The organism is Streptomyces sp. NRRL F-6676 (assembly GCF_000725625.1).
GTDB lineage: Bacteria > Actinomycetota > Actinomycetes > Streptomycetales > Streptomycetaceae > Streptomyces.
In genome coordinates this window covers 1-115,343 of the sequence record NZ_JOHS01000006.1, presented here as the reverse complement: position 1 = coordinate 115,343, position 115,343 = coordinate 1, and the positions used below count along the sequence as shown (strand labels likewise).

General features: G+C 70.9%; 99 protein-coding genes, 3 tRNA genes, 3 pseudogenes and 1 riboswitch (1 of these 106 running past the window's edge). Of the genes and pseudogenes, 59 read left to right on the top strand and 46 right to left on the bottom strand.

From position 1 onward, the window contains the following. From IO29_RS04645 to IO29_RS04630, 5 genes are all read right to left on the bottom strand, one after another. On the bottom strand, positions 1-1,404 hold the 5' portion of the coding sequence (locus IO29_RS04645; protein ID WP_030376988.1) for a lasso peptide isopeptide bond-forming cyclase. Its footprint begins 438 nt before the window's first position; only the first 1,404 of its 1,842 coding nucleotides appear in the window; it begins with the start codon at positions 1,402-1,404; its stop codon lies beyond the left edge, outside the window. A gap of 58 nt (positions 1,405-1,462) precedes the next feature. Beyond that, positions 1,463-1,591, bottom strand: coding sequence for an aborycin family tricyclic lasso peptide (locus IO29_RS37570; RefSeq protein WP_106969722.1), 129 nt, complete (start codon positions 1,589-1,591; stop codon positions 1,463-1,465). A gap of 271 nt (positions 1,592-1,862) precedes the next feature. Then, positions 1,863-2,615 carry an ABC transporter permease gene (locus IO29_RS04640; RefSeq protein WP_030376987.1) on the bottom strand — a complete coding sequence of 251 codons (753 nt, stop codon included), beginning with the start codon at positions 2,613-2,615 and terminating at the stop codon, positions 1,863-1,865. Continuing rightward, entirely contained in the window at positions 2,608-3,615 is a 1,008-nt protein-coding gene (locus tag IO29_RS04635; RefSeq protein WP_063738049.1) for an ABC transporter ATP-binding protein, read from the bottom strand. The genes IO29_RS04640 and IO29_RS04635 overlap by 8 nt, the downstream gene beginning before the upstream one ends. Positions 3,616-3,839: 224 nt before the next feature. After that, complete coding sequence (locus tag IO29_RS04630; RefSeq protein WP_051707388.1) at positions 3,840-4,976, bottom strand: sensor histidine kinase; 1,137 nt, start codon at positions 4,974-4,976, stop codon at positions 3,840-3,842. Positions 4,977-5,306: 330 nt separating this feature from the next. Between IO29_RS04630 and IO29_RS04625 the strand changes: the two genes are divergently transcribed. After that, positions 5,307-5,996, top strand: coding sequence for a response regulator transcription factor (locus IO29_RS04625; RefSeq protein ID WP_030376984.1), 690 nt, complete (start codon positions 5,307-5,309; stop codon positions 5,994-5,996). 91 nt (positions 5,997-6,087) lie between these two features. Then, on the top strand, positions 6,088-6,957 hold the full coding sequence (locus tag IO29_RS04620) for a Cof-type HAD-IIB family hydrolase (RefSeq protein ID WP_030376983.1): 870 nt from the start codon (positions 6,088-6,090) through the stop codon (positions 6,955-6,957). Between the two features lie 183 nt (positions 6,958-7,140). On the opposite strand, the gene cydD is transcribed toward IO29_RS04620, so the two are convergent. From cydD to hisC, 4 genes are all read right to left on the bottom strand, one after another. Further along, the gene (cydD, locus tag IO29_RS04615) at positions 7,141-10,656 is read right to left on the bottom strand and encodes a thiol reductant ABC exporter subunit CydD (RefSeq protein WP_033224780.1); all 3,516 of its coding nucleotides are present in this window, start codon (positions 10,654-10,656) and stop codon (positions 7,141-7,143) included. Between the two features lie 81 nt (positions 10,657-10,737). After that, on the bottom strand, positions 10,738-11,742 hold the full coding sequence (cydB, locus tag IO29_RS04610) for a cytochrome d ubiquinol oxidase subunit II (RefSeq protein ID WP_030376981.1): 1,005 nt from the start codon (positions 11,740-11,742) through the stop codon (positions 10,738-10,740). A gap of 18 nt (positions 11,743-11,760) precedes the next feature. Continuing rightward, complete coding sequence (locus tag IO29_RS04605) at positions 11,761-13,269, bottom strand: cytochrome ubiquinol oxidase subunit I (protein ID WP_030376980.1); 1,509 nt, start codon at positions 13,267-13,269, stop codon at positions 11,761-11,763. Between the two features lie 308 nt (positions 13,270-13,577). Next, a complete protein-coding gene (hisC, locus tag IO29_RS04600) occupies positions 13,578-14,657 on the bottom strand; it encodes a histidinol-phosphate transaminase (protein WP_030376979.1) in 1,080 nt (359 codons plus the stop codon). Positions 14,658-15,132: 475 nt separating this feature from the next. Between hisC and IO29_RS04595 the strand changes: the two genes are divergently transcribed. The 3 genes from IO29_RS04595 to IO29_RS04585 all read left to right on the top strand — a co-directional run bounded on the left by IO29_RS04595 (position 15,133) and on the right by IO29_RS04585 (position 18,862). Then, positions 15,133-16,242, top strand: a complete 1,110-nt coding sequence (locus IO29_RS04595; RefSeq protein ID WP_030376978.1) for a LacI family DNA-binding transcriptional regulator — start codon at positions 15,133-15,135, stop codon at positions 16,240-16,242. 440 nt (positions 16,243-16,682) lie between these two features. Further along, the gene (locus IO29_RS04590; RefSeq protein ID WP_106969721.1) at positions 16,683-17,822 is read left to right on the top strand and encodes a metallophosphoesterase; all 1,140 of its coding nucleotides are present in this window, start codon (positions 16,683-16,685) and stop codon (positions 17,820-17,822) included. Positions 17,823-18,004: 182 nt separating this feature from the next. Further along, complete coding sequence (locus tag IO29_RS04585; protein WP_030376976.1) at positions 18,005-18,862, top strand: hypothetical protein; 858 nt, start codon at positions 18,005-18,007, stop codon at positions 18,860-18,862. 182 nt (positions 18,863-19,044) lie between these two features. Here the strand turns inward: IO29_RS04585 and thiC are convergent, their stop codons facing one another. Then, positions 19,045-20,889 (bottom strand): phosphomethylpyrimidine synthase ThiC, encoded by a 1,845-nt coding sequence (thiC, locus tag IO29_RS04580; RefSeq protein WP_030376975.1) that lies wholly within the window; start codon positions 20,887-20,889, stop codon positions 19,045-19,047. Then, positions 20,882-21,037, bottom strand: a riboswitch (TPP riboswitch). It overlaps the preceding gene by 8 nt. A 94-nt stretch (positions 21,038-21,131) precedes the next feature. Between thiC and IO29_RS04575 the strand changes: the two genes are divergently transcribed. Further along, a complete protein-coding gene (locus tag IO29_RS04575; protein ID WP_030376974.1) occupies positions 21,132-22,595 on the top strand; it encodes a YibE/F family protein in 1,464 nt (487 codons plus the stop codon). A gap of 78 nt (positions 22,596-22,673) precedes the next feature. Here IO29_RS04575 and IO29_RS04570 read toward each other — a convergent pair whose 3' ends face one another. From IO29_RS04570 to IO29_RS04555, 4 genes are all read right to left on the bottom strand, one after another. Next, complete coding sequence (locus tag IO29_RS04570; RefSeq protein ID WP_030376973.1) at positions 22,674-23,114, bottom strand: SsgA family sporulation/cell division regulator; 441 nt, start codon at positions 23,112-23,114, stop codon at positions 22,674-22,676. 96 nt (positions 23,115-23,210) lie between these two features. Then, entirely contained in the window at positions 23,211-24,005 is a 795-nt protein-coding gene (locus IO29_RS04565; RefSeq protein ID WP_063738053.1) for an IclR family transcriptional regulator, read from the bottom strand. A gap of 226 nt (positions 24,006-24,231) precedes the next feature. Further along, entirely contained in the window at positions 24,232-24,444 is a 213-nt protein-coding gene (locus IO29_RS04560) for a DUF5326 family protein (protein ID WP_030376971.1), read from the bottom strand. 172 nt (positions 24,445-24,616) lie between these two features. Continuing rightward, positions 24,617-24,934: a cupin domain-containing protein gene (locus tag IO29_RS04555; protein ID WP_030376970.1), complete on the bottom strand. Its 318-nt coding sequence runs from the start codon at positions 24,932-24,934 to the stop codon at positions 24,617-24,619. 90 nt (positions 24,935-25,024) lie between these two features. Here IO29_RS04555 and IO29_RS04550 point away from each other — a divergent pair, with 90 nt between their 5' ends. The 5 genes from IO29_RS04550 to IO29_RS04530 all read left to right on the top strand — a co-directional run bounded on the left by IO29_RS04550 (position 25,025) and on the right by IO29_RS04530 (position 29,507). Then, entirely contained in the window at positions 25,025-25,402 is a 378-nt protein-coding gene (locus IO29_RS04550) for a phage holin family protein (protein WP_030376969.1), read from the top strand. A 227-nt stretch (positions 25,403-25,629) separates the two neighbouring features. Then, complete coding sequence (locus IO29_RS04545; RefSeq protein WP_030376968.1) at positions 25,630-26,826, top strand: cystathionine gamma-lyase; 1,197 nt, start codon at positions 25,630-25,632, stop codon at positions 26,824-26,826. Positions 26,827-27,060: 234 nt separating this feature from the next. Continuing rightward, positions 27,061-27,966 (top strand): LysR family transcriptional regulator, encoded by a 906-nt coding sequence (locus IO29_RS04540; RefSeq protein WP_030376967.1) that lies wholly within the window; start codon positions 27,061-27,063, stop codon positions 27,964-27,966. A gap of 94 nt (positions 27,967-28,060) precedes the next feature. Next, a complete protein-coding gene (locus IO29_RS04535; RefSeq protein WP_030376966.1) occupies positions 28,061-28,543 on the top strand; it encodes an NUDIX domain-containing protein in 483 nt (160 codons plus the stop codon). Positions 28,544-28,640: 97 nt separating this feature from the next. Then, positions 28,641-29,507, top strand: coding sequence for a GNAT family N-acetyltransferase (locus IO29_RS04530; protein WP_030376965.1), 867 nt, complete (start codon positions 28,641-28,643; stop codon positions 29,505-29,507). Positions 29,508-29,632: 125 nt separating this feature from the next. Here IO29_RS04530 and IO29_RS04525 read toward each other — a convergent pair whose 3' ends face one another. Beyond that, complete coding sequence (locus IO29_RS04525) at positions 29,633-30,847, bottom strand: MFS transporter (protein WP_030376964.1); 1,215 nt, start codon at positions 30,845-30,847, stop codon at positions 29,633-29,635. A 135-nt stretch (positions 30,848-30,982) separates the two neighbouring features. On the opposite strand from IO29_RS04525, the gene IO29_RS04520 reads away from it, so the two are divergent. Continuing rightward, the gene (locus IO29_RS04520; protein WP_030376963.1) at positions 30,983-31,441 is read left to right on the top strand and encodes a MarR family winged helix-turn-helix transcriptional regulator; all 459 of its coding nucleotides are present in this window, start codon (positions 30,983-30,985) and stop codon (positions 31,439-31,441) included. Between the two features lie 20 nt (positions 31,442-31,461). Further along, positions 31,462-31,914: a GNAT family N-acetyltransferase gene (locus tag IO29_RS04515; RefSeq protein ID WP_030376962.1), complete on the top strand. Its 453-nt coding sequence runs from the start codon at positions 31,462-31,464 to the stop codon at positions 31,912-31,914. Between the two features lie 114 nt (positions 31,915-32,028). Here the strand turns inward: IO29_RS04515 and IO29_RS04510 are convergent, their stop codons facing one another. Both IO29_RS04510 and dnaB read right to left on the bottom strand, forming a co-directional pair. Further along, the gene (locus tag IO29_RS04510) at positions 32,029-33,423 is read right to left on the bottom strand and encodes a serine hydrolase domain-containing protein (RefSeq protein ID WP_030376961.1); all 1,395 of its coding nucleotides are present in this window, start codon (positions 33,421-33,423) and stop codon (positions 32,029-32,031) included. 94 nt (positions 33,424-33,517) lie between these two features. After that, positions 33,518-34,996, bottom strand: coding sequence for a replicative DNA helicase (gene dnaB, locus IO29_RS04505; RefSeq protein WP_030376960.1), 1,479 nt, complete (start codon positions 34,994-34,996; stop codon positions 33,518-33,520). A gap of 460 nt (positions 34,997-35,456) precedes the next feature. Here dnaB and IO29_RS04500 point away from each other — a divergent pair, with 460 nt between their 5' ends. Beyond that, positions 35,457-36,794 (top strand): MATE family efflux transporter, encoded by a 1,338-nt coding sequence (locus tag IO29_RS04500; RefSeq protein WP_030376959.1) that lies wholly within the window; start codon positions 35,457-35,459, stop codon positions 36,792-36,794. A 135-nt stretch (positions 36,795-36,929) separates the two neighbouring features. Here IO29_RS04500 and rplI read toward each other — a convergent pair whose 3' ends face one another. The 4 genes from rplI to rpsF form a co-directional block, all read right to left on the bottom strand. Continuing rightward, positions 36,930-37,376, bottom strand: coding sequence for a 50S ribosomal protein L9 (gene rplI, locus IO29_RS04495; RefSeq protein ID WP_030376958.1), 447 nt, complete (start codon positions 37,374-37,376; stop codon positions 36,930-36,932). A gap of 18 nt (positions 37,377-37,394) precedes the next feature. Next, positions 37,395-37,631 carry a 30S ribosomal protein S18 gene (gene rpsR / locus IO29_RS04490; protein WP_003949403.1) on the bottom strand — a complete coding sequence of 79 codons (237 nt, stop codon included), beginning with the start codon at positions 37,629-37,631 and terminating at the stop codon, positions 37,395-37,397. Positions 37,632-37,703: 72 nt separating this feature from the next. Then, on the bottom strand, positions 37,704-38,306 hold the full coding sequence (locus IO29_RS04485; protein WP_030376957.1) for a single-stranded DNA-binding protein: 603 nt from the start codon (positions 38,304-38,306) through the stop codon (positions 37,704-37,706). Between the two features lie 77 nt (positions 38,307-38,383). After that, positions 38,384-38,674 carry a 30S ribosomal protein S6 gene (gene rpsF / locus IO29_RS04480; protein WP_006141322.1) on the bottom strand — a complete coding sequence of 97 codons (291 nt, stop codon included), beginning with the start codon at positions 38,672-38,674 and terminating at the stop codon, positions 38,384-38,386. 279 nt (positions 38,675-38,953) lie between these two features. Here rpsF and IO29_RS04475 point away from each other — a divergent pair, with 279 nt between their 5' ends. The 3 genes from IO29_RS04475 (at position 38,954) to IO29_RS04465 (ending at position 41,741) form a co-directional block, all read left to right on the top strand. Beyond that, on the top strand, positions 38,954-39,283 hold the full coding sequence (locus IO29_RS04475; protein WP_030376956.1) for a hypothetical protein: 330 nt from the start codon (positions 38,954-38,956) through the stop codon (positions 39,281-39,283). Positions 39,284-39,464: 181 nt separating this feature from the next. Beyond that, positions 39,465-40,583, top strand: a complete 1,119-nt coding sequence (locus tag IO29_RS04470; protein WP_030376955.1) for a lipid II:glycine glycyltransferase FemX — start codon at positions 39,465-39,467, stop codon at positions 40,581-40,583. 126 nt (positions 40,584-40,709) lie between these two features. After that, positions 40,710-41,741 (top strand): alanine racemase, encoded by a 1,032-nt coding sequence (locus tag IO29_RS04465; RefSeq protein WP_030376954.1) that lies wholly within the window; start codon positions 40,710-40,712, stop codon positions 41,739-41,741. 165 nt (positions 41,742-41,906) lie between these two features. Here IO29_RS04465 and IO29_RS04460 read toward each other — a convergent pair whose 3' ends face one another. Then, positions 41,907-43,427, bottom strand: coding sequence for a glycosyltransferase family 87 protein (locus IO29_RS04460; RefSeq protein WP_030376953.1), 1,521 nt, complete (start codon positions 43,425-43,427; stop codon positions 41,907-41,909). 175 nt (positions 43,428-43,602) lie between these two features. Next, entirely contained in the window at positions 43,603-46,326 is a 2,724-nt protein-coding gene (locus tag IO29_RS04455) for a transglycosylase domain-containing protein (RefSeq protein ID WP_030376952.1), read from the bottom strand. A gap of 373 nt (positions 46,327-46,699) precedes the next feature. Between IO29_RS04455 and IO29_RS04450 the strand changes: the two genes are divergently transcribed. The 4 genes from IO29_RS04450 (at position 46,700) to IO29_RS04435 (ending at position 50,542) form a co-directional block, all read left to right on the top strand. Continuing rightward, positions 46,700-47,383 carry a PadR family transcriptional regulator gene (locus IO29_RS04450; RefSeq protein ID WP_030376951.1) on the top strand — a complete coding sequence of 228 codons (684 nt, stop codon included), beginning with the start codon at positions 46,700-46,702 and terminating at the stop codon, positions 47,381-47,383. A 44-nt stretch (positions 47,384-47,427) separates the two neighbouring features. Further along, positions 47,428-48,510, top strand: a complete 1,083-nt coding sequence (locus IO29_RS04445; RefSeq protein WP_030376950.1) for an inositol-3-phosphate synthase — start codon at positions 47,428-47,430, stop codon at positions 48,508-48,510. A gap of 80 nt (positions 48,511-48,590) precedes the next feature. Next, entirely contained in the window at positions 48,591-49,853 is a 1,263-nt protein-coding gene (locus IO29_RS04440; RefSeq protein WP_030376949.1) for an MFS transporter, read from the top strand. Between the two features lie 149 nt (positions 49,854-50,002). Then, positions 50,003-50,542 (top strand): LppU/SCO3897 family protein, encoded by a 540-nt coding sequence (locus IO29_RS04435; RefSeq protein ID WP_030376948.1) that lies wholly within the window; start codon positions 50,003-50,005, stop codon positions 50,540-50,542. A gap of 151 nt (positions 50,543-50,693) precedes the next feature. On the opposite strand, the gene IO29_RS04430 is transcribed toward IO29_RS04435, so the two are convergent. Next, entirely contained in the window at positions 50,694-52,160 is a 1,467-nt protein-coding gene (locus tag IO29_RS04430) for a CCA tRNA nucleotidyltransferase (protein WP_199806826.1), read from the bottom strand. Positions 52,161-52,403: 243 nt separating this feature from the next. On the opposite strand from IO29_RS04430, the gene IO29_RS04425 reads away from it, so the two are divergent. The 7 genes from IO29_RS04425 to trxA all read left to right on the top strand — a co-directional run bounded on the left by IO29_RS04425 (position 52,404) and on the right by trxA (position 62,198). Next, the gene (locus IO29_RS04425; RefSeq protein ID WP_030376946.1) at positions 52,404-54,881 is read left to right on the top strand and encodes a DUF6049 family protein; all 2,478 of its coding nucleotides are present in this window, start codon (positions 52,404-52,406) and stop codon (positions 54,879-54,881) included. A gap of 46 nt (positions 54,882-54,927) precedes the next feature. Then, complete coding sequence (gene murJ, locus IO29_RS04420; RefSeq protein ID WP_030376945.1) at positions 54,928-57,033, top strand: murein biosynthesis integral membrane protein MurJ; 2,106 nt, start codon at positions 54,928-54,930, stop codon at positions 57,031-57,033. 118 nt (positions 57,034-57,151) lie between these two features. Further along, entirely contained in the window at positions 57,152-58,867 is a 1,716-nt protein-coding gene (locus IO29_RS04415; RefSeq protein ID WP_030376944.1) for a protein kinase family protein, read from the top strand. A gap of 34 nt (positions 58,868-58,901) precedes the next feature. Further along, positions 58,902-59,654 (top strand): RNA polymerase sigma factor SigM, encoded by a 753-nt coding sequence (sigM, locus tag IO29_RS04410; RefSeq protein WP_030376943.1) that lies wholly within the window; start codon positions 58,902-58,904, stop codon positions 59,652-59,654. Further along, positions 59,651-60,640, top strand: coding sequence for an anti-sigma factor family protein (locus IO29_RS38385; protein ID WP_030376942.1), 990 nt, complete (start codon positions 59,651-59,653; stop codon positions 60,638-60,640). Before sigM ends, IO29_RS38385 begins: the two co-directional genes overlap by 4 nt. A 211-nt stretch (positions 60,641-60,851) precedes the next feature. Next, positions 60,852-61,823 (top strand): thioredoxin-disulfide reductase, encoded by a 972-nt coding sequence (trxB, locus tag IO29_RS04400; RefSeq protein ID WP_030376941.1) that lies wholly within the window; start codon positions 60,852-60,854, stop codon positions 61,821-61,823. A gap of 42 nt (positions 61,824-61,865) precedes the next feature. Next, complete coding sequence (gene trxA / locus IO29_RS04395; RefSeq protein ID WP_030376940.1) at positions 61,866-62,198, top strand: thioredoxin; 333 nt, start codon at positions 61,866-61,868, stop codon at positions 62,196-62,198. Between the two features lie 100 nt (positions 62,199-62,298). Here trxA and IO29_RS04390 read toward each other — a convergent pair whose 3' ends face one another. The 9 genes from IO29_RS04390 to rpmH all read right to left on the bottom strand — a co-directional run bounded on the left by IO29_RS04390 (position 62,299) and on the right by rpmH (position 69,175). Next, positions 62,299-62,916: a GNAT family N-acetyltransferase gene (locus tag IO29_RS04390; RefSeq protein WP_030376939.1), complete on the bottom strand. Its 618-nt coding sequence runs from the start codon at positions 62,914-62,916 to the stop codon at positions 62,299-62,301. Positions 62,917-63,116: 200 nt separating this feature from the next. Beyond that, positions 63,117-64,130: a ParB/RepB/Spo0J family partition protein gene (locus IO29_RS04385; RefSeq protein ID WP_078618006.1), complete on the bottom strand. Its 1,014-nt coding sequence runs from the start codon at positions 64,128-64,130 to the stop codon at positions 63,117-63,119. Continuing rightward, positions 64,127-65,200, bottom strand: coding sequence for an AAA family ATPase (locus IO29_RS04380; protein WP_078618005.1), 1,074 nt, complete (start codon positions 65,198-65,200; stop codon positions 64,127-64,129). Before IO29_RS04380 ends, IO29_RS04385 begins: the two co-directional genes overlap by 4 nt. 382 nt (positions 65,201-65,582) lie before the next feature. Further along, positions 65,583-66,299 (bottom strand): 16S rRNA (guanine(527)-N(7))-methyltransferase RsmG, encoded by a 717-nt coding sequence (gene rsmG, locus IO29_RS04375; protein ID WP_030376936.1) that lies wholly within the window; start codon positions 66,297-66,299, stop codon positions 65,583-65,585. Positions 66,300-66,416: 117 nt separating this feature from the next. Beyond that, positions 66,417-66,929 carry a Jag family protein gene (locus tag IO29_RS04370; protein ID WP_030376935.1) on the bottom strand — a complete coding sequence of 171 codons (513 nt, stop codon included), beginning with the start codon at positions 66,927-66,929 and terminating at the stop codon, positions 66,417-66,419. A 15-nt stretch (positions 66,930-66,944) separates the two neighbouring features. After that, positions 66,945-68,291 carry a membrane protein insertase YidC gene (gene yidC / locus IO29_RS04365; RefSeq protein WP_030376934.1) on the bottom strand — a complete coding sequence of 449 codons (1,347 nt, stop codon included), beginning with the start codon at positions 68,289-68,291 and terminating at the stop codon, positions 66,945-66,947. A gap of 3 nt (positions 68,292-68,294) precedes the next feature. Further along, on the bottom strand, positions 68,295-68,651 hold the full coding sequence (gene yidD, locus IO29_RS04360) for a membrane protein insertion efficiency factor YidD (protein ID WP_030376933.1): 357 nt from the start codon (positions 68,649-68,651) through the stop codon (positions 68,295-68,297). Then, on the bottom strand, positions 68,648-69,019 hold the full coding sequence (gene rnpA / locus IO29_RS36230; protein WP_078618004.1) for a ribonuclease P protein component: 372 nt from the start codon (positions 69,017-69,019) through the stop codon (positions 68,648-68,650). Before rnpA ends, yidD begins: the two co-directional genes overlap by 4 nt. 18 nt (positions 69,020-69,037) lie before the next feature. Then, positions 69,038-69,175 carry a 50S ribosomal protein L34 gene (gene rpmH, locus IO29_RS04350; RefSeq protein WP_003956500.1) on the bottom strand — a complete coding sequence of 46 codons (138 nt, stop codon included), beginning with the start codon at positions 69,173-69,175 and terminating at the stop codon, positions 69,038-69,040. Between the two features lie 429 nt (positions 69,176-69,604). Here rpmH and IO29_RS40325 point away from each other — a divergent pair. The 10 genes and pseudogenes from IO29_RS40325 to IO29_RS04305 form a co-directional block, all read left to right on the top strand. Then, a pseudogene (locus IO29_RS40325) lies at positions 69,605-70,072 on the top strand (chromosomal replication initiator protein DnaA); the annotation flags it as partial. Positions 70,073-70,330: 258 nt separating this feature from the next. Further along, positions 70,331-71,911: pseudogene (gene dnaA / locus IO29_RS04345) on the top strand (chromosomal replication initiator protein DnaA); the annotation flags it as partial. Between the two features lie 955 nt (positions 71,912-72,866). Then, the gene (dnaN, locus tag IO29_RS04340) at positions 72,867-73,997 is read left to right on the top strand and encodes a DNA polymerase III subunit beta (RefSeq protein WP_030376930.1); all 1,131 of its coding nucleotides are present in this window, start codon (positions 72,867-72,869) and stop codon (positions 73,995-73,997) included. A gap of 214 nt (positions 73,998-74,211) precedes the next feature. After that, positions 74,212-75,087 (top strand): phosphogluconate dehydrogenase (NAD(+)-dependent, decarboxylating), encoded by an 876-nt coding sequence (gene gnd, locus IO29_RS04335; RefSeq protein WP_030376929.1) that lies wholly within the window; start codon positions 74,212-74,214, stop codon positions 75,085-75,087. A 68-nt stretch (positions 75,088-75,155) separates the two neighbouring features. Beyond that, on the top strand, positions 75,156-76,277 hold the full coding sequence (gene recF / locus IO29_RS04330; RefSeq protein WP_030376928.1) for a DNA replication/repair protein RecF: 1,122 nt from the start codon (positions 75,156-75,158) through the stop codon (positions 76,275-76,277). Further along, positions 76,274-76,870, top strand: a complete 597-nt coding sequence (locus IO29_RS04325) for a DciA family protein (RefSeq protein ID WP_030376927.1) — start codon at positions 76,274-76,276, stop codon at positions 76,868-76,870. The genes recF and IO29_RS04325 overlap by 4 nt, the downstream gene beginning before the upstream one ends. 503 nt (positions 76,871-77,373) lie before the next feature. Next, the gene (gene gyrB, locus IO29_RS04320) at positions 77,374-79,473 is read left to right on the top strand and encodes a DNA topoisomerase (ATP-hydrolyzing) subunit B (RefSeq protein ID WP_030376926.1); all 2,100 of its coding nucleotides are present in this window, start codon (positions 77,374-77,376) and stop codon (positions 79,471-79,473) included. A gap of 42 nt (positions 79,474-79,515) precedes the next feature. Continuing rightward, positions 79,516-82,110, top strand: coding sequence for a DNA gyrase subunit A (gyrA, locus tag IO29_RS04315; RefSeq protein ID WP_030376925.1), 2,595 nt, complete (start codon positions 79,516-79,518; stop codon positions 82,108-82,110). A gap of 18 nt (positions 82,111-82,128) precedes the next feature. After that, positions 82,129-82,887, top strand: a complete 759-nt coding sequence (locus tag IO29_RS04310) for a DUF3566 domain-containing protein (protein ID WP_030376924.1) — start codon at positions 82,129-82,131, stop codon at positions 82,885-82,887. A 119-nt stretch (positions 82,888-83,006) separates the two neighbouring features. Further along, positions 83,007-83,083 (top strand) — tRNA-Ile (locus tag IO29_RS04305). 107 nt (positions 83,084-83,190) lie between these two features. Here the strand turns inward: IO29_RS04305 and IO29_RS39265 are convergent. Both IO29_RS39265 and IO29_RS39260 read right to left on the bottom strand, forming a co-directional pair. Continuing rightward, entirely contained in the window at positions 83,191-83,718 is a 528-nt protein-coding gene (locus tag IO29_RS39265; RefSeq protein ID WP_234307334.1) for a site-specific integrase, read from the bottom strand. A 1-nt stretch (position 83,719) separates the two neighbouring features. After that, positions 83,720-84,163: a site-specific integrase gene (locus tag IO29_RS39260; protein ID WP_234307342.1), complete on the bottom strand. Its 444-nt coding sequence runs from the start codon at positions 84,161-84,163 to the stop codon at positions 83,720-83,722. A gap of 167 nt (positions 84,164-84,330) precedes the next feature. On the opposite strand from IO29_RS39260, the pseudogene IO29_RS04295 reads away from it, so the two are divergent. From IO29_RS04295 to IO29_RS04285, 4 genes and pseudogenes are all read left to right on the top strand, one after another. Continuing rightward, positions 84,331-84,778 (top strand): annotated as a pseudogene (locus IO29_RS04295) (UTRA domain-containing protein); the annotation flags it as partial. Beyond that, complete coding sequence (locus tag IO29_RS04290) at positions 84,775-85,440, top strand: YdcF family protein (RefSeq protein ID WP_030376923.1); 666 nt, start codon at positions 84,775-84,777, stop codon at positions 85,438-85,440. The pseudogene IO29_RS04295 and the gene IO29_RS04290, both read left to right, overlap by 4 nt. 500 nt (positions 85,441-85,940) lie before the next feature. Next, complete coding sequence (locus IO29_RS38380; RefSeq protein WP_158709294.1) at positions 85,941-86,147, top strand: hypothetical protein; 207 nt, start codon at positions 85,941-85,943, stop codon at positions 86,145-86,147. 314 nt (positions 86,148-86,461) lie between these two features. After that, a complete protein-coding gene (locus IO29_RS04285; RefSeq protein WP_234316378.1) occupies positions 86,462-87,001 on the top strand; it encodes a hypothetical protein in 540 nt (179 codons plus the stop codon). A 183-nt stretch (positions 87,002-87,184) separates the two neighbouring features. On the opposite strand, the gene IO29_RS04280 is transcribed toward IO29_RS04285, so the two are convergent. Beyond that, entirely contained in the window at positions 87,185-87,610 is a 426-nt protein-coding gene (locus IO29_RS04280; RefSeq protein WP_030376921.1) for a DUF6344 domain-containing protein, read from the bottom strand. Positions 87,611-87,871: 261 nt separating this feature from the next. Between IO29_RS04280 and IO29_RS39255 the strand changes: the two genes are divergently transcribed. Beyond that, complete coding sequence (locus IO29_RS39255) at positions 87,872-88,000, top strand: DLW-39 family protein (protein ID WP_003999697.1); 129 nt, start codon at positions 87,872-87,874, stop codon at positions 87,998-88,000. A 287-nt stretch (positions 88,001-88,287) separates the two neighbouring features. After that, on the top strand, positions 88,288-89,670 hold the full coding sequence (locus IO29_RS04275; protein ID WP_030376920.1) for a hypothetical protein: 1,383 nt from the start codon (positions 88,288-88,290) through the stop codon (positions 89,668-89,670). 91 nt (positions 89,671-89,761) lie between these two features. Here IO29_RS04275 and IO29_RS04270 read toward each other — a convergent pair whose 3' ends face one another. Beyond that, positions 89,762-91,441, bottom strand: a complete 1,680-nt coding sequence (locus tag IO29_RS04270; protein ID WP_030376919.1) for a serine/threonine-protein kinase — start codon at positions 91,439-91,441, stop codon at positions 89,762-89,764. Positions 91,442-91,503: 62 nt separating this feature from the next. Continuing rightward, positions 91,504-92,052: a helix-turn-helix domain-containing protein gene (locus IO29_RS04265; protein WP_030376918.1), complete on the bottom strand. Its 549-nt coding sequence runs from the start codon at positions 92,050-92,052 to the stop codon at positions 91,504-91,506. A 184-nt stretch (positions 92,053-92,236) separates the two neighbouring features. Between IO29_RS04265 and IO29_RS04260 the strand changes: the two genes are divergently transcribed. Next, positions 92,237-92,309, top strand: a tRNA-Ala gene (locus IO29_RS04260). 490 nt (positions 92,310-92,799) lie between these two features. Here the strand turns inward: IO29_RS04260 and IO29_RS04255 are convergent. Further along, a complete protein-coding gene (locus IO29_RS04255) occupies positions 92,800-93,504 on the bottom strand; it encodes a DUF5324 family protein (RefSeq protein ID WP_030376917.1) in 705 nt (234 codons plus the stop codon). A 188-nt stretch (positions 93,505-93,692) separates the two neighbouring features. Here IO29_RS04255 and IO29_RS04250 point away from each other — a divergent pair, with 188 nt between their 5' ends. Next, positions 93,693-94,226 (top strand): peptidylprolyl isomerase, encoded by a 534-nt coding sequence (locus tag IO29_RS04250; protein ID WP_030376916.1) that lies wholly within the window; start codon positions 93,693-93,695, stop codon positions 94,224-94,226. Positions 94,227-94,416: 190 nt separating this feature from the next. Then, positions 94,417-95,328: a rhomboid family intramembrane serine protease gene (locus IO29_RS04245; protein ID WP_030376915.1), complete on the top strand. Its 912-nt coding sequence runs from the start codon at positions 94,417-94,419 to the stop codon at positions 95,326-95,328. Positions 95,329-95,612: 284 nt separating this feature from the next. Here IO29_RS04245 and crgA read toward each other — a convergent pair whose 3' ends face one another. Further along, positions 95,613-95,870, bottom strand: coding sequence for a cell division protein CrgA (gene crgA, locus IO29_RS04240; RefSeq protein WP_030376914.1), 258 nt, complete (start codon positions 95,868-95,870; stop codon positions 95,613-95,615). A gap of 153 nt (positions 95,871-96,023) precedes the next feature. On the opposite strand from crgA, the gene IO29_RS04235 reads away from it, so the two are divergent. The 5 genes from IO29_RS04235 to IO29_RS04215 all read left to right on the top strand — a co-directional run bounded on the left by IO29_RS04235 (position 96,024) and on the right by IO29_RS04215 (position 100,329). Beyond that, entirely contained in the window at positions 96,024-96,881 is an 858-nt protein-coding gene (locus IO29_RS04235; RefSeq protein WP_030376913.1) for a DUF881 domain-containing protein, read from the top strand. A 93-nt stretch (positions 96,882-96,974) separates the two neighbouring features. Continuing rightward, positions 96,975-97,172 carry a hypothetical protein gene (locus tag IO29_RS37555; RefSeq protein WP_199806829.1) on the top strand — a complete coding sequence of 66 codons (198 nt, stop codon included), beginning with the start codon at positions 96,975-96,977 and terminating at the stop codon, positions 97,170-97,172. Beyond that, positions 97,169-97,807, top strand: coding sequence for an aminodeoxychorismate/anthranilate synthase component II (locus tag IO29_RS04225; protein WP_030376912.1), 639 nt, complete (start codon positions 97,169-97,171; stop codon positions 97,805-97,807). Before IO29_RS37555 ends, IO29_RS04225 begins: the two co-directional genes overlap by 4 nt. A gap of 521 nt (positions 97,808-98,328) precedes the next feature. Beyond that, a complete protein-coding gene (locus IO29_RS04220; RefSeq protein ID WP_078618027.1) occupies positions 98,329-99,408 on the top strand; it encodes a class E sortase in 1,080 nt (359 codons plus the stop codon). A 78-nt stretch (positions 99,409-99,486) separates the two neighbouring features. After that, positions 99,487-100,329: a class E sortase gene (locus IO29_RS04215; RefSeq protein WP_030376910.1), complete on the top strand. Its 843-nt coding sequence runs from the start codon at positions 99,487-99,489 to the stop codon at positions 100,327-100,329. 123 nt (positions 100,330-100,452) lie between these two features. On the opposite strand, the gene pknB is transcribed toward IO29_RS04215, so the two are convergent. From pknB to IO29_RS04185, 6 genes are all read right to left on the bottom strand, one after another. Then, a complete protein-coding gene (gene pknB, locus IO29_RS04210) occupies positions 100,453-102,468 on the bottom strand; it encodes a Stk1 family PASTA domain-containing Ser/Thr kinase (protein ID WP_030376909.1) in 2,016 nt (671 codons plus the stop codon). Between the two features lie 169 nt (positions 102,469-102,637). After that, a complete protein-coding gene (locus IO29_RS04205) occupies positions 102,638-104,122 on the bottom strand; it encodes a peptidoglycan D,D-transpeptidase FtsI family protein (RefSeq protein WP_030376908.1) in 1,485 nt (494 codons plus the stop codon). Further along, the gene (locus tag IO29_RS04200; RefSeq protein WP_030376907.1) at positions 104,119-105,558 is read right to left on the bottom strand and encodes an FtsW/RodA/SpoVE family cell cycle protein; all 1,440 of its coding nucleotides are present in this window, start codon (positions 105,556-105,558) and stop codon (positions 104,119-104,121) included. The genes IO29_RS04205 and IO29_RS04200 overlap by 4 nt, the downstream gene beginning before the upstream one ends. 27 nt (positions 105,559-105,585) lie before the next feature. Then, positions 105,586-107,097, bottom strand: a complete 1,512-nt coding sequence (locus tag IO29_RS04195; protein WP_234307333.1) for a Stp1/IreP family PP2C-type Ser/Thr phosphatase — start codon at positions 107,095-107,097, stop codon at positions 105,586-105,588. 128 nt (positions 107,098-107,225) lie between these two features. Then, positions 107,226-107,750, bottom strand: coding sequence for an FHA domain-containing protein FhaB/FipA (locus IO29_RS04190; RefSeq protein WP_030376905.1), 525 nt, complete (start codon positions 107,748-107,750; stop codon positions 107,226-107,228). Between the two features lie 10 nt (positions 107,751-107,760). Beyond that, positions 107,761-108,609: an FhaA domain-containing protein gene (locus tag IO29_RS04185; RefSeq protein WP_030376904.1), complete on the bottom strand. Its 849-nt coding sequence runs from the start codon at positions 108,607-108,609 to the stop codon at positions 107,761-107,763. Between the two features lie 545 nt (positions 108,610-109,154). On the opposite strand from IO29_RS04185, the gene IO29_RS04180 reads away from it, so the two are divergent. The 7 genes from IO29_RS04180 (at position 109,155) to IO29_RS04150 (ending at position 115,299) form a co-directional block, all read left to right on the top strand. Further along, positions 109,155-109,241: transfer RNA gene (locus IO29_RS04180), tRNA-Leu, on the top strand. Positions 109,242-109,374: 133 nt separating this feature from the next. Then, positions 109,375-110,826 (top strand): DUF2252 domain-containing protein, encoded by a 1,452-nt coding sequence (locus IO29_RS04175; RefSeq protein ID WP_030376903.1) that lies wholly within the window; start codon positions 109,375-109,377, stop codon positions 110,824-110,826. A gap of 204 nt (positions 110,827-111,030) precedes the next feature. Beyond that, a complete protein-coding gene (locus IO29_RS04170; protein WP_030376902.1) occupies positions 111,031-111,864 on the top strand; it encodes a J domain-containing protein in 834 nt (277 codons plus the stop codon). Positions 111,865-111,950: 86 nt separating this feature from the next. Beyond that, positions 111,951-112,298, top strand: coding sequence for a rhodanese-like domain-containing protein (locus IO29_RS04165; RefSeq protein WP_030376901.1), 348 nt, complete (start codon positions 111,951-111,953; stop codon positions 112,296-112,298). A 93-nt stretch (positions 112,299-112,391) separates the two neighbouring features. Next, the gene (locus IO29_RS04160; protein ID WP_420705348.1) at positions 112,392-113,129 is read left to right on the top strand and encodes a DUF5819 family protein; all 738 of its coding nucleotides are present in this window, start codon (positions 112,392-112,394) and stop codon (positions 113,127-113,129) included. Positions 113,130-113,143: 14 nt separating this feature from the next. Then, positions 113,144-114,460 carry an HTTM domain-containing protein gene (locus tag IO29_RS04155; protein ID WP_234307341.1) on the top strand — a complete coding sequence of 439 codons (1,317 nt, stop codon included), beginning with the start codon at positions 113,144-113,146 and terminating at the stop codon, positions 114,458-114,460. After that, the gene (locus tag IO29_RS04150) at positions 114,457-115,299 is read left to right on the top strand and encodes a TrmH family RNA methyltransferase (RefSeq protein ID WP_078618001.1); all 843 of its coding nucleotides are present in this window, start codon (positions 114,457-114,459) and stop codon (positions 115,297-115,299) included. The genes IO29_RS04155 and IO29_RS04150 overlap by 4 nt, the downstream gene beginning before the upstream one ends. The last annotated feature ends 44 nt before the right edge of the window (positions 115,300-115,343 follow it).

Genomic DNA, 115,343 nt, shown 5'->3' with positions numbered 1-115,343 from the left:
GTTGACCTGGCGGACGGTGCTGCCCTCGAAGACGATCGAGGCCAGCGCCTGGTGCCTGGTGCGGTCGGCGTCCAGCGGCTCGGGTCCGGCCGCGGCGGCCTCGGTGAACAGCCGCCGCACCGCCGCCACCGCCTCCGGCGTGGCCCAGGCCGGCATCCGGGGCGCGAAGACCCAGCCGAAGTCGGGCTCGTCGAGCGGTGGGGGCGGGTCGCCGATCCGGGCGGCGACCGCGGTCAGGTTGCGGGCGAACGTGGACCGGTCGGCGAGCGCGCGCACGGTTCCGCGCCACGACCACCGGTTGGCCAGCCGGTAGCGGTTGACCAGCCGCAGTCCGCCGACCGGCCGGGCCCGGGCCAGGGACCACGCGCTGGTCGGCATCCGGCCGAACAGTTCGTCGCCGCCGAACCCCGTCAGATGCAGCGCGGCGCCCGCCGCGGTGGCCCGGGCGGCCAGGTCGGTGAGGTGCGGGAGCCCGGAGGCCCAGGTCGCGGGCCCCTCCGGGGCGGCGCCGGTGAGGCCGGCGGTGTAGCCGACGTCGAACAGGTTCTCGGCCCGGTCCGCGGCGAGCGTGTGGTGACGGGCCCGCGGGAGCAACGCGGCGGCCTTGCGCGCCCAGGCGGTGTCCTCGTTGGCGCTGTCCAGGGGCGCGACGTGGTAGGTGACCAGGTCGGCGCCGGCCCGGTCGGCGAAGAAGCAGAGCGAGGTGGAGTCCAGGCCGCCGGACAGGTCGGCACTGAGCGTCCGGCCCGGCGCGGTACGCACGGCGACCGCCTCGGCCAGCGCCGTGCGCACCGCCTCGGCGCCCTCCGCCAGGGAGAGCGACGCCGGGGGCAGCGTCCACCAGCGGAGCTGCCGGGACCGCCCGTGGGCGTCCAGCCGCAGCCAGTGCCCGGTGCGCAGCGGGTCGACGCCCCGCCGCACGGGGCGCTGCGCGAGTGGCCAGGGGGCTCCGCCCGGTGCCAGCAGGCGGGCCGCGAGGACGCTCTCGTCGAGGTCACCGCCGGTGAACCGGAGCAGGGGCGCCACGGCGCTCGCCGCGACACTCACCCCGTCGGTCCGGGCGGTGAAGATCTGCCGTACGCCGGCGACGGAGCCCTGCACGCGGGTGTCGCCGTCCATCGAGACCATCAGATGAAGGGCTCCCGGCAGCCGGGACGCGAGGGCGTCCACGTCGCCGAGGGAGCGGAGCCGGCCGAGCGCGGCCCGCAGTGCCGCCCCGTCCGGCCGGGTGTGCCCCAGCAGCACCATGCGCCGCGGGCCCGCCTCGACCACCGTCGCCTCGTCGTCGGACCAGTCGCCGACGAGCCAGGGGCGTCCCGACGCGTGGTCGATCCTGCGGCCCGCGGGCAGCCGCGCGGCCGGTGCGGCGGCGGCCGGGCAGTCCGGAAGAACTACGAAATCCATGTCGCCTCGTTCCCCGGGCGGTGCCGGTGCGCCAGGAGGCGCACCGGCACCGGAGTGATCACCAGAAGCAGACGATGGCGTAGCCGCAGCCGGCGAAGTCGTTGCAGCTCCCGACGCCGAGGCACTTGGTGAGCTCGTCGAAGTCGCCGATCTCCTGCAACGCGGGGGGCTCGTACGTGGCGGACATCCGTTACCTCCAGGTGGGTGCACGGGGCCGAACCGTTCGGCCCGCGAACTGCCTGGAAGCTATGCGGCCGCCCGTCCCAGGGGCATGGGGCAGGCGTCCCGGACCGGTCCCGTCCGGGGTCCCGGGGGTGTGGGACAGCCGCCCCGCGGTTGTCCCACCGTCCGGTCCCACGTCCGGCACGGCACCCCGTACCGTGCCCGGCACGGCACCATGTCCCACGTCCGGCAGGGCACCCCGTACCGCGCCCGTGACCGCCCCGGTACGGGTGCGGTCAGCCGTCCCACCTGCGGAGCCGGACATAACCGCAGACCAGCCCGGCCGCGGTCCACAGCAGCAGGATCACCGCGCCGCGCAGCGCGCCGTCGGAGTGCACGTCGAGCAGCTCGCTGCCCGCCTGGTCGGGGAAGTACCCGACCAACTCCTTGGTGGCGCCGATGACGGACAGGATCTGCGAACCGGCGAGCACCATCGGGAGCAGTACGGCCAGCGGCAGGACGGCGCTGCGGGCGGTCGCGGCCACGGAGGCCGCGAACAGGGTCATCAGCGTCAGATAGACCACGGCCCCGGCCAGGGCGCGGGGGACGCCGTCGGCGCCGAGCGTGGAGCCGTGGGATCCGAGGGCGGCCTGCGTGACCAGGTAGCCGGCGACGGTGACGGGCACCGCGAGGGCCGCGGCGGCCAGGGTGGTGACGGTCATCTTCGCCAGGTACAACCGGCCGCGCCGGGGCACGGCGAGCAGCGAGACGCGCATCATGCCGGAGCCGTACTCGCCGGACACGATCAGCACGCCGAAGACGATCAGGGCGAGCTGGCCGTAGAGGACGCCGTCCAGGCCGGCCTGTTCCGGGGTGAAGTCGGAGCGCAGCCCGGGGCTGCCGGAGTCGATCGCGCCCTTCGCGGACCAGCCGTCCAGGGCGGCGACGAGGAGGCTGAAGGGGACGAACAGCAGCAGGGCGGCGAGCGTGCCGCGCACCCCGCGCAGCTTGGCGGCCTCGGCCCGTACGGCCGCGAGGGTCTCAGACATCGGTGGTGCCGCCTCTCCTGGTCCCTTCGGCTTCCGTTCCCGTTGTTCCCGCTGCTCCCGCTGATCCCGTTGTTCCGGCTGTTCCTGCTGCTCCCGCTGCTCCCGCTGCTCCCGCCGCTCTTTCGGCGACCAGTTCGAGGAAGGTGTCCTCCAGGGAGCCGGTGTGGGTGCCGAGTTCGTCCAGCGCGAGTCCCTCGGCGGCGGCCAGCCTGCTGATCTCGGCCGCCGCCACGCCCTCGACCTCCAGGCTGCCGTCCGGGGCGAACCGCAGCGTGGCCCCTTTCCGCTCCAGCTCCCGGTGGAGCCGCAGGGGTTCGGCCGTGCGCACGCGGACGTAGGTCCGTCCGTGGCGGCGGATGAAGTCCGCCATGCCGGTGTCGGCGAGGAGCCGGCCCCGGCCGATGACGACCAGCCGGTCGGCGACCAGCGACATCTCGGTCATCAGATGGCTGGAGACCAGGACGGTACGGCCCTCCGCGGCCCGCGCGCGCAGCAGTTCGCGCAGCTGGCGGATGCCCTCCGCGTCCAGGCCGTTGAACGGTTCGTCGAGTATCAGCACGGGTGGATCGCCCAGCAGGGCGGCGGCGAGCCCGAGCCGCTGCGCCATGCCGAGGGAGAAGGTGCCGATGCGCTGCCGCGCCGCGCCGCCGAGGCCGACCGTGTCCAGCACCTCGGCGACGCGCCGCCGGGGGATGCGGTTGCTCCGGGCGATCCATCCCAGATGACGGGCCGCGGTCAGCCCGCGGTGCGGACCGGAGGTCTCCAGCACCGCGCCCACGTGGCGGGCCGGGTATCCGAGGTCCGGGTAGGCGCGCCCGGCGATGCGCGCGGAACCGGCGTCCGGACGGGTCAGGGCGAGCACCATGCGCAGGGTGGTCGACTTCCCGGCGCCGTTGGGGCCCAGGAATCCGGTGACGGTGCCGGGGCGCACCGTGAAGGTCAGACCGTCCACGACGGTCTTCGGGCCGTACCGCTTGGTCAGGTTCTGGACGTCGATCACCCGCCCAGTCTCGCGAGCGGCGCGGCCCGGCACATCGGTCCCGGGTTCGGACTCCGGGGAGCCCGCCGGGAGCCGAACCCCTACCTGAGTATGAGACGGGGCGCAGAGCAGCGGGGCCGGGGACGGAGAGCGGCGGCGCAGAGCAGCCGAACGGGGAGCGGCGGCGGGAGCGGGAGCGGGGGCGGCCGCCCGGCGGCTGCGGGCGGAGCGCCGCGGCCCAGGCCCTAGTACGGCAGGGTCACCGAGACCCGGAAGCCGGCGCCGTCCGTGCGGGGTCCGGCCGTGAGGGTGCCGCCGTGCGCGGCGGCCCGCTCCCGCATCCCGACCAGGCCCAGTCCCCCGCCCGGCAGGGTGACCCGGTGGCCGGGCCCGGGGCCCTCGTCGGCGACCTCGATCGCCAGCGCCCCCCGCTCCGTGTCGAGCCGCACCCGGCACCGGGTGGGCGCGGCGTGCTTGATGACATTGGTCAGGGCCTCCTGCACGACGCGGTACGCCGACAGCGCGACCCCGTCCGGCAGTTCCTCCGGCGCGCACCGGGACCGCAGCTCGACCTCGACGCCCGCCGCCCGTGCCGTCGCCACCAGCGCGGGCAGGTCCGACAGCCCGCGCACCGGGCGGAGCTCCGCGGCGCCGTCCGGTTCCCGGCGCAGCACCTTCACCGTGGCCCGCATGTCGCGCAGGGCCCTGCGGCTGACGTCCTCGATCACGGCCAGGGCCTCCCGCGCCTCCTCGGGGCGGGTGGCGACCACGTGGTTGGCGATCCCGGCCTTGACGGCGATCAGCCCCACGCTGTGCGTGACGACGTCGTGCAGATCGCGCGCGATGCGCAGGCGTTCCTCGACCTTGGCGCGCTCGGTCGCCTCCCCGATGACGCGCCGCACGCTTTCCCGCCGTTCCCGGACCGCGGAACCGGCCGCCCAGGTGGCGCCGAGGACCAGCAGCGCGAACACGGCCTGCACGGCCCGCGTCCCGCCCTGCTGGCCCTGCCCGCCGGTCACCGTCAGCGCCGCCGCGCCCACCGCGCTCACCACCCCGACGACGACCGGGGACCGGCCGGGAGGACGCGCGCGCCCGACGGCCACCAGGTACAGCGCGTACGCCGCCGCGAGGAACGAGGTCGGTCCGAGGCCGAACGGCAGCGCCACACAGGCCGTGACCAGCACCCACCCGAAGACCGGTACGGGCCACAGCCGCCGGACGACCAGCGGCAGCGCGGCACTCGCCGACAGCAGCCACACGGTGCCGTCGGCCACGCCGGCGCCGGGGGCCGGCCGCAGCGGCGACAACTGCGCGAGCAGCGTGAGTCCGAGGGCGGCCAGTCCGTCGAGCACGAGCAGACGCCGGGGCGGGAGGTCGGCCATGGGGTGAACGTAGGCCCCCGGCAGACGCCGCGTCCACCGGGTGTGCGCGGCCCCGCGGCACGGCGGAGAACTCTGTGAAACTCATGTGAAAACGCCGGGGGACGCCCCCTGCGTCGGCACCCGTCCGACATGCCACGACACTGGCCGGGATTGGCTCCCCAAACGGAATGCGGCTCCATCACTTGGGGAACGAACTTGTGCCGCCGTCATTCACACCCGCATACTCGTTCGCAGTGCCGTTCGGCGCGTGCACCCCTTACTTGTCCTGGTCCTACTCATACGGGCCGGCATTCCGCCGGAATTCAGCCAGTGTCCAGGAGGCGCGGAAAAGTGCACATCAATCTTTTCATTCTCTGCGATGACCCCGTTTCCCTGGCCGGACTGGAATCCATCATCGACAAGGAGGAAAAGGTAAGCCTCATAGGCCGGTCCGTGACGGCCGGCGACGGCATGCGATGTCTGGACGACTCCCGTGTCAAACCCCACGTCGTCATCCTGGGCGAGCCGCCCTCCAAGCGGAGCATCTGTGAGAACGTCCAGCAGATCCTCACGCGGTACCGCCTCGACAAAAACCGTCCGAAAATCATCGTGGTCTCGCAGAACGATGACGACGACGTGGTCCTCGCCGCCGTACGGGTCGGGGTCAACGGTTACCTCACCCGCATGAGTTCCTCCGAGGAACTGCTCGATTCCATTCAGCTGGTGGCCAAGGGCGGGGCGGCCTTCAGCCAGACGATCGCCGCCCGGTTCAGCAGATATTTCTCCAGCGTACGGGACGTACGGGAGTTGTCGGAACCGATCGGACTGCCCGGCCTGACCAGCCGTGAGCTGGAGATTCTCACACTGCTCGCGAGTGGTCTGGGAAACCGGCAGATAGCCCGCCGGCTCTTCCTCGCCGAGAAGACGGTACGCAATTACGTTTCGCGGATACTCACGAAACTGGAGGTGCACGACCGGGCCTCGGCGGCGCTGCTGGCCCGCGACGCGGGGCTCGGGGCACCGGCGGCGGTGCCGTCCTGAGGCGCCGAGGGGAGCCGAGCCGGGCCCGTGGCGTGCCTCTTCGCGCCGCCCGCCGCCGGGCGGTGCGCACAGGTGCGCGAGAATCACTGTCGTGACCTCAGCGACCCGGCGGCCAGAGCGCCCCTTCTCCCTCGTCCCGCCCCGGCTGATCGCCACCGATCTCGACGGCACCCTGCTGCGCGACGACAAGTCCGTCTCCCCGCGCACGGTCGCCGCGCTGGCCGCCGCCGAGAAGGCCGGCATCGAGGTCTTCTTCGTCACCGGCCGCCCGGCCCGCTGGATGGACGTCGTCAGCGACCACGTCCACGGTCACGGCCTGGCGATCTGCGGCAACGGCGCGGCCGTGGTCGACCTGCACGGCGGCCCCGGCGCCCACCGGTTCGTCAAGGTCCGCGAGCTGGCCAGGCGCAACGCGCTGGACGCCGTGACGCTGGTGCGCGAGGCGGCGCCCGGCACGGTGTACGCGGTGGAGCAGACGTACGGCTTCCACCAGGAACCGGACTACCCGAAGATGCACCTGGAGCGGCCCGACTCGCTGGCGCCCGCCGAGGAACTCCTCGCCGAGGGCGCGGTCACCGCCGCCGAGCCGGTGCTGAAGATCCTCGCCTTCCACCCGGAGCTGGACCCCGACGCCTTCCTCACCCTGGCCCGGCTCGCCGTCGGCGACCGCGCCACCGTGACCCGGTCCAGCCCCAGCGCCCTGCTGGAGATCAGCGGCCCCGGCGTCTCCAAGGCCAGCACGCTCGCGCTGTGCTGTGCCGAGCGCGGCATCTCGCACGAAGAGGTGATCGCCTTCGGCGACATGCCGAACGACGTGGAGATGCTGACGTGGGCGGGCCGTTCGTACGCGATGGGCAACGCCCACCCGGACGTCCTCGCCGCGGCGTCCGGCCGCACGGTCGCCAACAACGAGGACGGCGTGGCGGTCGTCATCGAACGGATCCTGGCCGAACAGAGCTGACGGGCACGGGCACGGGCACGGGCGGTACGGCGGTCCCGGTCACCGGCCGGGGCGCGGCGCCCACTGGTGCCCGGTGCCGCCGTGCCTCGACCTCCGCTGGACACCAGCGGCTGCCGCGGGAGTCGCGGCGCCCGCCCTGCCCCGGCACCTCTACGCCGCGGCGCCCGCCCTGCCCCGGCACCTCTACGCCGCGGCGCCCGCCACCGCCGTCACCCCCGACAGATCGCTCGCCGCCTCCCGCGCCAGCATCTCCCGCAGTGGTCCGTCCACCGCCGCGAGGGCGGCGTACGGACCGCGCTGCACGGCCCGGCCCCCGGCCAGCACGAGCACCTCGTCGACCGCGTCCAGACCGGCCAGCCGGTGGGTGATGAGCAGCGTCGTGCGGCCCTCGGTCGCGGCCAGCAGGTCGGCGGTGAGCGCGTCCGCGGTCGGCAGGTCCAGGTGTTCGGCGGGCTCGTCGAGGACCAGGACGGGGAAGTCGGCGAGCAGGGCCCGGGCCAGGGCCAGCCGCTGCCGCTGACCGCCGGAGAGCCGGGCGCCGTGTTCCCCGACGAACGTGTCGAGCCCGTCGGGCAGCCCGTCGGCCCAGTCGAGGAGCCGCGCCCGGGCGAGCGCGTCGCGCAGGTCGGCCTCGGTGGCGTCCCGGCGCGCCAGGAGCAGGTTCTCGCGCACGGAGCTGTCGAAGAGGTGCGCGTCCTGCGCGCACAGCCCCACCAGCCGCCGTACGTCGTCGCCGTCGAGCGCGGCGGTGTCCGTGCCGCCCAGCGTGTACGTGCCGCCCTCCGCGTCCAGGAAGCGCAGCAGCACCTGGGCGAGGGTGCTCTTGCCCGCGCCGGACGCGCCGACCACGGCGATGCGCCGGCCGCTTTCCAGCGTGAGGTCGAGCCCGTCGAGCGCCGGCCGCCGCTGCCCGGGGTGACGGGCGGTCAGCCCCCGCACGACGAGCGGGAACGGCGTGGTGGGCGCCGGCCGGGGGTGTTCCGGCTCGCGCACGGGCTCGGGGGCGTCGAGGATCTCGTACACCCGCGCGGCGCTGCGCCGCACCCGCTGCCGGTGCCGTACGGCGAGCGGCAGCCCGAGCACCGCCTCGAACGCGGCGAGCGGGGTGAGGACGACGACCGCCAGGGCGACGCCGTGCAGCCGGCCGGCGGCGACCGCCTGGACCCCGGCGACCGCGGTGGCCACCACGGTCAGGCCGGTGATCAGCGCGGTCAGTCCGTCGCCGAGGGCGGTCGCGGCGGCCGAACGGGAGGCGATCCGGGTGAGGACGCCGTCGGCCCGGCGGGCCGAGGCGAGCCGCGCGGGCAGGGCCCCGGCGACCGTGAGCTCGGGGGTGCCGGTGAGCAGGTCGGCCACCCGCGTGGCCAGATCGCCGCGGGCGGGCGCCAGCCTGCGCTCCGCCCGGCGGGCGACGGCACCGGTGAGCAACGGGACGCCGACGCCGGCCGCGAGCAGCCCGACGGCGAGGGCGGCCCCCGCGCCGGGCAGCAGCCACGCGGTGAACCCGACCGCGCCGGCCGACACCACGCATGCGGCGCCCACGGGAAGCAGCCAGCGCAGCCAGTAGTCCTGCAACACGTCCACGTCCGCGACCAGCCGGCTGAGCAGGTCGCCGCGCCGGGTGGTGCGCAGCCCGGCGGGGGCCAGCCGCTCCAGCCGCCGGTAGACGGCGACCCGGGTGGCGGCGAGCATGCGCAGCACCGCGTCGTGCGAGACGAGCCGTTCGGTGTACCGGAAGACGGCCCGGCCGATGCCGAACGCCCGCGTGGCGGTGACCGCGACCATCAGGTACAGCACCGGGGGCTGCTGGGAGGCGCGGGAGATCAGCCACCCCGAGGTGGCCATCAGCCCGACGGCGCTGCCGAGCGCGAGGGCGCCGAGCAGCAGGGCGAGCAGCAGCCGTCCGCGCAGGGGCTGAGCCATGGCCCGCACCCGGGCGAGCACTCCGCCCCGGGGCGTCCGGGGGCCGCCGAGGACGGTCGCGTCGGCGTCGGCGCGATCCGGCGTCGCCGCACTCGGGTGTTCCCGTCCGGACGCGGCACCCGGCCGCGCGGGGACGACTGTCTCGGACGCCGGCTCCAGCCGCACCACCCGGTCGGCCACCGCCAGCAGGGCCGGCCGGTGCACCACCAGCAGCACCGTGCGTCCCACCGCGAGCCGTCGCACGGCCTCGACGACCTCCGCCTCGGTGGTGCCGTCCAGCGCGGCCGTCGGTTCGTCGAGCAGCAGGACGGGCCGGTCGGCGAGGAACGCCCGGGCCAGCGCGAGCCGCTGCCGCTGTCCGGCCGAGAGCCCCGCCCCCTCCTCGCCGAGCACGGTGTCCGTGCCGTCCGGCAGCGCGTCGACGAACTCCAGGGCTCCCGCGTCCGCGAGCGCCCGGCGCACCGCCGTCTCGTCGGCGTCGGGGCGGGCCAGGCGTACGTTCTCGCCGATGGTGCCCGCGTACAGGTGCGGGTGCTGCGGCACCCAGGCGAGGCGGGAGCGCCATTCCTCCAGGTCGGCCGAGGCGAGGTCCGCCCCGCCGATCCGCACCCGTCCGGCGTCGGGCCGTACGAAGCCGAGCAGGACGCCCAGCAGCGTCGACTTGCCGGCACCGCTGGGGCCGACCAGGGCGACCGTCTCGCCCGGCGCGATACGGAAGGAGGCGCCGGTCACCGCGTCGGAGGCGCGCCCGGGGTACCGGACGGTCACCTCCTCGAAGGCGATGGCCCCCTCCGGCAGCCGTCGCGTACCGGTGTCCGGCACCGGGGTCTCCAGGACGTCGAAGATCTCCTCGGCGGCCGCGAGCCCCTCGGCCGCCGCGTGGTACTGGGCACCCACCTGCCGCAGCGGCAGATACGCCTCGGGGGCGAGAACGAGGATGACCAGTCCGATGTAGAGGTCCATGTCGCCGTGGACCAGCCGCATGCCGATCGTGACCGCGACGAGCGCGACCGACAGGGTGGCGAGCAGTTCCAGGACGAACGAGGAGAGGAAGGCGACCCGCAGGGTCCGCATGGTCGCCTGCCGGTACTCGCCGGTGATCCGGCGGATGGACTCGGCCTGCGCCTTGGCCCGGCCGAACACCTTGAGCGTCGGCAGCCCCGCGACCACGTCGAGGAAGTGCCCCGACAGCCGGGAGAGCAGCCGCCACTGACGGTCCGTCTGGGAGCGGGTGACCCAGCCGATGAGGATCATGAACAGGGGGATCAGCGGCAGGGTGCCGACGATGATCGCCGCCGACACCCAGTCCTCGGTCACCACCCGCAGCAGCACCGCCGCCGGAACCACCACCGCGAGCCCCAACTGGGGCAGATAGCGCGAGAAGTAGTCGTCGAGGGCGTCGACACCACGGGTGGCCAGCGCCACCAGGGAGCCGGTGCGCTGTCCGCCGAGCCATCCGGGGCCGAGCGCGGCCGCCCGCTCCAGCAGCCGGCCGCGCAGCTCCGACTTCACCGCCGCGCTCGCCCGGTGGGCGGCCAGCTCGGTGAGCCAGGCGACGAGCGCCCGGCCGACGGCCACGGCGGCGAGCAGGAGCAGCGGGGTACGCAGTGCAGCGAGCGAGTCGCCGTGCTGGAAGGCGCCGACCACCACCTCGGCGATGAGCATGGCCTGGGCGATGACCAGCGCCGCCCCGACGACGCCCAGGGCGACGACCGCCAGCATGAAGAGGCGGGTGACGCGTGCGTAGCGCAGAAGACGCGGGTCGATTGGTTTCACGTGAAACACACCCTCGGGGTCGAGGAGGGGTGGAGCATGGTGTGTTTCACGTGAAACACACCATGCCTCCCACGGTCGGGATCAGTGCGCGGCGTCCGCGATGTGGTGCGTACCGATCCGCTTGCGGAACACCCAGTAGGTCCAGCCCTGGTAGAGCAGCACCAGCGGCGTGGCGATGCCGGCGCACCAGGTCATGATCTTCAGGGTGTACGGGCTCGACGAGGCGTTGGTGACCGTGAGGCTCCAGTCCGGGTCGAGCGAGGACGGCATGACGTTGGGGAAGAGGGTCAGGAAGAACATCGCGACCACGGCCACGACGGTCAGCCCCGACAGGGCGAACGCCCAGCCCTCCCGGCCGGCCCGGGCCGCCCCCAGCGCGGTGACGAGCGCGGCCACGGCCACGACGAGCGCCACCAGCGAACCGGTGTCTCCCTTGTCGGCCTGCGTCCACAGCAGGAAGACGAGCGCCAGGACGGCGGTCACCGCTCCGACCTTCAGGGCCAGCCGCCGCGCCCGCTCCCGGATCTCCCCGACGGTCTTCAGGCCGACGAAGACGGTGCCGTGGAAGGTGAACAGCGCCAGCGTCACCACTCCGCCCAGCAGGGCGTACGGGTTGAGCAGGTCCCAGACATTGCCGACGTACTCGAGACCGGAGTCGATCTTCACTCCGCGCACGATGTTGGCGAAGGCCACGCCCCACAGGAAGGCGGGGAGCAGCGAGGCCCAGAAGATCGCGGCCTCCCAGTTGCGCTGCCACTTCTCCTCCGGCCGCTTGGCCCGGTACTCGAAGGCGACACCGCGCACGATGAGGCAGACGAGGATGACCAGCAGCGGCAGATAGAAGCCGGAGAACAGGGTGGCGTACCACTCGGGGAAGGCGGCGAAGGTGGCGCCGCCCGCGGTGAGCAGCCAGACCTCGTTGCCGTCCCAGACGGGGCCGATGGTGTTGATCAGCACCCGCCTCTCGGAGCGGTCCCGGGCCAGCAGCCGGGTGAGGACGCCGACCCCGAAGTCGAAGCCCTCCAGGAAGAAGTAGCCGGTCCACAGGACGGCGATGAGGACGAACCAGACGTCGTGCAGTTCCATGAGTGAGCGCTCCCCGGCCTAGTAGGAGAAGGCCATCGGCTTGTCGGCGTCCCGCGAGTCGCCGCCGATCTTCGTGGGTGGGTTGAGGTCCGCCTCGGTGAGCTCGGGCGGCCCGGCCTTGACGTACTTCACGAGCAGCTTGACCTCGACGACGGCGAGGATCGCGTACAGGGCGGTGAAGGTGAGCACCGAGGTGAGCACCTCGCCCTGCGAGACGCCGGGGGAGACCGCGTCACTGGTGCGCAGGACGCCGTAGACGACCCAGGGCTGACGGCCCATCTCGGTGAAGATCCAGCCCCAGGAGTTGGCCAGGAGCGGGAAACCGAGGGTGAGGATCGCGGCGCGCCAGTACCACTTCGTCAGCGTGGGGCCGAGTGCCCTGTTGCGGAAGAGCACCAGGTGCGGCACCTCCTCGTCGCCGACCCTCAAGTGCCGCGGCAGCAGGAACTTTTTCCGGGTGAGCCACAGTCCGGCCGCGCCCAGGGCGAAGGACGTCATACCGAAGCCGATCATCCAGCGGAAGCCCCAGAAGGTGACGGGGATGTTGGGCCGGTAGTCGCCGGGGCCGTACTTCTCCTGCTCGGCCTTGTTGACGTCGTTGATGCCGGGGACGTACGAGGAGAAGCTGTCGTCGGCGAGGAACGAGAGCAGGCCGGGTACCTCGATGGCCACGCTGTTGTGGCCCTTCTCCACGTCGCCGTAGGCGAACACCGAGAAGGGGGCGGGGGACTGACCGTCCCACAGGGCCTCGGCGGCCGCCATCTTCATGGGCTGCTGCTTGAACATGACCTTGCCGAGGACGTCACCGCTGACGGCGGTGAGCAGACCGGCGACGACCACGGTGACCAGGCCGAGCCGCAGCGAGGTCTTCATCACCCGGATGTGCTTCTTGCGCAGCAGGTGGAAGGCGGCGATGCCGACCATGAACGCGCCGCCGGTGAGGAAGGACGCGGACAGGGTGTGGAAGGCCTGGGCGAGGGCGGTGTTCTGGGTCAGCACGGCGAGGAAGTCGGTGAGTTCCGCGCGGCCGCGGGACTCGTTGATCCGGTAGCCGACGGGGTGCTGCATCCAGGAGTTGGCCGCCAGGATGAAGTAGGCCGACAGGAAGGTGCCGAGCGACACCATCCATATGCAGGCCAGGTGCAGCTTCTTCGGCAGCTTGTCCCAGCCGAAGATCCACAGTCCGATGAAGGTCGACTCGAAGAAGAAGGCGAGGAGCGCCTCGAAGGCGAGGGGGGCGCCGAAGATGTCGCCGACGAAGCGCGAGTAGTCGGACCAGTTCATGCCGAACTGGAACTCCTGCACGATGCCGGTGACGACGCCCATCGCGATGTTGATCAGGAAGAGCTTGCCCCAGAACTTGGTGGCCCTGAGGTACTTCTCCTTCTCCGTCCGCACCCAGGCGGTCTGTAGGCCGGCCGTCAGGGCGGCCAGCGAGATCGTCAGCGGGACGAAGAGGAAGTGGTAGACGGTGGTGATGCCGAACTGCCAGCGCGCCAGGGTCTCCGGCGCCAGAGCCAGTTCCACGTCGTCTCTCCTTACGTCGCCGTGGTCACGAAGCGGCGGATCGCACGCCCCACGGCATGCGTTTCGCACACGTTTCGGCCCGTACACAGCACGCATCACGGGATGAACCGGGACGCGCTTGTGAACGCGTTCACATTCACAAGCAATTATGACGCATGCCCGTTCGAAGCCGGAGGCCCGGGGGTCCCCTGGGGGCGAAAGTGGGGCGCCTCACACGGGACGCCCCCGTGCGCGGGCATGCGAAAGGGCCGGTCGACGTAAGCCGACCGGCCCTTCGGCAGAAGCGTGGTGGAGAAGGGCGGTTCCGCTCAGAGCTCCCTGCGGAAACCCTCCGCGGCCTTCAGGAAGATGTCGTTGGCCTCCGTCTCCCCGATGGTGATCCGGACGCCGTCGGGCGTGTAGGGCCGGACGACGACCCCCGCCCGCTCGCACGCCGCCGCGAACTCCGCCGTGCGCTCCCCCAGCCGCAGCCAGACAAAGTTGGCCTGCGTCTCCGGCACCGTCCAGCCCTGGCCACGCAGCGCCTCGACCACCCGGTTCCGCTCACAGACCAGCGAGCCGACCCGGCCGAGCAGCTCGTCCTCGGCGTTCAGCGAGGCGATCGCCGCGTCCTGGGCGAGCTGGCTCACCCCGAACGGCACCGCCGTCTTGCGCAGCGCCGCCGCCACCGGCTCGTGGCCGATGGCGAAACCGACCCGCAGCCCCGCGAGCCCGTACGCCTTGGAGAAGGTCCGCAGCACACACACGTTCGGCCGCTCGCGGTACAGCTCGACGCCGTCCGGCACCTCCGGGTCGCGGATGAACTCGCGGTAGGCCTCGTCCAGCACCACCAGGACGTCGTCCGGCACCCGGTCGAGGAACACCTCCAGCTCCGCGCGGCGCACCACCGTGCCCGTCGGGTTGTTGGGGTTGCAGACGAAGATCAGCCGCGTGCGGTCGGTGACCGCCCGGGCCATCGCGTCCAGGTCGTGCACATCGCCCGGCGTCAGCGGCACCTCCACCGGCGTCGCCCCGCTGATCCGCGTGATGATCGGGTACGCCTCGAAGGACCGCCAGGCGTAGATCACCTCGTCGCCCGGACCGCTGGTGGACTGCAACAGCTGCTGGGCGACACCGACCGAGCCCGTGCCCGTGGCGATGTGGGAGACCGGGACGCCGAAGCGCTCGGCCAGCTCCTGGTTGAGCGCGGTGCAGGCCATGTCCGGATAGCGGTTGAAGGACGCGGCCGCCGCCGTGACCGTCTCCATGACGCCCGGCAGCGGGGGGTACGGGTTCTCGTTGGAGGACAGTTTGTAGGCGACGGGGCCGCCGGCCGCCGCGGGCCTGCCCGGCACATAGGCGGGGATACCCTCCAGCTCGGCACGCAGCCTCGGGCTCGTCTCGCTCACCGCAGTCCTCCTCACGCACACCACCGGACTGGGGTGCCTCCCCCGTACCGGTGTCCAATGCTTCTCACCTTATGAGGATTCGGCTCCGGTGCGAATGGCCTGTGGACAACGTGGGCCCCCGGCGGGCCGCCGGTGCGTCCGCGGGGCGGGCGGCGACCGGGGACGGGCACGGAGACCGCCCTCGTACGAAAGCGTATGAAGGCGCACGAATCGGGGGGCGCGCCGGTCCCCTACGCACGCGCCGGTGGCGCACCCCGTGGCGCGCATCACCCGTGAAGGTGAGTTGAGACCTCTTCGAAACATGGCCCCCTTGGCAGGCCCATGCGTGCCGACAAGCCAGGTACTGGCATTGGATCGTTCAACTACCTTGCATTCCCAGGCAGTTGGGGGCTGTACACCTTGCAGAAACGTGCCTGTCAACGGGTGCATATGCGTCCGCACTACCCCACCGCATGAGCCCTACTATCGGCTCGCCATGACAGCAGCAGGGAAGCACCAGGTGAGCCGGGCGGAGGCCGCACGGCGGGGCGGACGACCGGGCCGGGCAGGCATCCGAGACGTCGCCGCCGCCGCCGGGGTCTCCATCACGACCGTCTCCGACGCCCTCAACGGAAAAGGCAGACTCCCGGACGCCACCCGGCGGCATGTCCGCGAGGTCGCCGACCGGCTCGGCTACCGCCCGTCGGCCGCCGCCCGGACCCTGAGAACCGGCAAGTCCGGGCTCATCGGCCTGACCGTGACCACATACGGGGATGAACCTTTCACCTTCACGGAGTTCGCGTACTTCGCGGAGATGGCCCGGGCCGCCACCTCGGCCGCGCTCGCCCGCGGCTACGCCCTGGTGATCCTCCCCGCGACCTCGCGCCACGACGTGTGGTCGAACGTCGCCCTGGACGGCACGGTCGTCATCGACCCCTCCGACCAGGACCCGGTCGTCAGCGAGCTGGTCCGGCAGGGCTTACCGGTGGTCTCCGACGGCCGCCCGGCGGGCGCGCTGCCGGTCACCGCCTGGGTCGACAACGATCACGAGGCCGCCGTCCTGGACATCCTCGACCATCTCGCCGACGCCGGTGCCCGCCGCATCGGCCTGCTCACCGGCACGACCACGGACACGTACACCCGGCTGTCCACCACCGCCTATCTGCGCTGGTGCGAGCGGGTCGGCCAGGACCCGGTCTACGAGGCCTACCCCGCCCACGACCCGTGCGCCGGCGCCGTCGCCGCCGACCGGCTGCTCGCCCGGCCCGACCGCCCCGACGCCGTCTACGGCCTGTTCGACCCCAACGGCACCGATCTGCTGGCCGCCGCCCGGCGCTACGGGCTCCGCGTCCCCGACGACCTGCTGCTCGTCTGTTGCAGCGAGTCCACGGTCTATGCCAACACCGAGCCGCCGATCACCACCCTCTCCCTCAAGCCGCGCCGGATCGGCACGGCGGTGGTGCAGCTGCTCATCGACGCCATCGAAGGGGTGGAGTCGCAGCAGCCGGTGGAGCAGGTGATACCGACCGAGCTGATCATCCGCACCTCGTCCCGGCGCCGTCCGCCGCGCACCACCGTCAGCCCGCCGCGCACGCCGGAGAGCTGACACCTGCCGTCACCTCGTCGGGCGGACTCCGCCCCCGCGCGGCCACGAACCGCTCCCGGGGCGGCTCCGGCGCCGCGGCGCGAACCGTGCCGGGCGAACCGACGGCCGCGTGGCCGTCGCGAAGCGGCGAACCGTTCGACGAGCCGTGGGGCGGTGAACCCTTCGACAAGCCGTGGGGCGGCGGACCGTTCGACGAGGGCGGTGCCACAGTGCCGCCCGGGTGACGCACACGTGTCCCCGGCCGGCCCGGCGGGCGCCCCTCCGGTCACTCCCGCCCCGGGAAAGCCCTGCCCAAAAGGGGCGAAAGCCGCGACGGACCACCCGCTTCCCCGATTCACCACCCCTGGGTCGTCACATGGCACGATCCGCATTCCTATGATGGGCCCACACACCGCGGGCCGCTGCGACCAGGCAGTCCGATGCGGTGCAGCTGCGGCGCGATGGTGGAGGGGTCGATGACTCAGGGGGCCGGTCAGGGACCCGAGGCGGAGCAGGCGGCGACGGTGCGCGACTTCCGGGTACCCGCGTACGTGCAGGAGACCGGCCCGTACGCCCACGACGGCCACCTCGGGGAGGGCTCCGTTCCCCCCGAGGCGCCCGAGGAACACCCCGGCCGGGCCACTCCCTATCCCGAGGGCTTTCCGGAGGGGTACACGCCCACCGAGCGCGACCTGCCGGTGATCAACCGCGGCGACACCGTCCGGGTCGTCGTGGAACCGGCGCCCGCCCCGGCGGCGCAGCCCGCCGCCACCGGTGAGGGCCCCGGCCCGCTGTACGTCGTCGGCGACGTCCACGGCTATCTCGACGAGCTGGTGGCCGCGCTCCAGGAGCAGGGCCTCCTCGACGCCGCCGGCCAGTGGTGCGCCGGCACCGCCCGGCTGTGGTTCCTGGGCGACTTCACCGACCGCGGCCCCGACGGCATCGGCGTCATCGACCTGGTGATGCGGCTGTCCGCCGAGGCGGCCGCGGCCGGCGGCTACTGCAAGGCGCTCATGGGCAACCACGAGCTGCTGCTGCTCGGCGCCAAGCGGTTCGGCGACACCCCCGTCAACTCGGGCGCCGGCACCGCCACCTTCCAGGCGGCCTGGCTGCTCAACGGCGGCCAGAAGACCGACATGGACCGTCTCCAGGACCACCACCTTCAGTGGATGGCCCGCCTCGACGCCATGGAGTCCGCCGACGGCCACCTGCTGGTGCACTCGGACACGACCTCCTACCTCGACTACGGCCGCTCCATCGAAGAGGTCAACGACACCGTCCGCGAGACGCTCACCCGCAACGACGCGGACGAGGTCTGGGACCTCTTCCGCAAGTTCACCAAGCGGTTCTCCTTCCGCGACGAGGGCGGCGCCGACGCCGTCCGCTCCCTGCTGGACGTCTACGGCGGCACCCGCATCGTGCACGGCCACAGCCCGATCCCCTACCTCCTGGGCGAGGTCGGCTCGGAGGAGGGCGAGGAGGCCGGACCGCCCGTGGTCGAGGGACCGCACCTGTACGCCGACGGGCTCGCCCTCGCCATGGACGGCGGGGTGACCATGGCCGGAAAGCTGCTGGTCCAGCAACTGCCGCTGGTGCGCTGACCGTTCACCACCCCCTCGCCCGCCGCCGGTGACCGCCCCGGGCGAGGGGCAATTTCCGGAAACCCCCTGTCTCCGCGTGCCGTCGCGGCTCTACCATCGGCTTATCCGTAGCAGGCTCCCCTCCGTTTCTGCCCGACGGCTCGTCAGCATGCCGAGCCCCAAGCCCTACGGAGCATCGGGGGATGCACATGAACAGCGTTCCGCAGCACCTGCACAGCGAGGACCGCCAGGAGTACGAGCGGATCCTCGACGAGGCGCTGCGCTCCGCCGCACACCGCCCGGAACTGGCCGCCCTCGTGCAGCGGCTCAACCCCGAACAACTGCGCACCATGGCGCTCAGCGCCACCGTGTTCATCACCACCGCCGCCGCGGCCGAATACCACCACTACGTGAAGGTCCGCGAGGAACTGCGCCGCCCGGCCCCGTCCGCCCCGCCGCTGCGGGACGCCCCCGCCACGGAGACGGACGTGGGCGGGCTGGGACTGGCCGCCGCCGTCGGCGAGGCCGCCGCCGGGGCCGGGGCCGGCGCGGTCGTCACCGTCCTCGCCCCCGTGCTGGCCGGGACCGCGGCGGCGATCTTCCTGCTCGTGGGGTACGTCATGAAGATGCTCAACCCCGAGCCGGCCTTCGCCCGGACCCTGCTGACCACCGGCTGGGTGTTCGGCGCGATCACCGCGGTGGCGATCCTGGTCGCCGCGGTCGGCCTGCTGCTCACCGCCCTGCGCAACAACGCCACCGCCCAGCGCGGCGGCGCCGAGGGGGACCGGTACGAGGAGATGCTGCGGGCCAGGAAGGCGTGGCACGAGGCGCTGCTGGAGCGCGGCATCCTGCCGTTCCTCCGCGACGCCCTGGCCGACCCCGACCGGGCCGCGCTGGACGGCCCCGTGCCCTCGGCCCCGCAGAGCCGCATCCCGCACCTGGGCTACGACCGCCCGGGCTTCAGCAGCCCCGAGGACGGCACCCCCTCGGCCCGCCCCCGCTACTCCAGCCCCGACTTCTCCAGCCCGGACTTCGGCGGCCCGGAACACCGGCCGGAGTGAGCGGGCGGAGTGAGCGGGGGGAGCGGTTCCGGCACCCGGCCGGAGCCGGCCCCGACGCGAAACGGCACGTCGAACCGGCAACCGTCTGCCGTCTGCCGTCCGCCGTCTGCCGTCCGCCGACACGCTGAACGGCGGCGGTGTTCCCCGGCCGGCTGCTCCGGGGAGCACCGCCGTCACCGCGGTCAGTCGGCTATCGGCAGGTACACCCGGTTGCCCGCCTCCGCGAACTCCTTCGACTTCTGAGCCATGCCTTCCTCCACCTCGGTCCGTGTGGTGCCGTGCTCCCGGCGGATGTCCTGGGAGATCTTCATCGAGCAGAATTTCGGGCCGCACATCGAGCAGAAGTGGGCCGTCTTGGCCGGTTCGGCCGGCAGGGTCTCGTCGTGGAACTCGCGGGCCGTTTCCGGGTCGAGGGCCAGGTTGAACTGGTCCTCCCAGCGGAACTCGAAACGTGCGTCGGACAGCGCGTCGTCCCATTCCTGCGCACCGGGGTGCCCCTTGGCGAGGTCGGCTGCGTGCGCGGCGATCTTGTAGGTGATGACGCCGGTCTTGACGTCGTCACGGTTGGGCAGGCCCAGGTGTTCCTTGGGCGTGACGTAGCAGAGCATGGCCGTGCCCCACCAGGCGATCATCGCGGCACCGATGCCGGAGGTGATGTGGTCGTACGCCGGAGCGACGTCCGTCGTCAGCGGGCCGAGCGTATAGAACGGAGCTTCATCGCAGATCTCCTGCTGAAGGTCGATGTTCTCCTTGATCTTGTGCATCGGGACGTGTCCCGGGCCCTCGATCATGGTCTGTACGTGAAAACGCTTGGCGATCGTGTTGAGTTCCCCGAGCGTGCGCAGTTCCGCGAACTGCGCCTCGTCGTTGGCGTCCGCGATCGAGCCGGGCCGCAGGCCGTCGCCGAGGGAGTACGTCACGTCGTACGCGGCGAGGATCTCGCAGAGCTCCTCGAAGTGCTCGTAGAGGAACGACTCCTTGTGGTGGGCCAGGCACCAGGCGGCCATGATGGAGCCGCCGCGCGAGACGATGCCGGTCTTGCGGTTCGCGGTGAGCGGCACGTAGGCGAGGCGCACGCCGGCGTGCACGGTCATATAGTCCACGCCCTGCTCGGCCTGTTCCACGACCGTGTCCTTGTAGATCTCCCAGGTCAGCTCCTCCGCCCTGCCGTCGACCTTCTCGAGGGCCTGGTAGAGGGGGACCGTGCCGATCGGCACGGGGGAGTTGCGCAGCACCCACTCGCGGGTGGTGTGGATGTTGCGTCCGGTGGACAGGTCCATGACCGTGTCGGCGCCCCAGCGGGTCGCCCAGGTCATCTTCTCGACCTCCTCCTCGATGGAGGACGTGACGGCGGAGTTGCCGATGTTGGCGTTGACCTTCACCAGGAAGCGCTTGCCGATGATCATCGGCTCGATCTCCGGGTGGTTGACGTTCGCGGGCAGCACCGCGCGCCCCGCCGCGATCTCCTCCCGCACGACCTCAGGAGAAACGTTCTCCCGTAGCGCCACGAACTCCATCTCCGGGGTGATCTCCCCCCGTCGCGCATAGGCGAGTTGGGTCACCGGCGTCCCGTCGCGGCCACGCAGCGGCCGACGGGGCCGTCCGGGGAAGACCGCGTCCAGGTTGCGCAGCCCCCCGCGTGGCGAGGTGTGCTTGATGCCGTCGTCCTCGGGCCGGACCGGCCGGCCCGCGTACTCCTCGGTGTCCCCCCGGGCGACGATCCAGGTCTCCCGCAGCGGCGCGAGCCCCCTGCGGACATCGGTCCGGACGGTGGGGTCGGTGTACGGGCCCGAGGTGTCGTACAGCGTGACCGACTCCCCGTTGGTGAGATGCACCTGACGGACCGGCACCCGCAGATCGGGGCGCGAGCCCTCGACGTACGCCTTGTGCCAGCCGAGGGACGTCCCGGCCTCCTCGGCGCCGGACTTCCCTCCGGAGTTCCCGTTGAGGTTCCCCCCGGGGGAGCCGCTGGAGTCCTCACTGGCGTTCTGTGCGGAGGCAGGCGTGCGTGTGTCCTTGATGGTCATGAGACCTACTCCCTACGCCGGCATTACCCGGTAACAGGTTCAGCGGTCGACGCAGCGGTGTCCGCCGGCGATGTTCCACGTGAAACATCGCCTCTGCGGAGGTCAGCGCCCTCTCAGCCCGGTGCTCCGAGCTCCCGCGTGTACAAAGGTGGTTTCACGCTAACGCCTTGGTGGCCGCGCTGAACAGTGGGCCCCCTCCCGTTCTCGCGCTGACGTGTCCCCGTTCTTGCGATGATGCGTCGGTGACCACGCCCCAGCAGCACCCTCCGCCTCAGCACCCCCCGCACGAGCACCCTCCCCCTCAACCAGCCGGTCCCCATGGCGGCGGCGGCCACAGCCACAGCCACGGCCCGGCGGCACCCGTCTCGCGGCATCTACGTAAGGTCATCGCCGCCGTTCTCGTGCCGTTCGCCGCCGCGGTGGTCGTGGGGCTGGTGGTCCTCTGGCCCGGCGGGGTGCCGTCGCACGAGCGCACGGGCGTCGGCTTCGACCGCCAGACGCAGCAGGCCACGGTCACCAAGGTGGTCAAGGTCGACTGCGCCTCCGTGGGCGCCGGGGGCGGTACGGGCACGGGCGGCACGGCCACGGCCGGTTCCTCCGCCGGAGGCACCTCGGCCGCCGGCTCCGCCGCACAGGGCTCCGGCACGGGGGACGCCGGCACCTGCAAGAAGGCCACGATCCGCGTCGACACCGGCAAGGACAAGGGGCGCACCTTCACCGAGATCGTGCAGCCGGACCAGTCACGCCAACTGGACCAGGGCGAGAAGGTCGTGGTCTCCTACGAGCCCTCCGCGCCGAAGAACCTTCAGTACTCGGTCACCGACGTGAACCGCACGCTGCCCATGGCGCTGCTCGCGGGCATCTTCGCCGTCGCCGTGGTGGTCGTGGGCCGGATGCGGGGGCTGGCCGCCCTGATCGCGCTGGCCGTCAGCTTCGTGCTGCTGTCGTTCTTCATCCTGCCGGCGATCCTCCAGGGCTCGAACCCGCTGGCGGTGGCGGTGGTCGGGTCGAGCGCCATCATGCTGATCGCCCTGTACATGTGTCACGGTCTCTCGGCCCGGACCTCCGTCGCAGTGATCGGCACGCTGATCTCGCTGGGGCTGATCGGCGTGCTCGGCTCGCTGTTCATCGGCTGGGCCGCACTGACCGGGAACACCGACGACAGCACCGGGCTGATCCACGGGCTCTATCCGGACATCGACATGAGCGGTCTGCTGCTGGCCGGCGTCATCATCGGTTCGCTCGGTGTGCTGGACGACGTGACGGTGACGCAGACGTCCGCGGTCTGGGAACTGCACGAGGCGAACCCCTCCATGAGCCGGCGTGGGCTGTACCGCGCGGGCATAAGGATCGGCCGCGACCACATCGCCTCGGTCGTCAACACCCTGGTGCTGGCCTACGCGGGCGCCGCGTTGCCGTTGCTGCTGCTGTTCTCCGTCGCGCGGAGCGGGGTGGGAACGGTCGCCACCAGTGAGCTGGTCGCCGAGGAGATCGTGCGCACGCTGGTCGGCTCCATCGGCCTGGTCGCCTCGGTGCCGGTGACCACCGCCCTGGCCGCGCTGGTGGTCTCCGCGGACCGCCCGGGCGGGCCGGACCGGGCGACAGCACCGCACGGCGGTGAGCCGCCGGTGGCCGCCCGGAGCGCCGGAGCGACGGCGGTGGCGCCACCGGCGCGCGGCGGACGGGGCCGTCGCCGCAAGCGCTGAGATGTGCGAACACGGGCGTGCGGGCGGGCTGCTGAAGCGTTCCTCCGCCGTCCGGACCGTCCGTGCGACCGGCGTCGTTCACCCCGCGCTCTGCTCCTCGGCGAGGATTCGGTCCAGCGCCTCGTCGAGCAGGGCGTCGAAGTCCGCGAGGGAACGCTCCTGTCCGAGGGGGACAAGCTTGTCCGTGCGGTCGAGGAAGGCCACGAGCGGTGCCGCGCCGGACCGGAACAGCGCCCGGTCGGGGCCGACCTGAAGCCTGATCAGCACCTCGCCGATCGCGTGGGGGTCGGCGGGTGCGATGTGCACGTCCCCGTCGCCGCACGGCCTCCCCACCCCGTCGATCAGCAGCTCCCGCCCGAACGCCCAGGTGACGGGCGCGTCCCCGGGGAGGTGGAAGGTCAGCCGGACGGCGAAGGGATCGCAGGTGTCGTAGCGCAGCTCCACGGGGATCCGGAAGGAGAGCTCCTCCGAGACCAGAAAACTCATCATGACCTCCGCCTGCACCACGGACTCGCTCATCGCCTACCCCGTCAGTTGCCGTCGACTGGCCAGGAATCACCTGACACTGCCAGAAATCTTGCAGACAGTACACAGGAGATCACAAGGAGTGAGTTTTCAGATACTGATAGAGGGGGCGAGCGTGCCGAGCAGCCGGCCCAGCTCGCTCTGTAGCCGGCGCACGGCGGGCAGCAGGCGGTCGGCCTGGTGGCAGGGGAGCGAGACGGCCACGGTCGCCGCCGTGGTCCCGGCGGTGAGCGGAAGGGCGGCGCAGGCCGTGCCGAGCGCGTACTCCTGCCGTTCGAAGACCGGTTCCATGCGGCCGACCCGCTCCAGGCGCCGCAGCAGGGTGCGCGCGTCGGGGACGGTGTACGGGGTGAGCGCCCGTACGGGGTGGCGGTCGAGGTGGTCGCGGCGGGTGGCGTCGTCCAGCTGGGAGAGCAGGCACTGGCCGATCGCGTGGGCGTGCCCGGTCTCCCGGAAGTCCGCCCATTCCGCGACCGCCGGGTTCCCCCGGGTGTCCGCGACCGAGACGATCTCGATCTCGCCGGCGCGGTAGACGGCGTAGTAGACCGGGACGCCGAGCATGTCGCGCCAGTGCGCGAGCGCGTCCGCCACCGTGCTGCGACGTTTCTGCTCCGCTCCGCTGCTGCTCAGTCGCTCGGCGGCGTCCCCGAGGAAGAACAGCCCCTTGTCGCGGCGGAGATAGCCCTCGTGGGTCAGTGTGCGCAGCAGGTGGTACGTCGTGGGCAGGGCCAGCTGGGCCTCGCGGGCGAGCTGCTTGGCGGTGGCGCCGTACTCACGGGCGGCGACGCACTCCAGCAGGCGCATCGCCCGCTGCACGGAGCCGATCAGGGTGGTCGGGTGCGACTCCCGCAGCGGCGGCGTCCGCTGGACGGGTGGGGCGTGGATGTCTACGGGTACGGGTACCGAACCGACCGTGGCCAAGGGGCACTCCCGGAGCGCGAGGAGGGGCCGCCCGTGCGGGGAGACACGGGAGGGGTGTGCGCCGCCCGCAGGGGCGGATCGGCCCCGTGCGGAGTTCCGGACTCTAATCGCCCGTCACCGCTCACAGCCGCCGCTGCCGGGAAACTTCCCTCGCGCGAGGGAACCTCGCGTTCCTGTTGCTCGCCCGGCCCTACCAGTCGCCGCGCGAGGAGGAGCCCGCCATGAACTTCCGCACGATGTAGATCAGTCCACCGACCAGCGCCACGAAGAGCAGCACCTTGAACAGCAGCCCGATGAGGAATCCGAGCACGCTGGCTATCAGGCCGCCGAACACGACCAGGGCGATGACCGGCACCGCGATCCACTTCACCCACCACGGCAAACCCGTGAAGATCTCTCGCATCGCCCTGTCCTCACCTCTCCGCCCGGCGCACCCGCTCTCCCGTTCTCGGGACGTGTCGCACAGGTCCTGCTGTGTCCTGCCTTCGATGCTAGGGCCGCGGCGGTGCCGAACGGAGGCCGCGCACCCCTTGTCCTCCCCTGATCCATCCCCTAGGGAACCCCGAGAGCGGACCTCAGCTCTCGGGGGGAGAGAACATCACCAGCACCCTGAGATCCTCGGTGATGTGATGGAACTTGTGGGCGACGCCCGCGGGCACGTAGACGACGCTGCCGCGGGCCACCTGGGTCGTCTCCAGACCCACGGTGATCGACGCCCGTCCGCTGGCGACGTAGTACACCTCGTCCTGCTGGTGCGGCTGCTGGGGATCGGTCGCTCCCGCGTCCAGCGCGTACAGGCCGACCGACATGTTGCGCTCCCGCAGGAACTGGAGGTAGGCCCCGTCGTTGGCGGCGCGCTCCGCCTCGAGTTCGTCCAGTCGGAATGCCTTCATCGTCTCTGTCCGCTCCCGTCCGCCGGCACCGCGGTCCCCGTGGCGCCCGCCCGTTGATCTCTTCCACCGCGATCGGAGACGATCAGACCCATGAAGAATTTCGTAGTCAAGACGATCGCCAACGCGGGCGCCCTGGCGGTCGCCGTCTGGCTGCTCGACAAGATCACCCTGACCGGTGACAGTACCGGCAAGGAGGCCGGCACCCTCATCCTGGTCGCCCTGGTGTTCGGTGTGGTGAACGTTCTGGTCAAACCGGTCGTGCAGGTGCTGACCTTCCCGCTGTTCATCCTGACGCTCGGCCTGTTCACCCTGGTGATCAACGCGCTGATGCTGCTGCTCACCTCGTGGCTGGCCGGGAAGCTCGACCTGAGCTTCCACGTCGAGGGCTTCTGGACGGCCGTCCTCGGCGGGCTGATCGTCTCGGTCGTCGCCTGGGCGCTGCACGTCGTCCTCCCCGACGAGGACTGACGGACACCGACGAGGACCCACGAGAACCGGCGGGGATCATCGGGGACCGACGGGGATCACGGGGGGGCCGACGGGGATCACGGGGGGCCGACGAGGCCGCCGGGAACCGGCGAAGGCGTGGCCCGGGGCAGCCGGCAGGCGCGTGACCTGAGAAAATGGCGGTGGCGAGCCTCCGCTCGGTCCGGTCCGCTCGCCCCGATCACGCAGCAGACGGAGGCGGAGGCGGCATGAGCGAGCGTCATGTGGACGGCGGCGGTGGCACCGGAGAAGCCGGGAACACGGGCGGCATCGGCGGCATCGGCGGCATCGGCGACGGAACGCGCGCGGTGCGCGCGGGGCTTCCCGACCCCGTGAAGTACGAGCCGACCCTTCCCGGCCCCGTCTTCGCCGCCCACTTCCATCTGCCCGGGGAGCCGACCGGCCCGTACACCTACGGCCGGGACGAGAACCCGACCTGGACGCTGCTGGAGCGCGCCATCGGCGAGCTGGAGGCACCCGGCGACGAGAACGTGCGCACGCTCGCCTTCGCCTCGGGCATGGCGGCGATCTCCGCGGTCCTCTTCTCCCAGCTCCGGGCCGGCGACGCCGTGGTCCTGCCGGACGACGGCTACCAGGCGTTGCCCCTGGTGCGCGAGCAGCTCACCGCGTACGGCATCGAGGTACGCACCGCGCCGACCGGCGGGGACGCCCAGCTCGGCGTCCTCGACGGGGCCCGGCTGCTGTGGATCGAGACCCCGTCGAACCCGGGGCTGGACGTGTGCGACGTCCGCCGGCTGGTCGCGGCGGCGCACGCGCAGGGCACGCTGGTCGCCGTCGACAACACCCTCGCCACCCCGCTCGGGCAGCGGCCGCTCGACCTGGGCGCCGACTTCAGTGTGGCCAGCGGCACCAAGATGCTCACCGGACACGGCGATGTGCTCCTCGGCTACGTCGTGGCCCGGGACGCCGAGCTGATCGCCCCGGTCCGGCGCTGGCGCAAGATCGCCGGGGCGATCCCGGGGCCGATGGAGGCCTGGCTCGCCCACCGCTCGCTGGCCACTCTCCAGTTGCGGGCCGACCGGCAGACGGCGAGCGCGCTGACCCTCGCGCAGGCGCTGCGCGACCGCCCCGAGGTGTCCGGGCTGCGCTATCCGGGCCTGCCGGACGACCCCTCGTACGCCGTCGCCTCGCGGCAGATGCGGCGGTTCGGGAGCGTGGTGTCGTTCACGCTGGCCACGCGCGCGCGGGCCGACCGTTTCCTCGAGGCACTGCGGCTGGTCGACGACGCCACGAGCTTCGGCGGCGTGCGCTCCACGGCCGAACGGCGCGGCCGCTGGGGCGGCGACGCGGTGCCGGAGGGCTTCGTCCGCTTCTCCGTGGGCGCGGAGGACCCCGAGGACCTGGTGGCCGACGTGCTGCGGGCGCTGGAGGAGTCGGCCGGCTGAGTGCCGGGCGCGGCGCGGCGGAAGCGGGCGGTCCGAACCTCCCCCCTCGTGGCTCGGACCGCCCCGGTTCTGCGTGCGAAGAACCGTGTGACCAAGGCTAGTTGACTCTGTGTCAGTGTCCAATCACAGTAGCGACAGGTCCCTATCGACTTATTTATAGTGGGGCGCCGACGGGGGGAGGGGCGCCGCCGCCGTGCGCGGTGCCGCGCGGATGGCGCAAGGGAAGGAAGCACCATGGACTTGGCCCTGTTGCGCACGTTCGTCACGGTGCACCGGGCCGGCTCCTTCACGCGTGCCGCGGCTCTGCTCGGGCTGTCGCAGCCCGCCGTCACCTCGCAGATCCGCACCCTGGAACGGCAGCTCGGCCGTCCCCTCTTCCTGCGGCAGGCCCGGGGGGTGACCCCCACGACCATCGGCGACGAACTGGCCCACAAGGCAGCCCCGCACCTGGATGCCCTGGTGGAGATCGCCGAGACGGGACTCGACGACGAGTCCTCCTTACGCACGCTCCACCTCGTCGGTCCGCCGGAGTTCACGGCCGAGCGGGCGCTGCCCGCGCTCATGGAGCTGGCCGGGGACCGCGGCCAGGGCTTCGCGCTGCGGGCCTCCTTCGCCGACTCCGACGAGGCCTTGGAGGGGCTCGCCGCGGGACGACACGATCTGGCCATCACGACCGCCCGCCCGCGCGGGGAGCTGTTCACCGCGACCCCGCTCTGTGACGAGGAGCTCGTCCTGGTCGCGTCCCCGCGCTGGGCCGCGCACACCGCTTCCGACCGGCACCGCCTCCCTGGCGGCTTCGCCCTGGAGAACCTTCCGGTCGTCGAGGTCCACGAATCGCTGCCGTTCGTCGCCCGCTACTGGGCCGCCGTCTTCGACGCCCGCCCGGCGGCTTCCGGCGCCGTCGTCGTCCCGGATCTGCGTGCGGTGCTCGCCTGCGCCGCCCGGGGTGCGGGGCTCGCGGTGCTGCCGCGCTATCTGTGCGCGGCCGCCCTGGAGCGCGGTGAGGTCGTCACCCTGCTCGACCCCCCGGTACCGCCGCTGCGCACGTACTTCCTGACGGTGCGCACCGGCACGCTGGCGATGGCGCACCTCGCCCGGGCTCACGAATGGCTGTTGCGCAAAGCCGCGGGCTGGTGCTGACCGGCCCCTCGGATGTTTCACGTGAAACACCCGGCGGGTTCACGCGGAACGCCCCGCATGTTTCACGTGGAACCAGCTGGGCCACATTTCACGCATGACCGTTCGTCCCGTGGTCAAGCGCACCGCCCGCGCCGTTCTGCTCGACGGCGACGCCCTCGTCCTCATCAAGCGGACCAAGCCGGGCGTCGATCCCTACTGGATCACGCCCGGCGGCGGGGTGGAGCCGGAGGACCCCACCGTGGTCGACGCGCTCCACCGTGAGGTGCACGAGGAGCTGGGCGCCAAGATCACCGATGTGGTGCCCTGCTTCGTGGACACCGTGGAGCACATCGGCGCGGACGGCGGCGCGACCGGAGTGAAGGTGCAGCACTTCTTCGTCTGCCGACTGGAGTCGATGGACGAGAGCCTGCGCCACGGCCCCGAGATCGAGCAGCCGTGCGGCGAGTACGAGATCGTACGGGTGCCGTTCACCCGCGTCGGGATCGCCTCGGTCCACCTCGTTCCGCTGTCGCTGCGGCACTACCTCGACGGCAACATCGAGGGCGTACGGGCGATGCACGCGCCCGACCTCGGTTGAGGAGACGCCGCCGGCCACCCCCTGGTGTGGCCAAAAGTCCGGGGTCCTCGGGCAAAGCGGTGGACGGCGGGGCGGTCCGTCGGACAGCCTGACCTGCGTGCCGACACTCTCCCTCGCCGTTCTGCCCATCCGCCGCCTGACGCCCCGCGATGTCACCGTGTGCGCCGACCTGTCCGAGGACCGGGGCTGGCCCCGGGAAGAACACAAGTGGGGGCTACTGCTCGCCGCCGGACAGGGGTACGGCATCGACGACCCCGAAGGCGGTCTGGTCGGCGCCTGCGTGGTCACGGAGTACGGGCCCCACGGGCGGCCGGATCTGGGCGCGGTCGGCATGGTGCTCGTCGCCGCGCGGCACGCGCGCCAGGGCGTCGGCCGACGGCTGATGCGGCACGTGGTGGCCGGGGCGGGCACCACGCCGCTGACCCTGTACGCGACGCCGAACGGCCGCCCGCTCTACGAGGAGCTCGGCTTCAAGGTCACCGGACGGGCCGAGACGGTGCGCGGCCGCTTCCTTCCCGACGCCTCGGAGACCGGGGTGGGCACCCGGGCGGCGACCGCCGAGGACCTGGTGTCGATCCTCCGCCTCGACGCGGAGGTGTTCGGCAGCGACCGCACCCACGTGATCACCCGTCTTCCCGCCTTCTCCGACCGGATCCGAGTGGCGCACGAGGACGGCCGGCTCGTCGGTTACGCGGCCGCCTGGCCCAACATGGAGACCCATGTCGTGGGCCCGCTGATCGCCCGGGACACCCGGACCGCCAAGGCCCTGGTCTCCGCGCTCGCCGAGGGCGGGGACCGGCCGCTGCGCACCGACATCGACGTACGGCACGAGGAGCTCCTCGCCTGGCTCGAGGAGCGGGGACTGGAGACGGTCGGATCGAACGCCGTCATGACCTACGGCGTCCCCGACCTGCCCGGGGACTGGACCCGGCGGTTCGCCCCGCTGACGGTCGCGGCGGGCTGACCCGGCGCGGCCCCGGCGGGACGGCCGGGGGCGCCTCGCGGAATTCCGCTGCCCGCTCCCTCGGCCGCGGAACCCCGCGGCCGCGCGCCGTCCCGGTACCCGGGCGGTATCCGTCGGGGGGTCCGTCAGCGGCGTGCGGCGACGGCGCGGTCGGCGGGTGCGCCGCCGGTGGCCACGACGCGGGTGGTGCCTGCGGTCCCCCGGCGTTCCAAGGCCGCCGAGAGGGCCGCGACCACCAGGGCGGAGGCGGCGAGGAGCGCACCGACCCAGTTGGGCGCGGTGTAGCCGAGCCCCGCCGCGATGACCAGGCCGCCGAGCCAGGCGGACAGCGCGTTGCCGAGATTGAAGGCGCCGATGTTGACGGCCGACGCCAGGGTCGGCGCTCCGTGGGCGTGGTCGAGGACGCGCTTTTGCAGCGGCGGCACGGTCGCGAAGCCCAGGGCGCCGATCAGTACGAGGGTCGCCGCCGCGAGTGCCTTGTGGTGGGCGGTCACGGTGAACAGGGCGAGCACGAGGGCCAGGCCGCCGAGTGAGACGTACAGCAGGGGCATGAGGGCCCGGTCGGCGTAGCGGCCGCCGAGGAGGTTGCCGCCGACCATGCCGAGGCCGAACAGCACCAGCAGCCAGGTGACGGACCCGTCGGAGAAGCCGGCGACCCGCGTCATCATCGGCGCGATGTAGGTGACGGCCGCGAAGACGCCGCCGAAGCCGAGCACGGTCATCGCCATCGCGAGCAGCACCTGGACGTTCTTCAGCGCCGACAGTTCGTGGCGCAGCCGGACGCCCTCCGGCCGGGGCAGGTCGGGCACGAGCCGGGCGATGCCGAGCAGGCCGAGCACGCCCAGCGCGGCGACGAGGGCGAAGGTGACCCGCCAGCCCGCGGACTGCCCGACGAGCGTGCCGAGCGGGACGCCGACGACGTTCGCGACGGTGAGTCCGCTGAACATCATCGACAGGGCGGCGGCCTTCTTCTCGGGGGCGACCAGTTCGGCGGCGACCACCGAGCCGATGCCGAAGAAGGCGCCGTGCGCCAGGGAGGCGACCACGCGGCCCGCCAGCATCAGCCCGAACACGGGAGCGACGGCGGAGAGCAGGTTGCCCACGACGAACAGGCCCATCAGCAGCATCAGCATCCGTTTGCGGGGGATCCGCGTGCCGAGGGCCGTCATGAGCGGGGCGCCGGCCATCACGCCGAGCGCGTAGCCGGTCACCAGCAGACCGGCGGTGGGGATGGTGACGCCGAAGTCGTCGGCGACCTCGGGCAGCACGCCCATGATCACGAACTCGGTGGTGCCGATGCCGAAGGCCCCGATGGCGAGGGCCAGGAGCGCGAGGGGCATGGGGATACCTTCCAAACGATTGCGACTGCGCTTTACAAGCGGAGACAATAGTTGCAGACGCTCTATACATGCAAGCGCAGGTTACTTCGGTTGTCGTCTATCCTGGGGGCAGCCGCTCCGGGACGGAGGATGACCATGACCGCGACGGACCCCGCGCTCACCGCCCTCGCCCAGGGCTGGTGCGCCCTCTCCCTGCTGCACGGACGCATCGAGGCGCACATCGAGCGCGCCCTTCAGTCCGGGCACGGGCTGAGCGTGCGGGAGTACTCGCTGCTCGACGTGCTCAGCCGGCAGCACGACGGCGACGGCGGGCATCTCCAGATGAAGCAGGTCGCCGACGCGGTGGTGCTCAGCCAGAGCGCCACGACCCGCCTGGTCACGCGGCTGGAGGACCGCGGGCTGCTCTCCCGCTATCTGTGCCCCACCGATCGGCGGGGCATCTACACGAACGTCACCGAGGCGGGCCTGGCGCTCCTCGCGGAGGCTCGGCCCACCAATGACACCGCCCTGCGCGAAGCGCTCGACGAGGCGGCGGAGGACCCCGAGCTGGCGCCGCTGGTCCGCGTCGTGGAGTCGTTGAAAACGGCCGCATAGAGGCCGCATAGAGTGCGGCCATGGGAGATCTCGAGATACGGCCCGCGACCGAGGACGACGTCCCGGCCATCGTCCACATGCTCGCCGACGACCCCCTGGGCGCCGCGCGCGAGTCACCGGACGATCTGTCCCCCTACCTGGCCGCGCTGAAGCGCCTGGCCGGTGACCCCCACCAGCATCTGGTCGTCGCCGTACGGGACGGCCGCGTCATCGGCACGCTGCAACTGACGCTGATCCCGGGGCTGTCCCGCAAGGGCGCCACCCGCTCGATCATCGAGGCGGTGCGGATCCACGCCGACGCACGCGGCAGCGGTCTCGGCACCCGTCTCATCGAATGGGCCGTCGACCGGTCCCGGCGTGAGGGGTGTCAGCTGGTGCAGCTGACCTCGGACGCCACACGGACCGACGCCCACCGCTTCTACGAGCGCCTCGGCTTCACCGCCTCGCACGTCGGCTTCAAGCTCGTGCTCTGACCGGCGGTCACGGCGCCCTACGCGCGGACGCCCTCACGTTTCACGTGAAACATGAGGGCGTCCGGGTTCGACCGCGCGGGACGGCTCGCTGGTTCCACCCCGCAGGACAGCTCGCTAGCGGATTCCGTCCGTCCCCCGCCATCCGTCCGGGTCCACCCCGCCCGGCACCGCCGCCTCCCCGTCGTACGGCGTCCGTGTGAACACGAACGAGCCGAGGTCCAGATGGCTCACCGAGCCGTCCGGCCGCCGTACGACCGTCAGCAGCTCCCCCGCGTAGTAGCCGTCGCACCCGGTCCAGGTGCCGTCGCCGTTCGCCCTGAGCCGTGCGCGACGCCCCACGCCGGTGAGCGGCTCCAGCGCCAGGTCCCCGCCGGCGATGAGGCGGAGGGCGAACCCCTGTGTGCCCCAGTACCAGGGCCCCGCGAGCTCCAGTACGGCCGGATCCACCTCCGGCAGCGGCCGCCACGGCTCCGGGATGCGGGGCTCCGCCTCCGCCACGATGCCCACGAGGTCGGCGGCCGTCCCCCACACCTGCGGGCCGGAGGTGCAGTTGGCGAGCACCACGGCCGCGACATCGTCCTCGACACTGATCGCGAGACCGGCGAGAAAGCCCGGGAGGGAGCCGGAGTGCCCCACCAGCAGCCGGCCGTCCCGGTGCTGGAGCTGCATGCCGAGCCCGTACGCGGAACCCGCCGCCAGGTCCGCGGCGTCGGAGGGCGCGGCGGGCGTCCGCATCTCCCGCACCGACTCCGCGCTGAGCACGCGTTCGTCACCGCGGGTCAGGAAGACCGCGAAACGGGCGAGGTCGCCGGTGGTCGACCAGAGCTGCCCCGCGGGTGCCATCAGGCCGAGGTCCTCGGCGGGTTCCGGCATCATCACGTCCGCCCAGGGGTGCACGGCCCAGCCGCCCGCGTGCGGTGCCTGCGGGCTGCCGCTGGTGCGGTGGAGTCCCAGCGGTGCGAGCACCTCACGCCTCAGGACGTCCTCCCAGGGGGCCTCCCGCAGCCGTTCGACCAGTGCGCCCAGCACGGTGTAGCCGGGGTTGGAGTAGTGGAACCGGCTGCCGACCGGGTACCGCAGCGGTTCCGGGCCCAGGACGTCGACGAGTTCCGGGCGCAGTGAGCCCGGGGTCCGCTCCCACCAGGGGGCGGGCGACTCGGCGGCGAGCCCGCCGGAGTGCGCGAGCAGCTGGGCGATCGTGGCCTCCCCCGCCCCGGTACCCGGCAGATACTTCTCCAGCGGGTCGCCGAGATCGAGCCGGCCCTCGTCGCGGAGGCGCAGGACGAGCACGGCGGTGAAGGTCTTGGTGAGCGAGCCGATCCGGTACTGCACGTCCTCGTCCGGGCCGTGGCCCTCCACCGAGGTGCGCGAGCCGTGCCAGACGGTCCTGCCGTCCCGTACGACGGCCGCCACGAGGGACGGGGCCCGTCCCTCGGCCTGGGCGACGGCGATCCGGTGCAGCAGAGCCCGCCGCGTGGCGGGGAGCAGCTCTTCGTGGGGTGTCGTCATCCCCCCAGTCCACCCGCCGCCCCCGCCCACGTCGAGCGCATTTCCCCGGCGCCGCCCCGCCCCGGGCCAACGCCCGGTCGCGCGGTCAGGCGGCTCAGGTCTGTGCCATGTCCACGAAGCGGGAGTAGTGGCCCTGGAAGGCGACGGTGATGGTGGCCGTGGGGCCGTTTCGGTGCTTGGCGACGATCAGGTCGGCCTCGCCCGCGCGGGGCGACTCCTTCTCGTAGGCGTCCTCGCGGTGCAGCAGGATGACCATGTCCGCGTCCTGCTCGATGGAGCCGGACTCACGCAGGTCGGAGACCATGGGCTTCTTGTCGGTGCGCTGCTCGGGTCCTCGGTTCAGCTGGGAGAGCGCGATGACCGGGAGCTCCAGCTCCTTGGCGAGGAGCTTGAGGTTACGGGACATGTCCGAGACCTCCTGCTGGCGGCTCTCGGCGCGCTTGGAGCCGCCGGACTGCATCAGCTGGAGATAGTCGATGACGACCAGCTTGAGGTCGTTGCGCTGCTTCAGACGGCGGCACTTGGCGCGGATCTCCATCATCGACAGGTTCGGCGAGTCGTCGATGTAGAGCGGAGCGGCCGACACGTCCGGCATGCGGCGGGCCAGCCGCGTCCAGTCCTCGTCCGTCATCGTGCCCGAGCGCATGTGGTGCAGCGCGACCCGGGCCTCGGCGGACAGCAGACGCATGGCGATCTCGTTGCGGCCCATTTCGAGGGAGAAGATGACGCTCGGCAGGTTGTTCTTGATCGACGCCGCACGGGCGAAGTCCAGCGCGAGCGTCGACTTGCCCATCGCGGGGCGCGCGGCGATGACGATCATCTGGCCGGGGTGCAGGCCGTTGGTCAGCGAGTCGAAGTCCGTGAACCCCGTGGGGACGCCGGTCATCTCGCCGCTGCGGGAGCCGATCGCCTCGATCTCGTCGAGCGCGCCCTCCATGATGTCGCCGAGCGGCAGATAGTCCTCGCTGGTGCGCTGCTCGGTGACGGCGTAGATCTCCGCCTGCGCGCGGTTGACGATCTCGTCCACGTCGTCGTCGGCCGCGTATCCCATCTGGGTGATCCGGGTGCCGGCCTCGACGAGGCGGCGCAGTACGGCCCGCTCGTGGACGATCTCCGCGTAGTACTCGGCGTTCGCCGCCGTCGGCACCGTCTGGACCAGGCCGTGCAGATAGGAGGCGCCGCCCACCTTGGTGATCTCGCCGCGTTTGGTGAGTTCGGCGGCGATCGTGATGGGGTCGGAGGGTTCCCCGCGCGCGTAGACGTCGAGGATCGCCTGGAAGATCGTCTCGTGCGCCGGTTTGTAGAAGTCGTGGCCCTTGAGGATCTCGACGACGTCGGCGATGGCCTCCTTGGACAGGAGCATGCCACCGAGGACCGACTGCTCGGCGTCCAGGTCCTGCGGGGGGACGCGCTCGAAGGCGGAGCCGCCGTCCCACCCGCCGCTGTCCCGGCCCCGGTCGTGCTGTTCGTCCCGGCCGGGTCCGCCGCCGTCGCCGCGCCGGCGCGAGGCGGGCAGACGATCACTGGGCCCGCTGTCGGCCCACGGGTCGTCCAAGGGCTCGGAGATACTCACCGAACCACCTCCTCCGTCCGCCGGGCGGACCTCGCCGTGCCCCTCATTTCTAGGCCACGGCACTGACAAATAAGAGGCCCGTCCTCCGGTTGTCGGCGCGTCGGCTTTGTGAGGATTCCGTGGTGCCGGGGCGGAGCGGGCGCCGGACCACGTTAGGCCCGTCTGCACCGTCAGCCAATCTGGTTATCCACAGGCCATGTGGACGAAGACCCCATTGCTGTGGAGAACTCCGCGAAACCTGTGCACGACACGGTGGACAGCCCTGTGAACAAGACCTCTCCGCTTTCGACCCACCCCGTCTGACCTGGCGTTTCGACGTCCACCGGCTGTGCAGAGAAAAAACTTTCCCGGTCGGACCAAGATCCTTGACGAGGGTCGGCGTCATGACCCGCCCTCATGAGAGATGTAAGGGTCTCATGCCGCTTGCATCCGTTACCTGTGGACGGTTAGATTGATGGCCATGACACATGCTCCAGCGGCGTCCCGCTCCGCCCGGCGGCGCCATGACCGGGAGATCGTCGCCCTGGCCGTTCCGGCCTTCGGCGCGCTCGTCGCCGAGCCCCTGTTCGTGCTGGCCGACAGCGCGATCGTGGGGCACCTCGGCACGGCACAACTGGCCGGCCTCGGCATCGCCTCCGCCCTCCTCACCACCGCCGTGAGCGTGTTCGTCTTCCTCGCCTACGCGACGACGGCCGCCGTCGCCCGCCGGGTCGGCGCGGGCGACATACGCGCCGCCATCCAGCAGGGCATGGACGGCATCTGGCTCGCCCTGCTCCTCGGAGCCGGCGTCATCGCCCTGGTCCTGCCCCTGGCCCCGGGCATCGTCACCCTCTTCGGCGCCTCGGACACCGCCGCCCCGTACGCGACCACCTATCTGCGCATCTCGGCGCTCGGCATCCCGGCCATGCTCGTCGTGCTGGCCTCCACCGGTGTGCTCCGGGGGTTGCAGGACACCCGTACACCGCTCTACGTCGCCGTCGCCGGGTTCGTCGCCAACGCCGCCCTCAACCTCGTCCTGGTCTACGGCGCGGGACTCGGCATCGCCGGCTCCGCCTGGGGCACCGTGATCGCCCAGTGCGCCATGGCCGTCGCGTACCTCTTCGTGGTGGTGCGCGGCGCACGGCGACACGGGGCCTCGCTGCGCCCCGACGCCGCGGGCATACGCGCCTGCGCGCAGGCCGGGGCACCCCTGCTCGTCCGTACGCTCTCGCTGCGGGCGATCCTGATGATCGCCACCGCGGTCGCCGCCCGGCTCGGGGACGCGGACATCGCCGCGCACCAGATCATCCTGTCGCTGTGGAGCCTGCTCGCCTTCGCGCTCGACGCGATCGCCATCGCGGGACAGGCCATCATCGGCCGCTGTCTCGGTGCGGACGACGCCGAAGGCGCCAGGGAGGCGTGCCGCCGCATGGTGCAGTGGGGCGTCGCCTCCGGAGTCGTCCTGGGAGTGCTGGTGCTGGCCGGCCGTCCGCTGTTCCTCCCGCTGTTCAGCAGCGACCCGGCGGTCCACCACGCCGCGCTCCCCGCGCTGGTCATCGTCGCGCTGTGCCAGCCGGTCTCCGGCGTCGTCTTCGTTCTCGACGGGGTGCTGATGGGGGCGGGGGACGGGCCCTATCTGGCGAGGGCGATGCTGGTCACACTCGCGGTCTTCACGCCCCTGGCACTGCTCGTGCCCACGGTCGGCGGCGGTCTGACGACCCTGTGGGGGGCGATGACGGTGATGATGGCCGTGCGGATGCTGACCCTGTGGCTACGCTCCCGCTCGGGCCGCTGGATCGTGACGGGGGCGACCCGCTGAGGTTTCCCCGTTTCACGTGAAACATCGGGCCACACCACGCGGCGCCACCTGCCGATCAGCACAGGACAGTGGGGCCGCACCCGAAGGCGCGGCCCCACTCACCGCTGCGAGGAGCGGCTACAGCATGCGCGACACTCAGGCCGCGACGACCTCGATGCTGACCTTGGCGGCCACCTCGGGGTGCAGACGCACGGACGTCTCGTGGGCGCCCAGCGTCTTGATCGGCGAGCCCAGCTCGATGCGGCGCTTGTCGACCTCGGGGCCACCGGAGGCCTTGATCGCCGAAGCGACGTCGGCCGGGGTGACGGAACCGAAGAGACGACCGGCGTCGCCCGAACGGACGGCCAGACGGACCTTCACGCCCTCGAGCTGGGCCTTGAGCGCGTTGGCCTGCTCGACGGTCTGGATCTCGTGGATCTTGCGAGCACGACGGATCTGCTCGACGTCCTTCTCGCCGCCCTTGGTCCAGCGGATCGCGAACTTCCGCGGGATCAGGTAGTTGCGGGCGTAGCCGTCCTTGACGTCGACGACCTCGCCGGCGGCGCCGAGGCCGGAGACCTCGTGGGTAAGGATGATCTTCATGAGTCGGTCACCCTTCCCTTATCGCGCGGTGGAGGTGTAGGGCAGCAGCGCCATCTCACGGCTGTTCTTGACGGCCGTGGCGACGTCACGCTGGTGCTGCGTGCAGTTGCCGGTCACGCGGCGGGCACGGATCTTGCCGCGGTCGGAAATGAACTTCCGCAGCATGTTCGTGTCCTTGTAGTCCACGTACGTGACCTTGTCCTTGCAGAATGCGCAGACCTTCTTCTTCGGCTTGCGCACAGGCGGCTTAGCCATGGTGTTTCTCCTGTGTGATCAAGAAGTTGGGGTGTGCCCCGCTCCCGACCGCAGGACCCGTGGGTCCGGGGTCTAGAAGGGGGGCTCGTCCGAGTAGCCGCCACCGCCGCCGGAGCCGCTTCCGCCGCCCCAGCCGCCGCCGCCCTGGTTGCCGCCGCCGGGAGCACCGGTGGCCCAGGGGTCGTCGGCCGGAGCACCGCCGGCGCCCTGGTTGCCGCCGCCGGGGCCGCCGCCCCAGCCGCCGCCACCCTGGCCGCCGCCACCGCCCTGGCCGCCGGCGCCGCCGCCGTAGCCACCCTGGCCACCGCGGCCGGAGGTCTTGGTGACCTTGGCCGTGGCGCTGCGCAGGCTGGCGCCGACCTCGTCGACGTCGAGCTCGTAGACCGTGCGCTTGACGCCCTCACGGTCCTCGTAGGACCGCTGCTTCAGCCGGCCCTGCACGATGACGCGCATGCCTCGCTGGAGCGACTCGGCGACGTTCTCCGCCGCCTGACGCCAGACCGAGCAGGTCAGGAAGAGGCTTTCGCCGTCCTTCCACTCGTTGGTCTGACGGTCGAAGGTGCGGGGAGTGGACGCGACGCGGAACTTCGCGACCGCCGCACCGGACGGGGTGAAGCGCAGCTCGGGGTCGTCGACGAGATTGCCGACGACCGTGATGACGGTCTCGCCTGCCATGGGTGAACCTCTCGGCGGGTTTGCTGCTGGCTGCTGGTACTGCTACTCGAATCCCGGAACCGACCGAGCCGGATGGCTCAGTGGGTCTCGGGGCGGAGGACCTTGGTCCGGAGGACCGACTCGTTCAGGTTCATCTGGCGGTCGAGCTCCTTGACGACCCCGGGCTCGGCCTGGAGGTCGATGACCGAGTAGATGCCCTCGGGCTTCTTCTTGATCTCGTACGCGAGACGACGACGGCCCCAGGTGTCGACCTTCTCGACCTTGCCGCCGCCATCACGCACGACGGAAAGGAAGTTCTCGATCAACGGGGAGACCGCGCGCTCCTCGACGTCGGGGTCGAGGATGACCATCACCTCGTAGTGACGCATATGGAACCCACCTCCTCTGGACTCAGCGGCCACGGTCGTTCCGTGGCAGGAGGGTTGCGATGCGTGGCACCGATGTCCGTGAGTAAACCAGGCCCCACTGACAATCGGGGCCCGCTCTCACGGAAGCGGCCGGACCTCGGCCCGGCCCGCATCGGCGCAGAAGATACAGACTACCCGCCCACCGCCGTACGGTTGAAATCCGGTCGTGAGGGCACGCAATCTGTACAGATCGGGTTGTCCAGGACGAAGACGCACCGCTTCTTCGGCAGGAGGTATCCCATGGCACAGATCATGCGACCCGCCAGGCCCCGCAACGGGCTGCTGGCCACCGACGGCAAACGGCACCCCTTGCAGGACTCGCTGCTGGCCGTGACGGCCGTGTTCGGGCTGATCTCCATCGTCACCGCCGGTTTCCCCACGCTGCACATGCTGACCGCGTGGACGGGTCTCATCGGCGTCCTCACCGGCGGCTACGGCCAGTTCATCTCGGAGACGACGCGGGAGCGCTTTGGCCTGGTCCTCGGCCTCGGCGCCGCCGCGATCGGCCTGTACTTCGGCATGGCCCACGGCGGGTTCGCCGGCGAGTTCAACGGCTTCGTGGGCGGCTGAGCGGACCCGCGGGACCGCGCGAGAAGGGACGGGCGCACCGCCCCGCCGACGGCGGGCGCCCCTTCCGCAGGGCCGTACGGCCCAGTCCCAGACGGGGCGCTCGCGGGGCGCAGTAGGCTTCGGCGCGAGAGCCGGAGCCCCTGACCCCATGGGGACACACCAGCCCGAGGAGCGCCCCGACATGAGCCTGACCCTGAGGACGATCAGCCGCGAGCAGCATCTGGCGTACATGCAGAGCCTGCCGTCGGCGAGCCACATGCAGGTTCCGGCCTGGGCCGACGTCAAGGCGGAGTGGCGCTCGGAGAACCTCGGCTGGTTCGACAAGAGCGGTCAGCTCGTCGGCGTCGGGCTCGTGCTGTACCGCCAGCTCCCCAAGATCAAGCGGTATCTGGCGTACCTGCCCGAGGGCCCGGTCATCAACTGGTACGCGCCGAACCTGGACGACTGGATCCAGCCGATGCTGGCCCACCTCAAGCAGCAGGGCGCCTTCTCCGTGAAGATGGGCCCGCCGGTGATCATCCGGCGCTGGGAGGCCGCCTCCATCAAGCAGGGCATCCAGAACCCCGACGTCAAGCGGTTGCGTGACATAGAGGCGGACCACATCGAACCGCGCGCCTTCGAGGTGGCCGACAAGCTGCGCCGCATGGGCTGGCAGCAGGGCGAGGACGGCGGAGCCGGCTTCGGCGACGTGCAGCCCCGCTACGTGTACCAGGTGCCGCTGGCCAACCGGTCGCTGGAAGAGGTGCACAAGAACTTCAACCAGCTCTGGCGCCGCAACATCAAGAAGGCCGAGAAGGCGGGCGTCGAGGTGGTCCAAGGCGGCTACCACGACCTGGAGGAGTGGCAGCGGCTGTACGAGATCACGGCCGTGCGCGACCACTTCAGGCCGCGTCCGCTGTCGTACTTCCAGCGCATGTGGTCGGCCCTCAACACCGAGGACCCCAACCGGATGCGGCTGTACTTCGCCCGGCACAACGGGGTGAACCTCTCGGCGGCGACGATGCTCATCGTGGGCGGCCACGTCTGGTACTCCTACGGCGCCTCGGACAACATCGGCCGCGAGTTCCGGCCGTCCAACGCGATGCAGTGGCGGATGCTGCGGGACGCCTACGCGCTCGGCGCGACCGTCTACGACCTGCGCGGCATCTCCGACTCGCTGGACGAGACCGACCACCTGTTCGGTCTGATCCAGTTCAAGGTGGGCACGGGCGGGCAGGCGGCGGAGTACCTCGGCGAGTGGGACTTCCCGCTCAACAAGCTGCTCCACAAGGCGCTCGACATCTACATGTCGCGCCGCTGACTTCTCCCGGCGCCCTCCCCGCCGTCCGGCGGGTCCGCCACAATCGCATTCTCGGGTCTCTTCGGGGCCCCTCGCACCCCTGACTTCACAGCCATCTCAGCCACGAGAAAGGTTCCGGGACCGGCCATGGCGCTCACGCTCTACGTCGACACCGCGCGCTGGCGGGCACACCAGAAACACGTGCAGGACCAGTTCCCGGGGATCGTCCCCGTCTGCAAGGGCAACGGGTACGGCTTCGGGCACGAACGTCTGGCCGAAGAGGCCACCCGCATGGGCTCGGACATCCTCGCCGTGGGCACGACGTACGAGGCCGCCCGCATCAAGGACTGGTTCGGCGGCGATCTGCTGGTGCTGACGCCCTTCCGCAGGGGCGAGGAGCCCGTCCCGCTGCCGGACCGGGTGATCCGCTCGGTCTCCTCGATCGACGGGGTCTACGGGCTGGTCGGCGCCCGGGTGGTCATCGAGGTGATGTCCTCGATGAAGCGGCACGGGGTGAGCGAGCAGGACCTGCCGCAGCTCCACTCCGCCATAGAGAACGTGCGCCTGGAGGGCTTCGCCATCCACCTGCCGCTGGACCGGACCGACGGCTCGGACGCCGTCGAGGAGGTCATCGGCTGGATGGACCGGCTGCGCGCGGCCCGGCTGCCGCTGCACACGATGTTCGTCAGCCATCTCAAGGCCGACGAGCTGGCACGGTTGCAGCAGCAGTTCCCGCAGACCAGGTTCCGGGCCCGGATCGGCACCCGGCTGTGGCTGGGGGACCACGAGGCCACGGAGTACCGGGGCGCGGTCCTGGACGTGACGCGGGTGGCCAAGGGCGAGCGCTTCGGCTACCGGCAGCAGAAGGCGGCCACCGACGGCTATCTCGTCGTCGTGGCGGGCGGTACGTCGCACGGGGTGGGCCTGGAGGCGCCCAAGGCGCTGCACGGTGTCATGCCGCGGGCCAAGGGCGTCGCACGGGCCGGTCTGGCGACGGTCAACCGGAACCTGGCGCCGTTCGTGTGGGCGGGCAAGCAGCGCTGGTTCGCCGAGCCGCCGCACATGCAGGTCTCCATCCTCTTCGTCCCCTCGGACACCACGGAGCCGAAGGTCGGTGACGAGCTGGTCGCCCATCTGCGGCACACCACGACGCAGTTCGACCGGATCGTGGACCGCTGACGCCCCGGCCCCGTCGGCGGGAAGCTCCCGGCGCCCCCGGCCTGTCCACGGACGCGCGTGAGGCCGTACACGGACCCCGTGTACGGCCTCACGCATGTCCAGGGCCCTGGGGGAGCCATGGGCCCGCGGGCCGGCCTCTGAGGCCACCGCGAGCCCGTTGTTCGCTCAGGGCGAACTCTCTCCCGCCGGGGACGCCCCGTCGGCGCCCCACTCCACCACCGGTCCCTCGAAGTGCGCCGGCTCGTGGTGCGGCGGCCGGGCCGCGGCGCCGAGGACGAAGACGTCCGGTGCCCCGTCGAGGACGCCGCCGGACGGATCGTCGTCCCCGGCCCGCCGTACGACGTCCCGCTCCGGCATCAGGATGTCGCGGACGACCACCGCGCACAGATACAGCGTGCCCAGCAGATGGACGGCGACGGCGAGCTGGTAGCCCTCGGTCGGCAGCCCCTTGTGGGCGTCCCCGCTCGTCGTGTACGCGAGGTACATCCAGATGCCCAGGAAGTAGGCGACCTCGCAGGCCTGCCAGATCAGGAAGTCCCGCCAGCGCGGCCGGGCCAGCGCGGCGAGGGGGACCAGCCAGAGCACGTACTGCGGTGAGTACACCTTGTTGGTGAGGATGAACGCCGCGATGATCAGGAAGGCCAGCTGGGCGAAGCGCGGCCGGCGCGGGGCGGTCAGCGTGAGCGCGACCAGGCCGGCACAGATCAGCACCATCAGGATCATGGCCCAGTTGTTGGCCGTGTCGGGGCTGATCGCGATGTTCCACCGCTGCGAGACGATCAGGAAGATCGAGCCGAAGTCGACGCCCCGGTCGTGGCTGAAGCGGTAGAACTTCGACCATCCGTCCGGCGCCAGCAGCAGCACCGGCACATTGACCACGAGCCAGGCCGCGACGGCACCGAACAGCGCCGTCCCGTACGCCCGCCACCTGCCCGCCCGCCAGCACAGGATCAGCAGCGGTCCGAGGATCAGGAACGGGTAGAACTTGGCGGCCGTGGCCAGCCCCAGCAGCACGCCGAACGCGAGGGACCGGCCGCGCGACCACATGAGCATCGCGGCGGCGAGGAGCGCCACGGCGAGCAGGTCCCAGTTGATGGTCGCGGTCAGCGCGAAGGCCGGCGCGAGGGCCACCAGGAGCCCGTCCCAGGGACGGCGGCGGTGGGTGCGCACGGTGCACACCGCGATGACCGCGGCGCACACCATCAGCATGCCGGCGTTGACGAACCAGTAGATCTGCTCCTGGTCCTGGATGCTCCCGCCGCCGGGCGTCAGCCAGGCCGCGACCTCCATGAAGAGACCGGTGAGCACCGGGTACTCGAGGTAGTCCATGTCGCCGGGGAGCTTGTCGAAGTACGGCACGAGTCCGTCGGCGAAGCCGCGCCCCTGGTACAGGTGCGGGATGTCCGAGTAGCACGCGTGCGTGTACTGGGAACTGGCGCCGAAGAACCACCCGCTGTCGTAGCAGGGCAGCTTCTGCACCATGCCGAGGGCGAACATGCCGATGGCCACGAGCGCCACGACCCGCACGGGCGTCCACCAGGACGTCCCGAGCAGGGCGCGCCGCCCGAGGGGGCCGCCGAACAGTTCGCTGCCGAGGGCGGCGACCTCGTCCTCCTTGGTCGGCCGCACCACGTCCGGCTCGTACTCGACGGCTCGCGTCGTCTCTCCGCTGGGCATGCCGCACATCCTGCCGTACGTGCCTGGGGACGCGCCGGGAGGCGGCGGATCCCGTCATGACGACGCCCCTTCGTATGTTTCACGTGAAACATACGAAGGGGCGCGAATCGGCGGCTTCGGCCACCGTCACACGACGTCCGAGGAGCCGGCTCCTCCCGGAGCCGTCAGAACGGCTCCGGGGGCCTCAGTTCCGGCCTCCGAAGAGTCCGCCTCCTCCGTCGTTGCCGCCGTTGCCATTGCCCCGGGCGTTCCCGGTCTCCTCGCTCTCCGTCGCCGACGGACTCGAACCGCCCGCGCCGCCGTTGTCGTTGCCGCCATTGTCATTGCCGCCGTTGTCGTTGCCGGCGTCCGTGCAGCCCTGCCAGAAGTCGCAGCTCTGCGAGGACGTCGGGGAGGGCGACATGCTGCTTCTCGTCGGTGACGGGCTCGACGACGGGCTGCTCTCCGGGCTCCTGGTGGCGCTGGGCGTCGGGCTCGACGACGGCTCGGCGTTGACGGCCTTGCCGATGGGCTGGGCCTCCGGGAAGGCCTTGGCGGGCACGCCCTTCAGTGCCTTCTCCATGTAGTCGTGCCAGATCTGAGCCGGGAACGAGGCACCGTGGATCTTCTCCTCGCCGCCCGTTCCGTACATCTCCAGGAACTCTCGGTTCTTGTTGTTCTCGTCGTCGTCCAGCCGGTACATCGAGATCGCGGTGGAGAGCTGCGGCGTGTAGCCGACGAACCAGGCGGACTTGTTGCCGTCCGTGGTACCGGTCTTGCCCGCGACCTCGCGGCCGGGGAGCTGGGCCGCCGTACCGGTGCCCTTGTCGACCACCGTCTTCAGCACGTCGGTGACGTTGTTGGCCACGTTGGGCTCGAAGGCCTGGGTGCTCTTGGCCTCCTTCTTGTGGTCGTAGACGGTGCCGTCCTTGCTCTCGACCTTGTCGACCGAGTAGGGCTCGCGCTGCTTGCCGCTGTCGGCGAAGGTGGCGTAGGCGCCGGCCATGCGGATGGCGCTGGGGTCGGAGGTACCGATGGAGAAGGAGGGGAAGTTGGAGCTGGCCAGACTGCTCTTCAGCACACCGGCGTCCAGTGCCGACTCCTCGACCTTGTCCAGCCCCACGTCCATGCCGAGCTGGACGTAGGCGGAGTTGACCGACAGCCGCATCGCCTCACGAAGGTCGATCTTGTAATTCGGAGGACTGCCCACCGACTCACCGCCGTCGTTGGTCTGCAACCACTCCTTGCCCTCCTTGTCCTTCCAGACGTCTCCGTTGTACTCGAGGATCTTGAACTTGTTCTTGCCGCTGTAGAGGCTCTTGGGCGACGCGACGGTGCGTTCGTCCTGCGCCTGCTCCGGGTCGCCGTCGGGGTCACGGACACCCCACTTCATCGCGGCGGCCAGCACGAACGGCTTGAAGGTCGAACCGACCTGGGCGCCGGTGACGTCGGCGTTGTTGGTGAAGTGCTTGGTCGCGTTCTCACCGCCGTAGATGGCCTTGATCGCCCCTGTGTCCGGGTCGACGGAGGCGCCGCCGAACTGGACGTGCGTGTCGGTGTCGGGGCGTTGCTTGGGCTTGATCTTGGCCTTCTGGACCTTCTTGACCGCGGCCTCGAGTTCGTTGACCTTCGTCTTGTCGAAGGTCGTGTGGATCGAGTAGCCGCCCTGCTGGAGCTGGTCGCCGGTGATGTCGGTGTTGTTGACGACGTAGCCCTTGGCCAGGTCGACGAGGTAACCGATCTGACCGCTCAGCGCGGTGTTCGACCTGGGGTTCTTCACCGTCGGGAGCTTGGTGTACTTCGCCCGGTCGGCCTGGCTCAGATGGCCGTACTCGACCATCTTGTTGAGCGTGTCCTGCATCTGGCCCAGGGCCCGCTTGGCGTTGGCCTTGGCGGTGGCCGCCGGGTCGATGGAGGTCGCGCCGGCCGGGTCGTAGTAGGTGGCGCCCTTGAGCATCGCGGAGAGGAAGGCGCACTCGCCCGGATCCAGGTCCTTGGCGTCCTTGTCGAAGTACGCCCGCGCGGCCGCCTGGATGCCGTAGGCACCCCGGCCGTAGTAGGCGGAGTTCAGATAGTCGGCGAGGATCTTGTCCTTGTCGACGTTGGCGCCGACCTTGATCGAGATGAAGATCTCCTTGAACTTGCGGGAGATCGTCTGCGACCGGTCGTCCAGCAGCGCGTTCTTCACGTACTGCTGGGTGATGGTCGAGCCGCCCTGGGTCTCGCCGCCCCTGGCCATGTTGAACAGCGCGCGGCCGATGCCCTTGGGGTCGATGCCGTTGTCGTCGTAGAAGGTCTTGTTCTCCTGCGAGATCACCGCCCAGCGCATCTCCTTGGGGATCTGCGAGAAGTTGACGATCTGGCGGTTGGTCTCACCACCGGTGGCCACCATCTGGGTGCCGTCGGACCAGTAGTAGACGTTGTTCTGCGCCTTCGCCGTCTTGGCGATGTCCGGCACGCTCACCATGGCGTACCCGATGCCGGCCACGGCCACCAGGCTGCCGACGAAGCCGATGAAGCAGCCGGTCACCAGCTTCCAGGAGGGCACCCAGCGGTGCCAGCCGTCCTTGCCGGCCCGCGGGTAGTCGAGGAAGCGCCTCCTGCTGGGGTCCGGGCCGCGTCCCCGGCCGCGGCCGGGACCGTTCGGGCCGCCCGGGCCCCGGCGGCCACCGCCGCCTCCGCTTCCGCTTCCGTGTCCCGCGCCGTCGGCCGCTCTGCGGCGGCCGCCGCCGCTTCTCTGCGCGGCCCGCCGTGCCTCGGCACGACCGCCGTACAACTGTTCACCACCTCCCCACTCGGGGGAGTCGGCCGGAGATCCGGTGGCGCCTCGCGGTGCCGCGCGGCGGCCGGAGGGCGCCGACTGGCCGCGTCGGGCCGCGGCACGTCCGCCTCCCTGCGGCTGCGGCGGTTTGCGACGGTGCTCGCTCATCGAACGATTACTCCTCGGGCAGGCGCACCCGTGCGCGCCTGGAAACGGCGGCTGGTTTCCGGTCCCCCCGGAGTACGGATGCGGTCGCTCACGCATTCACCCGTACTGCACCGAGGACGAGGACGTTGCCGTCCGTCACTCGGTTCCCGGTGTTCTGCATGGCGCACAGACTACGCACCGTCAAAACCCGCCGAGGTTCGAAGTTCACCCCAAACCAGGCAGGTTGCCTCCTACGAATCAGTGATGTGACCCCGTTCACCGTGTCCCCCCTTGTCCCTGTGGCGGGGGCGTTCTATCGTCGTGATGTATCGAGTCGATACATCAGCGCGAGATAAAGACGTGCCGAGACGGCCGCGAGAGGGAGGAGGCGACGATGAGCCGGCGTGCCGGGATCCTCGAGTTCGCCGTACTCGGCCTGCTTCGCGAGTCCCCGATGCACGGCTACGAGCTGCGCAAACGGCTCAATACGTCACTGGGGGTGTTCCGTGCGTTCAGCTACGGGACGCTGTATCCCTGCCTCAAGACGCTGGTCGCGAGTGGCTGGTTGATCGAGGAGCCGGGAGTCGCGACCGACGGCACGCCCGCCGCCCCGCTCACGGGACGGCGCGCGAAGATCGTTTACCGGTTGACGGCGGACGGCAAGGAGCACTTCGAGGAGCTGCTCTCCCAGACGGGGCCCGACGCCTACGAGGACGAGCACTTCGCCGCGCGCTTCGCCTTCTTCGGCCAGACCTCGCGGGACGTGCGCATGCGCGTCCTGGAGGGGCGCCGCAGCCGGCTGGAGGAACGCCTGGAGAAGATGCGCGCCTCCCTGGCGCGCACCCGGGAGCGCCTCGACGACTACACCCTTGAGCTCCAGCGCCACGGAATGGAGTCCGTGGAGCGCGAAGTGCGCTGGCTGAACGAGCTCATCGAGAGCGAGCGGGCAGGGCGGGACCTCAAGGATTCCGCCTCCTCGGGCCCCGCTCAGCAGAACACAGGATCCGGCTCGCCGGGCGGCCTGCCCCGGCGCGGTGACAGCACCGCGCCGGATACGCCCGACGACACCGCCATGTGAGCCCCGGTCGGGGTCTCACCGAATACACACAGGGAGCAACCGGAATGGGTTCGGTTCGCGTAGCCATCGTCGGCGTGGGCAACTGCGCCGCATCGCTGGTGCAGGGCGTCGAGTACTACAAGGACGCCGACGCGGCGTCCAAGGTGCCTGGGCTGATGCACGTCCAGTTCGGCGACTACCACGTCCGCGACGTCGAGTTCGTCGCCGCGTTCGACGTGGACGCCAAGAAGGTCGGCCTCGACCTGGCGGACGCCATCGGCGCCTCGGAGAACAACACCATCAAGATCTGCGACGTCCCCAACTCCGGTGTGACGGTCCAGCGCGGGCACACCCTCGACGGCCTCGGCAAGTACTACCGCGAGACCATCGAGGAGTCCGCCGAGGCCCCGGTCGACGTCGTCCAGATCCTCAAGGACAAGCAGGTCGACGTCCTGGTCTGCTACCTGCCCGTGGGCTCCGAGGACGCGGCGAAGTTCTACGCCCAGTGCGCCATCGACGCCAAGGTCGCCTTCGTCAACGCCCTGCCGGTCTTCATCGCCGGCACCAAGGAGTGGGCGGACAAGTTCACCGAGGCGGGCGTCCCGATCGTCGGTGACGACATCAAGTCGCAGGTCGGCGCCACCATCACGCACCGCGTCATGGCGAAGCTGTTCGAGGACCGGGGCGTCGTCCTGGACCGCACGATGCAGCTGAACGTCGGCGGCAACATGGACTTCAAGAACATGCTCGAGCGCGAGCGCCTGGAGTCCAAGAAGATCTCCAAGACGCAGGCCGTCACCTCGCAGATCCCGGACCGGGACCTGGGCGCGAAGAACGTCCACATCGGCCCCTCGGACTACGTGCAGTGGCTCGACGACCGCAAGTGGGCCTACGTCCGCCTCGAGGGCCGCGCCTTCGGTGACGTTCCGCTGAACCTGGAGTACAAGCTCGAGGTCTGGGACTCCCCGAACTCCGCGGGTGTCATCATCGACGCCCTGCGCGCCGCGAAGATCGCCAAGGACCGGGGCATCGGTGGCCCCATCCTCTCGGCGTCCTCGTACTTCATGAAGTCCCCGCCGGTCCAGTACTTCGACGACCAGGCCCGGGAGAACGTGGAGAAGTTCATCAGGGGCGAGGTCGAGCGCTGAGGGCTCACCGCCTTCCGCGTCACCGAGGGTCCCCGGGGCACCGTCCCGGGGGCCCTCCCCCGTATGTGAGGCTGTCCCCCATGGCCGTCCTCCCTGATCTGCGCGTCCTGCTGCGTTTCGGGGACTTCCGGCGTCTGCTCGCGGTGCGGCTGCTCTCCCAGGGCGCCGACGGCGTCTACCAGGTCGCGCTCGCCACCTACGTCGTCTTCTCCCCGGAGAAGCAGACCTCCGCCGCCTCGATCGCCTCCGCGATGGCCGTGCTCCTGCTGCCGTACTCCCTCGTCGGCCCCTTCGCCGGCGTCCTGCTCGACCGCTGGCGACGCCGCCAGGTCTTCCTCCACGGCAATCTGCTGCGCGCTCTGCTCGCGTGCGCGACGGCGGTGCTGATGGTGAGCCGGGTGCCCGACTGGCTCTTCTACGTCTCCGCGCTGTGCGTCACCGCGGTCAACCGCTTCGTCCTCGCGGGCCTGTCCGCCGCCCTGCCCCGTGTCGTCGACACCGAGCGCCTGGTGCTGGCCAACTCGCTCTCCCCGACCGCCGGAACGCTCGCCGCGACCGCGGGCGGCGGGCTCGCCTTCGTGCTGCGCCTCGCGGTCGCCGACTCCGATGTCGCCGTGGTGCTGCTGGGCGCCGCCCTGTATCTCAGCGTCGCCCTGGTCACGCTGCGGATCGCGCCGGCCCTGCTCGGTCCCGACGGCGCGGCGGTGCGGCCCCGGCTCCGCGAGGCGCTCGGCGGCACCGCGCGGGGGCTCACCGAAGGTGTACGTCACCTCGCCGAGCCCCGGCGCCGGCCCGCCGCCCGGGCGCTGACCGCGATGACGCTCATGCGGTTCTGCTACGGCGCGCTGACCGTCATGGTGCTGATGCTCTGCCGGTACGCCCTCGCCGACGGCACCGACGAGGGGCTGGCCCTGCTGGGCCTGGCCGTGGGGGCGTCCGGCGCGGGGTTCTTCGTGGCGGCCGTGGTCACGCCCTGGACGGCAGGGCGGCTCGGGCCCGGCCGCTGGATCGTGGTGTGCGCGGCCGGTGCGGCGGTCCTGGAGCCCGCGCTGGGCCTGCCGTTCGCCACCGGTCCGATGCTGGTGGCGGCGTTCGTGCTGGGGCTGACCACCCAGGGGGCGAAGATCGCGACGGACACGATCGTGCAGTCCTCGGTCGACGACCGCTTCCGCGGCCGGATCTTCTCGGTCTACGACGTGCTGTTCAACGCCGCGTTCGTCGGTGCGGCCGCGCTGGCCGCCGTGATGCTGCCCGCCGACGGCCGCTCGGCCGCGCTGGTGGTGCTGGTGGCGCTGGTCTACGGGGCGGTTGCTGCCGCTATGACCCGCTTCGCTCGCCAGTAAGTGTCACATCAAAGCCACAGTCCCTTTCCGGACTTCGTAGTTGTCAGTGCGGCCGGATAACTTACGGACGTCTTATTTCGCGCCATGCGCAGGTCATCTCCGCGCACGGCACTTTCACGCATGCCATCTTCACCAAGGGGGACCCCCAAGTGACCGTTCCGCCGCCGCCCCAGGGCCAGAATCCGTACGCCCAGACGCCCACCGCTCCCACGGGGCAGCCGGCCGGACAGCCGGGAGTTCCTCCGCAGCAGCCCGGGCAGCCGGGCGTCCCGCCGCAGGGCCCCTACGCGCCGTTCCCGCAGCAGCAGGGCGGCCCGTTCCCGGCGCCGCCGACGCCGCCCGCCCCGCGGAAGAGCAAGAAGGCCCTCAAGGTCATAGGCGGCATCGTCGTGGCCGTGCTCATCATCGGCCTGAAGTTCGGCGCCGGCTGGGGCCTGGGCTGGCTCTTCGGCCGCGACGACGCCGAGACCACCTCGGTCGGCAGCTGCATGCACAACGACGGCACCCAGAGCAGCCCCGATCTTCAAGAGGTCGACTGCTCGTCGGGCAAGTCGCAGTACAAGGTGGTCGAGAAGTTCGGCGGCTCCTCGGACAGCAGCAAGTGCGACAACGTCAAGGACGCGACGATCTCCTACATCCAGTACGGCAACGGCCACGACGTGGTGCTGTGCCTGAAGGAGACCAGCTGACGCGGGAGCCGGCCGACGTCGGCCGGTAGGGCGAGGGGCGATGTTTCACGTGAAACGTCGCCCCTCGGCGCGTGCGGACACGAGGGGGCGGGTCATGTTTCACGTGAAACATGACCCGCCCCCAGACCGTCAGCCGCGCATCAGTCCCGCATCAGCTCTGGGCACTCCACCATTCCTTGAGCGCGGCCACCGCCTCGTCGTGTTCCATCGGGCCGTTCTCGAGCCGCAGCTCCAGCAGATACTGGTAGGCCTGTCCGACGACCGGGCCCGGACGGACACCGAGGATCTCCATGATCTGGTTGCCGTCGAGGTCGGGTCGGATGGAATCCAGTTCCTCCTGCTCCTGGAGCTGCGCGATGCGCTCCTCCAGGCCGTCGTACGCGCGCGACAGCGCGGCCGCCTTGCGCTTGTTCCGGGTGGTGCAGTCGGAGCGGGTCAGCTTGTGCAGCCGCTCCAGCAGCGGACCCGCGTCCCGGACGTACCGCCGGACCGCCGAGTCCGTCCACTCGCCGGTGCCGTAGCCGTGGAAGCGGAGGTGGAGCTCGACGAGCCGGGAGACGTCCTTCACCAGCTCGTTGGAGTACTTCAGCGCCGTCATCCGCTTCTTGGTCATCTTGGCGCCCACCACCTCGTGGTGGTGGAAGGAGACCCGGCCGTCCTGCTCGAACCGGCGCGTCCGCGGCTTGCCGATGTCGTGCAGCAGGGCGGCGAGCCGCAGCGTCAGATCGGGGCCGTCCTGCTCCAGTGCCATCGCCTGCTCCAGCACGATCAACGTGTGGTCGTAGACGTCCTTGTGCCGGTGGTGCTCGTCCCGCTCCAGCCGCAGCGCCGGGAGCTCGGGCAGGACGTACTGGGCGAGCCCGGTCTCGACGAGGAGGGTCAGACCCTTGCGCGGGTGCGCGGAGAGGAGCAGCTTGTTCAGCTCGTCCCGGACCCGCTCCGCCGACACGATCTCGATCCGGCCGGCCATCTCCGTCATGGCCGCCACGACCTCCGGCGCCACCTCGAAGTCGAGCTGCGCGGCGAAGCGCGCGGCACGCATCATGCGCAGCGGGTCGTCGGAGAAGGACTCCTCGGGGGTGCCGGGGGTGCGCAGCACCCTGGCGGCGAGGTCGTCGAGACCGTGGTGCGGGTCGACGAACTCCTTCTCGGGCAACGCGACCGCCATCGCGTTGACCGTGAAGTCACGCCGGACGAGATCCTCCTCGATGGAGTCGCCGTAGGACACCTCGGGCTTGCGCGAGGTGCGGTCGTAGGCCTCCGAGCGGTAGGTGGTGACCTCGATCTGGAAGCGCTGCACGGTGTCCCCGACCCGGGCGTCCTTCTGCACCCCGACCGTCCCGAAGGCGATCCCGACGTCCCATACCGCGTCCGCCCAGGGCCGGACGATCCTGAGCACGTCCTCGGGGCGCGCGTCGGTCGTGAAGTCCAGATCGTTGCCGAGCCGGCCGAGCAGGGCGTCCCGTACCGAACCGCCGACCAGGGCCAGGGAGAACCCGGCCTCCCGGAACCGGCGGGCGAGGTCGTCGGCGGCAGGGGAGACCCGCAGCAGTTCGCTCACCGCGCGGCGCTGCACCTGACTCAGGGCACTGGGACTGTCTGTGTTGGCGTTCGGCACAACAGCAAAGAGTACGTGTCCCGGCGTCTCCACTGCTCCTCCGCACAACCCGCACAGACCGGCCGAACCGCGCACAGCACCCACTTCGCGCGAGCCACTCGCATACCCGCTCATTCGGGCCGGCGGGGCTCTCCCGGCCGATCTTGCCGACCGGTCCGCGGCACTTCCGCTCCGCGAGCATCGTTACCATGCGTGGACGCACAATCCGACGACCACTGACGATGACGAGGGACGGGCGAGCGCGTGGCCGAGGCGGCAGACTTCCCGGGGACACCTCCCTCACCTGCCCGCCGCCGCCTGCGGCGCGTCCTGGCGCTGGTCACCGGGGCGCCCCTGCTGGCCGGCGCCTGCCTGCTGCCCGCCCAGGGGATCGCTCAGGCCGACCAGAAGGCCGCCCCCGTCCAGGCGAGCGGCTCGCGCACGGTGGACGTCTCGCTGGACTCGCTCGCCCCCTCCGTGCCCACCGACGGCGACACCCTCACCGTCTCCGGCACGGTCGTCAACAACGGCAAGCAGGCCGTCACGGACGCCCATGTCGGGCTGCGCGTGGGCGCCGCCCTGGGCAGCCGTACGGCGATCGAGGCCGCCGCCAGGACCACCGGCTACCAGCCGGGCACGGACGGCACGGAGATCACCGGCTCCTACGAGGAGGAGTTCGCCAAGCTGACCCCCGGGGTCGCCCAGCGTTTCACGCTCTCCCTCCCGGTCTCGAAGCTGAACCTCGGCTCCGACGGCGTCTACCAGCTCGGCGTCTCGCTCTCGGGTCAGACCGCTGCCGCGCCCTGGGAACAGGTGCTGGGCATCGAGCGGACCTTCCTGCCGTGGCAGCCGGACGAGGCCGGCGCCAGGACGAAGACCACGTACCTGTGGCCGCTCATCTCCTCCGTGCACCTCACCGCCGAGACCGCCTCCAACGAGCAGCAGACGCCCGTCTTCCGCGACGACGAGCTGCTCAAGGAGATCTCCCCGGGCGGCCGACTCGACCAGCTGGTCTCGCTCGGCAAGGACCTCGACGTCACCTGGGTGATCGATCCCGACCTGCTGGCCGGCGTCGACGCGATGGCCGGCGGCTACGAGGTCGAGGGCGCCGACGGCACGCCCACCACCGGCCGCGGGCAGAACGCGGCCAAGCGGTGGCTGGCCGCGCTGGAGGAGGCGGTGCAGGACAAGGAGGTCGTCGCCCTCCCCTTCGCCGACCCCGACCTGGCCTCACTCGCCCACAACGGCAAGAACGTGGCCGGCACGCTCAGCCACCTCAAGGACGCCACGGACGTGGCGGCCAGCACCGTGGAGACCGTCCTCCACGTCACCCCCGACACCGACTTCGCCTGGCCCGTGGAGGGCGCGCTCGACCCGTCGATCGTCAAGGTCGCGACCTCCGCGGGCGCCGACAAGGTGATCGCCCGCAGCGACACCTTCCGGGAGCGCGGCAACCTCACCTACACGCCCTCCGCGGCTCGCCCCATCGGAGGCGGCACCACGGCGGTCGTCACGGACGCCACGCTCTCCACGGCGTTCCAGGGAGACATGTCGCACGCCGGGAAATCCACCCTGGCCGTGCAGAAGTTCCTGGCGCAGAGCCTGATGATCGGCCTCCAGGACCCCGGAAAGCAGCGCAGCATCGTCGTCGCGCCCCAGCGCATGCCCACGGCGAGCCAGGCGGCGACGATGGCGCAGGCGCTGACCGAGCTCCAGGAAGGCACCTGGTCCCAGTCGCAGGACCTCTCCGAGGCCGCCGGCGCCAAGGCCGACCCGGCCGCCACCACCCGTGTCCCGGCTGCCTCCGCGTACCCCTCCTCCCTGCGGAAGAAGGAACTGCCGAAGTCGTCGTTCGAGGACGTGGAGACCACCCAGAGCAGGCTGGACAAGTTCACGACGATCCTCACCTTCCCGGAGCGGGTGGCGACCCCCTTCGGCCGCGCCCTGGACCGCGGCGTCTCGACCTCCTGGCGCGGCAAGGCCGCGCAGGCCGAAGATTTCCGCGACGGAGTGGCCTCCTCGCTCAACGTACTGGTCCAGCAGGTCCGGCTGATCGAGAAGTCCGACGCCAGCCTCTCCGGGCGCAGCGCCACCATCCCGGTCACCGTGCAGAACCGCCTGCTCCAGGGCGTCGACCATCTGGTGCTGCGGCTGACCTCGGCCAACCCCACCCGTATGCAGATCGGGGACGGCGCCTTCGAGGAGCAGCGCGTCACGGTCGCCGCCGGCCACAGCCAGTCGGTGAAGTTCACCACCTCGGCCAAGGCGAACGGCCGGGCGGCGGTGGTCGCGCAGCTCTACACCGAGGACGGTCAGGCATACGGTCCCGCGGTCACCTTCGACGTGAAGGTCAACGAACTCACGCCGACGGTGCTGCTGGTCATCGCCGGCGGCGTGCTCCTCCTGGTGCTCGCCGGGTTCCGCATGTACACCCAGCGCAAGCGGGCCGCCGCCCGGCAGGCGGAAGAGGCCGGTGCGGACTCGGCCGATGAGGAGTCCGCCGGTGAGGAGTCCGCCGGTGACGAGCTGAACGCCGACGGTTCGGGGGCCGTAGACACTGAGGGCACCACAGGCACCACAGGCAGCACGGACGACAGCACGCACACGGAACGCGACACGGGGCCAGACGCGGAAACCCCGGAGGACTCCGGCGGCGGCCCGGAGCACCCGAGCGAACCGGCACCGGACACCGCTTCCGGGAACGCCGGCCCGTCCGCCACGGGTGAGAGAGTGGACCGTTGAGCGATGTCGTGGCCGGTGGGCCGGGGACGATGAGGTGGGGTAGACCATGAACGCGCCGTACGACGGTGACCGCGGCCGGGCCGCGGGTCACTCGGGTCGCCCCGAGGGCCCACCGCCCGGACCTGGTGCGGACATGTACGCGCACGACGGCTACGGCCAGGACCCCTATGGTCAGGACCCTTACGGCCAGACGCCTTACGGTCAGGAGCCCCACGGTCAGGACCCCTACGGCCAGACGCCTTACGGTCAGGAGGTCTACGGCCAGGACGCCTACGGCGGGCAGCCGCAGCACCAGCCGTACGGCGAGGACACCCGCACCGTGCAGTTCGCGGGCGCGGCCGGTCCGGCCGACCGGGCCGGGGAGGGGCAGCGGGACGCCTTCGCCCACCTCTTCCGGGACCAGCAGCAGGCCGATCCGCCCACGATGGACCTCGGCGCGGTCCCGGCGCCCGTCGCCGCTTCCGGCCCCGTGCAGCAGCCGCCCGCGGCGGAGCCGCAGCCGGCGGCCCCGGCGAAGAAGGGCGGCCGCGCCTCGGGGCTGCTGAAGTCCAGCGCGGTGATGGCGGCGGGCACGATGGTGTCCCGCTTGACGGGGTTCGTACGGTCGGCGCTGATCGTGTCGGCGCTGGGTCTCGGTGTCCTCGGCGACTCCTTCCAGGTCGCCTACCAGCTCCCGACGATGATCTACATCCTGACCGTCGGCGGTGGCCTCAACTCCGTCTTCGTGCCCCAGCTGGTGCGCGCGATGAAAGAGGACGACGACGGCGGCGAGGCCTTCGCCAACCGGCTGCTGACCCTGGTGATGGTGGCCCTCGGGGTGCTCACCGGGCTGGCGATGTTCGCCGCGCCCCTTCTGGTCCGTGTGCTGTCCAACTCCGTGGCCACCGACCCGGCCGCCAACGACGTGGCCATCACCTTTACCCGGTACTTCCTGCCCTCCATCTTCTTCATGGGCATCCACGTGGTGATGGGTCAGGTACTCAACGCCCGCGGCAAGTTCGGCGCGATGATGTGGACCCCGGTCCTCAACAACATCGTCATCATCGTCACTCTGGGCATGTTCATCTGGGTCTACGGGACCGCCGGCCATTCCCACATGGCGGTGGAGAACATCCCGCCGGAGGGACAGCGGCTACTCGGCGTCGGGATCCTGCTCGGACTCGTCGTCCAGGCGCTGGCGATGATTCCCTACCTGCGGGAGACCGGCTTCCGGCTGCGGCTGCGGTTCGACTGGAAGGGACACGGCCTGGGCAAGGCCGCGATGCTGGCCAAGTGGACCGTCCTCTTCGTCCTCGCCAACCAGGCGGGCGCCCTGGTCGTCTCCCAGCTCTCCACCTCCGCCGGGGACCACTCACCCGCGAAGGGCACCGGCCTCGCCGCCTACGCCAACGCCCAGCTCATCTGGGGCCTCCCGCAGGCCATCATCACGGTGTCGCTGATGGCCGCGCTGCTGCCGCGGATCTCCCGCTCGGCCGCCGAGAACGACGGCGGGGCCGTCCGCGACGACATCTCGCAGGGGCTGCGCACCACGGCCGTCGCCATCGTCCCCGTCGCCTTCGGCTTCGTCGCACTCGGCATCCCGATGTGCACGCTCATGTTCGGCACCTCCGGCACCGGCGCGGCGACCAACATGGGCTACATGCTGATGGCATTCGGCCTCGGCCTCATTCCGTACTCCGTGCAGTACGTCGTGCTCCGGGCCTTCTACGCCTACGAGGACACCCGGACGCCCTTCTACAACACGGTCATCGTCGCCGCCGTCAACGCCGGCGCCTCGGCGATCTGCTACTTCGTACTCCCGGCCCGCTGGGCCGTGGTCGGCATGGCCGCCTCGTACGGTCTCGCGTACGCGATCGGCGTCGGTGTCGCCTGGAACCGGCTGCGCAAGCGGCTCGGCGGCGACCTCGACGGCTCCCGCGTGCTGCGGACCTACGCACGCCTCGGCATCGCCTCGGTGCCCGCGGCGCTGCTCAGCGGGGCGGCCTGCTACGCGATCGGCCACACGCTGGGTCAGGGCGTCGGCGGCTCGTTCGCCGCCCTGCTCGGCGGTGGCGCCCTGCTGCTCGGTGTCTTCTATGTCGCCGCGCGGAAGATGCGCATCGAGGAACTCAACTCGATGGTCGGCATGGTCCGCGGGCGCCTGGGGCGCTGAGGCCGGGGTAACCGCACAACCATCGTCCGCCGCCGCGTGTCGTGCACAGCGACGGACTGTGGGCACAATTGGTTTCTGCGTCGGACAGTGCGCATCGGATGGGGAGGCAGGGACGACGGTGGCGGAACGGAGCACGTCTGCCGTCGACGTGGCAGACAACAGCGGTGACGAGCCGCTGACCGCCAAGGCGGACCAGTCCACGTCCGACGAGGTGGCCCAGAAGCGGGAGCGGGAGACGGACGGCGAAGAGGCACAGGGCAGCGGCAGGACCGACGGTTCCGGTGCGGCCTCGCCGCCCGAACTCCACAGCGGCCACAAACTCGCCAGACGCTACCGTCTCGAGGAGTGCGTCACCCGTCTGGACGGATTCAGCAGCTGGCGCGCGGTGGACGAGAAGCTCCGCCGCGCCGTCGGCGTGCACATCCTGCCGGCGGACCATGCGCGGGCCCGGTCGGTGCTGGCCGCCGCCCGCTCCGCCGCGCTCCTCGGTGACCCCCGCTTCGTCCAGGTCCTCGACGCCGTCGACGAGAACGACCTCGTCTACGTCGTCCACGAATGGCTGCCGGACGCCACCGAGCTGACGGCGCTGCTGGCCGCCGGCCCGCTGGAGGTGCACGACGCCTACCAGATGGTCACCCAGGTGTCCCAGGCGATGGCCGCCGCGCACCGCGAGGGCCTGGCCCATCTGCGGCTCACCCCGGGTGCGGTGCTGCGCACCTCCTCCGGGCAGTGGCGCATCCGTGGGCTCGCGGTCAACGCCGCGCTGCGCGGCATCGGTTCCGACACCCCGCAGCGCACCGACACGGAGGCGATCGGCGCACTGCTGTACGCCTCGCTGACCCAGCGCTGGCCCTATGAGGAGGACGCCTACGGGCTGTCCGGGCTGCCCAAGGGCGTCGGTCTGATCGCACCCGACCAGGTACGGGCCGGTGTCCACCGCGGTCTGTCCGAACTGGCGATGCGCGCCCTCGCCAACGACGGCGCCACCGCCTCCCGGCACGAGTCGCCGTGCACCACGCCGGAGGAACTGGTCAAGGCGATCGGCGAGATGCCCCGCATCCGGCCGCCGGAGCCGGCGTTCACCGCCCCGCCCGAGTACCAGCGCACCGCCTTCCAGCAGGGCTACGGCCGCCCGGCCCCGCACCCCGGTGTCACCCAGCCGGTGCCCGCGCCCCCGCCCGCGTTGCAGAGCCGTACCGGCAAGGCTCTCAAGTGGGCCGTCTCGGCACTGCTCATCGTCGCCCTGGGGCTCGGCAGCTGGCAGCTGGCCGACGCCCTCATGGACCGGGGCGGAAAGTCCGACGACACCGGCACGACCCATACGACGGACAGCAACGACAAGAACAGCGAGGCGCACAAGCCCGTCAAGCCGCTCACGATCGCGGCCGCCCGGGAGTACGTCGTCGAGGGATCCGCCCAGGCAGCCGCGGACGTCGGCAAGACCTACGACGACGACCCTTCCTCGTACTGGCGCACCAAGAGCTACACCGATGGACCGCAGCTCGCCCCGTACAAGCCGGGCGTGGGCATCGTCTACGACCTCGGGTCGGCCAAGTCGGTGTCAACGGCCTCGGTCGCGCTTCTGTACCCGGGCAACCACACGACGGTCCATCTGTACGCCGCCGACTCGCTCTCGCCCTCCGCCTCCGTCAGCTCCATGAAGGAGATCGGCTCCGCCACCACCAGCGACAAGAAGGTCAGCCTGAAGGGCAAGAAGAGCGTGAAGACCCAGTACGTGCTGCTGTGGATCACGGACGTGCCCTACGCGTCGGGGGACAACTACAGCGGTTCCGGCTACAAGCAGGCCATCACCGACGTGACGTTCACGGGCTAGGGTCCAGGCACACGCCGGCGTGGGAGGGGGTCGGATGGCGGACGAGGCCGGGTACGGCGGCGTGAGCGATCAGGACCTCCTCGCCCGTCATGTCGGCGGCGACCACGAGGCGTTCGGGGAACTCGTGCGCCGCCACCGCGACCGGTTGTGGGCGGTGGCGCTGCGGACGCTGGGGGACCGCGAGGAGGCCGCCGACGCCGTCCAGGACGCCCTCGTCTCCGCCTACCGTGCCGCGCACACCTTCCGCGGCCGCTCCGCCGTCACCACCTGGCTGCACCGCATCACGGTCAACGCCTGCCTGGACCGCGCCCGCAAGGCCGCCTCCCGCAGGACCTCCCCCGTGGAGGACACCGAGCGGCTGGAGCAGCTGCTGGAACCGCACGAGCCGGCGTCGGCACCGGCCGAGCGCAACGATCTGAACCGGGAACTCCTCCAGGCGCTCGCCACCCTGCCCGCGGACCAGCGGGCCGCCCTGGTCCTGGTGGACATGCAGGGGTATCCCGTGGCAGAGGCCGCCCGCATCCTCGACGTGCCCACCGGCACGGTGAAGAGCCGCTGCGCACGGGGCAGAGCAAGACTCCTGCCCCTGCTCACCCACCTCCGTGCGGACGGCGGCGGAACCGGCGCCCTCCGCGCGGACGACGGCGGGCCCGACACCGGACCCACGAAAAAGTCCGGACCGGAAAGGAACCGGACGCAGGGACCGTCCGTCCCACCCGCAGCGAAACCACACGACACGGGACCAAGCGATTCAGCCGCTGTACGGAACGGAGGTGGGCGAGCGTGACAACCACGACCGACGACACGGCCGGGCACCCGGACGTCGACGAGCTCTCCGACCTCACCGAGGGCCTGCTCCCGCCGTCCCGCGCCGCAGACGTACGGCGGCATCTGGACGGCTGCGCCCTGTGCGCCGATGTCCACGCCTCACTCAGTGAGATCCGCGGTCTGCTCGGCACCCTGCCGGGCCCCGCGCACATGCCCGACGACGTCGCCACGCGGATCGACGCGGCACTCGCCGCGGAGGCTCTGCTGGACGCGACCGGCGGCGCCTCCCCGTCAGGGGAGGGTGTCGATGTTTCACGTGAAACATCGACACCGACCGAGGCGCCGCCCTCCTCTGTTTCACGTGAAACATCGACGACCCAGTCCGCCCTCTCCGCCCCAGCGTCCCCCGCGCGTCCCGCCGGGCATGGTCGTGCGGCGACCGGTCCCGGCCGGACGAGCCGCGCCTCCCGGCGTCGCAGGACGGTCGTTCTGAGCGGCGTGGTCACCGCCGCCGCCCTCGGGCTGGGCGCACTGCTCACGCAGGCGCTGGACGACGGCGGCGCGAAGGACGTGGCGTCGGCGACGGCCCCGCACACCGACGCGGCCCACACCTACTCCGAAGGATCGCTGCGGGACCAGGTGACCACCCTGCTCGGCAGGGGACAGGGCGACACCGCGAGCAACAGCGCGAAGCCTTGGAAGGCCGATCCCGGCACGGGCTCCTCGGCCGAGTCCCAGGGGACGGAGATGCAGCCGAACACCACCCTGCGAGGCACGACCGTCAACATCCCCGTGTGCATCGAGCGGGCGGTGGACGGCCACCAGGCGGTCCTCGCCGCCGACAAGGGCGTCTACAAGGGCGCGCGCGTCTACCTCGTGGTGACGCCGGATGCCACCGACAGCTCACGCGTCGCGGCCTACCTCGTGGACGCCTCCTGCACCACGCGGTCGGCCTCCACCGGCACCGGCAAGGTGCTCCTCACGCGGACCTACGCGCGCTCCTGAGCAGCCCTTCCATGGACCGCTGTTTCCCGGGTATCCGGGGGGCGAGAGCTTGCCGAGGCACCGTGCGTCCCCGCACCACGGGGCCGGGCCGGAGTGCCCCGACGCACCGGGAATGCGTGCCGCCTAGGATCCGTTGGGTGGGGTGAGAGCTCGGACTGAGGCTCCCACCGAACCAACGCAGCTGCAGTCTCCAGAGACGAGGAATGAAGCCGTGAGCGACGTCCGTAACGTGATCATCATCGGCTCCGGGCCCGCCGGCTACACGGCGGCGCTCTACACCGCGCGCGCGTCGCTGAAGCCGCTGGTGTTCGAGGGCGCTGTCACCGCGGGTGGTGCGCTCATGAACACCACCGAGGTGGAGAACTTCCCCGGCTTCCAGGACGGCATCATGGGCCCCGAGCTCATGGACAACATGCGTGCCCAGGCCGAGCGCTTCGGTGCCGAGCTGGTCCCGGACGACATCGTCTCCGTCGACCTCACCGGTGAGATCAAGACCGTCACGGACACCTCCGGCACCGTCCACCGGGCCAAGGCGGTCATCGTCACCACCGGCTCCCAGCACCGCAAGCTCGGGCTGCCCAACGAGGACGCCCTCTCCGGGCGCGGTGTCTCGTGGTGCGCCACCTGTGACGGCTTCTTCTTCAAGGACCACGACATCGCCGTGATCGGTGGTGGCGACACCGCCATGGAGGAGGCGACCTTCCTCTCCCGGTTCGCCAAGTCCGTGACGATCGTCCACCGCCGTGACACGCTGCGCGCCTCCAAGGCCATGCAGGAGCGTGCCTTCGCCGACCCGAAGATCAAGTTCGTCTGGGACAGCGAGGTCGCCGAGATCAAGGGCGACCCGAAGCTGGCCGGTCTGACGCTGCGCAACCTGAAGACCGGCGAGACATCGGAGCTGCCGGTGACGGGCCTGTTCATCGCGATCGGCCACGACCCGCGCACCGAGCTCTTCAAGGGCCAGCTCGACCTGGACGAGGAGGGTTACCTCAAGGTCGACGCCCCCTCGACCCGCACCAACCAGACGGGCGTCTTCGGCGCCGGTGACGTCGTCGACCACACCTATCGCCAGGCGATCACGGCGGCCGGCACCGGCTGTTCCGCCGCGCTGGACGCCGAGCGCTTCCTCGCGGCCCTCGCTGACAACGAGCAGCAGGCCGAGCCCGAGAAGACCGCTGTCTGACCCCGTCCCAACCCCACCGCACCAACCAGTTAGGAGCCCGCCGTGGCCGGCACCCTGAAGCACGTGACCGACGATACTTTTGAGCAGGACGTCCTCAAGAGCGACAAGCCTGTCCTGGTGGACTTCTGGGCCGCCTGGTGCGGCCCGTGCCGCCAGATCGCCCCCTCGCTCGAGGCGATCGCCGCGGAATACGGAGACAAGATCGAGATCGTCAAGCTCAACATCGACGAGAACCCCGCCACGGCCGCCAAGTACGGTGTCATGTCGATCCCGACCCTGAACGTGTACCAGGGTGGTGAGGTCGCCAAGACCATCGTCGGCGCCAAGCCGAAGGGCGCGATCGTCAAGGACCTCTCGGACTTCATCGCCGAATAGGCGGCAACGCCGGTGACCGTACCGGCGCAATGTTTCACGTGAAACATCGAAGGGGCCGACCCACACGGGTCGGCCCCTTCGCGCTTGCCGGGAACGGCGCTCACAGAGGTCGCAGCACCGGTTCCTTCTGCACGGCGCCGAGGAGCCGGTCCAGGGCCATCTCCACGTCCTCCTTCCAGGAGAGTGTGGAGCGCAGCTCCAGCCGGAGCCGTGGGTGACTGGGGTGGGGCCGCACCGTCTTGAAGCCGACCGCCAGCAGATGGTCGACGGGCAGCAGACACGCCGGCTCCTTCCAGCGCGCGTCGCCGAACGCCTCGATCGCCTTGAACCCCCGGCGCAGCAGATCCTTGGCGACCGTCTGCACCATCACCCGTCCCAGCCCCTGCCCCTGGTACGCCGGCAGTACGAAGCCGGTGATCAACTGAATGGCGTCCGGTGAGACCGGACTGGTGGGGAACGCCGCGGAGCGGGGCACGTAGGCGGGAGGCGCGTACAGCACGAACCCCACCGGGACGTCGTCCACGTAGACGACGCGACCGCAGGACCCCCAGTCCAGGAGGACGGCGGAGATCCAGCTCTCCTTCTCCAGGGCGGACGTGCCCCCCTGTATCGCGGCCTCACCGCTGACAGGGTCCAGCTCCCAGAAGACACAGGCGCGGCAGCGCTGGGGGAGATCCTTCAGATTGTCCAGCGTGAGCGGTACGAGCCGACGCCCCATGAAAGCCGTTCCTCGCTTCCCCAGCCCGTTGCGCCACGGGCGGCCAGTGGATGCGCATACCCTCTTCGCATCGTAACCACGATGCGATTCCCTCAGTACCGCCGCAAAGCAAAGAGCGGACCGTGTTCCGGTATGCACCGGACACGGTCCGCCCAAGCCGGGTGACGGTGGAACGGAACGCCCCTCCGTCACCGGCCCGCTCAGTCCTGCGGCTGCTTCTCGTCGTCGTGCAGGCTCCTCTGGAGAACCGGGCCCTCGCCCGGAGCGAGACTGTCTAGGATCCGCTCGAGGTCTTCCATCGAGGCGAACTCGACGGTGATCTTGCCCTTGTTCTGTCCCAGGTCCACCTTCACCCGGGTCTCGAAACGGTCCGAGAGCCTGGTGGCGAGTTCGCCCAGCGCCGGAGAGACACGTGCGCCCGCGCGAGGTTTCTTGGCACGCGCGGCGCGCTTGGTCCCGGAGCCCGTCATGAGGTGGACGATCTCCTCGATGGACCGAACCGAGAGCCCCTCGGCCACGATTCGGTCGGCGAGCCTCTCCTGCTCCTCCAAGTCCTCTACGGGAATCAGCGCCCGCGCGTGACCGGCGGAGAGCACCCCGGCAGCCACCTTGCTCTGGACCTTGGTCGAAAGCCGCAGCAGACGCAGCGTGTTGGAGACCTGCGAGCGGGATCGCCCGATGCGGTCCGCCAACTGGTCGTGCGTGCAGTTGAAGTCCTTCAGCAACTGGTCGTAGGCGGCGGCCTCTTCCAGCGGGTTCAACTGCGCACGGTGCAGGTTCTCCAGGAGGGCGTCCAGGAGGAGCTTCTCGTCGTCCGTGGCCCGGACGATCGCCGGAATGGCTGTCAGCCCCGCCTTCTGGCAGGCTCGCCAGCGACGCTCGCCCATGATGAGTTCGTACTCAGCGGGAGCCTCGTACACCCCAGGACCGACGCGCCGCACGACCACGGGCTGAAGCAGCCCCACCTCCTTGATCGAGGTGATCAACTCGGCGAGCGCATCCTCGTCGAACACACTGCGAGGCTGCTGCGGGTTCGGGACGATGGTGTCCAGAGGCAGCTCCGCGAAGTGGGCGCCAAACGGCGGTCCGGGGATCGCCGGGACGGGCGGCTCCTCTGTTTCACGTGAAACATGCGGCAGGGTTCCCAGTCCCCCGCTCGGGGGCGGAATGAGCGCCCCCAGTCCCTTCCCCAACCCCCTCCGTCGCTCGCTCACTGGATTCCCTCCACCATGTTCTGGTTGTTCTCTGTGCCCAAGTGGGCGTGCTCGCCGTCGTAGTTCACTCCGACGCCGCGCAGTGCGATCTCGCGTGCCGCCTCGAAGTAGGAGAGGGCTCCGCTCGATCCCGGATCGTAGGTCAGCACCGTCTGCCCGTAGCTCGGCGCCTCGGAGATGCGGACGGAGCGCGGGATGCTGGTCCGCAGCACCTCGTTGCCGAAGTGGCTGCGCACCTCGTCCGCCACCTGGGACGCCAACCGGGTCCGCCCGTCGTACATGGTGAGCAGGATCGTCGAGACGTGCAGCGTGGGGTTGAGGTGCCCGCGCACCAGGTCGACGTTGCGCAGCAGTTGGCCCAGTCCCTCCAGCGCGTAGTACTCGCACTGGATCGGGATGAGGACCTCCGCACCGGCGACGAGTGCGTTGACCGTCAGCAGTCCGAGCGAGGGCGGGCAGTCGATGAGGATGTAGTCCAGCGGCTGCTCGTACGCCTGGATGGCCCGCTGGAGCCGGCTTTCCCGGGCCACCAGGGAGACCAGCTCGATCTCGGCACCGGCGAGATCGATCGTGGCGGGGGCACAGAAGAGACCCTCCACATCCGGGACGGGCTGGACGACCTCGGCGAGCGGTTTGCTCTCCACCAGGACGTCGTAGATGGACGGGACCTCTGCGTGGTGGTCGATGCCCAACGCGGTGGACGCATTGCCCTGGGGGTCGAGGTCGACCACGAGGACACGGGCGCCGTGCAGGGCCAGCGACGCGGCGAGATTGACCGTGGTCGTGGTCTTCCCCACGCCGCCCTTCTGGTTGGCGACCACCATGACGCGGGTTTGCTCCGGCCGTGGCAGGCCTTCGCCGGCACGTCCCAGTGCCTCCACCGCGAGTTGGGCAGCACGGCCGATGGGTGTGTCGTCCATCGGGGGCGGTGTTTCACGTGAAACATCCTCCCCGAGCGACTCGGTACGGGGACCGGGGACCGGATCGGCCATCGGTCCCGCGATGTTGGCGTCGGACCGCAAGGATTCACTCTCCTCGACTTCAGACTCGCGATGAACAGAGCCTGCCATGCCTTCGGGGTCATGAACCAGTGAGGCCTGGTGTTCTGTGGAGAAATCCACCTTTGTGGAAAACTCCGTGCCCCTTCCGGGGGATGCAGCACCGTCGACACGCGACGAGGCACCGCTCGATGGGGTGCCTTTCTCCAGGGATCCGAGGGGCCGACGGTCCCGGGGCGCTGCCGCAGCCCGGTTGCGGCCGATGATGCCGTGCAGCAGTGAGCGATGTTTCACGTGAAACACGATGCACAGCGGCCGCAGGCAGATCCCCGCGACACTCCGAATCGCGACGCTATGCCTGCTTGTGTGGAGTACGCCACCACTCGCCCGTCACCAGAAGCCAGACACCAGATGGCCGTCACACCGTCCGCGCCACTGACGCTGCGGTCATGCGTCAGCGACGCCGACGCGCCCTTCCTGTCCGCGCCGCCTTGGCGCGCTTGGCCGCGAAGCGGACCCCGCCGGGGCTCTCCCCCACCTCGACCCGCACAACGGTGGACCGCGGCTCCACCACGCCCTCGCCGACATGCAGGATGGAAGTCTCCACGGCGCCCAGCTTGGTCAGTGCCACGGCCGCGCTCTTCAGTTCCTCCTCGGCCGCGTCACCCTTGAGCGCCAGCATCTCCCCGTAGGGACGTAGCAGCGGAATGCCCCAGGTGGCGAGGCGGTCCAGCGGCGCCACCGCCCGCGCGGTCACCACATGCACCGGCGGCAGCTGGCCCATGACCTCCTCTGCACGGCCGCGCACGACCGTGACATGGTCCAGGCCCAGCAGTTCGACGACTTCGGTGAGGAAGTTGGTGCGCCGCAGCAGCGGCTCGAGCAGCGTGATCTTCAGGTCCTCGCGGACCAGCGCCAGGGGGATGCCGGGCAGACCGGCGCCGGAGCCGACGTCGCACACGGTCACCGACTCCGGCACGACCTCCGAGAGCACGGCGCAGTTCAGCAGATGCCGCTCCCACAGACGGGGAACCTCGCGGGGGCCGATGAGACCGCGCTGCACGCCCGCCTCGGCGAGCAGTTCCGCATAGCGCACCGCGTCCGCGAAGCGGTCGCCGAAGACCGCGCGCGCCTCCTCGGGCGCCGGGGGGAGCTCCGCTGCCTCCGTCACGGGAACCGTCCTTCCGTACCGCTTCAGCGCGCCGGGCGCTGACATCAGGGGTGTCAGGCTGACAAAATCCGGCCCCGTCTGCGCAACAGACGGGGCCGGAGGGACGTACGTACCGGATCAGGCGGGCAGCACGACGACGAAGCGCTGCGGCTCCTCGCCCTCGGACTCGCTGCGCAGTCCGGCGGCCTTGACCGCGTCGTGCACCACCTTGCGCTCGAAGGGGGTCATCGGCTTCATCTTCACGGCCTCGCCGCTGCTCTTCACCTCGGCCGCGGCCTTGGCACCCAGCTCGGAGAGCTCGGCGCGCTTGCGGGCGCGGTAGCCGGCGATGTCCAGCATCAGCCGGCTGCGGTCACCGGTCTCCCGGTGCACGGCCAGGCGCGTGAGCTCCTGCAACGCCTCCAGCACCTCACCGTCCCGGCCGACCAGCTTTTGCAGATCGCGGCTCGCGGTGTCACTGATGATCGAGACAGCGGCGCGGTCGGCCTCGACGTCCATGTCGATGTCACCGTCGAGGTCGGCGATGTCGAGCAGGCCCTCGAGGTAGTCCGCGGCGATCTCACCCTCCTGCTCCAGGCGGGTCATGGTGTCTGCGCCCTCGGCAGCGGCGGAGGTGGTGCCTTCCGTCACGGGATGGACTCCTTCTTACTTCTTGGACGGGGACTTGGGCCGCTGTGGGCCGCCCTTGCGCTGCCCGGACTGCGCCTTGCTGCGGGCGCCGGAGCCGGACTTCGAGGTGGCCGCCTTCCGGGCTGCGGGCTGGGACGCGTCCTGCGGCCGGTCGGACTTGCTCAGCGAGGTCGACCCCGACGAGCCGGAGTCCGTCGAGTCGGAGTCCGAGGACCCGGAGTCCGAGGAACCGGACACGGTCGAGTCGCCGGCCGCCTTCGCACCGGCGCCCGACTGACGCTGCGACTTGGACTGCCGCTTGGGCTGCTGGCGCTTGGGAGCGGCGGTCGTCGTCGTCGTGCCGTCCTCGGCGGTGAGGGTGGCGACCGCGCCCTCGCTCTTGACCACATTGCCGTCGGGCTGGGCCGCGAGGCCGGCCTTGGTCAGGCCGTTGATGAACTTGCGCTCGAACTCGTTGCGGTCGCGGCCCTTGGCGACGATCGCCTTGACGATGGTGCGCTCACGGCGGTTGCGGGTCTTGCCGTGGTTCGTGACGTGCTTGTGCAGCCGCTCCAGGTAGGCCGCCTGGGCCTTGGAACCCGGGGTGGGGTTGTTGCGGATGACGTACATCTGCTGACCCATGGTCCACACGTTGGTGGTCAGCCAGTAGACGAGGACACCGACCGGGAAGTTGATGCCGAAGACGGCGAACATCACGGGGAAGACGTACATCAGCATCTTCTGCTGCTGCATGAACGGCGTCTTGACCGTCGTGTCGACGTTCTTCGTCATCAGCTGGCGCTGCGTGTAGAACTGCGAGAACGACATCAGGACGATCATGATCGCCGTGACGACGCGGACGTCGGTCAGCGTGGCGCCGAGCGCCTCGACCTTGTCCGAGCTGTCCATGAACTTCGCCGCGAGCGGGGCGCCGAAGATGTGCGCCTTACGGGCACTGTCGAGCAGGTCGCCGTCGATGACGCCGATCGTCTTGCCCGTCGCGATGCCGTTGAGCACGTGGTAGAGGGCGAAGAAGAACGGCGACTGCGCCAGGATGGGAAGGCACGAGGAGAGCGGGTTGGTACCCGTCTCCTTGTACAGCTTCATCATCTCTTCGGACTGACGCTGCTTGTCGTTCTTGTAGCGCTCCTGGATCTTCTTCATCTCGGGTTGCAGCGTCTGCATGGCCCGGGTCGCCTTGATCTGCTTCACGAAGAGCGGGATCAGGCAGATGCGGATCAGCACCACCAGAGACACGATGGACAGGCCCCAGGCCCAGCCCGTGTCGGCACCGAAGAGGGCGCCGTACACCGTGTGGAACTGGACGATGACCCAGGAGACGGGTGTCGTGATAAAGCTGAAGAAGCTGGCAATCGTGTCCACTAATCATGCTCCTTGGGCATGGGACGAGGTCTTCGCGGCCGGGCTCGAGGAGACGAGGTGTCCCTCGAGGGCCGGTTCGGCGGCGGAGGTCCCGCCCTTGCGTGCGCGCCATGCGTTGCGCAGCATCTGGTGCCACCGCGGACGCTTGCGTTCGGGGACGTGGTCCACACCGCCGAGCGACCACGGGTTGCACCGCAGGATGCGCCAGGCGGTCAGCGCCGTCCCTTTGAGGGCACCGTGCCGGTCGACGGCCGTGTAGCCATAGTGCGAGCACGACGGGTAGTACTTGCAGACCGGGCCGAGCAGCGGACTGATCGTCCACTGGTACAGCTTGATCAGTGCCAGCAGCGGATACTTCATCGCGCGCCCCCTCCCAGGAGCCGTCCCAGAGCGGCATCCAGGTCTCGGGCCAGCTGTGAGTGGTCGGCGTCGCCCGCACCGGGCAACGCTCGTACGACTACCAGGCTACCGGTGGGCACGAGGTCGACCCGGTCGCGCATCAGATGGCGAAGTCTGCGCTTCACCTTGTTCCGTACGACCGCTCCGCCGACTGCCTTGCTCACGACGAAACCCGCACGCGTCGGAGGAGCGCTCTCCCCAGGCGCGTGCGGGTCCGTGACACCGCTGCGTAGATGGACGACGAGTAGCGGGCGTCCGGCCCGACGTCCTCGGCGTACCGCGGTCGCGAAGTCCTCGCGCCGCCTCAGCCGGTTCTCGGTGGGCAGCACGTCATGACCTGTATGCGATCAGGCGGACAGTCGGGCGCGACCCTTGCTGCGGCGGGACGCCAGGATGGCGCGGCCGGCACGGGTGCGCATACGCAGCCGGAAGCCGTGGGTCTTCGCGCGACGACGGTTGTTCGGCTGGAAGGTGCGCTTGCTCACTCGGGGGCTCCAGTAATGAATCGATGGATGGCGGGTGTCGCCTGGCTGTCACCGTGCGCCCACGAGTAGCTCGCATTACGCCCGAGTGCACCGCTCCCGACCACCGCATATGCCCTGGTGGGAGCAGTGCGGATGATCTATGCCCATCGGAGGCAGGCGGCAGCAGCCATCGACAACTCGACCTGGTTACGGTACGCGCGGCGGCGCCATCGGGTCAAACCCGGCTGCCCTCGGGGACACTGTCCACAGGCTGGGGACAACAACTTGAACCGTACGGGCCGCGCTGACTACCGTGACTGGACTGTCGATTCGTTCCCTTCTCCCGCCGTTCACCCGGCGTGGTCCCGCGGCCGCCCCGGCCGACCCGAGTCGCAAACCGATCCGTCTCCCGAACCACACGTTCGTGGGACCCGTGAGAGAGCGTGCCCTGTGGCTGACGTACCTGCTGATCTTGCCGCAGTGTGGCCACGAGTACTGGAGCAGCTCCTCGGCGAGGACCGCGGTCAGGGTGTCGAGACGAAGGACGAGCACTGGATCCGGCGCTGCCAGCCGCTGGCGCTGGTCGCCGACACGGCCCTGCTCGCGGTGCCGAACGAATTCGCGAAGAACGTCCTGGAGGGCCGGCTCGCGCCCGTCGTCAGCGAGACGCTGAGCCGCGAGTGCGGCCGCCCGATCCGGATCGCGATCACGGTGGACACCTCCTCCGCCGAGCCCGCGGCCCCGCAGCCGACCGCCGCCCCGGCGCGCTACGAGGAGCCCGAGCTCCCCGCGCCCCAGGGCCGCGAGGGGTACGACGACCGCGGCGGCCGGGAGTCCTACGAGGACCGGGGCCGCGACGGCTACGAGGAGCGCGGCGGCCAGAAGCCGTACGAAGGCGCCGGCCGGGAGCCGTACGACTACGACACGTCGGGGCGCGGCGCCTATGACGGGCGCGGCGGCCGGGAGTCCTACGAGGGCCGAGGCCGGGACGGCCGCGATGGCCGCGAAGGCTACGACGCGCACGCCCGCGAGAGCCACGAGGGATACGAGAACCGGGACGCGTACGAGAACCGCGAGGGCTACGAGCCGCACTCCCGGGACGCCCGTGACGTCAGGGATGCGCGGGACACCCGCGACACACGTGACGGACGTGACACGCGCGAGCCCCGGGACCCGCGCGACTCCCGCGACTCCCGCGACTCCCGTAATGAATACGACGGCGGTTACGGCCGCCACCGCGCCGACGACCACCGGACGGCTCCCCGCCCCGAGCACCTCACCGGCGGACCCGGGGGACCCGGCGGCCCCGGTGACCAGTTGCCGACCGCACGCCCCGCCTACCCCGCCGAGTACCAGCGCCCCGAGCCCGGCGCCTGGCCACGCCCGCAGGACGACTACGGCTGGCAGCAGCAGCGGCTCGGCTTCCCCGAGCGCGACCCGTACGCCTCACCGGCCCCGGACTACCGCACCCCGTCGCTCGACCGCCCGTCCTACGAGCAGCAACGCCCGGAGTACGACGCCCCGCGCGGGGACTACGACCAGGGCCGCCCCGACCACGAGCAGCAGCGCCCCGACTACGGCCAGCGCCGCGAGCTGCCCGAGCAGCCGGCCGGCACCGGCCATGTGCACCGCGGCGGACCGGTCGGCCCCCATCTGCCCACCACCGGCGCCCCCGGCCCGCTCGCGGCGCAGCCGGCCCCGGCGACCGGCCCGGGCGAGCCCACCGCGCGCCTGAACCCCAAATACCTGTTCGACACCTTCGTCATCGGCGCCTCCAACCGCTTCGCGCACGCGGCCGCGGTCGCCGTCGCCGAGGCACCGGCGAAGGCGTACAACCCCCTCTTCATCTACGGGGAGTCGGGGCTCGGCAAGACGCACCTGCTGCACGCCATCGGGCACTACGCGCGCAGCCTGTACCCGGGCACGCGGGTGCGGTACGTGAGCTCGGAGGAGTTCACCAACGAGTTCATCAACTCGATCCGCGACGGCAAGGGCGACAGCTTCCGCAAGCGGTACCGCGAGATGGACATCCTGCTCGTCGACGACATCCAGTTCCTCGCGGACAAGGAGTCGACGCAGGAGGAGTTCTTCCACACCTTCAACACGCTCCACAACGCCAACAAGCAGATCGTGCTCTCCTCCGACCGGCCGCCCAAGCAGCTGGTCACCCTGGAGGACCGGCTGCGCAACCGCTTCGAGTGGGGCCTGATCACCGACGTCCAGCCGCCGGAGCTGGAGACGCGCATCGCGATCCTGCGCAAGAAGGCCGTGCAGGAGCAGCTCAACGCCCCGCCGGAGGTCCTGGAGTTCATCGCCTCCCGCATCTCGCGCAACATCCGCGAGCTGGAGGGCGCGCTGATCCGCGTGACGGCGTTCGCGTCCCTCAACCGGCAGCCGGTCGACCTGGGGCTGACCGAGATCGTCCTCAAGGACCTGATCCCGGGCGGCGAGGACACGGCCCCGGAGATCACGGCCCCGGCCATCATGGCGGCGACGGCGGCCTACTTCGGCCTCACCGTGGAGGACCTGTGCGGCACCTCGCGCGGCCGCGCGCTGGTCACCGCCCGGCAGATCGCGATGTACCTGTGCCGGGAGCTGACGGACCTCTCCCTGCCGAAGATCGGCGCCCAGTTCGGCGGCCGGGACCACACGACCGTGATGCACGCCGACCGCAAGATCCGCGCGCTGATGGCCGAGCGCCGCTCGATCTACAACCAGGTCACCGAGCTGACCAACCGCATCAAGAACGGCGACTGACGCCGGCCGACGACGAGGGCGCCCCCGGGAACCGGTCCCGGGGGCGCCCTCGTCGTCGTGCCACGCCGTTCCCCGCCGCGCGGCCCGGGGCACATCCCGGCTCCCCGCACCGTTTCCCGCACCCCCACCTCCGCCCGCACCCCCGCCCGTACCCGCACCCGCACCCGCGTTCGCGGTGTTCGAATCGGCCCCGGGGTTACGGCCTTCCTCCACAGATTCGGCGGGTTTTTCGCGTCCACACCCTGGGGACCGCGAAGTTGTCCCTACTGTGTCCACAGGCACCCCGGCCCGAAGTGGATCACCGCAGGTCAGTACCTTGTGGATTCGTGGACGAAGGATCTCCACAGGCTGTGGACAGAGCGGGGATCCACAGGCTGGGGACACGGTTGTCCACGGGCAACCCACAGGAACAGGCCCGTTGTCCCCAGCGAACGGCGGTTTCTCCACATCTCTGTCCACTGTTCGGCAAGCCGACGGCGCCTCTCACCGTGTCGAGTGAAACAGGTCACAGGAAGCTGCCGGGTTGGGCTGTGGGAAACCCGGGTAAAACTGGGGACGCACCTGGGGAGAAGTCGGCCCTCCCTGTGCACGGTGTGTGCAGAACTTTCTGTTCTCCACAGAGACCCCCGGTTTTCCACGGGCGCCACCCACAGGGGCAGTGGACAAAATTCCCGCTCTGAGCTGGGAAAACGAGGTTATCCACGGTATCCACAGGCCCTACTACTACTCCCAACCAGTTAGAGCGGGGAATCCGTTTCGAAGCGGGTCCTGTGCACAACTGCCCCTCGGCTGCCCGACCGCCCCTCGTCACGACTTGACCCCGAGGGGCACCTACTGTCAGTGCCGTGCGTCAGACTGTTCCCCGGTGCTCTTCCCCCGGCAGGGGCCGACGACACCGCGACCAGACGACGGCCAGCAGGGCGACAGACGCCGGCAACAGCAGGAGGCGGCAACGGTGAAGATCCGGGTGGAACGCGACGTACTCGCGGAGGCAGTGGCCTGGGCGGCGCGCAGCCTCCCGGCCCGTCCGCCGGCGCCGGTCCTCGCGGGCCTGCTGCTGAAGGCGGAGGACGGGGCACTGAGCCTGTCCAGCTTCGACTACGAGGTCTCCGCACGGGTGTCGGTGGAGGCGGAGGTCGAGGAGGAGGGCACGGTCCTCGTCTCGGGCCGGCTGCTCGCGGACATCTCGCGCGCGCTGCCCAACCGGCCGGTGGAGATTTCCACAGACGGTGTACGGGCGACGGTGGTGTGCGGCTCCTCGCGCTTCACCCTCCACACCCTGCCCGTGGAGGAGTACCCCTCGCTGCCCCAGATGCCCAACGCCACGGGCACGGTCCCGGGCGAGGTCTTCGCCTCCGCCGTGCAGCAGGTGGCCACCGCGGCCGGCCGCGACGACACACTGCCGGTCCTCACCGGCGTGCGCATCGAGATCGAGGGCGACTCGGTGACGCTGGCCTCCACCGACCGCTACCGCTTCGCGGTCCGCGAGTTCCTGTGGAAGCCGGAGAACCCCGACATCTCCGCGGTCGCCCTGGTGCCCGCCAAGACGCTCCAGGACACCGCCAAGGCGCTCACCAGCGGCGACCAGGTCATCCTGGCGCTGTCCGGCTCGGGCGCGGGCGAGGGCCTGATCGGCTTCGAGGGTGCGGGCCGCCGTACGACCACGCGGCTCCTCGAGGGCGACCTCCCGAAGTACAAGACGCTGTTCCCGACGGAGTTCAACAGCATCGCCGTGATCGAGACCGCCCCCTTCGTGGAGGCCGTCAAGCGCGTGGCCCTGGTCGCCGAGCGCAACACCCCGGTGCGGCTGAGCTTCGAGCAGGGCGTGCTGATCCTGGAGGCCGGCTCCAGCGACGACGCACAGGCTGTGGAAAGGGTCGACGCCCAGCTGGAGGGCGACGACATCTCGATCGCCTTCAACCCGACGTTCCTGCTGGACGGCCTGAGCGCGATCGACTCCCCGGTCGCCCAGCTGTCGTTCACGACGTCCACGAAGCCGGCGCTGCTCAGCGGCAAGCCGGCGCTGGACGCGGAGGCGGACGAGGCGTACAAGTACCTGATCATGCCGGTGCGGCTGAGCGGCTGAGGCTCCCGGGCTAGGCCGGGCCGCACCCGGCCCGGCGGCCCGGCCCGCCGCCCACCTCCCCGCGCGATCGGCTCCGGTCTCCACCGGCGAAACCCCAGGTGACGGCGTACGTATGAGCGCGTATGCCCACGGATGTGCGGGCACGTCCGGGTTTAGGCTCGGGCGCGGCACGCGAGTGCCTCCCTGCCACGTCGCAACCTAAGGAAAACAACTGATGGAGCTCGGTCTCGTCGGCCTCGGCAAGATGGGCGGCAACATGCGCGAGCGCATACGCCGCGCCGGTCACACCGTCATCGGTTACGACCGCAACCCGGACCTCGCCGATGTCCACAGCCTCCCGGAGCTTGTGGGCAAGCTCCAGGCCCCGCGCGTGGTCTGGGTGATGGTTCCGGCCGGAGCCCCCACCCAGTCCACGGTCGACGAGCTGGCCGAACTGCTCGATCCCGGCGACATCGTCGTGGACGGCGGCAACTCCCGCTGGACGGACGACGAGAAGCACGCCGAGGAACTGGCCGCCAAGGGCATCGGCTTCGTCGACTGCGGCGTCTCCGGCGGGGTCTGGGGCCTGGAGAACGGCTACGCGTTGATGTACGGCGGCGACGCGGAGCACGTCGCCCGGGTCCAGCCGGTCTTCGACGCGCTCAAGCCGGAGGGCGACTTCGGCGCCGTGCACGCCGGCAAGGTCGGCGCCGGTCACTTCGCGAAGATGGTCCACAACGGCATCGAGTACGCGATGATGCAGGCCTACGCCGAGGGCTGGGAGCTGCTGGAGAAGGCGGACTCGGTCACGGACGTGCGCGAGGTCTTCCGCTCCTGGCAGGAGGGCACCGTCATCCGCTCCTGGCTGCTCGACCTCGCGGTCAACGCACTCGACGAGGACGAGCATCTGGCGGAGCTGAAGGGGTACGCGCAGGACTCCGGCGAGGGCCGGTGGACCGTGGAGGCCGCCATCGACCACGCCGTGCCGCTGCCCGCGATCACGGCCTCGCTGTTCGCGCGGTTCTCCTCCCGGCAGGAGGACTCGCCGCAGATGAAGATGATCGCCGCGCTGCGCAACCAGTTCGGTGGCCACGCGGTGGCGAAGAAGTAACCCCGCCGCCACAGGCGTCGGACACGAAGCAAGCAGGACCCGAAGGCTGGGGAGGTCGGCGAACGACCATGCACGTCACGCATCTGTCGCTGGCCGACTTCCGCTCCTACGCGCACGTGGAGGTCCCGCTCGACCCGGGCGTCACGGCCTTCGTCGGTCCCAACGGCCAGGGCAAGACCAACCTGGTCGAGGCCGTCGGCTACCTCGCCACGCTCGGCTCCCACCGCGTCTCCTCCGACGCGCCCCTGGTGCGCATGGGCGCCGAGCGGGCGATCGTGCGCGCCCAGGTCCGGCAGGGCGAACGGCAGCAGCTGGTCGAGCTGGAGCTCAACCCGGGCCGGGCCAACCGCGCCCGCATCAACCGGTCCTCGCAGGTCAGACCGCGCGACGTGCTCGGCATCGTACGGACCGTGCTGTTCGCGCCCGAGGATCTGGCCCTGGTCAAGGGCGACCCCGGGGAGCGCCGGCGGTTCCTGGACGAGCTGATCACCGCCCGCTCCCCGCGCATGGCCGGGGTGCGCTCCGACTACGACCGGGTGCTCAAGCAGCGCAACACCCTGCTGAAGTCGGCAGCGCTGGCCCGGCGGCACGGCGGCCGCTCCCTGGACCTGTCCACGCTCGACGTGTGGGACCAGCACCTGGCCCGCGTGGGCGCCGAACTGCTCGCCCACCGGCTGGACCTGATCGCCGCGCTGCGCCCGCTCACCGACAAGGCGTACGAACAGCTCGCGCCCGGCGGCGGCCCGGTCGGGCTGGAGTACAAGCCGTCCGCGCCCGGTGAGGCGCACACCCGCGAGGACCTGCACGAACAGTTGCTCGCGGCGCTCGCCGAGGCCCGCAAGCAGGAGATCGAGCGGGGCGTGACGCTCGTCGGCCCGCACCGCGACGACCTCCTGCTCAAGCTCGGGCAGCTGCCCGCCAAGGGGTACGCCTCGCACGGCGAGTCCTGGTCGTACGCGCTGGCGCTGCGGCTGGCCTCGTACGACCTGCTGCGGGCCGAGGGCAACGAACCGGTGCTCGTCCTCGACGACGTCTTCGCCGAGCTGGACGTCCGGCGCCGCGAGCGGCTGGCCGAACTCGTCGCGCCCGGCGAACAGGTACTGGTGACCGCCGCGGTCGACGACGACGTACCGCAGGCGCTGGCGGGGGCGCGGTACGCCGTGTCCGGGGGAACGGTGGAGCGCACATGACGACGGACGAGCCCGCCCCCGGCACCCAGCCGGGCACACAGCCCGGTGCACGGCCGGGCAGTACCCCTGAGACTCCTGGCACGTCCCCCGAACCCTCCGGCGTCGACCTCGCCCGCGTCGCCCTGCGCGCCGCCAAGGAGCAGGCCCGCGCGCGCGGCGAGGCGGCGGCGCAACAGCGGCGGGGCGGCCGGCGCCAGGGCGGCGCGCGCTCCGGCGCGCGGCGGGACGGCCGCGACCCCCTGGCGCTCGGCGCCGCCATCAACCGGCTGATCACCGAACGCGGCTGGGAGGCGCCCGCCGCGGTCGGCGGCGTGATGGGCCGCTGGCCTGCGATCGTCGGCGAGGAGCTGGCCAGGCACTGCGTCCCGGAGCGGTACGACGAGGACGAGCGGGTGCTGACCGTGCGCTGCGACTCCACGGCGTGGGCGACCAATCTGCGGCTGCTCGCCCCGCAGCTGCTGGCCCGCCTCAACCAGGACCTCGGCCAGGGCACCGTCCGGCTGATCAAGGTGCAGGGTCCCGGCGGTCCCGTCCGCCGTTACGGGCCGCTGCGCGCCCCCGGGAGCACCGGTCCCGGTGACACCTACGGGTGAGCTGTGTCACGTCTTTCCGGGCGGGCGCGGCTCGTGCGCGTGCCCGGTGCTCGCACGCCCGCGCGGGCACCCCGCGCCGGCGGAGCCGCCCACCGGCGCGATCCGGCGGCCGTACCCCCTCCCCGGCCCGGTGCCAACCCGGTATCAAAGCCGCGAAAGCGCACGTCAGGGCGGGGGAAAGGGAACGGACGCGGTTGCGAACGGGCCCCTGCGGACCCTCTTGCGGAGGGTTGACACCCGGAAGCGCTGAGTGCCGCTGTGAGCCTCTTGGAGCCCCGTTCCGAATATGGGGAGTCGGCCGAGCCCGGTTGAGGGCGGCACATGCGAACCCAGGTACCGGCAAACCCCCATCACGGTCGGCGCTACCGGTAGACTGGAAGCAATCCCGCCCCACTTGTGGGACACACACCGAGCACACACCAGCACACACCGAGCAACGCTGAGCAAGGCTTACCAACGCAACATGCCGCAGCCGCTCCGGTCACCCGCCGAGAGTTTGGCTTGTGCTGTGCCAGAAAGGGCGCTTCGTGGCCGATTCCGGCAACCCCAACGAGAACATCCCGTCCACCGACGCCGGCGCGCACGACCCGGGCCCGGCCTCCTCCTCCGGCTCCTCCGCCGGCGAGGTCCCGCCCGCGTACGACGCCAGCGCCATCACCGTGCTCGAGGGTCTTGACGCGGTCCGCAAGCGACCCGGCATGTACATCGGTTCCACCGGTGAGCGCGGTCTGCACCACCTGGTGTACGAGGTCGTGGACAACTCCGTGGACGAGGCGCTGGCCGGTCACGCGGACACGATCGACGTCACGATCCTCGCCGACGGCGGCGTCCGGGTCGTCGACAACGGCCGTGGCATCCCGGTGGGCATCGTTCCCTCCGAGGGCAAGCCGGCCGTGGAGGTCGTGCTGACGGTGCTGCACGCGGGCGGCAAGTTCGGCGGGGGCGGCTACGCGGTCTCCGGCGGTCTGCACGGCGTGGGCGTCTCCGTGGTGAACGCGCTCTCCACCAAGGTCGCCGTCGAGGTGCGCACCGACGGCCACCGCTGGACGCAGGACTACAAGCTCGGTGTGCCGACGGCGCCGCTCGTCAAGAACGAGGCGACGGAGGAGACGGGCACGTCGGTGACCTTCTGGGCCGACGGCGACATCTTCGAGACCACCGAATACTCGTTCGAGACGTTGTCGCGCCGCTTCCAGGAGATGGCGTTCCTCAACAAGGGCCTGACGATCCGGCTCACGGACGAGCGCGAGTCGGCCAAGGCCACCGCCGGGGCGGACGAGGCGGGCGCCGACGAGAAGGACGAGGTCAAGTCCGTCACGTACCACTACGAGGGCGGCATCGTCGACTTCGTGAAGTACCTGAACGCGCGCAAGGGCGAGATCGTCCACCCCTCCGTGATCGACATCGAGGCCGAGGACAAGGACAGGATGCTGTCCGTCGAGGTCGCGATGCAGTGGAACAACGGTTACAGCGAGGGCGTGTACTCCTTCGCCAACACCATCCACACCCACGAGGGCGGCACGCACGAGGAGGGCTTCCGCGCGGCGCTCACCGGTCTGATCAACCGGTACGCGCGCGACAAGAAGCTGCTGCGCGAGAAGGACGACAACCTTACGGGCGACGACATCCGCGAGGGTCTCACCGCGATCATCTCGGTCAAGCTGGGCGAGCCCCAGTTCGAGGGCCAGACCAAGACCAAGCTGGGCAACACCGAGGCGAAGACGTTCGTCCAGAAGGTCGTGCACGAACACCTGACCGACTGGCTGGACCGCAACCCCAACGAGGCCGCGGACATCATCCGCAAGTCCATCCAGGCGGCCACCGCCCGCGTGGCGGCCCGCAAGGCGCGCGACCTCACCCGCCGCAAGGGCCTGCTGGAGTCCGCGTCGCTGCCCGGCAAGCTCAGCGACTGCCAGTCCAACGACCCCACCCAGTGCGAGATCTTCATCGTCGAGGGCGACTCCGCCGGCGGCTCGGCCAAGTCCGGCCGCAACCCGCAGTACCAGGCGATCCTCCCGATCCGCGGCAAGATCCTCAACGTCGAGAAGGCGCGGATCGACAAGATCCTCCAGAACCAGGAGATCCAGGCGCTGATCTCCGCGTTCGGCACGGGTGTGCACGAGGACTTCGACATCGAGAAGCTCCGCTATCACAAGATCATCCTCATGGCCGACGCCGACGTCGACGGCCAGCACATCAACACCCTGCTGCTGACGTTCCTCTTCCGCTTCATGCGCCCGCTCGTCGAGGCCGGACACGTGTTCCTCTCCCGTCCCCCGCTGTTCAAGATCAAGTGGGGCCGGGACGACTTCGAGTACGCCTACTCCGACCGCGAGCGCGACGCGCTGATCGAGCTCGGCCGCAACAACGGCAAGCGCGTGCGCGACGACTCGATCCAGCGCTTCAAGGGCCTGGGCGAGATGAACGCCGAGGAACTGCGGGTCACCACGATGGACGTCGACCACCGCGTCCTCGGCCAGGTCACCCTCGACGACGCCGCCCAGGCGGACGACCTCTTCTCCGTCCTCATGGGCGAGGACGTGGAGGCCCGCCGCGCGTTCATCCAGCGCAACGCCAAGGACGTCCGGTTCCTCGACATCTGAGTCGGTCTCAGCTGACCGCACAGGGAAGGATCTTCACCAGCAATGGCCGACGAGAACACTCCCGTCACCCCTGAAGAGGGCGGCGTCATCGCCCAGCGTGTCGAGCCCGTCGGGCTCGAGACGGAGATGCAGCGCTCCTACCTCGACTACGCGATGTCCGTCATCGTCTCGCGCGCGCTGCCCGACGTGCGGGACGGGCTCAAGCCCGTCCACCGCCGCGTGCTCTACGCGATGTACGACGGCGGCTACCGCCCCGAGCGCGGCTTCTACAAGTGCGCCCGCGTCGTCGGCGACGTCATGGGCAACTACCACCCGCACGGTGACTCCTCGATCTACGACGCGCTGGTCCGCCTCGCGCAGCCGTGGTCGATGCGGATGCCGCTGGTGGACTCCAACGGCAACTTCGGCTCCCCGGGCAACGACCCGGCGGCGGCCATGCGGTACACCGAGTGCAAGATGGCGCCGCTGTCGATGGAGATGGTCCGCGACATCGACGAGGAGACCGTCGACTTCACGGACAACTACGACGGCCGCTCCCAGGAGCCGACCGTCCTGCCCGCCCGCTTCCCGAACCTGCTGATCAACGGCTCGGCGGGCATCGCGGTCGGCATGGCGACCAACATCCCGCCGCACAACCTGCGCGAGGTCGCGGCCGGCGCCCAGTGGTGCCTGGAGAACCCGGAGGCCCCCCAGGAGGAGCTCCTGGAGGCGCTGATCGAGCGCATCAAGGGCCCCGACTTCCCGACCGGCGCCCTGGTGGTGGGCCGCAAGGGCATCGAGGAGGCGTACCGCACGGGCCGCGGCTCGATCACCATGCGCGCGGTGGTCGCGGTCGAGGAGATCCAGAACCGCCAGTGCCTGGTCGTCACCGAGCTGCCCTACCAGGTCAACCCGGACAACCTCGCGCAGAAGATCGCCGACCTGGTGAAGGACGGCAGGATCGGCGGCATCGCCGACGTCCGCGACGAGACGTCCTCCCGTACGGGCCAGCGCCTGGTGATCGTCCTCAAGCGGGACGCGGTCGCCAAGGTCGTCCTGAACAACCTGTACAAGCACACCGACCTCCAGACCAACTTCGGCGCCAACATGCTGGCCCTGGTCGACGGCGTGCCGCGCACCCTCTCCCTGGACGCGTTCATCCGCCACTGGGTGACGCACCAGATCGAGGTCGTCGTCCGCCGGACCCGGTTCCGGCTGCGCAAGGCCGAGGAGCGGGCGCACATCCTGCGCGGTCTGCTCAAGGCGCTGGACGCCATCGACGAGGTCATCGCGCTGATCCGGCGCAGCGACACCGTCGAGGTCGCGCGCGGCGGCCTGATGAACCTCCTGGAGATCGACGAGATCCAGGCCAACGCCATCCTGGAGATGCAGCTCCGCCGGCTGGCCGCCCTGGAGCGCCAGAAGATCGTCCAGGAGCACGACGAACTCCAGGCCAAGATCAACGAGTACAACGAGATCCTGGCCTCGCCGGTCCGCCAGCGCGGCATCGTCAGCGCGGAGCTGGCCGCGATCGTCGAGAAGTACGGCGACGACCGGCAGACCAAGCTGGTGCCCTACGACGGCGACATGTCCATCGAGGACCTGATCGCCGAGGAGGACATCGTCGTCACGGTCACCCGCGGCGGTTACGTCAAGCGGACCAAGACCGACGACTACCGGGCCCAGAAGCGCGGCGGCAAGGGGGTGCGCGGGGCGAAGCTGAAGGAGGACGACATCGTCGACCACTTCTTCGTCTCCACCACGCACCACTGGCTGCTGTTCTTCACCAACAAGGGCCGCGTCTACCGGGCCAAGGCCTATGAGCTGCCCGACGCCGGGCGGGACGCGCGCGGCCAGCACGTGGCCAACCTGCTCGCCTTCCAGCCGGACGAGGCGATCGCCGAGATCCTCGCCATCCGCGACTACGACGCCACGCCGTACCTGGTGCTCGCCACCAAGGGCGGTCTGGTCAAGAAGACGCCTCTGAAGGATTACGATTCGCCGCGTTCCGGTGGCGTCATCGCGATCAATCTGCGCGAGCGGGAGGACGGAAGCGACGACGAACTGATCGGAGCCGAACTCGTCTCGTCGGACGACGATCTGCTGCTGATCAGCAAGAAGGCCCAGTCGATCAGGTTCACCGCCACCGACGAATCGCTGCGTCCCATGGGCCGCGCGACCTCGGGTGTCAAGGGGATGAGCTTCCGCGGGGGCGACGAGTTGCTCTCGATGAATGTTGTTCGACCCGGTACGTTCGTGTTCACTGCCACGGACGGCGGGTACGCGAAGCGCACCCCCGTGGACGAGTACCGCGTTCAGGGGCGCGGCGGTCTCGGCATCAAGGCCGCCAAGATCGTCGAGGACCGGGGGGAGCTCGTCGGCGCGCTGGTGGTCGAGGAGACCGACGAGATCCTCGCCATCACGCTGTCCGGCGGTGTGATTCGCACGCGAGTCAACGGGGTCAGGGAGACGGGCCGTGACACCATGGGCGTCCAACTGATCAACCTGGGCAAGCGCGATGCCGTCGTCGGCATCGCTCGCAACGCCGAGGCGGGACGTGAGGCGGAGGAGGTCGACGGCGATGTGGCCGTCGACGAGACCGCCGAAGGTGCCGCGACCACCGGCACGGAAGAGGGCGAGGCGCCCTCTTCCGAGTAGCACGAGGAGTGAGTCATCGTGAGCGGAGCCACGGGCGCCGGATCGACCGGTACCCCCACGGGTACGGAAACGGACGGCGGCGGCCGTGGCTCCGCCGCGGATGCGGCCGACTCCCATGAACCTCATGGACCTCAGGGGGGAACTGTGACGGAGACCCGGGGTCCGGGGACCCAGCCGTACGCGACGGGCGGCCGGGCCGGACAGCCCGCCGGCGCCGCCGGCAAGAAGAAGGGCAAGGGCCGGCCCGCCGGCGGTGCGGAACAGCCCGCTCCGGCCGGCTCGCCGCTGCCGGGCGAACGGCAGCCGCAGCAGGGCACCGGGGGCCCCTACCACCCCCCGCAGGCCTACCAGACGCCCCCTGCGGGCGCCGTGCGCCGCCCGCGCACCGGCGCGACCACGGCACCGCGCACCCGCAAGGCGCGCCTGCGCGTGTCGAAGGCCGACCCCTGGTCGGTGATGAAGGTCAGCTTCCTGCTCTCCATCGCGCTCGGCGTCTGCACGATCGTCGCCTCGGCGGTGCTGTGGATGGTCATGGACGCGATGGGTGTCTTCTCCACGGTCGGCGGCACGATCTCCGAGGCCACCGGTTCGAACGAGTCGAACGGCTTCGACCTCCAGGCCTATCTGTCGCTGCCGCACGTCCTGCTGTTCGCGGCGATCATCGCGGTCATCGACGTCGTCCTCGCGACGGCGCTGGCCACGCTGGGCGCGTTCATCTACAACCTCTCGGCGGGCTTCGTCGGCGGCATCGAGCTGACGCTGGCGGAGGACGAGTAGGCGGGGCGCAGGCCCACGTCCGCGGTGCGGGGCGGTCCCGGGCAATCGATTTTGGGACTGCCCACGTCGTGCGCTAATCTTCAGGAGTCAGCGCGCGGCACACCACCGCAGAGCGCGGCGGGGCTATAGCTCAGTTGGTTAGAGCGCATCCCTGATAAGGATGAGGCCACAGGTTCAAATCCTGTTAGCCCCACCAGCGAAAAGACCCCCAACCGATCATGGTTGGGGGTCTTTGACATCCACGGCTGACATCAACAGGGGAAGCTACTCCCGAGTTACCCCAGGATTACCCCGCCGAGGCTGTCAGCCGATGAGCGGATCTTCCAGCAGCTCGGCGAGCATGCCCACCGCTTCGCGCTCACTGTCGCCCACGACGTGCGTGTACACGTCCATGGTCATGCTGATCTGACTGTGCCGGAGGATCGCTTGAGCGACCTTGGGATGCACCTTGAGGAAGGCGAGCAGCGTCCCGCACGTGTGCCGGGCGAGGCGGACCGTGATCCGGCGGACGCCGGCCCGCTTGACAAGCCGATCGAAGGTGCGGGAGAAGCCCACCGGGTCGATCATGCCGCCGTGCTCCGAGGAGAAGATCAGGTCATGGTCCGGCTCCTGCGACCAGTGCTCACCGGCGATCTTCCGTTCCAGTTCTTGGAGCTCCCGACGCTCGCCCAGGGCACGGGCGCAGAACTCCGGGAGCGGAAGCACCGCCTGTGAGGACTCCGTCTTGAGATCCTTGAGGACCAGGCCGACCCCCTTCTCACGCTGCACCTGCTTGACCGGGGTGAACTGGCCGGCCTCGAAGTCGATGTCCTGCCAGCGCAGGCCGAGCACCTCACTGCGCCGGAGGCCGAGGACCAGGAACGAGGACGCAGGCCGCGTAAAGCCGGTGGGCGCGGACCGACCGCAGGAACGCGATGGCCTCCCGGGCGTTCCACGCCGTACCCCTGTCCTTGCTGACCTTGGGCATGTCGACCAGCAGCGCGACATTCCGGGTGACCAGTTCCTCGCGCATGGCCCGGTTGAGGGCGTTGCGCAGAACCCGCAGCACCTCGAACCGCGCGGACGCGCCGACCTTCTCCCGACGCAGCGCCGCCATGAAGGTCCGGATCTGTGCCGGGGTGAGCTTGACCAGCGACTTCTTCCCGAGATGCGGCACCAGGTAGAGCCGCACCTTGGACTCGTACTTGACGTAGGTGTTGTGCTCGCGCTCCGGCTTGACGATGTGCTCCAGCCAGTAGGCCAGCCACTCGCCGAGCGTCCAGGACCGCGAGGGCACGGGGATGCCGTTGCGCTCCTGATCTTGCAGCTTGCCGAGCTTTTCGTTCGTCTCGTCCCAGCTCCGGCCGTACACGTACTTCCGCACGCGGTTGCCGTCCGTATCGGTGACGTAGGCAGCGCCCTGGTACCGGCCATCGGACCGCTTGGTGATCGTGCCGCCGCCGTGTGGAAGCGACACCCGAGGTCGCAGCGGCCCACGGACTCTCCACGGGCGCTCCGGTCTACGCTCGCGCACGGCTGGTGAAGGAAGGCGACCAGCCGACCCACATGCTGACGAGCTACTACCGGCCCGAGCACGTCGAAGGCACCCGACTGGTCGACCCCACGCCGGGACCCGCCGGCCGGGGCGGCGGATTTCGCGTGCTGTACGACGCGGGTTACGAGATCGATCACATGAAGGAGCGGCTGTTTGCCCGTGTCGCTACACCGGACGTGGTGAAGCAGCTCCAGCTACCGCCGGGGGGAACCCGTCGTCGAGCTGCACCGGACGACTTACACGGCGACCGGCACTGTGGTGGAGTTCGCCATCGGAGTGCACGTGGCATCGCGCTTCGCGTGGGAGTACGACTTCAAGGTGCCCGACTCGGCGAAGGACAAGGAAGGCCGGCAGTGATCTCGACACAGGATTGGGCAGACGCCCGACGCGTGTGGGACTACCACCAGATGGGCCACTCACCCAGGCCGTGCTCGGTTGCCATCGGGCTCGGCAGCCACGACCTGGGCGTGGCCGATACCGCAGTGGACTTCTACAAACGCGGGATGGCGCCCCTGCTCCTGTTCACCGGCGCCACCAGCCCCACGACGCGGGAACGCATGCCCCGCGGGGAAGCCGTCCACTACCGGGAACGAGCGCTCGAACTCGGTGTCCCGAGCACGGCCATTCTCGTGGAGCCGCGCGCCCGCAACACGGGCGAGAACATCCGGTTCTCGCGAGAGCTGTTGGAGGAGTCCGGCGTCGAGGTGTCCTCGGTGCTCCTGATCAGCAAGCCGTACGAGGAGCGCAGAGCGTACGCCACCGCCCGCAAGCTCTGGCCCGAAGTCGAGGTCATCAGCGCTTCCGCCCCGATGACGTTCGGGGAGTACGTCGACTCCATCGGTGACGCCCGCTTGGTGATCGACATGCTTGTCGGCGCACTGCAACGACTGATGATCTACCCGGATCAGGGATTCATGATCAGCCAGCCAGTACCCGCCGATGTCATCGAGGCGTACGAACGCCTACGCCAAGCAGGCTTCACGAGCCGACTCGTGACCACCGGTGTGCCTTCGGCTTGACCCCGGCAAGGGCGGGAGCTGTTACAGGTTTCTCTTCCTCATCAAGCGGCTGCGCTCCGCTCCGCCGGGCGCGCTCCCGGCTCCGCGCCGGGCGCCGCTCCTGCCTTCGGCCCGCTCCGCCCGCGCTGCGCCGACGCGCGCTCACTATTGGGTAGGGCCGGAGACCATGAGTCGACCACCGGACAGAACGGGGCGCGGTCAAGGACGATGCCTCCGGCGGGGGATCGGCCGGCTCCGGGATGGAGGGGGTGCCGTCGCCGACCGCGAGCACGTTGGGGCGTGCGCGGGGAGTTCCCATCCCGTCCACCGCCGACCCAGGCAGAGCCGAGCAGACGCGGCCCAGGGCGTCCAGGTCGTTCGTACAGTGGCGCGCTCCACCTGGACGCCCTGAACCACGCCCGCTCCACGGGGTGTGGGTCGACGGCGGACGGGATGGGAGCTGATAGGTAGTGGGTGCGGGAAGGGATCGAAAGTACCGCACGAAGCGCCATGCTGGACCGGTGGAGATCATCGACAGTTCGACCGAACACGTCACGGTGCGACTCAGTGCAGGGGAAGCCGTGATCATCAACAACGCGTTGAACGAGCTGTGCAACGGTTACAACATGTCAGACCGAGAGTTGGAACTGCGGAGTGGATTCACGCGCGATCAAATACGCACCGTCTTGCAGACGCTTCACGATGCCATCCCACCTGAAGGTATCTAGCCCTAGGAGTAGGCGAGGTCATGTTGTCAAGACCACATGCGGGGGCTGACATCAGCGGCTGACACCAACAGGCGCGAACAGGAGCGTTCCGCGCTGAACCTCAGCGGATCGCTGGTCGAGGCGCTGCAAGAGGTCTGCGACATCAGAAGACCTCCCATGATCGGCCTGATAAGGATGAGGCCACAGGTTCGCATCTGTTAGCCCCACCGACGAGGAGACCCCCGGTCCACTGGACCGGGGGTCTTTTGACATCAACGGGACATCTGGATGTCGTTTGCGTCTGTGGCATGACCATGTGGAATGTGATGCCCATGATGCGACCCGTGCGTGCGCTGTTCCCCCTTCTTCTGTTGCCGGTTGTCCTCGCCGGATGCGGTGCGGACGACGGCGGAACGGCTACCGAGGGGGCCGACCTCGGTGCCGCCGCTCGCGACTGGGGCGTCGCACCGGAACTCGTCCAGGTCACCGAGGTCTCCGGCTACACCGTGTTCCAGGCGTCGGTCGGCGGGTACGAGGACGAGTTCGTCGCTGCGTATCGGTCCGAGACGGGCACGAAGTTCGGCCTCTTCGCGGGTCGCGGCACGCTGACGGCGGAGAACTGCGCCAAGGAGCCGCTCGGCGAGGTGGCGGACAAGCCGGTCGTCTGTGAGCGCGACGGCGACGCCTGGTACCGCACGGCAGGTGACAGCCATGAGTACGCGGCGTCCGACGGCGGCGTGGTGATTCACCTGATCGCCGACGCCGACAAGGTCGACCGCGCCGTCCTGCGGAAGGCGGCCGAGGCGGTCCACCGTCCGGACGACGCCGAACTGGCCGCGCTGCTGCCGGCCGCCGCCGACGCCGTGGGCACCTGAGCGGACGGCACGAAGTCGGCCGTCCAGGGCCAGTCGGTCGTCCAGGGCCAGTCGGTCGTCCGGGGCTGGGCGGAAAACGGAACGCGAAGACCCCCGACCGGGGTGGTCGGGGTCTTCGCGGGGCTGTGCGGTTCGTGGGCGGTGCTGTCGGGTCCTGGGTGGGGAAGCGGCCGGGCTCGACGCTCAGCGTTGCAGAGGGTGGCGGGGGCGGGCGGGAGGGACGGCGGCTTCCGGCGCTGCCGCGTGTGCGGCGGGGGACTCCGCGGAGCGCAGGGCGGTCGGGGCGTCGGCACCGGTGGTGTCGCAGGCGGTGGCGTCGGAAGCAGTGGCGTCGGCGGGGCTGCGGTGGCGGCAGGACGGGGAGGAACCGTGTGCCTCGGCGCGGATGCGTTGTTTCATCGTGGGGGGCAGTGAACTGTTCCAGGGCCTGGCCGGACGCGCCTGCTGTGGCACCGTCGCGACCGTCGTCGTGGCGCCGGTGTTGCGCGCCGGCTCGCTCCGCGGTACGTCCGCGGCGGCGGTCGTCGTGATCAGTCCGAGGGTCGTGCACAGCGCCAGGAAGGCGGTGACGACGGCGGTCCACAGTTTGCTGACCGTGGTGCGGGCCATGGCCCCTCACTTTCGGGTCGGGTGATTTGCGTACTTTGCTCATGATGTGTATGCGGATCCCGAAGTGGGGGACCGACGCCCGTGGCGCGTCGATCGTCGGATGAACACCACCCGGTTGGCGGCAGAAGGACCGGGAACTTGCCCAAGAGGCCGAAAAACAGGCAGATGTGGGCGGCCGATGCAGGTCACCGATCGATATCGGTCGGTGTGTATAGTCGGGCGCCAGAGGTCCCCTACGTCAAGGAAAGACGAGGTCGCGCGGTGAAGAAGCTTCTCCTGGTCGCACTGGCCGCCATCGGCGGGCTCCTCGTGTACCGCCAGATCCAGGCGGATCGCGCCGAGCAGGATCTGTGGACGGAGGCGACCGACTCCGTGCCCACGGGTTCGTGAGGAGCAGTACCAGTACCGACTGACAGCAGTCGTACGACGGACAGCAGTCGTGAACAGGCCCCGACCGCCGACGCGGTCGGGGTTTTGTGCTGTCCGGAGGGACGGCGGCCCGGGAGAACCGGCGCGGGTCCCGGGAAACGGTTTCGGCCGCCTGTGCGAAATGCGGGGGTGACCGGCGGCCGTGCGGGGCAGGATGGGCGGCGGTCCGGCGTCACGGTGCGGCGCCGGAGCCACGGTGAGGCGCACGACGGGGCCCGCGGCGGGGCGCGACGACGAGGGAGCGTGGAATGCGGCGGCGTACGGAGAGGGGCCTGCCCGTGGCGCCCCCGGCCCGCCGGCGCCGCGGTGCGCCGGCCGCCGTGTGCGCCGCCCTGACCACCGCCCTGACCGCCACGCTGTGCGCGGTGGGTCCGTACGCGGCGGCAGCCCCGGCGGACGCCTCGTACCCGTACGCTTTCGGGGACGACGACCAGGGGGTCAGGGGCGCCACCAGTACCGGGGACGCCGTCCGGCTGGACCCCGGCCGCACCTACCGCAGCACCCTCCCCGACGACGCCACACTCTCCTACCGCCTCGACCTCGACGCCACCACCAACGCCTACGTCTCCGCCACCGCCGTCCCCCGCCCCGGCGCCCGCGTCTCGGCCGCGGACGGTCTGCGGGTCTCCGTGCAGGACGCCGACGGGCACGTCTGCTCCACGAACACCGTCCACTTCGGCCCCACCCGCAGCGCCCACCCCGTCGCCGCCTGGGCCGCGCGGCTGACCGGCGAGGGCGGCGCGTACCTGTGCCGGGGCGCCGGGGCGTACTACGCGGTCGTCGAGCGGCGCGGGGCCTCCGGGGCCGCCGGTGCCTCGTCCTCCCCCGACGACTGGGACCTCGAACTCGACTACGTGAGCGAACCCGCGCCCCGGGGGGCCGGCGACACCGCGCCCGAGAGCTGGAACTCCGCCTCCCCCGAACCCGTGCTCGGCGACCCGGTACGGCGGGCGGGCGGCGCCGGGTTCGCCAAGGCCCGCGCCCTGGGCCAGGGCGTCTGGAAGGACGGCGTACGGCCCGGACAGACGCTCTTCTACAAGGTGCCCGTCGACTGGGGGCAGCAGCTCTACGCCACCGCCGAACTCGGCAGCCGCACGGACGGCGGCGGCAGCGGGGGCTTTGTCGGCACGGCCCTCACGATGTCCCTGTACAACCCCGTGCGCGGCCGGGCCGACGACGCGGAGGCCGGGTACGGCGGCGAGCAGATCACGGCCGCCCTGCGCCCGCTGCCGCCGGTGGCGTACGAGAACCGGTACGCCTCCGTGGACCGGGTCGGCGCGATGCGGTTCGCGGGCTGGTACTACCTGGCGGTGCATCTCGGCACCCCGGTCGCGGACCGGTTCGGCGACGGGCCGTTCGGGCTGACGCTGCGGATACGGGTGAGCGGGAGCGCACGCCCGGGGCCCGCGTACGTGGGGCGCTCGGCGCCGGCCGGCGTCTTCGAGGTCACCGGCGGGGCCCGGGAGGCGACGGCGGCCGGAGCGGGCGGAGGTTCCGGTTCCGGTGGTGGGGGGAACGGCACGATGCGGCTGGTCGCCGCGGGGGGCCTGGGCATGGGCAGCCTGCTGGTGCTGTGGCTCGCGCTGTGGACCCTGCTGAGCCGCAGGCGGCGGCCGTACGGGGCGGGCTGAGCGAGAGGCTTCGGCGCCGGGCGCCCAACATCCAATGCCCAATGCCCGGCGTCCAACGCCCGGCGCCTGGCGCCCGGACGGGGCCGAGCCGTCAGATTCGGGTCAGGGCCCAGAACCCGACCGCGTAGCAGACGAGCGCGAGGAGCAGCACCGGCACGGCGATCCGGGCCGGTGGACCGGGCCGGCGGGCCGCGCGCCGGCCGTGCCGCCCGGGCCCCCGGTCCACCGGAGGCCGCTCGGCCGTCGGCACCAGGACGGCGCCCGGGGCACCGACCGCGACACCGTAAGCCTGGTGCACGGTCCGTACGCCGGCCGTCGGGACGTATGTGTGTGCGAGGTGCAGAGGGGAGGACGGGGGCGGGGGCGTCGGTTGCGGCACGGGTGCGGGCTCGGGCCGGGGCTGCGGGGGAGGGAGGTGGAAGCTGCCGGTGTCCGACATGCCGTCCGGCGACGGTGAAGGCGATGGCGTCGACGGCGGTGACGGCTGTGGCGGGGGAGTCGGGTCCGGTGCCTCGGCGGGCGGCGGCGGAACCTGCCGCGCCACCGCGTCCGGCAGTGCGGACGGCGTGATGGACGGCGTCACGGACGGTGTGACGGGCGGCGTGATGGACGGTGTGACGGGCGGCGTGACGGGCGGTGTCGCGGACGGCGGGCCGACCGCCTCCGCCGCCCCCGGGGCCGGCAGCCGCGGCGGCGGCAGTGGCGGCAACGGGGGTACGAGCGGCCGCGCGGGCACCGGCCCACTCGCCCCGTCCGCCGTCGCACCGCTGCCGCCGTCCGTCGGTACGCCCCCGGTAGGGTGCGCGCCGCCGGCAGGGTGTATGCCCCCGGCAGGGTGTACGCCCCCGCCGGTCGGTGTCCCCGCGGCGGGCCGCCCCGCCCGCCCCAGTGGCCCCCGCGGGCCGAACCCCTCCGGCAGCGGCCCGAGTTGGTCGAAGATCTCGATCTGTTCGTCGGGGCCGTCGTCGCCCGGCGCGGGCAGCAGCTCCGCTGCCGCCGCGAGCGCCCTGCGCGCCCCCGTGGCCGTGCGGAACCGTGCCGCGGGGTCCGGCTGGAGGAGGCTCGCCACGACCTGCCACAGCGGGTCGGGGACGCCCCGGGGGGCGCTCGGCGTGCCGTGCGCCACGAAGTGCTCCACGAGCGCCCGGGCGTCGGGTTTGGCGCCCTGGAGCAGGTACAACGCGACCAGGCCCACGGCGAACAGGTCGGCGGGGAAGTCCGGCTCGCTGCCGAGCACCTGTTCGGGAGCGAGATAGCCCGGCGTCCCGACGACGTAGTCCGTCTCCGTCAGCCGGGGCTCGCCGAGCCGCATCGCGATGCCGAAGTCGGACAGCCGCAGCCGGGGAGGGCCGGTGCCGGTCGCCTCCATCAGTATGTTGGCGGGTTTGATGTCCCGGTGGATGACGCCCTCGTCGTGCACCGCGGCGAGCCCGGACAGCAGCTGGTCCAGGAGCGTGCGGACGAACGCGGGCGGCAGCGGCCCGTAGTCGTTGACGAGATGGACCAGGGAACCGCCGGCGACGAGGTCCATGGTGAACAGGACCTTGTCGTCGTCCGCAGCCCAGCTCGCCGGCGCCAGCACATGCGGGTGGTCGATGCGCACCGCCTGCTCGCGCACGAAGCGCAGCAGGGCGTGGGCGTCGCGTTGTTGCAGCACCTTGGCGGCCACGTACCGGCGCCGCCGGTGGTCCCAGGCGCGCCAGACCGCACCGACTCCCCCGTGGCCGATCGGGTCGGCCAGTTCGTACCGTCCGGCGAAGACCTCACCCATGACTGTGCGACGCGCTCCCTTCGGCCCGGCCCGCCGTCGGCGTGGCGGCCGGGCCGGCGGCGTCAGTTCTGATGGGACTGGTAGTGGGCGACCGCGTCGGAGGTGCGTCCGGCGCCGTACACCCGGAGGAACTCTGCCAGCTCGGGGTGGGTCGGGGCGAGGGTGTCGGCCGCTTCGATGATGTCGCCCGCGGCGGCCACCGAGCGCAGCAGCGACTGGATCTCGCGCACCACCCGCTTGACCGTGGGCGCACCCGAACTGTTCGTCGACTGCGTGGTGTTGCTGAGCACCGAGCCCCCCTGCGACTTCTTGATCTCCTCCATCCGCTCGGTCGCCTCCGCGGCGCTGACACTGCCGTCGACGACCTGTCCCGACAGGTCCTGGAGCAGCTGCACCCGCTGGACCACCGCCGGATTGCCGATCTTGGCCCGCTGACCGCTCATCAGCTGCGACAGCATCGGTGCGGACAGCCCCAGTACGCCCGCGAGCCGTGCCTGGTTGAGACCGAGATCGTCGATGAGCCTACGGAAGAGCGCCCCCAACGGCTCTCCGTACCAGTTCCGCTGAAGCTCCCGCGCTCTTGCGGTGGCTTCTTGTTGTGCGGCGTCCATTGCGTCTCCCCATCGCGCTTCCCCAAGGACTGCGGTTCGCTACAGCGAACCACGCCGAGCATCTTACGGAGCGTGGTCGTTTCCGGGGACCCCCATCTTTTTGCGAGATACCCGGGGTGACCCGGTACTCTGGTCCCCGGCGCCCGTCGGCAGGTGCATTCCGGCGGCCGGACGCCACCCCTCCGGGGCCTTAGCTCAGTTGGTAGAGCGCTGTCTTTGCATGGCAGATGTCAGGGGTTCGACTCCCCTAGGCTCCACGCACGCGACCGGCCGGGTGCCCTTTCGGGCAGCCGGCCGGTTCTTTTGTGCCCCTGCGGCCGCGCTCCGCGATCACTATTTGCTTTCTTTGCGCAAATACGGAACGCGGTGAGCGGCGACCGACCGGTCGGACCGGTGATCACGTCGGCGTACGGGCACCTCGACGGGGCCGGGCCCTCACTGTGTGAGCTGGATCAACGTGGAGCGCGTAACCAGAAGAGAGCACTCCGTTAGTGGTCTCCCTGTGGAACTCGCGCACTTGGGGCGTTGCAAACGTCATCGCACACCGGGGGCGTAAACGGGCCGGCGCGGGCGTCGTTTCACGTGAAACGCCGACACAACGGGCGGCAGGGGTGCGGAGCGGAGACCCGGAGGTCTTCCGTCCACACCCCTGCACGAGAACCGGACCGGACGAAGCCGGGTGGGCCCGGATGAAGCCGGGTGGGCCCGGGCGGGCCCGGGTACACCCGGGCTCGGGCTCGTCCGGGTTCAGTGGCGGTCGTCGCGGTCCTTCGCCGCTTCCTCCTCCGCCTGCTTGGCCTGGACCTCCGGGTCCAGCACGGACTTGCCGCTGCCGTCGACCGCCGTCAGCGGCCCGCCGGCCGGAACCTCGGTCGCGGCCGGCGGCTCGACCAGCCAGTCCGGGTTGGCCTGCTTGTCCCACCACTTCCAGGCGGCGACGGCACCACCGGCCAGGACGCCCGCCACCAGCAGGCCCTTGGCCAGCCGTCCGGCGCGGGCCCGGCGCTGCTGCTTGCGGACCAGCCGGCGGATCTCCTTCGGCGACACCTGGCCGCGCAGCGCGGCGAGCGCGGCGGCGGAGCGGGCGGCGGCCTCCACGCGGACGGGGCCCGTCGCGGCCACCGCCTGCTCGATCCGCGGCCGCGAGTACTCGGCTGCCTGCCGGGCGGCCTTGCGGGTGCGCGCGGCGGCCTCCTGCGCGGCCTGGTCGACCTTCGGTGGTACATGGGCGAGGGCCTGTTCGAGACGGGGCGCGAGCTGGGCCTTGTACTGGACGCGGGCCTGTTCGGTGGCCTGCGACACCTTCGGCGCGAGCCGTACGCGAGCCTCGGTCGCGTAGTGCGCGGCCTTCTCCTTGGCCGTGTCGGCGTAGGGCGCCACCACTTCCGCGGCGTGCAGCACGCTGTCCTTCGCCGAACCGGTCGCGGCGCGCACGCTGTCGATGCGGGTCACGGGTTCCTCCTCCTCGGTGGCGTACGGTATTTCGACTTTCCACCCTTTTACGGATCATGCCTGCGGACGGGGCACCGGGCATGGCGGGGACGGGCATCCGGGTCACGGAAGACGGGCCGGGGCGGCGGCCGCGGGGCGCCGGACGTGCGAGGATCGGACACGCACAGGAACACAACGGAAGGCACATCGTGGCCGAGCAGCTCTACGCCACCTTGAAGACCAGCCTCGGCGACATCGAGATCCGGCTGCTGCCGCACCACGCGCCCCGGACGGTCAGGAACTTCGTCGAGCTCGCCACGGGCGAGCGCGAGTGGACCAACCCCGCCACCGGCGAGAAGTCCACCGCCCGGCTCTACGACGGTACGGTCTTCCACCGCGTGATGAGCGGCTTCATGATCCAGGGCGGCGACCCGCTGGGCAACGGCACCGGCGACCCCGGCTACCAGTTCGACGACGAGTTCCACCCGGACCTGTCCTTCAACAGGCCGTACCTGCTGGCCATGGCCAACGCCGGGCCCAACACCAACGGCTCCCAGTTCTTCATCACCGTGTCCCCGACGACCTGGCTGACGCGCAAGCACACCATCTTCGGTGAGGTCGTCGACCCGGCCGGGCAGAAGGTCGTGGACGCCATCGCCCTCACTGCGGTCAACCCCCGCACCAACCGCCCGGTCGACGACGTGGTCCTGGAGACCGTCGTCGTGGAGACCCGGCAGTCCTGAGGAGACGGAACCGGGGACTGGGGAACCGGGGGACCGGGGACTGGGACACCGGGGAACCGGGGACTGGAGGACCGAGGAACCGGGGGGCCAGAGGGAACCAAGCGGCCCTTCCGTCCGTAGAGTCCGTAGGACCTCGGGGGCGGGGAACGCCGTCGTACGGAGGACGAAGAGGACGAAGAAGGGGAGTGGCATGGACCAGGCGCCAGGCAGCCCGCGGGGGCCGCGCGAGGAGAACCCGCACGGCTCCTCGGAACTGCCCGTCTGCTACCGGCATCCCGACCGCGAGACCGGAATCCGCTGCACCCGCTGCGAGCGCCCCATCTGCCCCGAGTGCATGGTGGACGCCTCCGTCGGCTTCCAGTGCCCCGAGTGCGTCCGCCAGGGTTCCGGCGCCGGGCACCCGCACGCGGTCACCCGCCCCCGCACCCTCGCGGGCGGCACGGTCACCGCCGATCCGAACCTGGTCACCAAGATCCTGATCGGGCTCAACCTCGCCCTCTTCCTGGTCCAGCAGAGCGTCGGCGACGACTTCACCAACCGCTTCGAACTGCTCGGCCAGGCCTCCTACACCGGTTACAGCCCGATCGAGGGCGTCGCGGAGGGCCAGTACTACCGGCTGCTGACCGCGATGTTCCTGCACGGCGGTTACCCGCACATCATCTTCAACATGCTGTCCCTGTGGTGGCTCGGCGCCCCGTTGGAGAAGGCCCTCGGCCGCGCCCGCTTCCTCGCGCTCTACCTGGTCTCGGGGCTGGCCGGCAGTGCGCTCAGTTATCTGGTCGCCGCGCCCAACCAGCCCTCGCTCGGGGCCTCCGGCGCGATCTTCGGGCTGTTCGGCGCCACCGCGGTGCTCGTCCGCCGGCTCAACTACGACATGCGTCCGGTGATCGCCCTGCTGGTGATCAACCTGATCCTCACGTTCGGCTGGAGCGGCATCGCCTGGCAGGCGCACATCGGCGGACTGGTCGCCGGTGTCGTGATCGGTTACGCCATGGTGCACGCACCGCGTGAACGCCGGGCGCTGATCCAGTACGGCACGTGCGCGCTGGTGCTGGCCGCCGTGATCGTCATGACGGTGGTCAGAACCGCGCAGCTCACCTGAGCCGCGGGCCCCCGGCGCTCGAACACGGAGGGGGCGCGTACGGGGTGCCGTGCGCCGGGTTGTACCCAGCCTTGTCCACAGCGAGTGGCGAATCCTGTGCGGTCCGTGGAGAACAACCGCGCCCCCTGTTACCGAACGGAGTTTCCGCAGGTGAGCCAGGGGGCGAACAGGTTTCCGGCTTCCGGTGTGTCTGTCACACCGGCGTCAACGGCCGATGAGTTATCCACAGATCGTCGTTCTTTTTCCACTGGTCGCCGGGGCTGTGGAAAACTCTGTGGACAACCTCATTTCCACTGCGTGGAGACGCCGAACCCGGCGGCGATGAACCCGAAGCCGACCACGATGTTCCAGTTGTCGAGCGCGTCGATCGGGAGTGAACCGTCGGTGACGTAGAAGACGACGATCCAGGCCAGGCCGATGACGAACATCGCCAGCATGACGGGCGCGACCCAACCGCGGTTGGTCAGCTTGATGCTGGCCGCCTGCCTCGACGACGGGGGCGGCGTGTAGTCGGCCTTCTTGCGGATACGTGACTTCGGCACGAGGGTCTCTCCTGTCGATGCGCTGCGTGGCCGCGCAGGGAAACGGGGGCAGGTCCGGAGCAGCGTACAAGGGGTCGGACTAGGGCACCTCAACACTCCCCCGGGCGTCCGTTAGCGTAGTGCTTCCATGGCGTCCAAGGAGATAAGGGTACGTTGAGCAATTCGGCCGACTCCCCCGAATCCGGTTCCGACTCCCCCGAATCCGGTCCCGGCACGCCCGCGACGGGCTCCGCCGCACCCGCGGACGGCTCCGGCGACTCCTCCTCCGCCCGCCGGACGCGCCGGTTCCCCCCGGCCCGCGTGCTCACGGTGGGTGTCTTCGCGCTCGCCGGGCTCCTCTTCTTCACCAGCTTCAACACGGCCAAGGGCACCAACCTCCGCACCGACGCCTCGCTGCTGAAGCTCTCCGACCTCATCCAGGAGCGCAGCCAGAAGAACGGACGGCTCGACGAGTCCAACGGCAGTCTGCGCGACGACGTCGAGTCCCTCGCCAAGCGCACCGCCGGCGGCGACTCCAAGGCGGACTCCGCCCGGCTCTCCGCGCTGGAGAGGAACGCCGGCACTCGCCCGCTCAAGGGCGGCGCCGTCACCGTCACGCTCGACGACGCCCCGCCCAACGCCACGGCCAAGCTGCCCGGTTACCCCGAGCCGCAGCCCGACTACCTCGTCATCCACCAGCAGGACCTCCAGGCCGTCGTCAACGCGCTGTGGAAGGGCGGGGCCAAGGGGATCAAGGTCATGGACCAGCGGCTGATCGGCACCAGCGCGGTGCGCTGCGTGGGCAACACGCTGATCCTCCAGGGCCGCGTCTACTCGCCCCCCTACAAGATCACCGCGGTCGGCGACCCCGAGAAGCTCCAGGACGCCCTCGCCGCCTCCCCCGCCATCCAGAACTACATGGTCTACGTCAACGTCTACGGACTCGGCTGGAAGGTCACCGAGGACGGAACGGTCACCCTGCCCGGCTACTCGGGCACGGTGGACCTGCACTACGCCCAGCCCGTGGAGTGACGCCGGCCCCGTAAAACCGCACCCGGCGGCGGTGAAGTGGTCCCGAGGCCCGGAAACCCGGGGCCCCGCGCCGTTAGTCTGGTGCCGTGCGGCGTGAGTCAGGTGCCGTGGTACGAGGGAAGGGACGGCATGTACGGCTGGATCTGGCGGCATCTGCCGGGAAACGCGTGGGTACGGGCGTTCCTCTCGCTCGTACTGATTCTGGCCGTGGTCTACGTCCTGTTCCAGTACGTCTTCCCCTGGGCGGAGCCGCTGCTGCCCTTCAACGATGTGACGGTGGACAACCAGTGAGCGCGCGCATTCTCGTCGTCGACAACTACGACAGCTTCGTCTTCAACCTCGTGCAGTACCTGTACCAGCTGGGCGCGGAGTGCGAGGTGCTGCGCAACGACGAGGTGTCGACGGCGCACGCCCAGGACGGTTTTGACGGCGTGCTCCTCTCGCCGGGACCCGGCAAGCCCGAGGAGGCCGGCGTCTGCGTCGACATGGTCAGGCACTGTGCCGCGACCGGCGTGCCGGTCTTCGGGGTGTGCCTCGGCATGCAGTCGATGCAGGTCGCGTACGGCGGGGTGGTCGACCGGGCGCCCGAGCTGCTGCACGGCAAGACCTCGCCGGTCGTGCACGGCGGCACGGGCGTCTTCGCGGGGCTGCCGTCGCCGTTCACCGCGACGCGCTACCACTCGCTGGCCGCCGAGCCGACGACGGTCCCGGCCGCGCTGGAGGTCACCGCGCGCACGGAGGACGGCATCGTGATGGGGCTGCGGCACCGGGAACTCCCGGTCGAGGGCGTGCAGTTCCATCCCGAGTCGGTGCTCACCGAGCACGGCCACCGGATGCTCGCCAACTGGCTGGCCGAGTGCGGTGACGAGGAGGCCGTGGCGAGGTCGGCGGGGCTCGCCCCGGTGGTGGGCAGGGCCACGGCGTGACCGCGCTGCGCCCCGAGCGGGACACCGGCACCGCGAGCGGCGCCGGCCCGCAGGGTTCCCCTTACGGGGCGGGGCAGCAGCGGTGGTACGGGGACGGCTCCCCGGCCACGTACGACGAGACGGCGGTCCTCCCGCCGTACGCCGACGACGGTACGACGATGCGGCCGTCGTACGCCGAGGACGGTACGGCCGTGTTCCCGCCGTACGGCGCCGACGAAACGGCGCTCCTGCCGCCGTACGGTGCCGATACGCCCCCGTACGGCGCCGATACGCCCCCGCATGGCACGCCCCCGTACGGCACGCCGCCGGGCCCCGGGGCGGCGCCGTACGGGGGGCCGCTGCCCCCGGTCTCGGGACCGCCCGCGCCGGCCGGCCCGTCGCCGTACGGCCGCCCGGCCGGACCCACGGCGAACGGCCGCCCCGCCCCGCCCACGGCGCCTGCGGCGGCCGTGCACGGTCACGCGGCCGGCCCCGGCGGAGCCGCCGCCCGGGGCGGTGTGTCTGCCGCGTACGGCGGGCCCATGCCCGCCCCCCAGGAAGCCTCCGGAGCGGTTCCGCGCGGTGCCGTCCGGCCCGGCGTCCCGGCGGCCGGGAGCGCCCCCCGGGCCCGGCACGGGCGGCCGGTGGACGGTGGGCCCGAGTCGCCCGTGGGCGAGCGGGCGCCGGTCGAGACCCCGGAGGCCGCGAACGGCCCCCGCGCCGCTGCCGCCGGGGACGACGAGACCATGGCGCTCGGACCCTCCGCCGTCGCCGAGGCGCAGCGGCGGGCCGCCGCGGCCGGGGGCGCGGCCGTCGGCGGGAGGGCCGAGCGGCGCAGGGCCGCCAAGCGGCACGGCCGCCGCCCCGCGGAACAACCGGCCGCTGGACGCGACGGCGCCGCACCCCCGCTCTCCCGCGTCGAGGCACGGCGGGCCGCGCGGTCCCGGCGGCCGGGGGCCGGCGTGATCGTGAGCCGGGCCGTCGGGGAACTGTTCATCACCGCCGGCGTGCTGATGCTGCTGTTCGTCACCTACCAGCTCTGGTGGTCGAACGTCCGCGCGCACCAGGAGGCCGGCAGCGCCGCCAAGCACCTCCAGCAGGACTGGGCCAGCGGCAAACGCGCCCCCGGCGTGTTCGAGCCCGGCCAGGGCTTCGCCATCCTGCACATCCCCAAGCTGGACGTCGTCGCCCCCATCGCCGAGGGCGTCAGCAAGACCAAGGTGCTCGACAAGGGCATGGTCGGCCACTACGGCGAGGGCACGCTGAAGACCGCGATGCCCGACGCCAGGACGGGCAACTTCGGGCTCGCCGCCCACCGCAACACCCACGGCGAGCCGTTCCGCTACATCAACCGCCTCAAGGCGGGCGACTCGATCGTGGTGGAGACGCAGGACACCTACTACGTGTACAAGATGGCCTCGGTCCTTCCGGTGACCTCCCCCTCGAACACGGCGGTCCTCGACCCCGTCCCGGCGGGTTCCGGCTTCACCAAGGCGGGCCGCTACATCACCCTGACCACCTGCACACCGGAGTTCACCAGCAAGTACCGCCTGGTGGTCTGGGGGAAGATGGTCGAGGAGCGGCCGCGCAGCAAGGGCAAGCCGGACGCGCTCGTCCAGTAGCGGCAGCCCGTCCAGTAGCGTGGCGCGCCAGCAGGACGTACGGACAACGGAACAGACGGAACAGACGGGGCGGATGCAGTGGGAGCGACGACCGGCCGCGACGAGGGGACCGACGTGCCGTCAACCGGACCGGACCCGGCCCCGGACGCGAACGCCGGTACGGGGAACGCCGCTACGGGGAACGCCGCTACGGGGAACGCCGGTACGGGCCGCGGCGGCCGCACCGACCGGCGCCGGCGCGGCGGACCGGTCGCCACGGCGGTCGGCGTCTTCGGCGAGCTCCTCATCACCGGCGGCCTGGTACTGGGCCTGTTCGTCGTCTACTCGCTGTGGTGGACCAACGTCATAGCGGACCGTCAGGCCGACAAGCGTGCCGACAAGGTCCGCCACAACTGGGCCGCCTCGGAGAACGGCAAGGGCCCCGGCGCCCTGGACACCGGGGACGGCATCGGTTTCCTGCACGTGCCGGCGATGAAGAACGGCGAGGTGCTGGTCCGCAGGGGCACGTCCACGAAGATCCTCAACGGCGGTGTGGCCGGCTACTACACGGACCCCGTCAAGGCGACCCTGCCGACCACCGACAAGACCGGCAACTTCGCGCTCGCCGCGCACCGGGACGGCCACGGGGCGAAGTTCCACAACATAGACAAGGTGGAGAAGGGCGACCCGGTCGTCTTCGAGACGAAGGACGACTGGTACGTCTACAAGGTCTTCGCGATCCTCCCCGAGACCTCGAAGTACAACGTCAAGGTCCTGGGGGCGGTGCCGGAGCAGGCGGGCGTGAAGAAGCCCGGCCACTACATCACGCTCACCACCTGCACCCCGGTCTACACCTCCACGTACCGCTACGTGGTCTGGGGCAAGCTGGTCCGCGTCGACAAGGTCGACGCCGACCGCACCCCGCCGAAGGAACTCGGCTGAGTCCGGGCACCGCTCCGGTCCCGCGCTGACGGCGAAGGCCCTGGCCACTCGCTCCCGCACTGACGGCAAAGGCCCTGGCCACCCGTTCCCGGGTGCCAGGGCCTTCGCCGTGCCCCGTGGGGCTCAGTCCTCCGTGCGGAACGCCGTGCCGGTGACCCCGCCGAAGAAGTTGGCGCCACCGTTGCCGTTGCCGCCGTTGTTGTTGCCGTTGTTCCCGCCGAGGGTGGTCAGGTTGACCGCGGTGCCCTTGGCGACCGTGTTGCCCTGACCGGGGTCGGAGCCGGTCACGAACGCGTTGTCGTCCTGGGAGCCGTTGATCGTCCCGACGTTCAGCCCGGCGTTCTGGAGGGCCGCCTTCACGTCCTTCAGGCGCTGCCCCATGACGTTGGGCACCTGGACCTGCTCCTGATCCTTCGCCTTGCCGATCTGGAGGGTGACCTGCGAGCCCTTGTCCACCTGGGCGCCCTGCTGCGGCGAGGTCTGGATGACCTTGCCGACCTTCGAGGCGTCGTCGGTCTCGACCTCGGTGCAGTTGCCGGTGAGGTCGTTCTGCTCCATCTGCGCCTTGGCCGTGTCGCAGTCCTGGCCCGTGACGTCCGGCACCGTGGACTTCGACTCCGCCTTGGCGATGGTCAGGGTGATCGTGGAGCCCTTCTCGACCTCGCTGCCGAGGGCCGGGTCCTGGTCGAGGACGGTGTTCGGCTCCTCCGAGGACTCCTTGGTCTTCGTCTTCACGTTGAACTGGTACTTGTCGTCCTCGAGCTTCGAGGTGGCGTCGTCGAGGCTGTCGCCGACCACGCTCGGCACCGCCACCTTGGGCGCGCCCGTGGAGACGACCACGTCGATGGTGTCGCCCTTCTCGGCCTCCCCCTTGGCGTCCGGGGTCTGCGAGCAGATGTTGCCCTTGGGCTGGTCGTCGCAGGGCTTCTTGGTGGCGGACAGCTTCAGGTCGACGTTGTCGGCCTGTTGTCGCGCGTCGTCGAGGCTCTGTCCGACGAAGTTCGGGACGGTCACCTTGCCGTCGTTCGCGCCGTCACCGGTGAACAGGTACTTGCCGATGAGGATCGCGCCGATCAGCACCAGCACACCGGCCACGACCAGGAGGATCGTCGAGGTGTTCGACTTCTTCTGGCGGCGCCGGTCGGGGCGGTCGTCGTAGCCGAAGCCGCCGTCGTCCGGGTTGACCGGCGGCAGCATCGTGGTCGGCGGGGCCTGGTCCGTGCGCAGGGCGGTGGTGGCCTGGTCGTCGCCGTAGCCGGCGTAGCCGACCGCGCCCATGGCGGCGGTGGCGGCGACGGGCTGGCCGTCGAGGCAGGCCTCGATGTCGGCGCGCATCTCGTCGGCCGACTGGTAGCGGTAGTCGGGGTCCTTGACCAGCGCCCGCAGCACGATCGCGTCCATCTCGGGCGTGATCTCGGGGTCGAAGACGCTCGGCGGCTGCGGCTCCTCGCGCACGTGCTGGTAGGCGACGGCGACCGGGGAGTCGCCGACGAACGGCGGCCGGACCGTCAGCAGCTCGTAGAGCAGGCAGCCGGTGGAGTACAGGTCCGAGCGCGCGTCGACCTGCTCGCCCTTGGCCTGCTCCGGGGAGAGGTACTGGGCGGTGCCGATGACGGCCGCGGTCTGCGTCATCGTCATGCCGGAATCACCCATCGCACGGGCGATGCCGAAGTCCATCACCTTGACCTGGCCGGTCCGGGTGAGCATGACGTTGGCGGGCTTGATGTCGCGGTGCACGATGCCGTTGCGGTGGGCGTACTCCAGGCCCTGGAGGATGCCGATGGTCATCTCCATGGACCGCTCCGGCAGCAGCTTGCGCCCGCTGTGCAGCAGTTCACGCAGGGTGGAGCCGTCGACGTACTCCATGACGATGTACGGGATCGAGACCTGGTCGACGTAGTCCTCGCCCGTGTCGTAGACCGCGACGATCGCGGGATGGTTGAGCGAGGCGGCCGACTGGGCCTCCCGGCGGAACCGGGCCTGGAACGACGGATCACGCGCGAGGTCCGCCCGCAGCGTCTTCACCGCCACGGTGCGGCCGAGCCGGGTGTCGTGCGCGAGGTAGACCTCGGCCATGCCACCACGGCCGAGCACCTGGCCCAGCTCGTACCGGCCGCCGAGGCGACGCGGCTCTTCCATGGTTACCTACCAGCCCTCTCCGTCGGTCCCGACCACACCCGCGTGCGGTGAGGCGGTGTGCTGCCGGGCCTACGGTACCCGGCTCGCTCTGCGTGACCTGGCCACTCCCGGCACCCGATACAGGACCGGTATCGCAACGTGCACCGATGTGAAGGGGACGTGACGGGGGTCACTTCTTGCTGTTGATGACCGCCTGCATGACGTTCTTCGCGATCGGCGCGGCCAGACCGCCACCGGAGATGTCGTCACGGTTGGCGTTCTCGTCCTCGACCACCACGGCCACGGCGACCGGCTTGCTGCCGTCGGGCATCTTGGCGTACGAGATGAACCAGGCGTACGGCTTCTCGCTGTTGTCGACGCCGTGCTGGGCGGTACCGGTCTTGCCGCCGACGGTGGCGCCGTCGATCTTGGCGTTGGTGCCGGTGCCCTTCTCGACGACGGTCTCCATCATCGATTGCAGGACCTGGGCGTTCTTCTCGCTGAGCGGCCGGCTCAGCTCCTCCGGGTCGGTCTGCGACATCACGTCCAGGTTGGGCGCCTGGAGCTTGTCGACCATGTACGGCTTCATCAGCTTGCCGTCGTTGGCGACCGCCGAGGCGACCATGGCCATCTGGAGCGGGGTCGCGGCCGTCTCGAACTGGCCGATCGAGCTGAGCGCGGTCTGCGGCCGGTCCATCTTGGTGGGGAAGACGGAGGCGTTGGAGCGGGTCGGCGTGAACTGCTCCTCGTTGAAGCCGAACTTCTCGGCCTCGTCGGCCATCTTGTCCTTGCCGAGGTCGACGCCGATCTTGCCGAAGACGGTGTTGCAGGAGTACTGGAGCGCGACGCGCATGGTCGCGTCCTTGCAGGGGATGCTGCCCTCGTTCTTCAGCTCGGTCGTGGTGTCCGGCAGGGTGTAGGGCAGCGGGGAGTCGGTCTTCTGGTCCGCGGAGTCGTACAGCCCGTTCTCCAGCGCGGCGGCGGCGGTGACCACCTTGAACGTCGAGCCCGGCGGGTAGGTCTCGCGCAGCGCCCGGTTGAGCATCGGCTCGGCCGGGTCGTTCTTTTTCAGCAGCTTGCTCCACGCCTTGGTGTCGGAGTCGCGGTTGCCGGCGAAGGACGAGGGGTCGTACGACGGGTAGGAGGCCAGGGCGAGGATCGCGCCGGTCTCGGGGTCGAGGGCGACGGCGGCGCCCTTGCCGCCGACCTTCGACAGGCCCTGGTAGGCGGCCTTCTGCGCGGCGGCGTTGAGCGTCGTGACGACGTTGCCGCCCTGCTTCTTCTTGCCCGTGATCATGTCGAGCGTGTTGCGGAAGAAGAGCCGGTCGTCGTCGCCGGTGAGCCAGTCGTCGTCGATGGACTCCAGCTGCGTGGCGCCGAAGGCCTGCGAGGCGAAGCCGGTGACGGGCGACCACATGGCGCCGTCCTTGTACGTGCGCTTGTACGCGAAGTCGTTGTAGTTGTCGCCGGAGGTCTTGGCGGACCCGGTGATGGGGGTGCCCCCGACGATGATGTCGCCACGGGGGGTGGCGTAGCGGGCTATGGCCACCCGGCGGTTGAGCGTGTCGTCCTTGAGGCTGTCGGCCTTGACGTACTGGAGCCAGTTGTCGCGGATGAGCAGCGTGAGGATCAGCAGCCCGCAGAAGATCGCGATGCGGCGCAGCGGCTTGTTCACGGGCGGACCACCTGGGTCATCTCGGCGTCGGGGTTGGGGGCGGGGGCCGGGGCCGGGCGGCGCGCGGTGTCGCTGATGCGCAGCAGGATGCCGATCAGTGCCCAGTTGGCGATGACGGAGGAACCTCCGTACGCCAGGAAGGGCATCGTCATACCGGTCAGCGGGATGAGGCCCATGACACCGCCGGCGACGACGAAGACCTGGAGCGCGAAGGCGCCGGACAGGCCGACGGCGAGCAGCTTGCCGAACGGGTCGCGGGCGGCCAGGGCGGTGCGCACGCCGCGCTCCACGATGAGCCCGTAGAGCAGCAGGATCGCCATGAGTCCGGCGAGCCCCAGTTCCTCGCCGAAGGTGGCGAGGATGAAGTCGGAGTTGGCGGCGAACTTGATCAGGTCCGAGTTGCCCTGGCCGAGCCCGGTGCCCAGCGTGCCGCCGGAGCCGAAGGCCCACAGGGCCTCCATGGACTGCTCGGAGTGGCCGATCACGCCCTGCTGGCTGAGCTTGTACTCGTGCAGCGGGTTGAGCCAGGCCTGGACGCGCTGCTGGACGTGCGGTTCGAAGGAGGCCACGCCGACCGCGCCGGCGGCGGACATCAGCAGACCGAAGACGATCCAGCTGGTGCGCTCGGTGGCGACGTACAGCATGACGACGAACATGCCGAAGAACAGCAGCGAGCTGCCGAGGTCGGTCTCGAAGACCAGGACCAGGATGGAGATGATCCAGACGACGACGATCGGGCCGAGGTCGCGGCCGCGGGGCAGGTACAGGCCCATGAAGCGGCGGCTGGCCAGGGCGAGCGCGTCCCGCTTCACCATCAGGTAGCCGGCGAAGAAGATCGCCAGCACGATCTTGGCGAACTCACCGGGCTGGAGGGTGCCGAGGCCGGGGATGGAGATCCAGATCTTGGCGCCGTAGACGTTGGCGCCGAGGCCCGGGACGAGCGGCAGGACGAGCAGGACCAGCGCGACGACCATGGAGATGTACGTGTAGCGCTGGAGGACGCGGTGGTCCTTGAGGAAGACGAGGACGGCCACGAACAGGGCGATGCCGAGGGCCGTGTAGAGCAGCTGTCTGGGGGCGGCCGACACGAAGGTGGGCAGTGCCTGGAGCCGCTTGGACTGGTCCAGACGCCAGATGACGACCAGGCCGAGCCCGTTGAGGAGCGTGGCCAGCGGCAGCATCAGCGGGTCCGCGTACGGGGCGAACTTGCGCACCACGAGGTGGCCGACGCCGGCCAGCAGACCGAGCCCGACACCGTAGCCGAGCAGCCCCGGCGGCACCTGGTCGTTGAGGGCGAGACCGACGTTGGCGTAGGCGAACACCGGGATGGCGACCGCGAACAGCAGCAGCGCCAGCTCGGTGTTGCGGCGGCTCGGCGTGCCGATCGAGCCGATCGTGGACGTGTGGTGCGTCGACGTGTTGGTAGTACTGCTCATCGTGTGACAGGGCCCCTCACGGCTTGCCTACTGCTGCTTACCGCACAGCGAGACGACCTTCTGCTCCTCCTCCGAGAGGCTGGGGCCGGGGTTGGGAGTGGGTGCGGTCTTGGACTTGTCCGGCGACTTGGTGTTCGACGGGTCGGGCGTCCCCTTGGACGCCGACGTGCTGGTGTCGGTTCCCTTGGTGCTGCCGGTCGTGGTCTTGTTCTGGCTCTCGGCCTTCTCCCGGGCGGCCTGCTTCTCGCACGCCGAGGCCTGCACCGCGAGTTCGTCGATCTTCGAACGGGCGTCCGGCAGGCCGCCCTCGGCGATCGTCGCCTTGACCTGCTTCTGCTGGTAGGACGGCAGGTACTTGAGTTCGATCTCGGGGTGGTCCTTGTGCACCTTGGAGAGGTTCACCCAGGCGAGGTCCTGGCTGATGCCGCGGTAGAGCGCCACGTGGTCGCCGTTGGCGCCGACGTAGTACTGCGTCTGCGTCCAGCGGTAGCCGCCGTAGCCGCCGCCGCCGAGCACGGCGAGCACCAGCAGGGTGTAGAGGCTCCGCTTGACCCACCTGCGGCCCTTGCCGGGCTTGACGAAGTCCTCGTCGGTGTAGTCGCCGAAGCTGCCCGTGGGCACGTAGCCGGTGGTGTCGCCGCTGCCGGGCGGGCCGAACTCGCCGCCGCCCTGGCCCCTGCCCTGCCTGCCCAGGCCGGCGGCGCGGCCGGCGGGCGTCTGCATGATGCCGTTGTCGTGCGGGTGGTTCTGGTTCTCGGCGACGGCGCCGACCACGACCGGCGTGTCCGAGAGCTGCCCGGCCATGGTGTCCCCGGCGTCCAGGTCGAGGACGTCGGCGATGATCACGGTGATGTTGTCGGGGCCGCCGCCGCGCAGCGCGAGCTGGATCAGCTCCTGCACGGTCTCCTGGGGGCCCTGGTAGCTGGCGAGGGTGTCCTCCATCGTCTGGTGGGAGACGACGCCGGAGAGCCCGTCGGAGCAGATCAGATAGCGGTCGCCGGCCCGGACCTCGCGCACGGAGAGATCGGGCTCGACGTGCTCGGCGCTGCCCAGGGCACGCATCAGCAGCGACCGCTGCGGGTGCGTGGTCGCCTCCTCCTCGGTGATGCGGCCCTCGTCGACCAGGCGCTGCACCCAGGTGTGGTCCTGCGTGATCTGGGTCAGCACGCCGTCGCGCAGCAGATACGCGCGCGAGTCGCCGACGTGCACCATGCCGAGCCGCTGCCCGGTCCACAGCAGCGCGGTCAGCGTGGTGCCCATGCCCTCGAGCTGGGGGTCCTCCTCGACCATGGCGCGCAGTTGGTCGTTGGCGCGCTGCACATAGGTGCCCAGCGAGGTGAGGATGTCCGAGCCGGGGATGTCGTCGTCGAGCCCGACGATGGTGGAGATCACCTCCGAGGAGGCGACCTCACCGGCGGCCTGGCCGCCCATGCCGTCCGCGATGGCGAGCAGGCGGGGACCGGCGTATCCGGAGTCCTCGTTGCCCTCCCGGATCATGCCCTTGTGCGATCCGGCGGCGAAGCGCAGTGACAGACTCATGCGCACCTCGCCCGTCGGCTCCGGGTACATCCGCACTGTGCCCACCCTCCGGTCGGGAGCGCGCCGGGGGCCGGTTCGCGGCCCGCCGCCGCATGCTCGCTCCGCTCGCGCTCATTCATGACGTAGCACTACTTCCGCAGCTCGATGACGGTCTTGCCGATGCGGATCGGCGCGCCCAGCGGAATCGGTGTGGGGGTCGTCAGCCGGGTCCGGTCGAGATAGGTGCCGTTGGTGGAGCCCAGGTCCTCGACGATCCACTGGCCGTCCCGGTCCGGATAGATCCTCGCGTGCCGGCTGGAGGCGTAGTCGTCGTCCAGCACGATCGTGGAGTCGTGTGCCCGGCCGAGCGTGATGGTCTGCCCCTGGAGCGCGACCGTGGTGCCCGTGAGGGTGCCCTCGGAGACGACCAGCTTGGTCGGGGCGCCGCGGCGCTGCCGGCCGCCGCCGCCGGACTGCTGGCGCTGCGGCGGGGGAGCCGCCGCCTGGCGCTGGGCCTGCTGCTGCGGCTGGCGCCCGGCCTCCCGGCGCGACCCCCGCTGGGTGACGCGCGTACCGAACAGGTCGCTGCGGATGACCTGCACGGCCACGATCACGAACAGCCACAGTACGGCCAGGAAACCCAGCCGCATGACCGTGAGGGTCAGCTCTGACATTGCCCCCGCTTCACCCTTCGGCTTGCCGGTAAATGATGGTGGTGCTGCCCACGACGATCCGCGAGCCGTCGCGGAGCGTAGCGCGGGTGGTGTGCTGTCCGTCCACCACGATGCCGTTGGTGGACCCGAGATCCTGGATCGTCGAGGGCGTTCCGGTCCGGATCTCGCAGTGCCGGCGGGAGACGCCGGGGTCGTCGATCCGCACGTCGGCGTCGGTGCTGCGGCCCAGCACCAGCGTCGGGCGGGAGATCTGATGGCGGGTGCCGTTGATCTCGATCCAGTGGCGGGTGCGTCCGCCGCCCGCGGGGGCGGACGGCGGCCGGGAGCCGTAGGGCGCGGCGCCGGGACGGCCGCCGGGCGGCGGCGCGGACGGCATGGGGGGCGCTCCGGCGGGCGCGGCGGCCGGCGGGTAGCCGTAGCCGCCGGGGGCGGCGCCGGGGCGTGCGGCCGGGGCGGGCCGGCCGCCCGGGGCCTGCTGGTCGGTGGAGGAGGCGAGGGTGCGGCTGCGGACCCGGTACAGACCGGTGTCCAGGTCCTCCGCCTTCTCCAGGTGGACCTTGATCGGGCCCATGAAGGTGTAGCGCTGCTGCTTGGCGTAGTCGCGGACCATGCCGGCCAGCTCGTCGCCGAGCTGGCCCGAGTAGGGGCTGAGGCGCTCGTAGTCCGGTGCGCTCAGCTCCACGATGAAGTCGTTGGGGACGACCGTGCGGTCGCGGTTCCAGATGGTCGCGTTGTTGTCGCACTCGCGTTGCAGCGCGCCCGCGATCTCGACCGGCTGGACCTCCGACTTGAACACCTTGGCGAAGGTGCCGTTGACCAGACCTTCGAGACGCTGCTCGAACTTCTTCAGGACTCCCATGGGGCACCTCCTCCGTCGTTGCCGCTCTGCCCTGTCTCGTACCGCCCGAGCGGTTCGCGCCGCCCGTGTTGCTCGTACTGCTTACTGATCGTATCCACGCGCCGGGAAATCGGCTGGTTCCCCCTGTCGGCCCGGTCGAAGGGTGTCGGAACGTCCCGGCTCCCGGTGGTCCGGATTCCCGGTACGGCCCCGCTTCGAACTCCTCCCGGGACGGTGTCCCGCAGGGGGGATCGTAGAGGCGGCCGGAGACCAGTGTCCCGCACCCGGCTGTGCGTCCCGCCCGGCTTCCGGGGAGACGGGCGGGACCGGTACGAGGTTGATACGTGACGGGAGGCGCGTTGATACGGAAGGGGCCGGTACGGGCGCCGGCGCGGGGCGGGGCAGGGGGCGCCGGGGGTGTTGCGAGGGGCGGCGGACGTGCCGGGGAGCGGGGTCCCCGGGCCCGGGAAAGCGAGATGAACCCACCCTGTGCAGCGTGCTAATCTTCTGCATGTCGGAGGGCGACGGCGGCGAAAAAACGGCCGGAACCCGAGGACACACCCAATGCGCGGGTGGCGGAATAGGCAGACGCGCTGGATTCAGGTTCCAGTGCCCGCAAGGGCGTGGGGGTTCAACTCCCCCCTCGCGCACCACACGGAAGTCCCCCAGGTCTCGGACCTGGGGGACTTTCCGCGTTCCGGGGACCTGCGCGGGGGCGGTCGTGAGGTATCTCACGGGGCGGGCGTCGGGGGCGGTGAGCGCGGTTGTACGGTCGTGCCGCAATCGATGGGCGTCACGGGTGTGGGGGAGGCGGTCGGGGTGACTGGTACCGGAGTGGAAGCGGGCGCGGAGGCGGTGCGGATTCCGCATGTGGAGGGCTTCGCCGTGCGGGCCGCGCCGGGGTCGCCGAAGAAGGAGGGCAAGGCGCTGCGCCACCGGGTGCCCCGCGAGGCGCACGCCGCGTACACGCCCGCCCCGGAGCGGCCGGACGCGGTCAGCGCCGTGGAGGAGTCGGGGCGCGGTCGGCTGGCCGAGCTCACGCCGCTACGGGTCGGCCGGATGGCCGCGTCGCCGTTCGCCTTCCTGCGCGGTTCGGCGGGCCTGATGGCGTACGACCTCGCCCGCACCCCCGCCACCGGCATCGGCGCTCAGATCTGCGGTGACGCCCACGCGGCCAACTTCGGCCTGTACGCCGACGCGCGCGGCGGCCTCGTCATCGACCTCAACGACTTCGACGAGACCGTGTTCGGCCCCTGGGAGTGGGACCTCAAGCGGCTCGTCACCTCGCTGGTGCTGGCCGGACGCGAGGCCGGCGCCGACGAGGACGCGTGCGCCGCGGCCGCGCGGGACGCGGCGGGCGCCTACCGGCGCACCATGCGGCTGCTGGCCAAACTGCCGGTGCTGGACGCCTGGAACGCCATCGCCGACGAGGAACTCGTCTCCCACTCCGACGCGCACGACCTGCTCGGCACCCTGGAGCGGGTCTCGGCGAAGGCCCGCGCCAACACCAGCGGACGGTTCGCCGCGAAGTCCACGGAGGACGACGGGGCGGGCGGCCGGCGCTTCACCGAGGCGCCGCCCGTACTGCGCCGGGTGCCGGACGCGGAGGCGGCGGCCGTGGCGGCGTCCCTGGCGGAGTACCTGACGACGCTGCCGGAGGACCGGCTGCCGCTGCTCGCCCGGTACGCGGTGCACGACGTGGCGTTCCGGGTCGTCGGCACGGGCAGTGTGGGCACGCGGTCGTACGTCGTGCTGCTCCTCGACCACCGGGGCGAGCCGCTGGTGCTCCAGGTGAAGGAGGCGCGCCCCTCGGCGCTCCTGCCGCACCTCGCGACGGCGGGGCACGCCGTGCCGGAGGTGCCGCACGAGGGGCGGCGGGTGGTGCTCGGGCAGAAGCGGATGCAGGTCGTCAGCGACATCCTGCTGGGCTGGACGACGGTGGCCGGGCGGCCGTTCCAGGTGCGGCAGTTCCGCAATCGCAAGGGCAGCGTGGATCCCGCGGCGCTCGCCGCGGACCAGATCGACGACTACGGGCGGATGACCGGCGCGCTCCTCGCCCGCGCCCACGCCCACAGCGCGGACCCGCGGCTGATCGCCGGCTACTGCGGCAAGAACGCGGAACTGGACGAGGCGCTGTCCGCGTTCGCCGTGGCGTACGCGGAGGGTGTCGAGCGGGACCATGCGGCGCTGGTGGCGGCGGTGGCCGCCGGCAGGGTGCCGGCGGAGACGGGCGTCTGAGGGGGCTGCGCCCCTCGCCGCCGGTTCGGGGCTGCGCCCCGGAACGCGTCATGGGGCGGGGGATCGGGTCCGTTGGCGAGTGCGGGCGCGTCGTGGCTTGTCGCGCAGTTCCCCGCGCCCCTGAAAGATTGGGGGCGCCCCCTGTTGGGGAAGGGGCGCGCATCTTTTGGTGGGCCGGGGACGGGCGTGTCTTACGCTGGGTGGGTGACGACGCCCGAAGCCGAGCCCACCGCACCCGAACCGTCGGCGGACGGTTCGTCCGAACCGCGCCCGGAGGACCGGCTCGAGCAGGCCGTCAGGGCCGCCGAAGACGCCCTGATCGAGTTCGAGATCGCCGTCGACACCTTCCGTATCGAGGTCGAGAACTTCTCCCGCCTGCACCACCAGAAGCTCGGCCCGATGTACACCCGCCTCGACGAACTCGACGCCGAGATCGCCGAGGCCAAGGCGGCCCGCACCGGCGACCCCGAGGACCGCCGCGCCGCCGACGAGGCCCGCGCCCGCGTCATGCCCATGCCCGGCGTCGAGGAGCTCTTCCACGGCTGGATGGACGAGAACGGCCTCTTCCCCGAGGCCGCCGCGATGCTCACCGACCAGCCCGTACGCCCGCCCGAGCGGGTCCGCCCCAGCGACGAGGCCCGCAAGCGGTACCGCGAACTCGCCCGCCGGGCCCACCCCGACCTCGCCCAGGACGAGGACGAGCGCAAGCGCCGCGAGGAGTTCCTCACCCGGGTCAACGCCGCGTACGCCCGCGGCGACGAGGCACAGCTGCGCGAACTCGCCGAGGAGTGGGCCGCGGGCCCGGCCCCCGAGGAGCGCGGACCGAGCCGCAGCGAGGAGCTGTACGCCCGCCTCGAATGGCTCGCCCGGCGCAAGGAACTGCTCACGGTGGTCGCCCGTGAGCTGGAGGAGAGCGCGATCGGGTCGATGCTGAAGATCGCGCCCGACGACCCCGACCGCCTCCTGGACGAGGTCGCCGAGCAGCTCCTGGCCCAGGTCGCCGAGCGCGAGGCCGAACTGGCCCGCTGGCGCGACTGAGCGCGCACGGGCCCCTTACGGGGCTCCCCCGCGGCCCCTTCGGGGACGGCGCACGCCCGGGGGCCCGGTCCGGTAGCGTCGGGGCCATGCCTTTCGGAGCTGGTGTACCCACGGTCGAGGTCGCGGACCTCAAGGACGACGACTTCCTGCTGGACGTCCGCGAGGACGACGAGTGGCAGGCGGGCCATGCCGCCGGGGCGCTGCACATCCCCCTCAGTGACTTCGTGGCCCGCTACGGCGAACTGACCGAGGCCGCCCCGCAGGACGGCCGGATCCATGTGATCTGCCGCTCGGGCGGGCGTTCGGCCCAGGTCACCATGTACCTCGCGCAGCAGGGCGTCGACGCGGTGAACGTCGACGGCGGCATGCAGGCGTGGGCGGCGGGGGGCCGCCCGGTCGTGGACGACAAGGGCGAGCCGGGGTTCGTGCTCTAGCAGGACGACGGTCACGGTCGTGCCCGGAGCTGTGCGGGACGTGTGGGGCTGAGTACCGTTCCGGTGCGCACGACCGCGCGGTGACCGGGACGACTGCTGGGGAGACGGGGCGGAATGGACAGGTACGACGAGGGCGGGGCACCGACCGTGGCGGAGGACGCCCCGCCCCCCGACCGCGCCCCCGCCGGGATCACCGCGCTGTCGCCGCGCTACCAGATAGCCGCCGCGCTCGCGCTCGCCGTCGTCGCGGTGGGCACGCTCGTGCACCTGGGCATGGTGTTCCTGCACGTCGCGCCCGCCAACGCGCTCACCAAGCAGCATGGCCAGGCCGTCGACGACTGGATCTACCCCGAGTTCGAGCAGAACTGGAAGCTGTTCGCGCCCAACCCGTTGCAGCAGAACATCGACGTCCAGGTCCGCGCCGACCTCCGCACCGACGGCGGTGCCGTGCGCACCACCGGCTGGTACGACCTGTCCGCGCTCGACGGGGCGGACATCCTGCACAATCCGCTGCCGAGCCACACCCAGCAGAACGAGCTGCGCCGGGCCTGGGACTTCTACGTCTCCTCGCACGACAACGCGGGCCGCCCGTCCGGCACGCGCGGTGACCTCTCCGAGAGCTATCTGCGCCGTATCGTCGCGCGCCGCCTGGACCGGCTGTCGGCGGACGTCCGCGAGAACACCGTGACCCGGGTCCAGCTGCGGTCCAGCACGACCAACGTCCAGCCGCCCGACTGGAGCGGGGAGAAGGTCTCCGACAAGCCGGTCTACCGGGTGCTCCCGTGGTGGACGCTGTCGAAGAACGACGACGGGACGGGGACGGACGCGTGAGGGACCACGACGACATGCACCGCGAGGACGGGGCCGACAGGAGCGCGAACGACGCTCCCGCCCCCGCCCCTGCCGCTCCCGCTCCCGCCGCTCCCGACCTCACCCCTCCGCGCCGCCTCTCCGCCTCCCTCGCGCGCGGGATCACCCGGGCCACCGCGGTCGCGCTCGGCCCGTACCAGAGCGCGGTCGTCCGGATCGGGTTCTCCCTGACCTGGCTGATGTTCCTGGTGCGCGAGTTCCCGCACCGCGCGGAGCTGTACGGGCCCGACGGGCCGTGGAGCTGGCACCTGGCCGAGCGGCTGATCGCGGAGAACCACGCCTTCACCGTGCTGATGTGGTCCGACAGTCGGGTCTGGTTCGAACTCGTCTACGCGCTGGCCGTGCTCTCCAGCGTCGCGCTGCTGCTGGGCTGGCGCACCCGTGCCGCGTCCGTGCTGTTCATGGTGGGTGTGCTGTCGCTCCAGAACCGCAGCGTCTTCATGGGCGACGGCGGCGACAACGTCATCCATCTGATGTCGATCTACCTGGTGTTCACGCGGTGCGCCCAGGTGTGGTCCCTGGACGAGCGCCGGGAGCGGCGGGCCCGCGCCGCACGCGCGTGGGGCTCCGCTCCCGCGCCGGACCGCGCCGGCCCCGCCCTGTGGGCCGTGCTGGGCGCCGCGCTGGCCGTGGCGAGCGGTGCGGGGGAGCTCACCGCGGGCTGGGCGGTCGTGTTCTGGGGGCTGTGGGCGGTGCAGGGCCTGTGGTGGTACGCCGGGCGCCGGGCGCCGGGCGGCGAGCCGCGCCTCCTGCTGGACGTCGTCGCCAACCTCGCGCACAACGCCGCGCTGCTCGTCGTCATGGCGGAGGCGTGCCTGATCTACTCGACGGCCGGCTGGTACAAGATCCAGGGCTCGCGCTGGCAGGACGGCACCGCCGTCTACTACCCGCTCCACCTGGACTACTTCTCCCCCTGGCCCGCGCTCTCCCAACTGCTGGGCGCCGGCGGGGTGATGGTCCTGCTGGTGACCTACGGCACGGTGATCGTCCAGGTGGCGTTCCCGTTCACGCTGCTCAACCGGCGGGTCAAGAACGCGCTGCTCGTGGTCATGATGACCGAGCACGCGGCGATTGCCCTGCTGCTCGGACTGCCGTTCTTCTCGCTGGCGATGATCGCCGCGGACGCGGTGTTCCTGCCGACGTCCTTCCTGCGGCGCGTCGGCGGGTGGGCGCTGCGGGGGCGGCGGGCGGTGTCCGCCCGCCTCGGCCGTACCGCCCGGGACGGAGCGGTCGTGCCGGGGCCGCGGACGGAGGAGCCGGCCGCGGAGTCGCACGTAGGCTTCACGGCATGAACGATCCCGAGGCGGCGGCCTCGTTGTCCGGTTCCGGGGCGGCTGCCTCGTCCTCCGGCTCCGGGGCGGCGGGTCCGTCGTCCGGGGCTGAGGCCGCTGTGCGGCTGTGGCGCCGTCGTGCCGACGGGGCCGTGCTGCTCGACGGCTTCCACGCGCTCAAGCACGCGCTGCGCTTCGGCGCCCGCGTGCCCGTCGCGGTCGCCGCCGACCGGACGGCGGCCCTCGCGCTCGCCGACGAGCTGGCGCCGGACGTGCGGGAAGGGCTGGCGGCGCTGCTGACCGAGGTCCCGGAGCCCGCCTACCGGGCGCTCGTCGCCCGGCCGCATCCCACGGGGGTGGCCGCCCTCGCGGAGCGGCCGGCGCGGGAGGCGAACCTGCGGGCGCTGGCGCACGCGCCGCGGCGTGCGCCGGTCGTCGTGCTCGACAATCCGCGCAACCTGGGGAACGCCGGTGCCGTCATCCGGCTCGCGGCGGGGTTCGGGGCGACGGGTGTCGTCACGACCGGCACGCTCGATCCCTGGCATCCGGCGGTGGTGCGGGGCGGGGCGGGGCTGCACTTCGCGACGGCGGTGGAGCGGGTGGACGTCGAGGAGTTGCCCGAGGGGCCGGTGTGGGCGCTGGACCCGGAGGGGGAGGACATTCGGAGGCTGCGGGTTCCGGACGACGCGTTGCTGGTGTTCGGGTCGGAGCGGAGCGGGCTCTCGGAGGAGGTGCGGGGGCGGGCGGACCGGTTGGTGGCGTTGCCGATGCGGGCGCAGGTGTCGAGCTACAACCTCGCCACCAGTGTGGGGATGGCGTTGTTCCACTGGAGTGCGGGGGGTGGGGGCGGGGCGGGTTGATCGCCCCCGCCGCCCCTACCCTTCCCGTCCCTTCAAGGGGCTCC

Excerpts from the sequence above, each read along its gene's own strand:
- rpsR (WP_003949403.1), bottom strand. The coding sequence starts at position 37,631 with ATGGCTAAGCCGCCTGTGCGCAAGCCGAAGAAGAAGGTCTGCGCATTC.
- IO29_RS37570 (WP_106969722.1), bottom strand. The coding sequence starts at position 1,591 with ATGTCCGCCACGTACGAGCCCCCCGCGTTGCAGGAGATCGGCGACTTC.
- IO29_RS04285 (WP_234316378.1), top strand. The coding sequence starts at position 86,462 with ATGCGACCCGTGCGTGCGCTGTTCCCCCTTCTTCTGTTGCCGGTTGTC.
- IO29_RS04150 (WP_078618001.1), top strand. The coding sequence starts at position 114,457 with ATGAACGATCCCGAGGCGGCGGCCTCGTTGTCCGGTTCCGGGGCGGCT.
- IO29_RS04175 (WP_030376903.1), top strand. The coding sequence starts at position 109,375 with ATGGGCGTCACGGGTGTGGGGGAGGCGGTCGGGGTGACTGGTACCGGA.
- IO29_RS04195 (WP_234307333.1), bottom strand. The coding sequence starts at position 107,097 with ATGAGTCTGTCACTGCGCTTCGCCGCCGGATCGCACAAGGGCATGATC.
- IO29_RS04525 (WP_030376964.1), bottom strand. The coding sequence starts at position 30,847 with ATGCCCCTCGCGCTCCTGGCCCTCGCCATCGGGGCCTTCGGCATCGGC.
- IO29_RS04500 (WP_030376959.1), top strand. The coding sequence starts at position 35,457 with ATGACACATGCTCCAGCGGCGTCCCGCTCCGCCCGGCGGCGCCATGAC.
- IO29_RS04465 (WP_030376954.1), top strand. The coding sequence starts at position 40,710 with ATGGCGCTCACGCTCTACGTCGACACCGCGCGCTGGCGGGCACACCAG.
- IO29_RS04545 (WP_030376968.1), top strand. The coding sequence starts at position 25,630 with ATGAGCGAGCGTCATGTGGACGGCGGCGGTGGCACCGGAGAAGCCGGG.
- rpsF (WP_006141322.1), bottom strand. The coding sequence starts at position 38,674 with ATGCGTCACTACGAGGTGATGGTCATCCTCGACCCCGACGTCGAGGAG.
- IO29_RS04510 (WP_030376961.1), bottom strand. The coding sequence starts at position 33,423 with ATGACGACACCCCACGAAGAGCTGCTCCCCGCCACGCGGCGGGCTCTG.
- gyrA (WP_030376925.1), top strand. The coding sequence starts at position 79,516 with ATGGCCGACGAGAACACTCCCGTCACCCCTGAAGAGGGCGGCGTCATC.
- gnd (WP_030376929.1), top strand. The coding sequence starts at position 74,212 with ATGGAGCTCGGTCTCGTCGGCCTCGGCAAGATGGGCGGCAACATGCGC.
- IO29_RS04515 (WP_030376962.1), top strand. The coding sequence starts at position 31,462 with ATGGGAGATCTCGAGATACGGCCCGCGACCGAGGACGACGTCCCGGCC.
- pknB (WP_030376909.1), bottom strand. The coding sequence starts at position 102,468 with ATGGAAGAGCCGCGTCGCCTCGGCGGCCGGTACGAGCTGGGCCAGGTG.
- sigM (WP_030376943.1), top strand. The coding sequence starts at position 58,902 with ATGGCGGACGAGGCCGGGTACGGCGGCGTGAGCGATCAGGACCTCCTC.
- IO29_RS04165 (WP_030376901.1), top strand. The coding sequence starts at position 111,951 with ATGCCTTTCGGAGCTGGTGTACCCACGGTCGAGGTCGCGGACCTCAAG.
- IO29_RS04550 (WP_030376969.1), top strand. The coding sequence starts at position 25,025 with ATGAAGAATTTCGTAGTCAAGACGATCGCCAACGCGGGCGCCCTGGCG.
- IO29_RS04590 (WP_106969721.1), top strand. The coding sequence starts at position 16,683 with ATGGTGGAGGGGTCGATGACTCAGGGGGCCGGTCAGGGACCCGAGGCG.
- IO29_RS04245 (WP_030376915.1), top strand. The coding sequence starts at position 94,417 with ATGGACCAGGCGCCAGGCAGCCCGCGGGGGCCGCGCGAGGAGAACCCG.
- IO29_RS04475 (WP_030376956.1), top strand. The coding sequence starts at position 38,954 with ATGGCACAGATCATGCGACCCGCCAGGCCCCGCAACGGGCTGCTGGCC.
- murJ (WP_030376945.1), top strand. The coding sequence starts at position 54,928 with ATGAACGCGCCGTACGACGGTGACCGCGGCCGGGCCGCGGGTCACTCG.
- IO29_RS04585 (WP_030376976.1), top strand. The coding sequence starts at position 18,005 with ATGCACATGAACAGCGTTCCGCAGCACCTGCACAGCGAGGACCGCCAG.
- IO29_RS04155 (WP_234307341.1), top strand. The coding sequence starts at position 113,144 with ATGCACCGCGAGGACGGGGCCGACAGGAGCGCGAACGACGCTCCCGCC.
- recF (WP_030376928.1), top strand. The coding sequence starts at position 75,156 with ATGCACGTCACGCATCTGTCGCTGGCCGACTTCCGCTCCTACGCGCAC.
- IO29_RS04460 (WP_030376953.1), bottom strand. The coding sequence starts at position 43,427 with ATGTGCGGCATGCCCAGCGGAGAGACGACGCGAGCCGTCGAGTACGAG.
- IO29_RS04455 (WP_030376952.1), bottom strand. The coding sequence starts at position 46,326 with ATGAGCGAGCACCGTCGCAAACCGCCGCAGCCGCAGGGAGGCGGACGT.
- yidD (WP_030376933.1), bottom strand. The coding sequence starts at position 68,651 with ATGAAGTATCCGCTGCTGGCACTGATCAAGCTGTACCAGTGGACGATC.
- IO29_RS04445 (WP_030376950.1), top strand. The coding sequence starts at position 47,428 with ATGGGTTCGGTTCGCGTAGCCATCGTCGGCGTGGGCAACTGCGCCGCA.
- thiC (WP_030376975.1), bottom strand. The coding sequence starts at position 20,889 with ATGACCATCAAGGACACACGCACGCCTGCCTCCGCACAGAACGCCAGT.
- IO29_RS04390 (WP_030376939.1), bottom strand. The coding sequence starts at position 62,916 with ATGGGGCGTCGGCTCGTACCGCTCACGCTGGACAATCTGAAGGATCTC.
- IO29_RS04185 (WP_030376904.1), bottom strand. The coding sequence starts at position 108,609 with ATGGGAGTCCTGAAGAAGTTCGAGCAGCGTCTCGAAGGTCTGGTCAAC.
- IO29_RS04325 (WP_030376927.1), top strand. The coding sequence starts at position 76,274 with ATGACGACGGACGAGCCCGCCCCCGGCACCCAGCCGGGCACACAGCCC.
- IO29_RS04270 (WP_030376919.1), bottom strand. The coding sequence starts at position 91,441 with ATGGGTGAGGTCTTCGCCGGACGGTACGAACTGGCCGACCCGATCGGC.
- IO29_RS04535 (WP_030376966.1), top strand. The coding sequence starts at position 28,061 with ATGACCGTTCGTCCCGTGGTCAAGCGCACCGCCCGCGCCGTTCTGCTC.
- IO29_RS04220 (WP_078618027.1), top strand. The coding sequence starts at position 98,329 with ATGCCCGCCCCCCAGGAAGCCTCCGGAGCGGTTCCGCGCGGTGCCGTC.
- IO29_RS04275 (WP_030376920.1), top strand. The coding sequence starts at position 88,288 with ATGCGGCGGCGTACGGAGAGGGGCCTGCCCGTGGCGCCCCCGGCCCGC.
- IO29_RS04560 (WP_030376971.1), bottom strand. The coding sequence starts at position 24,444 with ATGCGAGAGATCTTCACGGGTTTGCCGTGGTGGGTGAAGTGGATCGCG.
- IO29_RS04640 (WP_030376987.1), bottom strand. The coding sequence starts at position 2,615 with ATGTCTGAGACCCTCGCGGCCGTACGGGCCGAGGCCGCCAAGCTGCGC.
- IO29_RS04555 (WP_030376970.1), bottom strand. The coding sequence starts at position 24,934 with ATGAAGGCATTCCGACTGGACGAACTCGAGGCGGAGCGCGCCGCCAAC.
- IO29_RS04440 (WP_030376949.1), top strand. The coding sequence starts at position 48,591 with ATGGCCGTCCTCCCTGATCTGCGCGTCCTGCTGCGTTTCGGGGACTTC.
- IO29_RS04540 (WP_030376967.1), top strand. The coding sequence starts at position 27,061 with ATGGACTTGGCCCTGTTGCGCACGTTCGTCACGGTGCACCGGGCCGGC.
- IO29_RS04380 (WP_078618005.1), bottom strand. The coding sequence starts at position 65,200 with ATGGCAGGCTCTGTTCATCGCGAGTCTGAAGTCGAGGAGAGTGAATCC.
- IO29_RS04200 (WP_030376907.1), bottom strand. The coding sequence starts at position 105,558 with ATGAGCAGTACTACCAACACGTCGACGCACCACACGTCCACGATCGGC.
- IO29_RS04595 (WP_030376978.1), top strand. The coding sequence starts at position 15,133 with ATGACAGCAGCAGGGAAGCACCAGGTGAGCCGGGCGGAGGCCGCACGG.
- IO29_RS04485 (WP_030376957.1), bottom strand. The coding sequence starts at position 38,306 with ATGGCAGGCGAGACCGTCATCACGGTCGTCGGCAATCTCGTCGACGAC.
- IO29_RS04265 (WP_030376918.1), bottom strand. The coding sequence starts at position 92,052 with ATGGACGCCGCACAACAAGAAGCCACCGCAAGAGCGCGGGAGCTTCAG.
- IO29_RS04280 (WP_030376921.1), bottom strand. The coding sequence starts at position 87,610 with ATGGCCCGCACCACGGTCAGCAAACTGTGGACCGCCGTCGTCACCGCC.
- IO29_RS04630 (WP_051707388.1), bottom strand. The coding sequence starts at position 4,976 with ATGGCCGACCTCCCGCCCCGGCGTCTGCTCGTGCTCGACGGACTGGCC.
- rplI (WP_030376958.1), bottom strand. The coding sequence starts at position 37,376 with ATGAAGATCATCCTTACCCACGAGGTCTCCGGCCTCGGCGCCGCCGGC.
- IO29_RS04520 (WP_030376963.1), top strand. The coding sequence starts at position 30,983 with ATGACCGCGACGGACCCCGCGCTCACCGCCCTCGCCCAGGGCTGGTGC.
- IO29_RS04570 (WP_030376973.1), bottom strand. The coding sequence starts at position 23,114 with ATGAGCGAGTCCGTGGTGCAGGCGGAGGTCATGATGAGTTTTCTGGTC.
- IO29_RS04450 (WP_030376951.1), top strand. The coding sequence starts at position 46,700 with ATGAGCCGGCGTGCCGGGATCCTCGAGTTCGCCGTACTCGGCCTGCTT.
- IO29_RS04470 (WP_030376955.1), top strand. The coding sequence starts at position 39,465 with ATGAGCCTGACCCTGAGGACGATCAGCCGCGAGCAGCATCTGGCGTAC.
- cydB (WP_030376981.1), bottom strand. The coding sequence starts at position 11,742 with ATGGAACTGCACGACGTCTGGTTCGTCCTCATCGCCGTCCTGTGGACC.
- IO29_RS04190 (WP_030376905.1), bottom strand. The coding sequence starts at position 107,750 with ATGTCAGAGCTGACCCTCACGGTCATGCGGCTGGGTTTCCTGGCCGTA.